Genomic DNA, 115,343 nt, shown 5'->3' with positions numbered 1-115,343 from the left:
AAAAATGCTTCAGGAGAAAAGCCATGAAGTGGCAACAACGCGTTCGTGTCGCAACCGGCCTCGGTTGTTGGCAGATTATGTTGCATTTACTGGTAGTGGCGATGCTGGTAATAGGCTGGATGAGCGGCACATTAGTGCGCGTCGGCCTGGGATTATGCGTGCTTTATGGCGTGACGGTACTGCTGATGCTGGCGTTGCAGCGCCATCATGAGCAACGCTGGCGCGATGTGGCGGATGTGCTGGAAGAGCTGACTACCACCTGGTACTTCGGCACCGCGCTGATTGTCCTCTGGCTGCTATCCCGCGTCTTGCAAAACAATGTCTTGCTGGCGCTGGCGGGGCTGGCTATCCTGGCCGGGCCCGCCGTGGTCTCGCTACTGGCGAAAGATAAAAAGCTACATCACTTTGCGTCTAAACATCGCATACGCCGCTGACCCCGTGGTGGCCGCTATCACCAGTAGCGGCCACAAACTTCCCCAGACAATTCCCAGACTCGCATCCTTAAGATAAATTTGCTTGGTAATATCAGTAAAGTGGCGGATAGGGTTTATCCACGTCAGGTTTTGCAGCCAGACCGGCATGTTTTCCACCGGCGAGACATAACCCGAGAGCAAAATCGCCGGCATCATAAAGACAAAGACGCCGATAAACGCCTGCTGTTGCGTGGCGCAAAGCGATGATATCAGCAAGCCAAAGCCTACCAGCGACAGCCCGTAAATCACCATCGTGAAATAAAACAGCGCTAATGAACCGGCGAAGGGAATTTGGTATGCCCAAATGCCGATAGCTAGCACGATCGTGGCCTGGAAGGTCGCGACAATCAGCGCCGGCACCGCTTTACCAACGAAAATCTGCCAGGTGGTGAGCGGAGAGACCAGCAGCTGATCCAGAGTGCCTTGTTCACGCTCGCGGGCGACGGACAGCGAAGTGACGATCATCACGCCGATAGTGGTGATCATGGCGATCAGCGAGGGCACCACAAACCACTTGTAGTCCAGATTCGGGTTATACCAGTTGCGTACCACCAGTTCGCTATTGTTGGGCTTTGGCTTGCCGTCCATCAATGTCTGCTGATACTCCTTGACGATCTGTTGCAGATAATTGGCGGCAATTTGCGCGCTGTTGGAGTTACGTCCATCAAGAATGAGTTGCATCGGCGCAGGCTGGAAGGTATCCAGATTCCGCGAGAAATCCGCCGGGAAGCGCACCAGCAGCAGCGCTTTTTGCGTATCGATAGTCGGCTGGATCTCCTGCGGACTGTTCAGCAATAGCACATGGGTAAACGCTTTCGCGCGGGCAAAGCGCTGGGTAAGTTCTACCGAATGTTTGCCGTTATCTTCGTTATAGATGGCGATAGTCGCGTTAGTGACTTCAAGCGTCGCGGCGAACGGAAACAGTATGACCTGAATCAGCACCGGCAGAATCAGGATCGCGCGCGTTTGCGGTTCGCGTAAAAGCGATTGCAGTTCTTTGCGAATTAACGTCCATAAACGATGAAACATGTCCGTCCTCTCAGTCCAGTTTGTAGGCCTGATAAGCAAAGCGCATCAGGCATAATGCCGGATGGCGGCGCAAGCGCCTTATCCGGCCTACGACGACAATTATCCATACACATATTTAATCCAGCCGTCGTTTGGTTTTTAGCCACGTCAGGCCAATAAACATCACCGCCGAGGCGATTAAAAACAGTACGTTAACGCCTAACACGACCGGAATATTGCCGGCCAGAAACAGACTTTGCAGGGTGCTAACAAAATAGCGCGCCGGAATAATATAGGTCACCGCGCGGATCACCGCAGGCATACTGTCTATCTGGAAGATAAACCCGGACAGCATAATCGAGGGCAAAAATGCGGCGTTCAGCGCCACCTGCGCGGCGTTAAACTGGTTGCGAGTGATGGTGGAAATCAACAGCCCCATCCCCAGCGTACTCAGTAAAAACAGACTGGTGATGATAAACAGAATCACCAGCGAACCGCGATACGGCACGCCGAGAATAAACACCGATACCAGCATACAGAGCAGCATCGCCAGCATACCGAGAAAGTAATAGGGAATAAGCTTACACAGCAGCAGTTCAACACGCGTCACTTCGGTTGAGAGCAGCGCCTCCATCGTGCCGCGCTCCCATTCGCGGGCAACGACCAGCGAGGTGAGGATTGCGCCAATTACCGTCATGATAATGGTCACCGCCCCGGGAATAATAAAATGCTGACTGATCGCCGCCGGGTTAAACCAGTAGCGCGTCTGGACGTCGATGAGCGGTTCAAAGGTGTCGCCGCGATCTTCCGCCCGCTGCTGTTGCCAGATTTGCCAGATGCCTTCCACATAACCCTGAACGAAGTTGGCGGTGTTTGGCTCGCTGCCGTCGGTAATCACCTGAATCGGCGCGCTGTCACCGTCGCGCGCCATTTGCTGCGCGAAATCCACCGGAATCACCACCAGTCCGCGAATGCGTCCGGCCTGCATTTTTTCAATTAATTCATGGCGATTATCGCTAATGGTCGCGTCGATATAGGGTGAACCGGTCATCGCATGAGTGAAATCCAGCGCCTCCTGGCTTTGCTGTTCAAGCAGAATCCCCACCCGCAGCTTGCTGGAGTCAAGGTTAATGCCGTAACCAAAAATAAACAGCAACAGCAGCGGGATCACCACCGCAATCAGCCAGCTACTGGGATCGCGCACGATCTGGCGCGTCTCTTTGACGCACAACGCACGCACGCGGCGCCAGGAGAGAGACTTACTCATGCGTATGCTCCTTATCCCAGTCATTGATGAGAGTGATAAAGGCCTGCTCCATCGTCGGATCGGCCTGTTGCTCATCGGCGGCCTGCGCTTTGAGATCGTCCGGCGTACCGCTGGCGATAAGCTTCCCACGATAAACCAGTCCGATGCGATCGCAATATTCCGCCTCATCCATAAAGTGGGTCGTCACCATTACCGTGACCCCTTTTTCCACCATGCTATTAATGTGCAGCCAAAATTCACGGCGGGTGAGGGGATCAACCCCGGACGTTGGTTCATCAAGGAATAAAATATCCGGTTCGTGCATCAGCGAGCAGGCCAGCGCCAGTCGCTGTTTAAAGCCCAGCGGCAGCGCATCGGTGGGATGCGACGCGATGCTTTTCAGACCAAACGCTTCACTCATGCGCTGAATTTTTTCATTTTGCGCGCGGCCCCGCAAACCGTAGACGCCGGAGAAAAAACGCAGGTTCTGCTCAACCGTCAGGTTGCCGTAAAGCGAAAATTTTTGCGCCATATAGCCCAGATGCTGACGGGCTTTGCCGGAGCTGACTTTCAGATCCATATCCAGCACCAGCGCCTTGCCGGACGTCGGCACCAGCAGGCCGCACATCATTTTAAAGGTGGTTGATTTACCCGCGCCGTTCGGGCCGAGCAGGCCAAAAATCTCGCCGCGCTGTACGACGAAATTAACATGGTCCGTGGCCGCGAAATCGCCAAATTTTTTCGTCAGTTCCTGCGCTTCAATCACCGTTTCGCCGGCAGTGCCTTCAACCGTATGCAGGATTGAACCCAGCGGAGACTCCGAGGTTCCCGCTCCGCCAAGCAGATCGATAAACGCATCTTCGAAGCGCGGCGCGGTCTCATTGAGGGTGATTTCCGGCATTCCTTCGGCCTGACGAATATCTGCTGCGGTCGCCTCTTTTTTCAGGATCAGGCGTACCGAACGTCCCTGAATCATGCCGTCGCTCACCTGCGGCAGTCTGAGCGCTCTCTGTAGCAACTTACGGTTGTTTTCCTGTGGACTGCTCATCAGAAAGCTACGACCGGCCATCGTTTGCGTCAGCGCTTTAGGTTCGCCCTGATAGAGCAGCTCGCCTTCATTCATCAGCAGCACATCGCGGCACTGTTCGGCTTCGTCGAGGTAGGAGGTGCTCCAGAGGATTAGCATCCCGTCGCCCGCCAGCTCGTGGACCATCTGCCACAACTCGCGCCGTGAAATCGGGTCAACGCCAACGCCCGGTTCATCCAACAGCAGCACTTTCGGTTCGCCGACCAGCGTACAGGCCAGCCCCAGTTTTTGCTTCATCCCGCCGGACAATTTTCCTGCCAGACGGCCAGTGAAAGGGCCGAGGGCGGTAAACTCCAACAAACGGGCAAAGGTCTTTTCCCGTATCTCGCCGGTAACGCTGCGTAAATCGGCATAGAGATTAAGGTTCTCCATGACGGTAAGATCTTCATACAGACCGAATTTCTGCGGCATATAGCCCAGAACCGCGTGCAGCTCGCTGTCGTTTTGTATCGGGTCGAAGCCCAATACGGACGCGCTGCCGCCATCGGCTTTGAGCAGGCCCGCCAGCATACGCATCAGCGTGGTTTTTCCTGCGCTGTCCGGCCCTACCAGCCCGGTGACATAACCGGAATGAATGGTACAGTCGAGCGGCGCGACGGCGGGTTTATCCATTCCCGCAAAGCGCTTCGTCAGACCGTGCAGCGTAATAACGGCCTCACTCATGCCGTACCTCGTCATTAAATTTCACCGTGACTGGCATCCCCTGGCGTAACGCATCGTCCGCATCGGTGACGATAATGCGCAGGCGATAGACAAGATCGGTACGCAGATCCGGCGTTTCGACGGTTTTCGGCGTAAATTCCGCGGTGGGCGAAACGAAACCAATCTTGCCGTGGTAAGGTTTGTCAGGACGACCGTCGGTATACAACAGAATGTCGCGCCCCGGTTGCGTCTGACTGAGGTTGCGTTCATCAACATAGGCGCGCACCCAGACGGGGCGGGTCAGCGAGAGTGTTAATACCGTGCTGCCGGCGTTCAGCATACTACCAGGCTCGACCGCGCGGGTGAGCAAGGTTCCGTTGGCAGGCGCGATAAGCGTGGTGTCCTGCAAATCAAGCTGCGCCTGCGCCAGTTGGGCCTTTGCCTGTTCCAGACTGGCTTTCGCCTGGGCGATATCCTGTTCACGATTACCGGTACGGTACTGGCTCAGTTTATCCTGCGCGGACTTCAGCGTCGCCTGTGCCTGATCGCGCGATGAGCGGGCGTTTTCCAGATCGTTAGCGGAAATGGTGCGGCTTTTCCACAATCCTTGCTGACGGTTATAAAAGTTTTGTGCGTAGTCATAGGCGGCTTGCGCCTGTCTGACGGCGGCGGCGGCCTGGGCTATCTCTTCATCGCGATAGCCTGCCAGCATCAAATCATATTGCGCCTGCGCGACCGACACGCCAGCTTTCGCCTGCATTAGCGCGTTTTCGTATGGCGCGTGATCCAGTTCGCCGAGCACCTGTCCGGCTTTGATGGCATCGCCTTCATCAACATTCAGCGACGCCAGCCTGCCGCCGACACGAAAGCTGATATTGACGGTACGGATATCGACATTACCGTATAGCGTCAGCCCATCGTCCTGCCGACTTTGATACCACCAGGTTCCACCGGCAATCACAGCGACGATCGCTGCGATTGCCAGTCCGATAACGACAGGTTTTTTCATCAGTCCAGACTCCTTTGCGTTAAACCGTGCAGAATAAGATCGATGTGGCAGGTTACCGTCTGGTAAATCAGCTCCGCTTTTTCTTCATCAAACTGCGGCCAGCCGGTACGTAACAGAATAGTTTCTTTGCCGAGACGAAACGCCAGCACTTCGCCCAGTAAGGCATGGGTATGCAAAATCATGCGCGTATCATTGGCGTCGCAGCCGGTATAAGCGGCAACCAATCTTGTCAGATGGGTGTGCAACGGATCGATAACCTGTTCATGAACCAATTGATAGGCCGACGTGGGAGAGAGCTGCTCGCGTGAAATAAATTTGCTCAGATTAACGGTGTCTTCCTGCGTCAGCAGCATAATCATGTTCTTGCAGGCGAGCAGAATGAGCTCGCGTATGGCGTCCCGGTCAGGGGCAGGCTGGCTAAACAGACGTTCCGCTTTTTCAGCATGGGGGCGAAATTTTTCGCCAAGAAAATCGGCAATCCACTGGGCGCAGGCGAGGTATAAATCCTCTTTTGAGCCGAAATAGTAAGTAATAGCGGCAATATTTTGCCCCGCCAGCGCGGCGATATCGCGCGTGGTGGCATGGAGGCCATACTCGCCAAACTGCGCCAGTGCGGCGGCAATGAGCTGACTTTTCGCCTGCTCGCCCTTGGTGGTCGTGGTGGGGATATTCATCACACGCCCTAATTATTAATCAATCGATTGATTAAGATTATGACTCATAATGGCACTTGTCCAGTGTGGTCGATTAATTTGTCTTTGCCACCTTTCGGGATAATTTATGCGCCGCATCACAAAAACTGCTACACTCCGCCCCTTCATGACATTGTGGTTTTTGTCATTCCAAATTTGAGCATCTCCCTGAAAACTACACCGGTAACGGTCGGGGCGGTCCGGAGTAGTTATGTCTTTTGATTCCCTGGGATTAAACCCTGATATCCTGCGCGCCATTGCTGAGCAGGGTTACCGTGAACCTACCCCTATTCAGCAACAGGCGATTCCCGCCGTGCTGGAAGGCCGCGATCTGATGGCCAGCGCCCAGACCGGAACCGGTAAAACGGCGGGTTTTACCCTGCCATTATTGCAGCATCTGATTACCCATCAGCCGCACGCTAAAGGTCGTCGCCCGGTGCGCGCGTTGATCCTCACGCCAACCCGCGAGCTGGCGGCGCAAATTGGCGAAAACGTCAGAGATTACAGTAAATATCTCAACATTCGCTCGCTGGTGGTATTTGGCGGCGTAAGCATCAATCCGCAGATGATGAAACTGCGCGGCGGCGTGGATGTGCTGGTGGCGACGCCGGGACGTCTGCTCGACCTGGAACATCAAAATGCCGTGAAGCTGGATCAGATTGAGATTCTGGTACTGGATGAAGCCGACCGTATGCTGGATATGGGCTTCATTCACGACATTCGTCGCGTGCTGGCGAAACTGCCGGCGAAGCGTCAGAATCTGCTGTTCTCCGCCACGTTTTCCGACGACATCAAAGCGCTCGCCGAAAAGCTGTTGCGCAACCCGCTGGAAATCGAAGTGGCGCGCCGCAACACGGCCTCAGAGCAGGTGACGCAGCACGTGCACTTTGTCGATAAAAAACGCAAACGTGAACTGTTGTCGCAGATGATTGGCCAGGGCAACTGGCAGCAGGTGTTGGTCTTCACCCGCACCAAGCATGGCGCGAACCATCTGGCGGAACAGCTTAATAAAGACGGTATTCGCAGCGCGGCTATCCACGGTAATAAATCGCAGGGCGCACGTACCCGCGCGCTGGCCGATTTTAAATCCGGCGATATTCGCGTGCTGGTGGCGACGGATATTGCGGCGCGTGGTCTGGATATTGAAGAGCTGCCGCACGTGGTCAACTATGAACTGCCGAACGTGCCGGAAGATTATGTACACCGTATTGGCCGTACCGGTCGCGCGGCGGCAACTGGCGAGGCGCTGTCGCTGGTCTGTGTTGACGAGCATAAACTGTTGCGTGATATCGAAAAATTGCTGAAAAAAGAGATCCCACGCATTACGACGCCGGGCTATGAGCCGGACCCGTCGATTAAAGCGGAGCCGATTCAGAACGGTCGTCAGCAGCGCGGCGGCGGCGGTCGTGGACGCGGACAAAATCAGGGGGGAGCGGGGCGCAGTCAGCAGCCGCGACGTCAGGATAGCGGGGCGGCGAAGGCGAAACCAAAACCGCGCACAGGCGAGGGGAAACCCGCTGGCGACAAAGCACGTCCACCGCGTCGCCCGCGCAGAATCACGCCTGCCCAGTAAATTTTATCCGGCAACATGCCGGTGGCGCGACGCTTACCGGGCCTACGGACTATGCAAATACGTAGGCCGGGTAAGGTGCTTGCACCGCCATCCGGAAAAATACACATCGCGTTGCGAGCCGCCTTCCAGAACCGGCAAAAAAGGTACTTCCCGCCCCTGAAATGTGACACAATAGTGGCTGTTTATACAGTACTTCAGGTTTTCTCATGGCATTGACCGCTGCGCTGAAAGCGCAAATCGCCGCCTGGTATAAGGCGCTTCAGGATCAGATTCCCGACTTTATTCCCCGTGCGCCGCAGCGGCAGATGATTGCTGACGTCGCCAGAACGCTGGCCGGGGAAGAAGGGAGACATCTGGCTATTGAAGCGCCGACCGGCGTCGGGAAAACCCTCTCCTATCTTATTCCCGGTATCGCCATTGCCAGGGAAGAGCAAAAAACACTGGTGGTCAGTACTGCTAACGTGGCGTTACAGGATCAGATCTTTAGCAAAGATTTGCCGCTGTTACGAAAAATCATCCCCGATCTGCGCTTTACCGCCGCCTTTGGCCGCGGGCGTTACGTGTGTCCGCGAAACCTGGCGGCGCTTGCCAGTAGCGAGCCTACGCAGCAGGATCTGCTCGCCTTTCTTGATGACGAACTGACGCCTAACAACCAGGAAGAGCAAAAGCGTTGCGCCAGGCTGAAAGGGGATCTTGACGGTTACAAATGGGATGGTCTGCGGGATCATACCGACATTGCTATTGACGACGATCTGTGGCGGCGATTAAGTACCGATAAAGCCAGTTGTCTGAACCGCAACTGTCACTATTACCGCGAATGTCCATTCTTTGTCGCCCGACGTGAAATACAGGAAGCGGAAGTCGTGGTGGCGAATCACGCGCTGGTAATGGCGGCGATGGAAAGTGAAGCCGTACTGCCGGAACCAAAGCATCTGCTGTTGGTACTGGATGAAGGTCATCATCTGCCCGATGTCGCTCGCGATGCGCTGGAGATGAGCGCGGAAATTACCGCCTCCTGGTATCGCTTGCAACTGGACCTGTTCAGCAAACTGGTGGCGACCTGCATGGAGCAATTTCGCCCTAAAACCACGCCGCCGTTAGCGAATCCTGAGCGACTTAACGCCCATTGCGAGGAGGTGTACGAACTGATCGCCTCGCTCAATGCCATTCTTAATCTGTATATGCCCGCAGCGCAGGAGGCGGAGCACCGTTTTGCAATGGGCGAGTTGCCTGATGAGGTCATGGAAATCTGCCAGCGACTGGCGAAGCTGACCGAGACGCTGCGTGGGCTGGCGGAATCCTTTCTCAACGATCTCAGCGAAAAAACCGGGTCGCACGATATTATGCGTTTGCATCGGGTGATTTTACAGATGAACCGGGCGCTGGGAATGTTCGAGGCGCAAAGTAAATTATGGCGGCTGGCTTCGATGGCGCAGTCTTCAGGCGCGCCGGTGTCCAAATGGGCGACGCGTGAAATACGCGAAGGGCAACTCCACGTCTGGTTCCATTGTGTCGGTATCCGCGTCAGCGAGCAGTTGGAAAGATTGTTATGGTGCAGCGTACCGCACATTATTGTCACCTCGGCGACACTGCGCTCGCTCAATAGCTTTTCGCGCCTGCAGGAAATGAGCGGCTTAAAAGAAAAAGCCGGCGACCGCTTTGTGGCGCTGGATTCGCCGTTTAATCATGTGGAGCAGGGGAAACTGGTGATTCCTCAGATGCGCTACGAACCCACCATTGATAACGAAGAGCAGCATATTGCCGAAATGGCGGCCTATTTTCGTGAGCAACTGGAGAGCAAAAAACATCATGGTATGCTGGTACTGTTTGCCAGCGGGCGGGCGATGCAGCGTTTTCTGGAGCATGTCGCTGATGTGCGCTTACTCCTCCTGGTTCAGGGCGACCAGCCGCGTTACCGGCTGGTGGAGCTACACCGTAAACGGGTGGAGAGCGGCGAACGCAGCGTGCTGGTTGGGCTTCAGTCTTTTGCCGAAGGGCTGGATCTTAAAGGCGAGCTGCTGACGCAGGTCCATATCCATAAAATTGCCTTCCCGCCGATCGACAGCCCGGTCGTGATCACCGAAGGCGAATGGCTAAAAAGTCTGAATCGTTATCCGTTTGAGGTACAAAGTTTACCAAGCGCGTCTTTTAATTTAATTCAGCAGGTAGGGCGATTGATCCGTAGCCATGCCTGTCGGGGAGAAGTGGTCATTTATGATAAGCGTTTGTTGACCAAAAACTACGGACAGCGTTTACTGAATGCCTTACCTGTTTTTCCGATAGAGCAGCCTGCCGTGCCAGACGTTATAGTAAAACCAAAAGCAAAACCTGCACGCCGCCGACGGCGTTAATGCTGTGAGCACACTTCAAGGAGCTTTCAATGGATTATCGCAAGATCATCAAAGAGATCGGGCGAGGTAAAAATCACGCCCGCGATCTGGATCTGGATACCGCGCGCGGTTTGTATACCCGAATGCTGAATGGCGACGTCCCCGACCTGGAGATGGGCAGTATATTGATGGCGCTGCGTATTAAAGGCGAAGGCGAAGCCGAAATGCTGGGCTTTTATGAAGCCATGCAGAATCATACCATCAAACTGACACCGCCCGCAGATAGGCCGTTGCCGGTCGTTATTCCCAGCTATAACGGCGCGCGTAAACAGGCGAATTTAACGCCGTTGCTGGCTATCCTGCTGCATAAATTGGGCTTTCCAGTTGTAGTACACGGCGTCAGTGAAGATCCGACCCGCGTACTGACGGAAACTATATTTGAGCTGATGGGGATTGTGCCCACCCTACACGGCGGACAAGCGCAGGCCAAACTGGACGGGCGCCAGCCGGTGTTTATCCCGGTGAGCGCGCTCTGCCCGCCGCTGGAAAAACAACTGGCGATGCGCTGGCGGATGGGCGTGCGCAACAGCGCGCATTCACTGGCCAAGCTGGCGACGCCATTTGCTGAGGATGCCGCGCTGCGTTTATCAAGCGTTTCTCATCCTGAATATGTCCCGCGTGTGGCGACCTTTTTTAGCCGCATTGGCGGGCGGGCTTTGCTGATGCATGGTACCGAAGGCGAAGTCTATGCCAACCCGCAACGCTGTCCGCAAATCAGCCTGATTGATAGCCGTGGCGTGCAGGTACTGCATGAGCGTCAGAGCGACACGCACGACGAGCCGCTTTCACTGCCTGCGACTAAAGATCCTGAAATCACCGCGCGCTGGATTGAGCGCTGCCTTGCCGGCCACGAGCCGGTGCCGCAATCATTAAAAACGCAAATGGCCTGTTGTCTGGTTGCGACGGGAGAGGCGGCGACGTTAGAAGACGGGCTTGCGCGCGTCGAACAGGCTTTTAGCGAATAAAAAAAGCCCGTCCAGTGACGGACGGGCAAATAAGGGTAACAAACAGGGTTAATGAGGGTTGGAGCAGTGGGTCTGTTGGCAAACAGACGAGGGTAATACCCGTCAGAATTCAAACAACAGCGATGTTACAGCCTGAAATCTGGCGGGCAGGTAAATTATTTATAAATCACCGCAGTGCCGCTCATTTTGTCATTACCCACGGCGGAGGTGATGTTATAAGCGCTTGCGCCAGCAGCGGCGGCTTTTTCAGCCAGTTTAGCTTCCAGGCCATCCAGCGTGGTGGCGCCATCGGCAGACACTACGCCGATTTTATGCAGGTTTTGCGTCTGAGACGCGCTAACCGGTTCTGCGGCAAAAACGCCAAAAGAAAGGGTGGAAAGCGCGATGGCTGCAACAGCATATTTAATGGTTTTCATGATTAATCTCTCGCAGGTTATTCTGTTTATGGGATGATGTTCCGTCGATGTGATGAGTATCACGGTTTTTTGCGAAAGATAAAATCGAATAGAATTGACGGCCTTGCTCAAAATTTTTGAATGACAAATAACCTATTGATTATTAATTAATTCAACGGTGGAATTTACCGTTCTTGTCATCTGGCTTTACAGAGTCGAGGTTAACGGCACATTCTGCGACGCAGAACGCTAAAAAGCATGAGCGTAAAGGAATGGATGATACTGGCGGTTTTGGTAAAGAAAAGTCAGCGTAACTGGCTGTCTTTTGAACCTCTGCGATTATATCCTGAAAATGTTGCGTTATGTAAATCTTTCTCCTGCTGGCAGGATATGCATAACCGAACGCCCGGTACGGCTTTACGCCGCGCTTCAGGGATAGGGTCGCCGCAAGATTCGCATTCGTCGCGACTTTCGCCGTGGGGAAGTTCGCCGCGAGCGCGGGCAACGGCATCTTCAATGGTATTGTTGATTTGTTCATTCACTGCGTCGTCATTTGCCCAGCCGGATGCCATCACGCTCTCCTGATTTTAGGGTACCTGAGGTTAAGTGTAGCGCCGTCAGGTGAAAAAATCGCATCGCGCGATCTTTTCAGACCATGAGCAGAGCCAATGTCATTCAGATATCCGATCAAACGAGCGAGGCAGGGAATTCGCGGTGGTATATTTACCCCGTGGCGTTATACGGGTATCTTACGCCGCTGCTAAAAGGAGAATGCCATGTCCGCCCAGAAACCGGGGTTACACCCGCGCAACCGCCATCAACACCGTTATGATCTCGCCGCACTGTGTCAGACCACGCCGGAATTGACGTCCTTTCTTATCCGCACGCCCGCCGGTGAACAGAGCGTTGATTTTGCTAATCCGCAAGCGGTAAAAGCGCTCAATAAGGCATTGCTGGCGCATTTTTATGCCGTCACACACTGGGACATTCCGCCAGGGTTTTTATGTCCGCCGGTGCCTGGTCGTGCGGATTATATCCATCATCTGGCGGATCTGCTTGGCGAAACGACAGGGAGTATTCCGGCACAGGCAACTATTCTGGACGTGGGCGTGGGCGCGAATTGTATTTATCCGCTTATCGGCGTCCATGAATATGGCTGGCGATTTACCGGTAGTGAAGTCAGCGACGCAGCGATGTCCAGCGCGCAGGCTATCATTCAGGCTAATACGGGGTTAAGCCGCGCCATTCGTCTGCGTCGGCAAAAAGATCCGGCGGCCATTTTTACCGGTATTATTCATAAAAATGAATTTTATGACGCAACGCTTTGTAACCCGCCTTTTCACGACTCCGCCGCCGCAGCCCGCGCGGGCAGCGAGCGTAAGCGCCGCAATTTGGGGCAGAATAAAGATGATGCGCTGAACTTTGGCGGTCAACAGCAGGAGCTATGGTGCGAAGGCGGCGAAGTCGCCTTTATTAAAAAAATGATTGCTGAAAGCCAAACCTTCCGCCGTCAGGTGTTGTGGTTTACGACGTTGGTGTCGCGCGGCGAGAATTTACCACCGCTTTACCGGGCGTTGACGGAGGCTGGCGCGGTGAAAGTGGTGAAAAAAGAGATGGCCCAGGGGCAAAAGCAAAGCCGCTTTATCGCCTGGACCTTTATGGATGACGACCAGCGTCGCCGTTTTATCACCCGTAAACGCTAAATCGTCGGTTCGCGCGGCGGCAGTGAATCAGGCGGCGGGCCGCCGGCGGGGGCGGGCAGAACCTGATACGTTTGCACCGGCGCGCGAACATTGGCCAGATCAAAATGCTTTTTCACCTGGCTATCAAGGGCAAAACGCACCGTCCACTGCTTGAGCGGTAGCGTGGTGAACGACACGCGTAAAGTAAACGCCGTGTTCGTTAAACCGACAATACCGGCGAACGTGGGTTCGCCGATAATCAGCCCGCGAATATCCTCCGTCTCCATCAGCGCCGTTACCGCGTCTTTCAGCGCCTGATTCGCTTTATCCGCATCCTCATGGCGATCCACGTCATAGTTGGCGACAACAGAGCCGATACTGCGCACAAAGTTGGCGAAAGTGGTGATCGAGGACCACGGGATAATATGGTATGCCCCGGTATCCTGCCGCACGCCGACGGAACGAATCGACATTCTTTCGACCGTCCCCGTCAGCGGGCCTATGGTGACTAAGTCGCCGGTATTCATCCCGTTTTCAAACTGAATAAAAACGCCGGTAATAATATCTTTCACCAGGGTTTGCGAACCGAAAGAGATAGCCAGACCTAACGCCCCCGCGCCAGCCAGCAACGGCGCGATATTGACGCCGATTTCCGATAACACGATCATGATGGTTATGGTACTGATAATCACTGCCAGCGCATTGCGGAACAGCGTCAGCAGCGTGCGCGTGCGGGCGCTGGGTAGCGGGCGACCATGAATATCGGAGGCCAGGCGATTCTCAATCAGACTGGCGAGAATCGTCCATCCCACGGCGGAGAAGAATAAGATTAACGTGATACGGATGAGGATATCGACCATCTTTTCCCCCGCGCCATAATGTAGCCAGTGCCAGAAATCGAATAGCCCCCAGGCGTTGAGCAACAGCATAACGGCGACGCAGACGGTCAAAAAGCGTGCGACTTTTAGCGCCGAGGAGAGCCAGCCGTTAAGCCGCTTTTGTAATTCCGGGTAATTGCGCTGCGTATGGGGCGACAGGGTGATGGTTTTCGCTATCCAGCGGGTAAACATACCGGAGATAAACGCGGCGATGCCAATAATCGCCAGACTGCGCACGGTCGCGCCCATCATAAACTTCAGGCTATTGCCTGGGTCGAATAACGAGAAGAAAAACAGCACGATAAAGTAAGCGCTGGCCAGCCAGTGCCACACCAGCGCAAAGGCGCGGATAAACAGGCTAAAAAAGGCTAATGATCGTTCCGCCAGACTTAATAAATGTTGCGTAATCTCCGCTTTGTTTTTAAAGATCAGGTACAGCGCCCAGATGGTGATGCAGAGCATGATCGCCACGTTCGCCATCGCCCCGACCTGAACATTCACTTGGTTGGAAATAATCGGAACGGCAACAATCAGCCCGTAGCCAATCAAACTGCTAAGGGAACTCATACGGCGATTCCAGTAACGCGCTGTCGCATCCTGAATCGCGAATGGGCGTAATTCCGGTACATTAGGGCAAAAAATAAGCCGCAGAATCGCTTTAAAGAACTCTATCAGCGCGAAGGCATTCAGGAACAGGCTTTGCTGAAAAGCGATAGTTCGACTTCCGGCATGGAAATTATCACTGAGCATCTGACCGATAAATAAGGTGAGCGCCAGTAGCAGCAGGTCGATAATAAACGCGCCGGCGATCATCGCCGGGAGCTGTAACCAGTTGCTGCGTTCACGGTTTTTCTTGCGCGCCCACAGGCCCATTTTTCGATATAACGGCAGGGCGCAAAGCCGTATCACGCTATAAAAACCAAATACCGCGACGGCCAGAAATAAAAAGTGGGTTAACGCGTTGGTGAAGGTTTGCGAGTTAAACGGCTTGTGCGGCGCATCGGTGATGTTGCGATAAAGCTGGGCGAAACGGGTAGCGAAAGCATCGCCGTACTGACGGGTAACGATGGTGACGTTCTCCAGTACCGTTTTCTCATCTTTGGCCGCAGGCGGCGCAAGCGCTGGCGCTGGCTCGGTCGGCGGCGTGGTTGAGGCTTCGCGGAGTTGCGCTATCAATTCGTTACGTGAAGCCTCGTTCTCCAGTACGTCAGCCAGGGCCGCATAGGCCGCTTTTTTTTGTTCAGGACTGGGCTCTGGCGCTGCTTGCTGGCTGGTTGATGTCCCCGTGGTCACGCCGGGTATGGCGACCGCATGGGCAGGCGCGCCCAGTAGACAAAAAAGGATGAACAGGGTCCACCGCATGACTCCTCCAGTGAGAAAAGAGACGCAAAACACTAAGTATAGATGGCGCAGGGGAGGGAAAATGAAATGGGACTATTCCATGATGCCCTTCCTGCCGCAGGGCAGGAAGGGCGATATCTCAGGAGACGTGCTGTAAAAATTCCTGTAAACGTGGGCTTGGCGGGTTTTCGATCAACGCCTGCGGACTGCCATCTTCGGCAATACGGCCTTTATCGATGAAAATCAGCCGTGAGGCGACTTTTTCGGCAAAGCCGATTTCGTGAGTGACAATGACCATGGTCATGCCTTCTTCCGCCAGATCCTGCATGACTTTCAGCACTTCATGGCGCAGTTCAGGGTCCAGAGCGGAGGTTGGCTCGTCAAAGAGCATCATTTTCGGCTTCACGGCCAGCGCTCGGGCAATGGCGACGCGCTGTTGTTGACCTCCGGAAAGCTCGGAGGGGTAGTGGTGCGCCCGTTCCGCCAGTCCAACTTTCGCTAACAGAGCTTTCGCCTGTTTTTCCGCTTCTTCTTTCTTTACGCCGCGCACGCGCAGAGGACCGAACATCACGTTTTCGAGCGCGGTCAGATGCGGGAACAGATAAAACTGTTGAAACACCATGCCGGCTTCCTGGCGAATCAGCCGTTCGTCTACTTTCGGATCGTTGACTTTCAGACCATCGACAATCAGATCGCCGGAGGTGATCTCTTCCAGTTTATTGATACAGCGTAATAACGTGGATTTACCCGAACCGGAAGGGCCGATAATCACAACCACTTCGCCCTGACGGATGTTTAAATCAATGTTATGCAGCACCTGGGTGGGGCCAAAGTGCTTGGAGACGTTTTTAAATTCAATCACAGGATTTTCATCCTTCTTTCAAGACGACGCAAAATAAAGCTCAGCACCAGCGTAATGATCAAATAGAAGACGGCCACGGCGCTCCAGATTTCCAGGGCGCGAAAGTTACCGGCAATAATTTCCTGGCCCTGACGGGTCAGCTCGGCTACGCCGATAACAATAAACAACGAGGTGTCTTTGATGCTAATGATCCACTGGTTGCCCAGCGGCGGCAGCATACGGCGCAGAGCAAGCGGTAAAATAACATGGCGGATGGTTTCCCGGCGAGAAAGGCCCAGCGCCAGACCCGCTTCGCGAAAACCTTTGTGAATGGATAGTACTGCGCCGCGAGTAATTTCCGCGATATAAGCGCCGGAGTTAATCATAATTGTCACGACCGCTGCGCTGAACGGATCAATACGCAAATCATTAAATGCCATCGGCAGGGCAAAGTAGATAAACATGACCTGGACAACGATAGGCGTGCCGCGAATAATTTCAATGAAAACCAGGGCGATGTGGTTAGCGAACCAGCCGCCAAACGTACGGGCAAAACCTGCCGCCAGTCCAATAACCAGGCCGCCAGCCAGACCGAGGACCGAGATCCACAGGGTCATTTTAGCGCCCTCAAGCAAAAGCGGAATGGCGGGCCAGATGGCGCTCCAGTCAAACTGCATATGTCGTTCCTGTTACCGTGGTGTAAATAGTCAAATGCTCTATCCGGCGCGGAAATGGCGTGAAAGTGTCTTATCCGTCACGGAAAAGAGCTGTAGGCCCGGTGAGCGTCCTCACTACCGGGTCACAAGCCAACATCAGGTCGTTTTATTTAGGTTCTGTACCGAACCATTTTTTGTAGATTTCGTTATAGGTGCCATTCTCACGCAGCGTTTTCAGCGCGCCGTTGACTTTCTCGCGCAGTTCATCGCTGCCTTTCGGGAAGGCAACTCCGTATTGCTGTGCTTCCAGCGATTCGCCTACCGCCTTGAACTGGCCGTTGCCTGCGGTTTTGATAAAGTACAGGATGTTCGGCGTATCGTGCAGAACAGCGTCTGCGCGGTTGGTGCCTAATTCCATGTACGCGTTATTAATGTTCGGGAACTGACGCAGGTCTTTGGTTTTGATATTCGCTTTCGCGTAATCCACCGACCCGGTTCCGCTCTTCACGGCAACGACTTTGCCATCGAGGTCTTTAACGCTTTTAATATCGTTATTGTTGGCTTTAACCATCACGAGCAGACCGCTTTTGTAATAGCCATCGGAAAAGTCGATCGCTTTTTTACGTTCGTCCGTAATCGTAATACCCGCCAGCGCCAGATCGATATTTTTGGTTTGTAATGCCGGAATAATGCCGCTGAAATCCATCGGTTTCAGGGTGTAGTCCAGCTTCAGTTCTTTCGCGATAGCGTCCCACAGATCAACATCAAAACCGACGTATTTGTCGCCCTGTTTAAATTCAAACGGAACGAACGCCGTATCGGTTGCCACAACGAGTTTCTTATCCGCGGCGTGCGAAGACACCGCAAAAGCCAGGGTAAGTGCAGCCAGTGAAACTTTTAATAGAGACTTCATAGCATTTCCTTTTCTATCCACGGGGCGATCCCCTGCGAGAACATGTAGCATAATGAAAAAATCATGCCAATTATGTAACTCATTGTTTTAACAGAAGCGTGAATCATTTCTGTGCACAATAAGTCGGGCAAAACCAGTATGCCGCACCGTTTTGGGGCACTGATTTAGTGCATGAATAACAAAGTAGAGATGCAGGGTCTATTTAGCGTAAAAATTGTTGTTAAAACAATCTTTAATTAACGATTGTGTGATGTAATTATTACAAATAATTCACTTTTATCGAAGGGAAGTACAAGACATGTGCACTATTTAAGTGCAAAACCCCTGTGCCAGGCAGGGGTATAGGGATGACTTATATACCTGTGTACATCAAGTTGCAGGTGCGTTCGCTTCAGTGACCGACGGAAGTCAGGCTCCTGCGGATTCGCTGCGTTTGTACCTTCCTGCAACTCGAAGTATTCAGGGTAGAGATAGATTTATTCGATGTTGGATTCGATAAACCACAGGAATTTATCGAGGTCGCGTGATGCGGCGGTAAAGATATCGGCAGTGTCTTCATCTTTGGCTTCACCGATAGCTTTGCGAACATCATTAGCGACAACAGCGTAGCGATCGGCCAGTTCTTTTAAGTGATCCTGCACGTTATGGATGTCGAGCGGATAGCTTTTCAGTGGAGTTTTGCTGTTGATAACTTGCGTGGTGCCTAACGCTACACCGCCAAGCTGTACGGCGCGCTCGGCCATAGTATCCAGATGATCGGTCAGTGCGGTACGGAAGCCATCCAGCATCTCATGAACGGCAATAAAGTTAGCACCGCGCATGTTCCAGTGGGCCTGTTTCGTGATCAGCGACAGGTCAATGAACTGGATCACCTGACGATTAAGCAACTCAACCGTCGCTTTTTTATCGCTCTCTGATACATCGTTACGGGTATAAAGCAGATTAGACGCTTTTGTTTTTACCAGTTTAGCGGTACTCATAATCTCATATCCTCTTGATGTTTGTGTCCCAGGTAATTAACGAAAATAAGTATAGCACCGGTTTTTAACTTCGCTTTTTTGAATTTACCTATCACTTTAATAGTACAGACAAGATTTAATATTTATTTTGGTTATGAATCAATTGGTTAGATGAGTTTGTTGTTTGGTGGGTAATAATTCTCATTTTAATGTAAAAAATGAGAAAAAATATGACAAAAAATGACGAAGTAATAGCGCGATAATAAAAGGTGAATAACGAGGTGATATTCTGCATGATTATGCACATCATGCAGAATAAGAAACTATTTTACGTCAACTTGTTTAATTTGCGGTTCGCGGCGAATCGTTAGGGTAGAACCCATTGAGGCGGCAATGATGGCGCACAGGGCCAGGATTTGTATGCCCGTAAGCGTTTCGCCCAGAAAAATCATCCCGGAAACGGCGGCCAGCGCGGGTTCCATGCTCATCAGCGTACCGAAGGTGCGGGTTGGCAGACGCGTCAGCGCAATCATTTCCAGTGAATAAGGCAGCGCCGTAGAAAGCACAGCGACCGCTAACCCTAAGGGAAGAATCGACCAGTGTCATAGCGCATCGCCAGCCTGAACTGCGCCAATCGGCACGAAAATGATGGCGGCAATCAGCGAGCCTACCGCCACCGTGGCCGGACCATGTTCCGCGCCTGCTCGCTGGCCGGTAAGAATATAGACAGCCCAACAGGCACCAGCGCCGAGCGCTAACGCGGCCCCGGTAAGATCGACGTGAGACATATCTTGTCCTAATGGCAGCAGGAACCAGAGTCCAAGCACAGCCAGTACGACCCAAATAAAATCTACCGGACGCCGGGATGAAAACAGCGCGACCGCCAGAGGGCCGGTAAATTCCAGCGCGACCGCAATACCCAACGGCACCGTCTGAATCGACAGATAGAATAGATAGTTCATCCCGCCCAGCGACAGACCATAAAACAGTAAAGGCAGCCGCTGCTCTTTGGCAAAATGCAAACGCCAGGGTTTGAAAAAGGCGATAAGGATAAGCGTTCCCAACGCCAGACGAAGCGCCGTTACACCCGGCGCGCCGACAAGAGGAAATAACGATTTTGCCAGTGAAGCGCCACTCTGAATAGAGGACATGGCAATGAGCAAAACCAAAATGGGCAACCAGACTGGTAGTTTACGTGTTGACCCCGGCATCCTTTCTCCTGTCAAAAAATGTCAGTACGAGTAAAGGTGGCAGTGTAATGGAAATTCCCCGGAGCGGTTGAGGATTCGTTGAAAAAAATTTCCAGGATTCCATAAAATGAACTTAAATTGATGGATAAATAGACTGTTAGTTTAGGAATAATCTGGATGAATGTATCGCGCCACACGCGCATTATTGGTGCAATCAGCCGGAAAAATGATGTTAATTGAATAAGATAGCGCGTTATGGAAACGTTCTGTTACATGAAAGGCGCCCTTAGACACCGTGAATCGCAAAGAGTTTCCCATTAATTTTTGATATATTTAAAACTTAGGACTTACTTGAAGCACATTTGAGGTGGTTATGAAAAAAATTGCATGTCTTTCAGCACTGGCCGCTGTTCTGGCTTTTTCCGCAGGTACTGCAGTAGCTGCTACTTCTACCGTTACCGGTGGTTACGCTCAGAGCGACGCGCAGGGCGTAGCGAATAAAATGAGCGGTTTCAACCTGAAGTATCGTTACGAGCAGGACGACAACCCGCTGGGTGTAATCGGTTCCTTCACCTACACCGAAAAAGATCGTACTAACGGTGCGGGCGATTACAACAAAGGTCAGTACTACGGCATCACTGCCGGCCCGGCTTACCGTCTGAACGATTGGGCGAGCATCTACGGTGTAGTCGGTGTGGGTTACGGTAAATTCCAGACGACCGATTACCCAACCTACAAACATGACACCAGCGATTATGGCTTCTCCTATGGCGCTGGTCTGCAATTCAACCCGATGGAAAATGTTGCTCTGGACTTCTCTTACGAGCAGAGCCGTATTCGTAGCGTTGACGTTGGCACCTGGATTGCTGGCGTAGGTTACCGCTTCTAATCACGTCGGTGAAAATGAAAAATCCGCCTTTCGGGGCGGATTTTTTTTGCCTGAAACGTGCATTATTTTAGTGAAAAAATATCGCTGCCCAGATGGTTATAGTCCACTTTTTGTAATTTGAAATTGGTGATATAAACGGGCCCGGCTTTCTGCTCCGAAATAAATCGATAGCGATTTTTGATCTCTTTAGCGCTAATTCCTGTCCATTGCGAGAAAAAACTCAGGAAATCGTTCGCGGAACGGCGAGCTTTAATGATCCGATGCGCTTTACTGTCGCTGGATAGCACCATAAACGGCACCTGGAAGTTTTGCTGGAATTTGTCGTCATGCGCCAGGTACTGTACCGCTTTGCCGCGCTCTTTAAACGCCAGCCCGTGATCGGAGAAATAGACGAGCGAAAAACTGTCGCCGCTATGACGAAGCTGAGTATAGAGCTGACGGAGCAAATTGTCGGTTTGCGTCATGGTGTATAAATAACAAGACGTCTCTTTCGACTGGACAAACGTCGCGTATTTTCCCTGAGTACGGTCGCAGGCCTGGGGATGCGATCCCATTAAATGCAACACAATCAACTGCGGTTGCGTGCGTTCTGTCGCCAATACCTGCGCCGTCATGGTTAACAGCGCGTCGTCGCGAGTATTTTTATCCGCTTCAAAATCGCCGTTTTTCAGGAAATGCGCTTCATCGGCGCGTTTGGCGATACTGGCGATGGCCGTGTCGTATTCGCCGATTTGCCCCTGATTGGAAAACCACCATGTCTGAAAACCGGCGCGGTTAGCCAGCGTGACGAAGTTATCCTGATACTGCGGTTTGTTATCCACCACGCGATTGAGCGTTAAACCAAGCGATTTTTGCGTTGAGCCGCTGGCGGCGATGTAATCCATAAAGAAGTCGCCATTCACATGGCTGGCGAAGGGGGTATTATCCCAGTGGCCGCCGAAAGCGCCCATGGCATCCCGTCGCGCGCTTTCACCAATCACCACGACATAGATGTGATATCTGGGTTTCACCGCAGTAACCGTCCAGCTATCTTTTATGCCGGATAGCTGTGCCATACGGTGCTGCTCTTCAATGACTTCGTTGTTATTGACGATAACGTCTTTGGCGAAGCGAAAAACCGGATAGCCGGTATCAATAACCTTAAAAACGCCGCCCCACGCCAGATTTTGTACCGGCGCGACGAAAAATGCCGCGACGCTAATCAGCAGGCACAGGCTGTCGAGGCTATTCCAGCGCGGCTTGACCTCTTCTTTTCGGCGGCGAAGCGCAATAATACCCAGCGCAAAAATAAAAAGTCCGGTCAGGTAGCTATACCACGGGAAGATGGTCAGGATTTCGCTCGACTCTTCCATATTGGTGGAGTGCAGCGCCAGCAGCGTATTAAAGTTCGGCGCGCCGTAAGCCTGGCCAAAGGGAAAATAGCAAGCAGCTACCAGCGAACAGATGCCGAGCAGCGCTTTTTGTCCGCGGGGCAGGTAGCGCCAGAGCAACAGCAACAGGCAGGTAAACGCCGCGGTATAAAGCAGGCTAAAGGGGTAGCCGAGCGCGAGGTTAATCAGCAGCGACTGTAAAAAGTAGAGGCCCGCCCACGGGCTTACAGCCCGACGACGGGCCAGAAGTGAATCGATAAGGGTTGAATTCATATGCCACTATTGCAAAAACGCCATGTGCTAACCCTGGCGCGAAGGGTCATTACCTGCCTGATTATGCGTAAAAAAGGTATTGGGTTCGCAACGGCGAGTCGCAAAATATTCAGGGCTGCCAGAAGATAGAGCGTGCGGGTAAGAAGGTCAACCGCCGGAAAGAAAATGTTTTGCGAAGAGAATAGCAAAACCACAAAAAAACAGGGGAAATGGGCGCCATTTCCGTTGAGGATGCAAAATAAAGCGGCGTACCGCACCGCCGCCTTATTTCGTGGAAGGGTTATCCTGCTCCGGTTTGCCGTTGATCATATCGCACAACATAGAGAGCAGCATTAACCGGACTTTAAAGGGAGAGTGACTGAACACGCGTATACACCTCTTAAATTCGTTCATATAAACCTCCTGATGTTTCTATCCCATCGATCCGTGAGGGATGTCTGCATTATATACAGATATAGCACAGGCTATGTTTTATAGCTATTGCTAAAACGTTAATTTTTTGTGCCCGGACAACTCTGGTTTACAATGAGCGCTCTGTCAGCTGACGCGTTAACGCGTCACAGAAACGAGGAAGCAAAATGGGTCGTCGCGCAGGTACGCCAACAACAAAAAAAGTGACGCAATTGGTGAACGTAGAAGAACACGTTGAAGGATTTCGTCAGGTCAGAGAGGCGCATCGCCGTGAGTTGATAGACGACTACGTTGAGCTGATTTCCGATTTAATTATTGAGGTAGGGGAAGCGCGTCAGGTGGATATGGCGGCGCGGCTCGGCGTCTCCCAGCCGACTGTGGCCAAAATGCTTAAACGCCTGGCATCGTTAGGATTTATTCAAATGATCCCCTGGCGCGGCGTTTTTCTGACACCGGAAGGGGAGAAGCTGGCGCAGGAAAGCCGCGAGCGGCATCAAATTGTCGAAAATTTTTTACTGGTATTAGGCGTAAGCCCGGAAATCGCGCGTCGTGATGCGGAAGGGATGGAACACCATGTCAGCCAGGAGACATTGGATGCCTTTTTGGCCTTCACGCAACAGCATGGAACATCTGCAGAATGAATCTGGCCTTTTTACGGGCGCTGCGGCGTGACCGTTTTTTTCAGTTGTTGATCATTGTGGGGATGGCGTTAAGCCTGTTTGTTCCTTTTGCGCCTCGCGCCTGGCCTGGCGCGATTGACTGGCACACCATTATTACCCTCAGTGGGTTAATGTTGCTCACTAAAGGCGTTGAGCTGAGCGGCTATTTTGATGTGCTGGGACGCAAGATGACGCGCCGATTTCATACCGAGCGGCAACTGGCGATGTTCCTGGTGCTGGCTGCGGCGGCGCTGCCGACCTTTCTGACAAACGATGTCGCGCTGTTTATCGTTGTGCCGCTGACGATAACGTTGAAAAAACTGTGCGCGATTCCGGTCAACCGATTGATTATTTTTGAAGCGTTGGCTGTGAACGCCGGTTCGCTGCTGACGCCTGTCGGTAATCCGCAAAATATTCTGTTGTGGGGACGCTCCGGCTTAACCTTTGCTGAATTTAGCGGGCAAATGGCGCCGCTTGCCGTCATGATGATGCTAACGTTACTGCTCCTGTGCTGGTTTTGTTTTCCGGGTAGGGCGTTACAGTACCATACCGGTACGCGTTCGCCGCAGTGGCAGCCCCGTCTGGTGTGGAGTTGCCTGGGATTATATGTCGTTTTTCTTACCGCGCTGGAGCTCAGGCAAGAGTTATGGGGACTGGTGTTGGTGGCTGCTGGGTTTATTGTGCTGGCGCGCAGGGTGATAGTCAGCGTGGACTGGACGCTGCTGTTGGTATTTATGGCGATGTTTATTGATGTCCATCTACTAACGCAATTGCCGGCGTTGCAGGGCGTTTTCAACCAGGTTGGCGCACTGTCTCACCTGGGACTTTGGCTAACCGCTATCGGCTTGTCTCAGGTTATCAGTAATGTGCCCAGTACCATTCTCCTGCTGAACTATGTACCGGCCTCGACGCTGCTGGCGTGGGCGGTGAATATCGGCGGGTTTGGTCTGCTGCCGGGGTCGCTGGCAAATCTTATTGCTTTACGGATGGCGAACGATCGCCGAATCTGGTGGCGGTTTCATTTCTATTCGCTGCCGATGCTGGCATGGGCGGCGCTGGTGGGATATGGATTATTGCAACTGATGCCGTAAGAGAAGCCCGATAGTGTCTATCGGGCTTCGCAGGCAGAGTCTGTCAGTTCAGACGAACCGGCATCCCGGAACGATCCTGAACCGCCTGTTGTACGACGGTCTGATCAACGTCAGGCTCGTTGGTAACGGCCAGGATACTCTTATTAAGCGTGATCGGCACAGCTTCCTTACCTTCAAACTGCGCCTCCGTCGTTGACAGCGGGTTATGCACCTCAATGTAACGGCTACCGTCCGGCTCGGTGGTGGCTTTTACCGGTTCATCGATAAACTGCACGCGGGTACCGACCGGCACATTTTCAAACAGGAATTTGATATCGTCGTTGCGCAGACGCACGCAGCCGTGGCTCACGCGAAGCCCGATGCCGAAGTTGGCGTTGGTGCCGTGAATAGCATACAGGCGACCGATGTACAGCGCGTACAGGCCCATCGGGTTATCCGGGCCCGCAGGCACGACGGCAGGCAGCGGCTCGCCGGCGGCGCGATATTCAGTGTGCATTTTTGCCGTAGGCGTCCAGGTCGGACCGGCTTTTTTACGTTCAACTTTGGTCGTCCAGTTGATAGGCGTGTCTTTACCTAACTGACCGATCCCAATCGGCAGGACGATAACGGTGTTTGTGCCTTTCGGGTAGTAATAGAGGCGCATTTCCGCGCTATTAATGATAATGCCTTCGTGTACGGTATCCGGCAGGATCAGCTGCTGCGGAATATTCAGCACGGTACCGCCCTTCGGCAGGAAGGTATCCACGCCCGGGTTGGCTTCCAGCATGTTGGAGAGCCCCATCTGATACTCCGCGGCAAAATACTCCAGCGGCTGGGTATTGCCCTCCGGAACGGTGATGACCTGATTTTGCCCAATTAAACGGCTACCATCGGTAGGCAGCGGGTAAGTGACTGCTGAGGCTGTTTTACAAAAACCAACTACAGCGAAAGCCGCCGCGAAAAGCGTTGTTAATTTCATATTCATGTTATGCGAGATTCTGTGCCAAGCAGGCTAGTAGGTTGAGAATTCTGTCATGTTGGGAGCGCATTATAGGTGCATTCCAGTAAACAGGGAATTCAGATGTGTACGAAATCACGTTTTTTTCCCCTTACGGTTCAGTGTAGCCCTTTGTACAGGGCGCGATCTTATTTCAGACTTGTGGCATAATAAGCGGTTTGTCACATCTTTTTTCAGGATAAGCCTGTGTTAGTTTCCAGCAACGTTACCATGCAGTTCGGCAGTAAGCCGCTGTTCGAAAACATTTCCGTCAAATTTGGCGGCGGCAACCGTTACGGCCTGATCGGCGCCAACGGTAGCGGAAAGTCCACTTTTATGAAAATCCTCGGCGGCGACCTGGAGCCGACGCTGGGCAATGTTTCCCTCGATCCGAATGAGCGCATCGGTAAGCTGCGTCAGGACCAGTTCGCTTTTGAAACATTCACCGTACTTGATACTGTCATTATGGGGCATGGCGAACTGTGGGAAGTCAAGCAGGAGCGCGACCGTATCTACGCTTTGCCGGAAATGAGCGAAGAAGACGGCTATAAAGTCGCCGATCTGGAAGTAAAATACGGCGAGATGGACGGTTATTCCGCTGAGGCGCGCGCGGGCGAACTGCTGTTGGGGGTGGGCATCCCGCTGGAGCAGCATTACGGTCTGATGAGTGAAGTCGCGCCAGGCTGGAATTTGCGTGTGCTGCTGGCGCAGGCGTTATTCTCTAATCCGGACATCCTGTTGCTCGACGAACCGACCAACAACCTGGATATTGATACTATCCGTTGGCTGGAGCAGGTGCTGAACGAGCGCGATAGCACGATGATCATCATTTCGCACGACCGTCACTTCCTGAACATGGTTTGTACGCATATGGCGGATCTGGATTACGGCGACTTGCGCGTCTATCCGGGTAACTATGATGAGTATATGACGGCGGCGACCCAGGCGCGTGAACGTCTGTTGGCCGATAATGCGAAGAAAAAAGCGCAAATTGCCGAGCTGCAATCTTTTGTTAGCCGTTTTAGCGCCAATGCCTCTAAATCGCGTCAGGCAACGTCGCGCGCGCGGCAGATTGATAAAATCAAGCTGGAAGAGGTGAAAGCCTCCAGTCGTCAGAACCCGTTCATCCGTTTTGAGCAGGATAAAAAACTGTTCCGTAACGCTTTGGAAGTGGAAGCGTTGACGAAAGGTTTTGATAACGGTCCGCTGTTTAAAAATGTCAATTTGCTGCTCGAAGTCGGCGAGAAGCTGGCAGTACTCGGCACCAATGGCGTGGGTAAATCTACGCTGCTGAAGACGCTGGTTGGCGATCTGGACGCCGATCATGGCACCGTTAAATGGTCGGAAAACGCGCGTATTGGTTACTACGCGCAGGACCACGAATATGAATTCGAAAATGACCTGACGGTGTTTGAATGGATGAGTCAGTGGAAGCAGGAAGGCGACGACGAGCAGGCAGTGCGCAGTATTCTGGGCCGCCTGCTATTTAGCCAGGATGATATCAAAAAGCCTGCGAAAGTCCTCTCCGGTGGCGAGAAGGGCCGTATGCTGTTCGGCAAACTGATGATGCAAAAGCCGAATATCCTGATCATGGACGAACCGACTAACCACCTGGATATGGAGTCGATCGAATCGCTGAATATGGCGCTGGAGCTGTATCAGGGCACGCTGATCTTTGTTTCGCACGACCGTGAGTTCGTCAGCTCGCTGGCAACCCGCGTCATTGAAATTACGCCGGAGCGCGTGGTGGACTTCAGCGGCAACTACGACGATTATTTGCGTAGTAAAGGGATTGAAAGCTAAACACTGACGCCCGGTGGCGTTGTACTTACCGGGCCTACGTATCCTGGCGCGTAGGTTCGGTAAGACGGGTGCGCCCAGGTAAAGGGCACACCGCAGGTGAGCGGGCAGGGCGGTACGACCGTCAAACATCTATACCTAATGCCCGTTTACCGTGAATATTCAGATCGCGCAGCGTGAAGCGCCCTTCCCAGGTGGTTTCATAGTCCTCGCGCGGGAAATCGCCCGGTGATGCGCCTGTCTCCAGCGCCGCCTTCACCTTACGCGCATAGGCCAGATTTTTCTCACACATTGGCGCGGCAGGAATGTACATCACATTGCCCCAGCCCTGCTGATTTTCGACGGGGGCGACGGAGTGGATGACATCGCAATGCCACCACACGGAATCCCCGGCTTCCAGCGGCGGAATGCTGGTTAACGCCGCCATCAGTAAAGGATGCCACTGTTCAGAAATCGGCAGCACCCGGCCCGGCGCGACGCCGCATAATTCATCTTCCGGGACATCATCCAGCAGCGGGCGCAGCAGAATATACGCCATCGCCTCCGGGATAGGGACGACATGAAGCAACCCCTGACCGGGCAGCATATCGGAGAGCGCGGTCCAGCCCTGGAAGGTGCGAAATACCGAGCATTTGGTGGTGTTATCCACCGTATACTCTTCAACTTCGGTACGGTGCGCCGCATTCCACGGATCGTACTGCTCGACGTTGCCGTTAAACACGCTGGCGAATACCTGCTGATAGGCTGGCAGCAGCCAGCGTTCCAGCGCGCCGGAGTCGGTATGCGCTCCCAGTCCTTTGGATGTGGTGCCCGGCGGGCGGCGACGGATGCGATCCGGGTAAATGATGCTGATATCCGGATTAAACCATCGCTTGCCGTCGTGCTCTACCTGCCATAGACGGTTGAGGAACGACTGCGCCAGCGCCATCTCTTCACTTTGGCGGGCCTGCATTTGCGCCTGCGACCAGTAGACAGGATAGATTTCAGGCCGGGAGGCGCTCAGCGTACCGAAAAAATTATCCCCCGGTCCTTTATACACCTCGTCAAAATGGTTCTTGTCCAGATAATCGAGCATCGACTGGTCCCATGCCAGCGCCTGTTCGCGTGGAAAATGACCTTTAATCACCGCGCACCCGCGGCGCTTAACCTCGGCGCGGGTGGCATCGCTAATGTTGCCCGTCGCCAGTTCGCTAAAAGGGATAATTGGCCATACCGGCTGTCCCTGCGCCTTCAGATCGTTAATTTCCGCCACCCGGGCTGCTATGGTGGCGCTCAAACGGTCGAACACCGCCTGTACGTCGCCGATTTGCGCGCGTAGCGCCTGCTTCATCTGACGAATGGCCGCTTTTGGGTCGGCGGGCAGCGTTTCGTAGGTAAAAGGAGTCGTCATATCAACCTCACCATCTTTCGTTCGAAAGTAAAATTAGTTACATGTGATACTTTAAGTTAAAATAAGGTTAATGCAAGTTTAAAATATTGCAGGGGCGCACAAGGAGGGAAGCGAGAGGAAAACGTAAGGTGGCCAGGACGCCTTAATGTCTTATGCGGCTATTCCTTTCGTTCAGCCACTTTTCATTCGAAATAAATTTGTGGTTCTGCTCACATTGTTATTAAAATGTTTCTGGTCGCAGTTACAGCCAGGAGCTTAAGTATGACCGTTAACGTTGTCGTTACCGATATGGACGGCACTTTTCTCGACGATGCCAAGCAGTACGATCGTGTACGCTTCATGGCGCAATACCAGGAACTGAAAAAACGTAATATCGAATTTGTGGTCGCCAGCGGTAATCAGTACTATCAGTTGATCTCCTTCTTCCCCGAGCTGAAAGACGAAATTTCCTTCGTCGCAGAAAATGGCGCGCTGGTGTATGAACATGGCAAGCAGTTGTTTCACGGAGAGCTAACCCGGCATGAATCGCGTATTGTGATTGGCGAACTGCTGAAGGATAAGCAGCTTAACTTCGTCGCCTGCGGTCTGAAAAGCGCTTATGTCAGCAAAAACGCTCCCGAGACTTTCGTGGCGCTGATGGCCAAACATTATCACCGCCTGCAGCCGGTAAACGATTATCACGACATTGACGATATCCTGTTTAAGTTCTCCCTGAATTTGCCCGATGAACAAATTCCGCTGGTTATCGACAAACTGCACGTATCTCTGGATGGCATCATGAAGCCCGTCACCAGCGGCTTCGGTTTTATCGACCTGATTATCCCGGGACTGCATAAAGCGAATGGCATCAGTCGTCTGTTAAAGCGCTGGAACAGGTCGCCACAGAATGTCGTCGCCATTGGCGACAGCGGTAATGATGCGGAAATGTTGAAAATGGCGCATTACTCTTTTGCCATGGGCAATGCCGCAGACAATATCAAAGCGCTTTCACGTTATCACACTGATGATAATAACCATCAAGGCGCGCTCAACGTCATTCAGGCCGTGCTTGACGGCACCGATCCCTTCTGATTAACAGGCCTGCGTAGGCCTGTTAAGCGTAGCGCCATCAGGCAGTTCGGACATATTGCCGATGGCGCCTGGGCAAATTACAGCATATTTTCGGTACGGGCGATGATATCGTCCTGCGCGTCCGGCGACAGCGCGGTGAAGAAGGCGGAGTAGCCTGCCACACGCACGACCAGATCGCGGTACTGGTCCGGATGTTTTTTCGCATCCAGCAGCGTTTCGCGTGACACGATGTTGTACTGAATATGCCAGCCTTTATGCACCTCAAAGAACGTCCGTAGCAGAACCATCAGTTTCTGTTTGTCGGATTCGTTTTCCAGCGTCGTTGGGTTCAGTTTCTGATTGAGCAGCACGCCGCCGAGAATGGAACCGGTAGGTAATTTGCCTACGGAACCAATCACCGCCGTCGGGCCGAGATGATCCGTACCCGATGCAGGGCTTGCGCCTTCCGCCAGCGGTGTATGCGCTTTGCGACCATCCGGGGTAGCCATAGTTGCGGCGCCAAATGGCACGTTTGCTGAGATAGAGGACGTACCGGCGTAATAGTTGCCGCCCACAGGGCCACGACCATAGCGCGGGTTATGGTATTGCTTCAGCTCATCAATATAGGTCTGATAAGCGCGCGCCAGCAGGGTATCGACACTGTCATCGTCGTTACCGTACTTCGGCGCGCCGTTAATCAGACGCTGGCGCAGCTGCTCATGGGTCAGCCCGTCAAAGTCATTGGCCAGCGCGGCGGCAAGCTGCTGTTGACCGATAACGCCCTGTTCGAAGACCAGTTTTTTCACGGCGGCGAGGCTGTTACCCAGGTTGGCGATACCGACCTGAAGACCGGATACCCAGTCATATTTAGCGCCGCCTTGCTTGATACTCTTCGCGCGTTCAATACAGTCGTCTACCAGCGCTGAGCAGAGAATATCGTGGACATTCTCTTCCAGCATGGTGTCGACCACATACTCAATTTCGATCGATTTGCGCGTGTAGTAGCGAATTTGGGTATCCCAGGCGGCCATCACTTCGTCAAAATTGTTAAAGTTGCCTGCGGAGAGCGCCTTTTCCTGCGGCAGAAATACCTTACCGCTGGTGGCGTCGCGACCGCCTTCCAGCGCCGCCAGCATGACGCGGGCGAAGTTAATAAAGCTCATGCCGGTGCAGCGATAACCCCATTTCCCGCCGACGGCGGTTTCGATACAGCCGATCGCCGCGTAATCGTAAGCGTCCTGCGGTTCGATCCCCAACTTGATAAATTCCGGGATGACGATTTCATCATTGTTAAACGCCGGCATCCCAAAGCCGCAGCGGATGACCTGGACGCAGGCGTCAAGGAAATCGTTACTCATTCCGGCGTGATAACGCACACTGAGGTTGGGCTGGGTAGAACGCAGACGTCCGCAGGACTCCAGAATGGCGTAAGACAGTGGATTCACTGCGTCCATTGGCTGACCGTTGATGAGATTCTGACCGCCAATGGTGACGTTTTGATACAGCGGGCTGCCCGCGGAAGCTTTAGAGTGCGAACCGGAACGGATCTTGTTTACTTCCAGCAGCTTCAGCCAGCAGCTGTGCAGCAGTTCAATGGCGTGCTCACGATCCAGCGTCTGGTTTAGTTCGACATCGCGACGATAATAGGGGTAAAGATACTGGTCCATACGACCAAATGACACCGAGTGACCGTTAGACTCAATTTGTAGAATCAGTTGGATGAAGTAGCACAATTGCAGTGCTTGCCAGAAGGTCTGCGGCGGTTCGTGAGCGATCACCTCGCAGTTTTCCGCGATGGTGAGTAGCTCTTTACGACGGCTTTCACGGGACTTTTCGCCCGCCATCTGGCGCGCCAGCGCGGCAAAGCGCGTGATGTGCTGGCTTACCGCGTCCAGCACTATATCAATCGCCTTCAGGAACTGCTCGCCATGCAGATCTTCCAGCACGGTCAGGTTGATGCGTGAGCGGCGCTCGGCGACTTTATCGCGCAGGCCATCAAGCCCTTTTTCCAGCAGCAGCGGGAAGTTCACCGCCAGGTGCGCATCGCCGGAAGTCATATTGCCTTCGGCTTTGATAATGCCAGTCGCCAGAAGCCCTTTTTGTTCATCGGTAAACATGCCGTAGCAGCGATCCTGGACGGTTTGACCGCGCCACCACGGACAGACGTCGTGCAGAATACGTTTGTTTTCTTCACTTACGGAAAAACCTGCGCCGGGCCGGTCTGCCAGGTCGTCGATCTCTTTTTCAATCCACGAGACGGTATATTCTGGGAAAATCGGCGCGGCCCGGACTTCACTTGCCTGGTTGCCGACGATCAGTTCATCGTGTTTTATCCAGATAGTGCGTTCCGCCAGGTGATGGGCCAGCGCCAGCGCGCGGCGTACCGGAATCGGTTTATCCAGATGTTGCTGATACATTTCGGTATAATGTTGCGCGCGCTCGGTACAGACCGGCGGTTTCACGATATGTACCAGCGCGGTTTTGTGCGCCTTAATGCGGTCACTGAGCGTGTCCAGTTTCAGTTGGGTCATGATAATTATCCTCGTAGGGTCGCGGTTAAACCTTTTTGGCAGGCGTACTTCTGGGCAAAATCAAGTAACGCCGGCGCATCCAGTGGTTTATCCGGGGCATGATAGGGCTGACTGAGTAAGTGGTATTTATTGATGCCCAGCGTGTGGTAGGGCAGAAAATGAATTTCCCCGACGTGCAGTTCGTCGGCGGCAAAGTCGGTAATGGCTTTAATGGTCTCCTCATCGGCATTAAATCCCTGAATCAGCGGGACGCGAATCACCATTTTTTTGCCCGCGGCGGCGAGTTTCCTGAGATTTTCCAGCACCCGCGAGGCGCTGCCATCGGTCCACTGCTTAAACGGCCCGTCGGCGACGTGTTTCAAATCAGCCAGAAACAGATCGATATAAGGCAGTGAGGGCGCAATGTATTTCCATGGGACATGCAGACAGGTCTCAACCGCTGTATGAATACCGGCGTCATGGCTGGCTTTAAACAGCTCTGCCGCCAGCTCCGGCTGCATAAACGGTTCGCCGCCGGAAAGCGTAAGACCGCCGCCGCTGCGATCGTAAAAAGGTTTATCGCGCAGTACCGTCGCCATGATCTCATCCACGCTTTTTATTTCGCCGCACACGGTTAACGCCTGTGTGGGGCAACAATGCGCCAGGACGGAAAAATGGGCGTCGGTCAGTTTCTCGCGATGGATGAGCAGGCCGTTTAGCGCGCGCTCAATGATGTCCGGCGCGGCTTGCGCGCACAGGTCGCATCCTTCGAGACACAGCCGCGCATCGTATAACAGATCCTGAGCGCGGGCGCGGCTTTCCGGGTTCTGGCACCAGCGACAGCCCAACGAACAGCCTTTGAGAAATACTACGGTACGGATACCGGGGCCATCGTGGGTAGAATAGCGCTGAATATTGAAGATCATAAACGGCCTCTCTTGTTTCATATAAAGATTAAATTACTTTCGAATGAAAGTTATCTTGATGTGCGTCAACGAATGGAGAGGTTCTGACAAAGAGGCGTTAAATGAGGTACAACATCACGGTTTGAGGCTGTGGTATGGCGTTTAAGATGATGCCGCGCTGCTTGAGCCGATCGTCAGTCGGAGCTTGGGTAAGCTGGCTTTGCGTCTGATGGCAGTAATTATCTGTTGATACAGCACGGCCATAAACCGTGCTTCGGTATGTTTATCCGTAAAGTGACTACTGCCCGCAGACCTCACAGCCGGGGTTGCGCATCAACTTCATTTCGCGGAACTGACAGGTCATCGCATCGTACATGACGATTTTTCCGCTGGCAGGTTGACCGTAATGCGCCAGCAGCTTAATGGCCTCCATTGCCTGTAGCGAACCGATCACGCCAATCAGCGGCGCCATCACCCCTGCCTCTACGCAGGTCAGAGCGTTTTCGCCAAACAGACGGCTCAGGCAGCGGTAACAGGGTTCGTTTTCCCGATACGTAAAGACGGTAACTTGTCCTTCCATACGAATGGCCGCGCCGGAGATTAGCGGCACTTTCGCGGTATAGCACCCGGCGTTAAGTTGATTACGTACGCTAACGTTATCAGTACAGTCCAGTACCAGCGAATGCCCGGCAATCAGGCTGGTCATAGCGTCGTCGTCCAGCCGCGCGTTAACGGGCGTAATGGTAATATGCGGGTTGATTCGCGCCAGCGCGTCGCGGGCGGACTCAACCTTTGGCTGCCCGACCGTGGCGTCGCTGTGCAGGGTTTGACGCTGGAGATTGGAAACGGAAACGGTATCAAAATCGAGTAGCGTCAGTTGCCCGACGCCAGCGCCGGCCAGATACTGCGTTGCCGCGCAGCCGAGTCCGCCCAGCCCGACCACTAATACCCGCGCATCTTTTAACGCTTCCTGCCCTTCAAAATCGAAGCCGCGCAGAATAATTTGTCGGTTATAGCGCAGCATCTCCTGGTCGCTAAGTTCCGCCATTACAGGCCTCCGAACAGAGCATTAAACGGCTCGACTTCCACCCATTCTCCCGGCTCAACATTGCCGCGTTCACGCTCCAGCACAATAAAGCAGTTGCCCAGACTAAACGAGCTGAAAATATGTGAGCCCTGGTGTCCGGTGGTCGTGACCTCCAGTTCGCCGTTGGCGCTACGTTGCAGGATGCCGCGCTGGAAATCGAGACGCCCTGGCGTTTTCTTCAGGCGAGATGTTGTGCGTACACGCTGGCGCGGCGGTACAGCGCTTGCCGTATTGCCGCCAAGCTTCGCCAGTAAGGGCTGAACCAGTTGATAAAACGTGAGCGCCGCAGAGACTGGATTCCCCGGCAGGCCACAGAACCAGCTATTACTGAGTTTGCCGAAGGCAAACGGTTTGCCTGGCTTGATAGCCAGCTTCCAGAAGGCGATTTCGCCCAGCTCCTCAAGGATGGTTTTGGTATAGTCCGCTTCACCAACCGAGACGCCGCCGGAGCTTATCACTACATCGGCCTGGCTGTCGGCGTCGATAAATGCGGCGCGAAGCTTACCGGGATCGTCAGGAATAATGCCTAAATTGATCACTTCGCAGCCAAGCTGTTGCAGCATCAAATGTATAGTTAGACGGTTAGTGTCATAAATTTGTCCCGCCTCCAGCGGCTGGCCCGGAAGCTGGAGCTCGTCGCCGGTCGAGAACAGCGCTACGCGTACTTTACGTACAACCTGCGCATCGGCAATTCCCAGCGACGCCAGCACCGGCAGTTCGGCAGTAGTCAGGCGCGTACCGGCCGGAAAGACCACCGCATCCTGGCGAATATCCTCGCCGCGGCGGCGGATGTTTTGTCCGCAACGAACATCGGCGGTAAAACGCACGCCGTCATCGGTTTGTTCCGTCTGCTCTTGCATGACTACCGCCTCGCAACCTGCCGGTACCGGGGCGCCGGTCATAATGCGAATGCAGGTTCCCGCAGGCCACTCTCCCTGGTAGGGCTGACCGGCAAATGCTTTGCCGGCGACGGGCAGCGGCTTATCGGCGGACAAATCCGCCACGCGTACCGCATAACCATCCATAGCTGAATTATCAAAGCCGGGGACATCGAGGGGAGAAACGATATCGGTCGCCAGGATGCGGCCAAAGCAGTTCACCAGCGGCAACGTTTCTACAGCGGTGAGCGGGGTTATACGTGAAAGCATCTGGGTCAGCGCCGTTTCAAGCGGCATTAATCCGGCGGAAAATTCCATGAACATACTCCTGCGAGGCAAAATCGAATCCGGCTATTATGTCAGAAAACAGAGGCGGGCAGTATGCTACCTCGGTCTTAGAGACGGCCTTGCGCCTTTACATACCTTACGCATCTTTCTATATTCAAAAATCGAATGAATAACTCACAACAATTCTGATAGTTATAGTAAAAGTTGTGTGCCACCGTTAATGGACCCTAAAAATGAATAAAGCAGTGATTGCGATTCACGGCGGCGCAGGCGCGATTGCTCGCGCGCAAATGAGCCATGAGCAGGAGCTACGCTATATCCAGGCGCTGTCAGAGATTGTCGAAAGCGGGCAAAAGATGCTGGAAGCGGGTGACAGCGCGCTTGATGTAGTGACGGAAGCGGTGCGCCTGCTGGAAACGTGTCCGCTCTTCAATGCGGGTATCGGCGCGGTCTATACCCGAGACGGAACTCATGAACTGGATGCCTGCGTGATGGACGGCAATACCCTGAAAGCCGGAGCCGTCGCGGGCGTGAGTCATGTTCGCCATCCTGTGCTCGCCGCCAGACTGGTGATGGAGCGCAGCCCGCATGTACTCATGGTGGGGGAAGGGGCGGAAAATTTTGCCTTTTCACAGGGGATGGCGCGCGTTTCGCCGGATATCTTTTCCACCCCGGCGCGTTACGAGCAATTGCTGGCGGCGCGTGCGGCGGGTGAAATGGCGCTCGATCACAGCGGCGCGCCGCTGGACGAAACGAAAAAAATGGGTACAGTCGGCGCAGTGGCGCGGGATAAATTCGGCAATCTGGCGGCGGCAACGTCTACCGGCGGGATGACCAATAAATTGCCCGGGCGCGTCGGCGACAGCCCGCTGGTCGGCGCCGGGTGTTATGCCAACAACGCCAGCGTCGCCGTTTCCTGTACCGGAACGGGAGAGGTCTTTATTCGCACGCTCGCGGCTTACGATATCGCCGCATTGATGGAATATGGCGGACTCAGCCTTGCCGACGCCTGCGAGCGCGTGGTGATGGAAAAATTACCGGCGCTGGGCGGCAGCGGTGGATTAATCGCCGTTGATCACGAAGGTAATGTCGCGTTGCCGTTTAACAGCGAAGGGATGTATCGCGCCTGGGGATATGCCGGGGATACGCCGACCACAGGAATTTACCGGGAATAAGGAGCCGCAGGTGCCGCACAGCGATGAACTGGATAGCCGCGATGTTCTGTCCGTCAGTGGCCTGAATATCGCGTTTCACCACGAAGGGCAACAGATAGACGCCGTGCGTAATGTGTCATTACGCCTGAAGCGTGGAGAGACTCTGGCGATTGTCGGCGAGTCGGGCTCGGGAAAATCGGTGACGGCGCTGGCGTTAATGCGGCTGATTGAGCAGTCGGGCGCGAACGTGCGCTGCGGCGAAATGCTGTTGCGTCGGCGTAATCGCCAGGTGATTGAGCTGTCTGAGCAGAGTGACGCGCAGATGCGGCGTGTGCGCGGCGCGGATATCGCCATGATTTTCCAGGAGCCAATGACCTCGCTCAACCCGGTATTTACCGTTGGCGAGCAAATTGCCGAATCTATTCGTTTGCATCAGGGCGCCAGCCACGAAGAGGCGCTGGCGGAAGCGAAACGTATGCTCGATCAGGTACGGATCCCGGAGTCGCAGGCGATTTTATCGCGTTATCCGCATCAGCTTTCCGGCGGGATGCGCCAGCGAGTCATGATCGCGATGGCGCTATCCTGTCGTCCGGCGGTATTGATTGCCGATGAACCCACCACGGCGCTGGATGTCACTATCCAGGCGCAAATTCTGCAACTTATCAAAGTGTTGCAGCAAGAGATGTCGATGGGCGTGATTTTTATCACCCACGACATGGGTGTCGTGGCGGATATCGCCGATCGCGTGCTGGTGATGTATCAGGGCGAGGCCGTGGAAACCGGCAGCGTAGAGCAGATTTTCCATGCGCCGACGCATCCTTATACCCAAACGTTACTGGCCGCCGTCCCTCAGCTTGGCGCGATGCGCGGCCACTCGCTGCCACGCCGTTTCCCGTTGATTTCCGCTGACGAACCGGCCCTTTATGAATCGCAGATTGAGCAAGACACGGTGGTGGAAGGCGAACCTATTCTCCAGGTTCGGGGGCTGGTGACGCGATTCCCGCTGCGTAGCGGTCTCTTTAACCGCGTTACGCGTGAAGTTCATGCCGTTGAGAATATCAGTTTCGATCTCTGGCCCGGCGAAACGTTATCGCTGGTGGGCGAGTCCGGTAGCGGAAAATCGACGACCGGACGCGCGTTGCTGCGGTTGGTTGAATCCCGGCAGGGGGAGATTATCTTTAACGGCCAGCGCATTGACTCGCTGTCTGCGGGTAAACTCCAGCCGTTGCGCCGCGATATTCAGTGTATTTTCCAGGACCCTTACGCCTCGCTCGACCCGCGCCAGACCGTGGGGTATTCCATTATGGAACCTTTACGGATTCATGGCCTGGGGCAGGGAGACGCTGCGGCAAAGCGCGTGGCCTGGTTGCTTGAGCGTGTCGGATTACGTCCTGAACATGCCTGGCGTTATCCGCATGAGTTTTCCGGCGGTCAACGTCAGCGCATCTGCATTGCTCGCGCGTTGGCATTGAATCCTAAAGTGATTATTGCCGATGAGGCGGTCTCCGCGCTGGATGTTTCCGTTCGCGGGCAGATCATTAATTTACTGCTCGATTTACAACGGGAAATGGGGATCGCCTACCTGTTTATTTCGCATGATATGGCGGTCGTGGAGCGAATTAGCCATCGCGTGGCGGTGATGTATCTTGGTCAAATTGTTGAGATGGGGCCGCGGCGCGCCGTTTTTGAAAATCCGCAGCATCCTTATACGCGTAAATTGATGGCGGCGGTGCCGGTTGCCGATCCCTCCAGACACCGGCCGCGGCGCGTTCTGCTATCAGATGATATACCCAGCAATATTCATAAACGTGGCGAAGAGACGCCCGCCGTTTCATTACAGTTGGTCGGGCCGGGACATTATGTTGCGCGACCGCTGCAGGATAATGCGCTCTCGCGCTTATAACATTCAGACTGGCAGGGTTTCAGGAGAACAACATGACGCAATTTATTACGCATAAATGGCTGGCGGCGCTGGGACTGGCCTCATCCATTGCGGCTTTTCCGGCCCTGGCGGCCAAAGATGTGGTGGTGGCGGTAGGGTCTAATTTCACCACGCTCGATCCGTATGACGCCAACGATACGCTCTCGCAGGCGGTGGCGAAGTCATTTTATCAAGGTCTGTTTGGCCTGGATAAAGACATGAAGGTAAAAAACGTCCTGGCGGAAGGCTATACCGTTTCTGATGACGGTCTGACCTACACCATTACCCTACGGCAGGGGGTGAAATTTCAGGACGGCGCGGATTTTGATGCGGCGGCGGTGAAAGCGAATCTCGATCGCGCCAGCAATCCGGATAACCACCTCAAGCGTTATAACCTGTATAAAAATATCGCAAAAACGGAGGTTGTCGACCCGGTAACGGTAAAAATTACCCTGAAACAGCCGTTCTCCGCTTTCATTAATATTCTGGCGCACCCGGCGACGGCGATGATCTCGCCGCAAGCGCTGGAAAAATATGGCAAGGATATTGGTTTTCATCCGGTCGGTACCGGTCCATACCAGCTTGAAACCTGGAATCAGACCGACTTTGTCAAAGTGAAAAAGTTCTCCGGTTACTGGCAGCAGGGCTTACCCAAGCTGGATTCTATTACCTGGCGTCCGGTTACTGACAACAATACCCGCGCGGCGATGCTGCAAACCGGCGAAGCGCAATTTGCTTTTCCTATCCCTTATGAGCAGGCCGCGTTACTGGCGAAAAATAAAAACCTCGAACTGGTCGCCAGCCCGTCCATTATGCAGCGTTATATCAGTATGAATGTGACGCAGAAGCCGTTTGATAATCCTAAGGTGCGTGAGGCGTTGAATTACGCTATCAATCGTCAGGCGCTGGTTAAAGTGGCGTTTGCCGGATACGCCACGCCGGCGACGGGCGTGGTGCCGCCGTCGATAGCCTATGCGCAAAGCTATCAGCCGTGGCCCTATGATCCGGCTAAAGCGCGCGAACTGTTGAAAGAGGCGGGGTATCCAGACGGTTTCAGTACCACGCTGTGGTCATCGCATAACCATAGCACCGCGCAAAAAGTGTTGCAGTTTACCCAACAGCAACTGGCGCAGATTGGCATTAAAGCCCGGATAACCGCGATGGACGCCGGCCAGCGCGCCGCGGAAGTTGAGGGCAAAGGGCAAAAAGAGAGCGGCGTGCGAATGTTCTATACCGGCTGGTCGGCGTCGACGGGCGAAGCTGACTGGGCGTTATCGCCGCTCTTCGCATCACAAAACTGGCCGCCGACGCAGTTTAATACCGCTCTTTACAGCAACAAGCAGGTCGACAGCGATTTGGCGGCGGCCTTAAAAACCAACGATCCGCAGGAGAAAACACGATTGTACAAAGAGGCGCAGGATATTATCTGGAAAGAGTCGCCCTGGATACCGTTGGTGGTGGAGAAATTGGTTTCTGCGCACAGTAAAAATTTGACCGGTTTCTGGATTATGCCGGATACCGGTTTCAGCTTTGACGATGCGGATTTGAAGTAAGTAATGCGATGGGGCTGGATGGCGCGCGCGTTGTCCGCCATCCGGTAAAAGGTTCGTGTGATGCTTAACTATGTTCTCAAGCGCCTGCTGGGATTAATTCCTACGCTGTTGATTGTGGCAGTGTTGGTGTTTTTATTTGTTCATTTGTTGCCCGGCGACCCGGCGCGGCTGATAGCCGGACCGGAAGCCGACGCGCAGGTGATCGCGCTGGTTCGTCAGCAGTTGGGACTTGATCAGCCGCTTCATGTCCAGTTTTGGCGTTACATCACCCATGTTTTACAAGGCGATTTCGGGACGTCAATGGTTTCCCGCCGCCCGGTTTCTGAGGAGATCGCCAGCCGCTTTTTGCCGACGCTGTGGCTGACGATAACCAGTATGATATGGGCGGTGCTGTTTGGCATGGCGATCGGCATCGCCGCCGCCGTGTGGCGTAATCGCTGGCCTGACCGGTTAGGAATGACGCTTGCCGTGACCGGCATTTCTTTTCCGGCTTTTGCGCTGGGAATGTTGTTAATGCAGATTTTTTCCGTGGATCTGGGCTGGCTACCGACCGTGGGGGCGGATAGCTGGCAACATTATATTTTACCCTCCCTGACGCTTGGCGCGGCGGTGGCATCCGTCATGGCGCGTTTTACGCGCTCCTCGTTTGTCGATGTGCTGAGCGAGGATTACATGAGGACCGCGCGGGCGAAAGGCGTCAGTGAAACATGGGTGGTGTTAAAACATGGCCTGCGCAATGCAATGATCCCGGTCGTCACCATGATGGGACTGCAATTTGGCTTTCTGCTTGGCGGATCGATCGTCGTCGAAAAAGTGTTTAACTGGCCGGGGCTTGGGCGGTTACTGGTCGACTCCGTCGACATGCGCGACTACCCCGTGATTCAGGCGGAAGTGCTGCTGTTTTCTCTGGAATTTATTCTTATCAACTTAGTGGTGGATGTCCTCTATGCCGCCATTAATCCGGCTATCAGGTATAAGTAAGGATGCGATTATTTAACTGGCGCCGTCAGGCGATTTTACATGCTATGCCGGTGGTAAAACCCGACCAGATACGCACGCCGTGGCGGGAGTTCTGGCGTCGTTTTCGCCGCCAGCATGTCGCGTTGGTCGCCGGGGGATTCGTACTGGCGTTAATTCTGGTGGCGATTTTTGCCCGTTGGCTGACGCCCTACGATGCGGAAAACTATTTTGACTACGATAGCCTGAACAATGGCCCCTCTTTGCAGCACTGGTTTGGCGTTGACTCGCTGGGAAGAGACATCTTTAGCCGGGTTCTCGTTGGGGCGCAGATCTCACTGGCGGCGGGCGTGTTCGCGGTATTTATCGGCGCGATAATCGGCACGGTGTTGGGATTGCTGGCAGGATATTATGAAGGCTGGTGGGATCGTTTCATTATGCGCATTTGCGATGTGCTGTTCGCCTTCCCCGGCATTTTGCTGGCGATTGCCGTTGTGGCGGTGTTAGGCAGCGGTATTGCTAATGTGATCGTTGCGGTGGCGATTTTCTCTATTCCGGCGTTTGCACGTCTGGTGCGCGGAAATACCCTGGTCTTAAAACAGCAGACGTTTATTGAGTCTGCCCGCAGTATCGGCGCCAGCGACACGACGATTTTGTTTAGCCATATCTTGCCGGGAACGGTCTCGTCAATTGTGGTTTTCTTTACGATGCGTATCGGTACGTCAATTATTTCCGCGGCAAGCCTGTCATTTCTCGGATTAGGCGCGCAGCCGCCAACGCCGGAGTGGGGAGCGATGCTCAATGAAGCGCGGGCGGATATGGTCATCGCGCCGCACGTAGCGCTCTTCCCGGCGGTGGCGATTTTCCTGACTGTGCTGGCGTTTAACCTGTTAGGCGACGGGTTGCGCGATGCGCTGGACCCGAAGATTAAGGGGTAAGCCAGCCCGGTGGCGTTGACGCCTGGCGGGCCTGGAACGGGCTCGCCAGGCGGGATAACACATCCGGCACCCGCGCCGGGTGAGGTGGCGTTAAACCCGGCTGCCCCACAAATCATATTCGTCGGCGTTTTCCACTTTCACGCGCACGATATCGCCCGGCTTGACGTTGGTTTCGCCGTTCAAATAGACCGCGCCGTCAATTTCCGGCGCATCCGCCATGCTACGCCCGATAGCGCCTTCTTCGTCAACCTCATCGACGATCACCAGAATTTCGCGGCCCACTTTTTCCTGCAAGCGCTCAGCGGAGATTTGTTGTTGCAGTTGCATAAAGCGGTTCCAGCGCTCTTCTTTCACCTCTTCCGGCACCTGATCCGGCAGCTCATTCGCGCCTGCGCCTTCCACCGGGCTGTACTTGAAGCAGCCTACACGATCGAGGCGCGCCTCTTTCAGGAAGTCGAGCAGCATCTGGAAGTCTTCTTCCGTTTCGCCGGGGAAGCCGACAATAAAGGTGGAGCGTAAGGTCAGTTCCGGGCAGATTTCGCGCCACTGCTTAATGCGCGCCAGCTGGCGGTCAACGGAACCAGGACGTTTCATCAGTTTAAGAATCCGCGGGCTGGCATGTTGCAGCGGAATGTCCAGATAAGGCAGGATTTTGCCTTCCGCCATTAGCGGAATCACATCATCAACGTGTGGGTAGGGGTAGACGTAGTGCAGACGTGTCCAGACGCCCAGTTTTGATAACTGTTCGCACAGGCTCACCATACTGGTTTTCACCGGTTCGCCATTATGGAATCCGGTGCGGTGCTTCACATCTACGCCGTAGGCGGAGGTATCTTGCGAAATCACCAGAATCTCTTTGACCCCGGCATCAACCAGACGTTTCGCTTCGCTTAATACGTCGCCAATCGGACGGCTGACCAGATCCCCGCGCATCGACGGGATGATGCAGAACGTGCAGCGGTGATTACAGCCTTCAGAAATTTTCAGATACGCATAATGGCGCGGCGTCAGTTTTACACCCTGTTCCGGTACGAGGCTTAAAAATGGATTGTGCTTCGGCTTCGGTACGTAATGATGTACGTGCTGCAGAACTTGCTCATAGCTATGCGGCCCGGTGATTTCCAGTACTTTCGGATGCACTTCGCGGATCTGATCTTCTTTTGCGCCCAGGCAGCCGGTGACGATTACCTTACCGTTTTCGTTCAGCGCTTCGCCAATGGCTTCCAGTGACTCTTGTACCGCGCTGTCAATAAAGCCACAGGTATTAACGATAACCATATCCGCATCGTCATAGCGTGGCACAACGTCATAGCCTTCGGTACGCAGCTCAGTCAGGATGCGTTCCGAATCAACGAGGTTTTTCGGACAGCCCAGGGAAACGAAGCCGATCTTTGGCTGGTGGGTTACATTACTCATAGCTTAAAAAGTGTTCATTTATTGGAATGGTCAGGGCAGGGATTCTACAGATATCCGAACAAAAATTGTATCGCAATCTCATCGGGAGCGGCGGCATCAACCGTTGTGGTTGTCAGCAAAAGGTGAAAAAGGGCAATTCTAAGAAAATTCTTGATCTCTGACACCCCTTTGTCTAAAAAACGACCATACTATTAAGTTGAACCCTGGTAGAAAAGAGGAGGAAAAAAGGTATGGTCGTTGACAGACTGAGAACCGATCTTCTCAACAAGCTGATAAACGCGCGTATCGATCTTGCCGCTTATCTGCAATTGCGAAAAGCGAAGGGGTATATGTCAGTCAGCGAAAGTGACACTCTGCGTGACAATTTTTTTGAACTGAATCGCGAGCTCCACGATCACGCTTTACGGCAGGGACTGCATCTCGATCAGGAAGAGTGGAACGCGCTGCGCCGTGCCGAAGGCGCGCTTGCAGCCGCCGCCGTTTGTTTAATGAGCGGACACCATGATTGTCCGACCTTTATTGCCGTCAACGCAGATAAACTTGAAAACTGTCTGACAACTTTGACGCTGAGTATTCAGAGTCTGAAAGCACATTCACCGCTTACACAGGTCTGAATAAGGGGGAGGCGACTCCCCCTTTTTACCGGACCGCGCCGCTTAATGTTTTGTAAAAATAAACCGACCTCTTGCGATGCTGACTACGCTTTAACGCAGAGCCCTGAAGGAGGCGGTATGCGTCGAATACTTCTCGCGATAGTTTCATTCTCTCTTTTCTCTTCATGGGCGAACGCCAATCTTGCGCCGGTGAACGTTGAGGTGCTGCAAACCCGACTCGATCACCCGTGGTCGCTGGCTTTTTTGCCGGATAACCGTGGGATGCTCATTACCCTGAAAGGGGGACAACTGCGCCACTGGCAGACGGGGAAGGGACTTTCCGATCCGCTGGCTGGCGTACCGAAAGTGTGGGCAAACGGGCAGGGAGGTTTGCTGGACGTCGTGCTAGCGCCTGACTTTGCCCAGTCGCGCCGCGTCTGGCTGAGCTATGCTGAAGCTGACCGCGAAGGAAACGCCGGTACGGCAGTCGGTTTTGGACGGCTGAGCGACGATCTTCAGCGTCTGGAGCATTTTCGTACCGTGTTTCGCCAGATGCCTAAGCTGTCTACCGGCAACCATTTCGGCGGACGTATGGTATTCGATGCGCAAGGGTTTCTTTTTATTGCCCTGGGTGAAAATAACCAGCGCGCTACCGCGCAGGATTTGGATAAATTACAGGGTAAGCTGGTGCGCCTGACCGGGCAGGGCGAAATTCCGCCGAATAATCCGTTTGTGCATCAGGCGGGCGCGCGTCCGGAAATCTGGTCTTACGGTATTCGTAATCCGCAGGGGCTGGCCATCAATCCCTGGAGCGGCGCGCTATGGCTGCATGAACACGGTCCGCGCGGCGGCGATGAAATTAACATCCCGGAAAAAGGCAAAAATTATGGCTGGCCGCTGGCCACATGGGGCGTCAACTATAGTGGTCTGAAAGTGCCGGAAGCCAAAGGTGAAATTGTCGAGGGAACGGAGCAACCGGTTTACTACTGGAAGGATTCTCCGGCGATCAGCGGGATGGCTTTTTATGCCAGCGACGTTTTTGCGCCGTGGCGGCACAAACTGTTTATCGGCGCGCTAAAAGATAAAGAGGTCATTGTGATGCGCGTCGATGGCAATACGGTGACGGAAGAAGGCCGTATTCTGGGTGACAGAAAGCAGCGTATTCGGGATGTGCGTGTCGGACCTGACGGCTACTTATATGTGTTAACCGATGAGTCCGACGGGCAGTTACTCAAGGTAAGTCCTTCACTTGAGGCCGCGGCTACGCGTTAGGTCACCGGGATCATCACCACTTTGCGAAAAGCAGGGCGCTCGGTAAGCTGTTGATACCAGCGCTCCAGATTCGGGCGCGGCGTCCATTTCAGACCCACGTTCAACAGGTTATAGACGAAAGGCGCAATAGCGATATCGCCGGTGCCAAAGTTATCCCCGGAGAACCACGGCTGGTGGGCCAGCGCATCATCAAGCAGCGCAAACAGGCTGTCACACTTTTCGATACCGGCTTCAATTGCCGCCTGGTCGCGTTTTTCCGGCGGGGTTCTGACCAGTCCCATCAGGATCACGCGGTGCGCCGGGCTTAACGTTTGATTCGCCCAGTCCATCCATTTTTCGCCCTCCGCACGCCGCGCCGGATTATCAACCCATAGCCGGTTCTGGCCGTATTGCGCCGCCAGATAGCGGACAATGGCATTGGATTCCCACAATAGCAGGTCGGTTTCATCATCTTTAAGCAGCGGCACCAGCCCATTAGGATTCATCGCCAGATAGTCGGCATCCTGGTTAACGCCGAATTTTCCGCCTGCCAGAATTTGATCGTATGGCAGTTCCAGCTCTTCAAGCGTCCACAACACTTTTTTAACATTAGTCGAGTTGTTCCGGCCCCACAGCGTAATCATATTAACCCCTTCTGTTTTATCAGGATGATGACAGTAATCGGCCTACCGTGAGATAAACCTAACATTTACACAATGGTCTGTAAAAAAATCGTTATGAAGGAAGCGTAACGGGATGTTATTGCATAAACTTTAAAAACTTTACCAAGTTACGGTTTCTTTAACGTCGTGAGTGCGTTATTACTCACCGCACTTATTACACGGTGGTGTGACGTGTGTTTTTGGAATGGATACTCGGGTGGTACTATGACGCAATACGCTTCTTCCCTTCGTAGCCTCGCGGCAGGTTCGGTTCTCTTATTCCTTTTCGCTTCGCCTGTAAAGGCAGAAGAACAAACGATCGCGCCGCCGGGTGTTGATGCGCGAGCCTGGATCTTAATGGATTACGCCAGCGGTAAAGTACTGGCGGAAGGCAACGCCGATGAGAAACTCGACCCTGCCAGTTTGACAAAAATTATGACCAGCTACGTGGTGGGCCAGGCGCTGAAGGCAGGGAAAATCAAGCTGACCGATATGGTGACGGTGGGCAAGGATGCCTGGGCGACGGGGAACCCGGCGCTACGTGGGTCGTCGGTGATGTTTCTGAAGCCAGGCGATCAGGTGTCGGTTGCGGATCTTAATAAAGGCATCATCATTCAGTCAGGTAATGATGCCTGTATCGCGCTTGCCGACTACGTCGCCGGAAGCCAGGAGTCCTTTATCGGCCTGATGAACGCCTATGCGAAACGACTGGGGTTAACCAATACAACCTTCCAGACGGTACACGGTCTTGATGCGCCAGGGCAGTTCAGTACCGCTCGCGATATGGCGTTGCTCGGCAAGGCCTTGATTCACGATGTGCCTGACGAATACGCCATTCATAAAGAGAAAGAATTTACTTTTAATAATATTCGTCAACCGAACCGCAACCGCCTGTTGTGGAGCACCAATCTGCATGTCGACGGCATGAAAACGGGGACAACGGCTGGCGCTGGATATAACCTTGTCGCCTCCGCCACCCAGGGCGATATGCGCCTGATCTCTGTCGTGCTGGGGGCGAAAACGGACCGTATTCGTTTTAATGAGTCAGAAAAACTGTTGACCTGGGGTTTCCGTTTCTTTGAAACGGTCACGCCGATTAAACCTGACGCGACATTCGTGACGCAACGGGTCTGGTTTGGCGATAAGCGTGAGGTCAATTTGGGGGCGGGCGATGCGGGGTCTGTGACGATTCCGCGTGGGCAGCTTAAAAACCTGAAGGCCAGCTTTACGTTGAACGAACCACAGCTCACGGCGCCGTTGAAGAAAGGGCAGGTTGTCGGCACCATCGATTTCCAGCTTAACGGAAAATCCATTGAGCAACGCCCGTTAATAGTGATGGAAAACGTCGAGGAGGGGGGATTTTTCAGCCGGATGTGGGATTTTGTGCTGATGAAACTCCATCAGTGGTTTGGCAGTTGGTTCTCGTAAAATAACTCCGTTGCCGGGTGCGCGTCGCATCCGGCTACGGGCGGTTAATACATCAGAGTAATTTGTTGCGCTTTAGCGTAGGCCACAAAGGCCTCATCGGGACGGCGGTCGCTGATAATCGTATCAAAGCGTGATAATTCCCCCATCCGCGCCGGACGTACCTTGCCGAATTTACTGTGATCCACCACCAGTACATGGCTCTGTGCCATTGTCATGGCCCAATGTTTTACCGGCAGCTCTTCCAGATTAAAGCAGGTAGCGCCTTTACTGGTATGAACGCCGGCGGCGGAATAAAACGCGATATCCGGACAAATATTGTTTAACGTTTCATGGAAATCAAGCGGTTTGAAAATGGCGTTGCTGGCGTGAAACTCCCCGCCGCTGAGGATGGCGCGGCAATGGGGTTTGTCCTGCAGCGCCAGAAAGGTATTAAGTGAATAGCACACCGCTGTAAAGGGAAGGTCATTATCAATGGCTTCAATGATCCACGGCGTGGTGGTGCCACAGTCAATAAATACCGTCTGATGCGCTTGTACCAGGCCCGCAGCCAACTGAGCGGCTCGGCGTTTTTCTTCCACCAGACGAGATTTTTGATCGCTTAACAGATAATGGCTGGCGCTGCGGGGCTCCAGTACGATATAGCCGCCCAGCAATACGACAGGCGCGCTTTTATGGTTCAGGTCGCGACGAATGGTCATTTCAGAGACGCCCAACAGGGTCGCGGCTTCTTTAAGATGAAGTTTATCGCTGCGTTTTAAGGCCTGCAGCAATTGACCAATACGCTCGTCGCGTCGCGTTTCCATAGTTCCCCTGGAGAGTTAAATAAGCGCTCCGCACCATACAGAGCGCTTAATATTACTCTTTTTTTCGCTATTTAGTCACGTACCCAGCCTTTTCGAATGGGCAATGCGAAACAGAAACGGTAACAACGTTGCAGCGCCTGGTAGAGCGGCGCGCCGTACCATTGCCAGATCAGCTGTGCGCTCAGGCAGCCAAGCATCGCTACCAGCAGCGCGCCAATCATATCTAACGGCCAGTGTACGCCGAGATAGACGCGCGACCAGGCGATGGTCATGGCTATCGCCATCATCACGATGCCTGACCAGAGGCGGTGCCAGAACAAAAACGCCAGCGCAAAGGTAAAAATCACCGTACTGTGATCGCTGGGGAACGAGTCATCGGCGGCATGATGCAGGAAGTTATAGCCGATATGATCGACAAACGGACGGTCGTGCGGGAAAAGGTGTCCCATTGTCCAGGAGACCGCCAGACTGATAATCAGCGCGATGCCGATTTTAACGATCAGCTGACGCTGGGCGCAGACCCGATCGCGGGGACCCCACAGCCAGAGTACCACGGCTAAGAGCGGGACGATGTTGATGACATCTTTGGCGATAAAGATAGCGAGCGAAATCGTCCACTGCGCGGAATCAGGCGTGGCGTTAATAAAATAAAACAGCGAGTTGTTAAGGTTTTCCAGCATAACATCCAGGCTCGGAGCAATGAAATCAAAAGGGATAGCCAGCTCATCCCCGTGCAAACTGAGCATAAATGCAGCGTAACAGAGAGGAAAAGCAGTATTGTCTTATTTGGCGGCAACATGAAGAGATTTAAGACAATGGCATAAAATAATGTCGATGATAACGGCGCAAACTTAAATTAACCTTAAAGTACGCAAGCGCTAAGCGGCTTTCTGTAAAAATGTGCGCTATTTCCCTTGCAGCCTCATAATTCGCTATCTCAGTTCCCCGACTTTCATTACACTCTGCGCGGTTTTTATTGGCGAAGAGATGGTATGCAGAATCGTTTACAATCAGGCGGCAGGCTGGGACGTCAGGCGCTGCTTTTTCCTCTCTGTCTGGTGCTGTACGAGTTTTCTACTTATATTGGCAACGACATGATCCAGCCGGGTATGCTGGCGGTGGTTGAGCAGTATCAGGCGGGCCTGGACTGGGTTCCGACGTCCATGACCGCTTATCTGGCGGGCGGTATGTTCTTACAGTGGCTGCTTGGCCCGTTGTCTGACCGGATTGGCCGTCGTCCCGTGATGCTGGCGGGCGTCGTGTGGTTTATTGTCACCTGCCTGGCGACGTTACTGGCGAAAAACATCGAACAATTTACATTCCTGCGTTTTTTGCAAGGGATTAGCCTGTGTTTTATCGGCGCTGTAGGGTATGCCGCGATTCAGGAATCCTTTGAGGAAGCGGTGTGTATAAAAATTACCGCGCTGATGGCGAACGTGGCGTTAATCGCGCCGCTACTGGGACCACTGGTTGGGGCTGCATGGGTGCATGTTCTGCCGTGGGAGGGGATGTTTATTTTATTTGCCGCACTGGCCGCTATCGCCTTTTTCGGGCTACAGTGCGCAATGCCGGAGACCGCCACGCGGCGGGGCGAAACGCTGTCATTTAAGGCGCTGGGCCGGGATTATCGGCTGGTGATAAAAAACCGGCGGTTCGTCGCAGGGGCGTTAGCGCTGGGATTTGTCAGCCTGCCACTGTTGGCCTGGATTGCGCAGTCGCCGATTATCATCATTAGCGGCGAACAGCTCAGCAGCTATGAATATGGTCTGCTGCAGGTGCCCGTTTTTGGCGCGCTCATTGCCGGTAATCTGGTGTTGGCGCGTTTAACCTCCCGACGTACGGTTCGCTCGCTGATCGTGATGGGCGGCTGGCCTATCGTCGCGGGGCTGATCATCGCCGCGGCGGCGACGGTGGTTTCATCCCATGCTTATTTATGGATGACGGCGGGATTAAGCGTATACGCTTTTGGCATTGGGCTGGCGAATGCCGGACTGGTGCGTCTGACGCTCTTTTCCAGCGATATGAGTAAAGGAACGGTCTCGGCGGCGATGGGAATGCTACAAATGCTGATTTTTACCGTTGGCATTGAAGTAAGTAAACACGCCTGGTTAAGTGGCGGCAATGGGCTATTTAGCCTGTTTAATCTGGCAAACGGTATTCTTTGGCTACTGCTGATGCTGGTCTTCTTAAAAGATAAGCGGACGGGGAATTTGCAAACAGTCTGAGAGAGCGGCTACGCCTGATAAGCTTTCTGTTATCAGGCGTAGAGAGGCATCCGCTAGACGTTGAACGGCGGCTCGTTGTTTAATACGCTGTCGATGATATCCAGCACGCCTTCCTGATTGTTCGATCCGGCGCGGTATTTCGCCGCCGCCGCGACCGCTTCGCTGGCGTGCGACATGGCAAAACTAAACCCGGCCTGACGCAGCATCTCAATATCGTTGCCGCCGTCGCCGAATACCACCACTTCACTATCATGAATGCCCCAGCGCTGCTGTAACAGACGCAGGCCGTTGGCTTTATGCACGCCGGGAATTATTAAATCAATACTGCCATAGCCAGTATGAACGGGGACCATGATATCGCCAATGGCGTCGTGCAGCGCCGCCTGTACTTCCGGTATCCGTTCATCGGTAATATTAAGGCCGAATTTGAAAAAGATATCGTTGATATTATTAAAATTATCCACAAACTCCAGACGATGATAATACATTGCCGCAACGGCTTTTAACGCATCGTCGTAGCGTTTCAGCGTGTAGGCGCTGTTTTTTCCACAGGCGATGATCTCCACATCGGCGCGTGTGAGCAGGTGTTCGACAACCGCCTGGAAGTCGGCTTTTGTCAGCTCGCCGTTAAAAATATCCTCGCCTTCGCTGACCACCCAGCCGCCGTTTTCCGCGACAAAAGCGATTTCGTGCGCAATTTCCGGAAAGAACGAGATTAACTGGTAATACTGGTTGCCGCTGGCCACGACAAAGCGAATGCCTTGCCGCTTCATTTGTTGGTACTGCGCCATAAACCGGTCACGGTTATAGGTTTTTTGATCGCTCAGAAACGTGCCGTCCATGTCGACGGCGATTAATTTAATACTCATGCGTTATGCTCCATCACCGGTTGCGGAGTCGATACAGGTTTGGCGACGGCCTTCGCCACCAGCGCCGCCAGAATAACCAGCGCCAGCACAACCATCATGGCGCTGCGTAATCCATAATGCTCTCCCAGATAGCCCAACAGCGGCGGCCCGACCAAAAACGCCAGATAGCCGGTCGTGGCGACAACGCTCACGCGCGTCGGCGCGTCGGGACCGGTATCGCTGGCGGCGGAAATGGTCAGCGGGAAGCCGAGCGAAGCGCCTAAGCCCCAAAGAATGACCGAGACGCCGGCAACCCAGTCGCTATCGACAAAAATAATCAGGCCAATGCCCAACGCTCCCATCAACGCGCTGGCGCGAACAACCGTCACCCGGCTATAGCGGTCAATAAACCAGCCGCCGGTAAAGCGGCCAACGGTCATACCAAGCGTGAAACCGGCGTAGATCAGAGAGCCGGAGGTTGGGCTAAAACCGTGTCCGTCTACCATCAGTAGCGGTAGCCAGTCATTCGCAGATCCTTCGGCGAATGCCATTGCCAGCACCACCACGCCAATAAGCAAAAGCTGGATGTCCCGATAAAAAGGTAATCCTTTTTCCTGAAGGTGAGCATCTTCCGATGCGTTTTTACCCGTACCGTCAGGGATCGCCCGAATGGCGATGAAAATGGGCGCGATCGCCACGGCAGCCGCGAGGATGATATGGATGTTAGCCGGGACGCTTAATGCGGTTAACGCCATGCCGACACCAGCGCCCGCCAGCGTGCCGAAACTGTAAAAACCATGCATCATCGGCAGAACGGTTTTATTCAGCTCGCGTTCGACTGCCGCGCCTTCGACATTAATCGCCACTTCGGCGGCGCCAAAACTGGCGCCGAAAACGGCTAATCCAAGGGCAAAAATCAGCGGCGAGGCGCACCACAGCGCGACGCTAAGAATAACCATCCCGCCTACTGCGCAGGTCATCGTCGTGCGAATAACCTTCCGGGTGCCAAATCGTTTCACCAGCCAGGCGGAACAAAGAATACCGCTCATTGAACCGATAGAAAGCCCGAATAAGACCGCCCCCATTTCCGCGGTAGAGACGGAAAGAATATCCCGAATAGCAGGCGTTCGGGTTGCCCAGGAGGCCATCAGCAGTCCGGGTAAAAAGAAGAACATAAACAGCGCCCAGGTACGGCGTTTTAAGGCGTTACGTGAGGAGAGGACGGTCATAGCGTCAGGCCAGAAAATAGAAGCGAGAGGTAAACATTAGCAAGCTTGTGTACATTTGTACATATCATCGTCATACTTCATTGTGCAGACAGTTTTTACTGTCTGTTTTTTCAGCGTAAACGGCAGGCTACTATCGCCTGCATCCTGAATGAGATGTGGAACTCATCATGAAAGAAAATGCCGTAAGACGCGCCAATGATCCTAAGCGACGGGAAAAAATAATCCAGGCCACACTGGAAGCGGTAAAGACCTATGGCGTTCATGCCGTGACGCACCGGAAAATCGCCGCTATCGCTCAGGTGCCGCTTGGCTCGATGACCTACTATTTTGCCGGTATGGATGCGTTATTGAGTGAAGCTTTTACACTTTTCACCGAGAACATGTCGCGTCAATACCAGGACTTCTTTGCGCAGGTGACGGATGCGGAGGGGGCGTGCCAGGCGATAACGGAAATGATTTACGGCTCGCAGGTTACGACGCCGGATAATATGGCGTTAATGTATCAGTTATATGCCTATGCCAGCGATAAGCCAGCGTTAAAAATAGTCATGCAAAACTGGATGCAGCGTAGCCAGAATACGCTGGCGCAGTGGTTTGACGCACAGACCGCCCGCGCGCTGGATGCGTTTATCGAGGGGATGACGCTGCATTTTGTAACGGATCGAACGCCGCTGGCGCGTGAAGCGATTTTACAGATGGTAAAGCGAATCGCCGGAGCGTCAATGTCGTGTCACTCTGCGTCAGGCAACAAAAAACCCACCAACCTTGAACCGAAATGGCGGGGTTGATGGGCTCCACAAAATGGGGACATCAAAGAAAAGCAGTGGCAATAGGTATGACTGATGCTTTAACGAAAAGTTCGACCTATTGGCAAAATTTTTTCACTTAAAGGCAAACTTCAGTTTTATCCTAACCCCGGCCAGATGATGACAATAAGCGTCCCCGCCAGCGTTAGTAGAACGTTGGCGATGGCGTAAGTCCCCGCATAACCCAGCGCTGGAATATTACTGCGCGCCGTATCGCTAATGATTTCCATCGCCGGGGCGCAGGTACGCGCGCCCATCATGGCGCCGAACAGCAGCGCCCGGTTCATGCGCAGCACATAAGCGCCAAACAAGAAGCAGATCACCACCGGTACCAGGCTGACGACAAGCCCGGCGATCAGCATTTGTCCGCCGACCGCGCCCAGACCGTTGCTGATACCGCTGCCGGCGCTTAAACCAACGCCTGCCATAAACACCATCAAGCCGAATTCTTTCACCATATTAAGCGCGCCCTGCGGAATATAACCAAAGGTAGGATGGTTAGCGCGCAGGAAACCGAGCATGATCCCGGCGAACAGCAATCCGGCCGCGTTGCCGATGCCGAAACTAAAATTGCTGAACTGGAAGGTAATCATCCCGATCATTAACCCGATGATAAAAAAAGCGCAGAAGGCGAGCAGGTCCGTCACCTGACTATGAATCGAAATAAAACCAATGCGATCGGCAATGGTTTTTACGCGTCTGGCGTCGCCGCTCACCTGTAACACGTCGCCTTTATTCAGCACAACGTTATCGTCGATAGGCATTTCGATCTGGCTGCGGATGACGCGGTTAAGGAAGCAGCCATGATCGGTCAGCTTGAGCTGAGCGAGGCGGCGACCGACCGCATTGTGGTTTTTCACCACAATTTCTTCCGTCACGATGCGCATATCAAGCAGATCGCGATCAAACACTTCCTTACCATTACGGAAGCTGGGATCGAGCCTGGCGTGCGCGTCCGGATAGCCGACCAGCGCAATCTCATCGCCCATTTGCAGCACCGCATCGCCATCCGGGTTCGCCAGAATACCGTTACGGCGAATACGTTCGATATAGCAGCCTGTCTGGCGGTAAATACCCAGCTCGCGCAGGTTTTTACCGTCAGTCCAGGCCACCAGCTCCGGACCAACCCGATAGGCGCGGATAACCGGCAAATAAACTTTGCGATTAGCATCGGTATCCAGACCGCGCTCGCGAGCAATTTGCTGGGCGCTGGTTTGCAAATCCTGATGCTGTAGTTTAGGCAAGTAGCGCGCGCCCACGATCAGACTGACCAAGCCAATCAGATAGGTCAGGGCATAGCCCAGGCTCAGATTATCAAGAGCGGAGGAGAGTTGGGTGCTGGCGATGCCGGAATGTCGCAGGGTATCGCCTGCGCCAACCAGCACGGGCGTGGATGTCATTGAGCCGGCCAGCATACCGGCCGTCAGGCCGATATCCCAGCCGAATAGCTTACCAAGGCCTAAGGCGATTAGCAGAGCGCTACCGACCATGACCAGGGCAAGCATCAGATAGTTTTTACCGTCGCGAAAAAAAATCGAAAAAAAGTTGGGGCCAGCCTCGACGCCGACACAAAAAATAAACAGCATAAATCCCAGATTTAGCGCGTCGGTGTTAATACTGAAGTGTTGCTGCCCTAATAATAGAGAGACCACTAAAACGCCAATGGAATTACCAAGTTGGACTGAACCCAGACGTAACTTGCCAAGACACAGGCCAAGAGCCAGGACCACAAATAATAACAGGATGTAATTCCCATTTAACAAATCTGCGACGTTTATATTCACGGAGACTAACTTCTTGTTTACGAGTAAGCTGTTGAAAGAAATGGTAATTTACGCTACTGTTTTTATCATGAATTAAGGGTGCAATCGTATTGCATACAGCATCCAAATAAAAACAACACAACAATATATCCTGCTAGTTTAATCTTATTGCGTACTAACGGCTATAAGAATCGTGCAGGTGTGTTTTTGGCATGGAATGCCACATGACTTTATCTGACTGGATGCCTCACGGCGGAAAGCGTGTTCGATAGAGAGTGTCAGGAGGAACGATTGAAACATAAACACGGGTGGGCAAGCGTTGTCTGCTGCTTTGTACTCTTTATTGTGGTGTGTCTTTCATTAACTATGCATGTACAAGGCGCTTTTCGCGCGGCAGGGCATCCTGAGATTGGACTGTTATTTTTTACGTTGCCTGGTGCGGTGGCCAGTTTTTGTTCTCACCGACGCGAGGTGATCCGACCGCTGATCGGGGCGATGCTGGCGGCGCCGTTTTGCCTGGTGTTAATGCGCGTGGTATTTATGCCTACCCGATCGTTTTGGCAAGAACTGGCGTGGTTATTTAGCGCCGTATTCTGGTGTGCGTTAGGCGCGCTCTGTTATTTGTTTATTAGCAGCCTGTTTAGCCACCGGCGAAAAAAACGCCGATAGCGCCCTCCGGTAGAGGGCGTTGCCAGAGCAATCAGGCGAAAAGATTCAGATTTTCTTTTGCCCATGCTTCAAAATCCGTACAGCCGCCGATATGTTTTTGATCGACAAAAATCTGCGGTACGGTTTCTACAGGTTTACCTACGGTTTTTTCCAAATCCGCTTTAGTAATGCCTTCAGCATGGATATCAATATAGCGGTAGTTAAAATCGTCGCGTTCTTTGCTCAGTTTTTCCGCCAACTCTTTTGCACGCACGCAATAAGGGCACCCTGGGCGGCCAAAAATAACAGTAAACATATCTCTCCTCGAACATAAAGCCAGACGGCGAACAGGTGTTATCATGCCGCGATTTACGGCAGATGAAAAGCAGGTTACGCCTGTTCCTTTGATAACCCAGGGCTATATCTGTTAAGCACGCCGGACCAGAACGTTCTACACTGTGCGTCAGTTAACCGGGAGGCTTGATATGCGCACGATTGGCGTGTTACCCATACCCAAAAGCATACTGATACTGGAATGCCTCGGTATGATTTTGCTGGCGCTTGCTCTGCTATCGCTTAATCATTACCTTACGCTGCCCGCGCCGTTCAATACGTCGCTGGCTGGCGTATTGATGGTTTTCCTGGGCGTCGTGTTGATCCTCCCCGCCGCGGTGGCGATGATGTGGCGTATTGCGCAGTTACTGGCGCCGCAGTTGATGAAACGTCCACCCGACATTTCTTCCCGTTCAGATAGAGAAAAGCATAATGAGTCCGACCATTGAACTTCTTTGTGGCCATCGTTCTATTCGCCATTTCACCGATGAACCCGTGACTGACGCGCAGCGAGAGGCCATTATTGCCGCCGCGCGCAGCACGTCCAGTTCCAGTTTTTTACAGTGCAGCTCTATTATCCGTATTACCGATCGGGCGCTGCGCGAGGCGTTAGTGCCCCTGACGGGCGGGCAAAAGCATGTGGCGCAGGCCGCTGAGTTCTGGGTATTTTGCGCCGATTTTAATCGTCATTTGCAGATCTGCCCTGACGCGCAGTTGGGGCTTGCCGAACAACTGCTGCTCGGTGTCGTCGATACGGCGATGATGGGGCAAAATGCGCTGACGGCGGCGGAATCACTGGGGTTAGGCGGCGTATATATCGGCGGCATCCGTAACAATATTGAATATGTTACAGAACTATTAAAATTGCCGAAGCATGTATTGCCGCTCTTTGGCCTGTGTTTGGGATGGCCTGCGGATAATCCGGATTTGAAACCGCGCCTGCCTGCCGAGCTTGTGGTTCATGAGAACCAGTATCAACCGCTTGATGAAAAGCTGCTGGCGCGCTATGACGAGCAGTTGGCTGAGTATTATCTGACCCGCGGCAGTAATACGCGACGCGATACCTGGAGCGATCATATCCGCCGCACCCTGATTAAAGAAAATCGCCCATTTATCCTTGAATATTTGCATAAACAGGGCTGGGCGACGCGCTAAAACCTGCGGGCCAGTGTATGATACGCGGGCTTTTCAGGGTTTTCAGCGAGGTGCAGGGTGAAAATTGCCATATTGTCCAGGGATGGAACGCTCTATTCTTGCAAACGTCTGCGCGAAGCGGCGATGCGGCGCGGCCATCTGGTCGAGATACTCGATCCTCTTTCCTGCTATATGAATATTAATCCGGCAGCGTCGTCGATCCATTACAAGGGGCGTCGTCTGCCCCATTTTGACGCCGTTATTCCCCGTATTGGTTCGGCCATTACCTTTTATGGTACCGCTGCGCTACGTCAGTTTGAGCTATTGGGTAGCTATCCGCTGAATGAATCCGTCGCCATTACCCGTGCGCGCGATAAGCTGCGATCGCTACAACTTCTGGCGCGCCAGGGGATCGATCTTCCCATTACCGGGATCGCCCATTCGCCGGATGATACCAGCGATCTTATTAAGATGGTTGGCGGGGCGCCGCTGGTCGTGAAGCTGGTAGAAGGCACGCAAGGGATCGGCGTGGTATTGGCGGAGACGCGTCAGGCTGCTGAAAGTGTTATTGATGCGTTTCGGGGGCTGAATGCCCATATCCTGGTTCAGGAATACATTGCCGAAGCTAAAGGATGCGATATCCGTTGTCTGGTCGTCGGCAATGAGGTTGTGGCGGCGATTGAGCGGTGCGCGAAAGCCGGTGATTTTCGCTCCAATCTTCATCGTGGCGGGGTGGCCAGCATCGCGACGATCACGCCCCGTGAACGGGATATCGCCATCAAAGCCGCACAGACGCTGGGGCTGGATGTGGCGGGCGTCGATATTTTACGCGCCGCGCGCGGGCCGCTGGTGATGGAGGTGAATGCCTCGCCGGGTCTGGAAGGTATCGAAAAGACTACGGGCGTGGATATCGCGGGGCGAATGATTCAGTGGATAGAACGTCACGCTACGCCTGAATTTTGCCTTAAAATCGGCGGCTAATCGCAATCGTGGATTCCGCCGTAGTACGAAGCACGCTTTTTGCGTAAGCTGTGCCGGTAATTTTTTCATCGTCATCGTAAGAGGTAGCACATTATTATGATATCACTGGTCGTTCCCACTCTGGATACGTTGCGTCAATGGCTCGACGACCTGTGCATGAATTTCTTCGAATGTGATACCTGCCAGGCGCTGTATTTGCCGCATATGCAGAATTTTGACGGCGTCTACGATGCTAAAATCGATTTGGTGGACAACACCGTTCTTTTTTCCGCGATGGCGGAGGTCAGGCCTTCCGCGTTGCTGCCGCTGGCGGCCGATCTCTCTGCTATCAACGCCAGTTCGTTGACGGTAAAAGCCTTTCTCGATATGCAGGATGATAATCTGCCAAAACTGGTTGTGTGCCAGTCTTTATCCGTTATGCAAGGCGTCACCTACGAACAGTTCGAATGGTTTGTTCGCCAAAGTGAAGAGCAGATTTCTATGGTGATCCTTGAGGCCGGGGCGCATCAGCTTCTGTTTAACGCGGAAGAAGACGCGCAAAAAACCAGCGTGGTTGACCATTTTCTTCACTGATCCCTCCCGATAATCAGGCAGTCGCTGCCAGCGCGGCTGCTGTTTACGTTTTTTTATGCTGCTGTTAACCTTTATTTAAAGAATTATTTACCTCCTTTCTGACCATTTCGCTTTATCACATAGACAAAACCTGCATAAAAAATTGATAAAAGGCGTTTTTTAATCTGGGCTATAGCCTCAAACCTTAGCTAAAGTTATTCTTGCGAAGCTTCTATAGCGAGCTTGATGGCAGAGAGGGCGACCTCTCTTCTTCATTTGTATCAAATGAAAAGGTATGCACATTTCAGGCATGTTTTAAACCACGCCTAATGGGTTCATTTGTTAACGGATTTCAGAAGGAAAGCGATGATGACCGCCTTAAAGAAAAAATGGCTATCGGGTCTGGTTGCGGGTGCTCTGATGGTCGTCTCTGTCGGCACGCTCGCTGCCGAACAAAAAACGCTGCACATTTATAACTGGTCAGATTATATCGCGCCGGACACGGTGGCGAACTTTGAAAAAGAGACCGGGATTAACGTTATCTATGATGTCTTTGACTCTAACGAAGTGCTGGAAGGCAAGTTAATGGCAGGCAGCACCGGGTTCGATCTGGTGGTGCCATCGGCCAGTTTTCTTGAGCGCCAGCTCACCGCGGGCGTTTTTCAGCCGCTGGATAAAAGCAAACTTCCCGGCTGGAAAAACCTCGATCCTGAACTGCTGAAACTGGTAGCGAAGCACGATCCTGACAACAAATACGCCATGCCCTATATGTGGGCCACGACGGGCATTGGCTATAACGTTGATAAAGTGAAAGCGGTGCTGGGGGATGATGCGCCAGTGAATAGCTGGGATTTAGTCCTCAAGCCGGAAAATCTGGAGAAGCTAAAAAGCTGCGGTGTCTCTTTCCTTGATGCGCCTGAAGAAATTTTTGCCACCGTGCTGAACTATCTGGGTAAAGATCCGAATAGCAGCAAAGCGGATGACTACACCGGCCCGGCAACCGATCTGTTGTTGAAGCTACGGCCAAACATTCGCTATTTCCACTCCTCGCAATACATTAACGATCTGGCTAATGGCGATACCTGTGTGGCCATCGGCTGGGCGGGCGATGTCTGGCAGGCCGCTAACCGAGCGAAAGAGGCGAAAAATGGCGTCAATATCTCTTTCTCGATCCCCAAAGAGGGGGCAATGGCGTTTTTTGATGTGTTTGCCATGCCGGCTGACGCCAAAAATAAAGACGAGGCCTACCAGTTCCTTAATTATCTGCTGCGCCCTGATGTGATTGCCCATATTTCCGATCACGTTTTCTACGCCAATGCGAATAAAGAGGCGACGGCGCTGGTCAGCCAGCAGGTGCGCGATAACCCGGGAATTTATCCGCCGGCGGATGTGCGGGCCAAGTTGTTTACCCTGAAAGTGCAGGAGCCGAAGATTGATCGCGTCCGCACCCGCGCATGGACGAAGGTGAAAAGCGGTAAGTAATTTATTAACAGTATGGCCTGATAAGCGTGCGCTATCGGGCATTCCACCGTTTGTATCGTTTGATTGTGTTATGCCGGAGAGCGCCTTGTGAATGATGTCCCCAACCGCCCGCAGGTGAAAGCCCGTAAAGCGCTGACGCCGCTTCTGGAAATTCGCAACCTGACGAAGTCATTCGACGGGCAACATGCTGTCGATGATATCAGTCTGACTATCTATAAAGGCGAGATTTTTGCCCTGCTGGGCGCGTCAGGTTGTGGAAAATCGACTCTGCTACGGATGCTGGCAGGTTTTGAACCGCCGAGCAGCGGGCAAATTATGCTCGACGGCGTCGATCTGGCGCATGTTCCGCCGTATCAGCGTCCGATTAATATGATGTTTCAGTCCTATGCGTTGTTTCCGCATATGACGGTAGAGCAGAACATCGCTTTTGGTCTGAAGCAGGACAAACTGCCGAAGGCGGAGATTACTAGCCGCGTCAATGAGATGCTGGGTCTGGTGCACATGCAGGAGTTTGCGAAACGTAAGCCGCATCAGCTTTCCGGCGGTCAGCGTCAGCGCGTGGCCCTGGCGCGCAGCCTGGCGAAACGTCCTAAGCTGCTCTTGTTGGATGAACCGATGGGCGCGCTGGATAAAAAATTACGCGACCGGATGCAGCTTGAAGTAGTTGATATCCTTGAGCGCGTCGGCGTGACCTGCGTCATGGTGACGCACGATCAGGAAGAAGCCATGACGATGGCGGGGCGCATTGCCATCATGAACCGTGGAAAATTTGTGCAAATTGGCGAACCGGAGGAGATTTACGAGCATCCGACGACCCGCTATAGCGCCGAATTTATCGGATCGGTAAATGTTTTTGAGGGCTTACTGAAAGCGCGTGAAGAGGACGGTCTGGTCATTGACGCGCCCGGTTTGGTACATCCGTTAAAAGTCGATGCGGATGCCTCTGTCGTTGATAATGTGCCGGTATATGTGGCGCTACGTCCGGAAAAAATCATGCTGTGTGAGTCGCTGCCCGCCGATGGCTATAATTTCGCCGTCGGCGAAGTGGCGCATATTGCGTATCTCGGCGATCTGTCTATTTATCATGTGCGGCTAAAAAGCGGGCAGATGATCAGCGCTCAACTGCAGAATGCGCACCGTTACCGGAAAGGGTTACCGACCTGGGGCGATGAAGTGCGTTTGTGCTGGGAAGCGGATAGCTGCGTGGTCCTGACGGTATAAGGGGGAAACATGAGCACACTTGAACCTCCGGCACGCATCAGTAAACCTGGCGGCGCGGCGCTATGGTTGGCGCGAATGCAAATGAAACATGGGCGTAAGCTGGTTATTGCTTTGCCTTATATCTGGCTCATTCTGCTGTTTTTATTGCCGTTTCTTATCGTCTTTAAGATAAGCCTGGCGGAAATGGCGCGGGCGATCCCGCCGTATACCGATCTGCTGGAATGGGCTGACGGTCAGTTGTCGATTACGCTCAATCTCGGTAATTTTTTGCAACTGACCGACGATCCGCTTTATTTCGAAGCCTATCTGCAATCGTTACAAATTGCCGGTATTTCCACAATCTGCTGCCTGCTGCTGGGCTACCCGCTGGCGTGGGCGGTGGCGCACAGCAAGCCCTCCACGCGCAATATCCTGCTGCTGTTGGTGATCCTGCCCCCGTGGACGTCTTTTTTAATACGCGTCTATGCCTGGATGGGCATTTTGAAAAACAACGGTGTGCTGAACAATGTGTTGCTGTGGCTAGGGGTTATCGATCAGCCGCTGACGATCCTGCACACTAACCTGGCCGTCTATATCGGCATTGTTTATGCGTATCTGCCGTTTATGGTTCTGCCCATTTATACCGCATTAACGCGTATTGATTATTCGCTGGTGGAAGCGTCGCTGGATCTCGGCGCCCGACCGCTGAAAACATTTTTTAGCATCATTGTCCCGCTCACCAAAGGCGGAATCATCGCCGGCTCGATGCTGGTTTTTATCCCGGCGGTGGGCGAGTTTGTGATCCCGGAACTGCTTGGCGGGCCGGACAGTATCATGATTGGTCGCGTCCTGTGGCAGGAGTTTTTCAATAACCGCGACTGGCCGGTGGCTTCTGCGGTCGCCATTATTATGTTGCTGCTGCTGATAGTACCGATCATGTGGTTCCATAAACATCAGCAAAAAAGTGTGGGGGAGCATGGATGAATAACTTACCGGTCGTTCGCTCGCCCTGGCGCATTCTGATTCTGGTGCTGGGGTTTACTTTTCTCTATGCGCCAATGTTAATGTTGGTGATTTACTCGTTTAACAGTTCGAAGCTGGTGACGGTGTGGGCGGGATGGTCGACGCGCTGGTATGGCGAGCTCTTTCGGGATACCGCCATGATGAGCGCAGTAGGACTAAGCCTGACAATTGCCGCCTGCGCGGCGACGATGGCGGTGGTGCTCGGTACTATCGCCGCGGTGGTGATGGTGCGATTTGGACGATTTCGCGGCGCAAACGGCTTTGCGTTTATGATCACCGCGCCGCTGGTGATGCCGGATGTGATTACCGGGCTGTCGCTGCTGCTGCTGTTTGTCGCGCTCGGTCATGCTATCGGCTGGCCCTCCGATCGCGGGATGCTGACCATCTGGTTGGCGCACGTCACGTTCTGTACCGCCTACGTGGCAGTGGTGATCGCTTCGCGATTACGCGAGCTGGATCGTTCGATTGAAGAGGCGGCGATGGATCTTGGCGCGGCGCCGTTAAAGGTCTTTTTTGTCATTACATTACCGATGATCATGCCAGCGGTGATCTCGGGCTGGCTGTTGGCCTTTACGCTTTCCCTTGACGATCTGGTGATTGCCAGCTTCGTTTCCGGTCCCGGCGCCACCACGCTACCGATGCTGGTTTTCTCCAGCGTGCGCATGGGCGTGAACCCGGAAATCAACGCGCTGGCGACGTTAATCCTCGGCGTGGTAGGAATCGTCGGATTTATTGCCTGGTACCTGATGGCGCGAGCGGAAAAACAGCGGATTCGCGATATCCAGCGTGCAAGACGCGGCTGAAGCCACTAAAATCTTCCACTATGGCAATGCGTTGCCGCGCGGGTCGCGGCATCATTTTCAGGGAAGACATTCATTGGGATTTATAAAGCAATCAACCTCATCACATGCCCGTTTAAATGTGCCTACGCTGGTGCAGGTTGCGGCTATGGCGATTATTTTGATTCGCGGTCTCGATGTGCTGATGATTATGAATACCCTCGGCATACGCGGGATGGGCGAGTTTATTCATCGCAGTGTGCAGACGTGGAGCTTAACCCTGGTCTTTCTGGCCAGCTTAGTGCTGGTCTTTGTTGAAATTTATTGTGCGTTTTCGCTGGTGAAAGGCCGTAGCTGGGCGCGCTGGGTGTACCTGGCGACACAAATTATTGTGAGCGGATATCTGTGGGCGGCGTCGTTAGGCTACGGGTATCCGGAGTTGTTTAGCATCGCGGGAGAATCGAAGCGTGATATCCTGCATTCCCTGGTCATGCAAAAACTCCCCGATCTTTTAATTCTGTTTCTGCTGTTTATTCCCGCTCCCAGCCGTCGGTTCTTCCGGCTGCAATAATGTGTATAATCGTCGCCCCGGATAATATGAAGGTTTTTTGGTATGCAGTGCGCACTCTATGACGCGGGTCGCTGCCGTTCCTGTCAATGGATTACGCAGTCGGTTAACGAACAACTTTCCGCAAAAACAGCCGATTTACATCGTTTGCTCGCCGGGCTGCCTGTTGAACAGTGGTGCGCGCCGACTGGAGGCCCGGAACAGCATTTCCGCAACAAAGCGAAAATGGTCGTGAGCGGTAGTGTAGAAAAACCGCTCTTCGGGATGCTGCATCGCGACGGTACGCCGGTCGATCTTTGCGGCTGCCCGCTGTATCCCGCCTCCTTTGCCCCCGTATTCAGCGCGCTAAAACCTTTTATTGCCCGTGCCGGACTCACGCCTTATAACGTGGCGCGAAAACGCGGCGAACTGAAATACCTGTTGCTGACGGAAAGTCAGTTCGATGGCGGCATGATGCTACGCTTCGTGTTGCGTTCAGAAACCAAACTTACGCAACTGCGCGCGGCGTTACCGTGGCTGCGCGCGCAACTGCCGCAGCTCAGAGTGATCACCGCGAATATCCAGCCGGTACATATGGCGATTATGGAAGGGGAGACGGAAATCTACCTGACGGATCAGCAGGCGCTGGCGGAACGTTTTAACGATGTGCCGCTGTGGATTCGTCCGCAAAGTTTCTTTCAGACCAACCCTACGGTCGCCAGCCGATTATATGCGACGGCGCGCGACTGGGTAGGGCAATTGCCGGTACGCCATATGTGGGATCTTTTTTGCGGAGTGGGCGGATTCGGCCTGCACTGCGCGACGCCGCAGATGCAATTAACCGGTATTGAGATCGCGCCGGAGGCGATTGCCTGCGCGAAGCAATCCGCTGCCGAGCTGGGATTAACCCGCCTTCATTTCCAGGCGCTGGATTCCACCCAATTCGCCACCGCACAAGGCGAAACGCCCGATCTGGTGTTGGTGAATCCTCCCCGCCGCGGCATTGGCAAGCCGTTGTGCGATTACCTTGCACAAATGGCGCCGCGTTTTATCATTTATTCGAGCTGTAACGCGCAGACGATGGCGCAGGATATTCGCCATCTGCCGAACTACCGTATTCAACGTGTTCAGCTTTTCGATATGTTCCCCCATACCGCGCATTATGAAGTGTTAACATTGCTGTGCAGGCAGTAGCGGCAAAAGCCAGGCATACAATATATCTATACTAACTGTTTAATTATCCATAAATAATAATAACCATGATCGATCGATGAAAAACTCCGATCGATCATGGTTATATATTACCCTATTTTTGCAAATCAAATCACAAATAATCACTTTAAATCTTTTAATGACTAATTTTGATTATTACAGTGCGTGTAAGGCAAAATTAGACAAGGTGGTTTATCGGGTAACTTTCAATAGCATCAGCGAAGCAATACGTAACGTCAGTAAAGGGGTCAATTATGACAACGAATAGACACGCTTATGGAGGGCGTTCAGACGATGTTTGCCAAATTTATAGATGTTATTCAAACGTTTTTAACTGAACCGGCAATATTAATTGGGATATTAGTCGGTGTTGGCTATGCGCTGGATAAAAAGACGCCTATAAAAATTATCACCGGTATGATCAGCGCGATGGTCGGTTTAATGATGGTGTTATTTGGCGGCTTTCAATTTTCAGCCACTTTTAAACCGGTTGCAGAAGCAGTCAGCAAGGCTTATGGAGTACATGGATACTTAATGGATTCATACGCCATGAAAGCTGCGACGCAAATAGCGCTGGGCGATAATTTCGGCTATGTAGGATACGTTTTTGTACTGGCGTTTTTTACTAACCTGATATTAGTTTTATTTGGCCGTTATACCGGCGCGAAAGGTATATTTCTTACCGGTAATACCGGGGTCTCTCATTCACAGGCGGTACTGTGGTTAATCGTCTTCTGGCTAGGGTTCGGTTGGGTACAATCCATTGTGATTGCCGGGGTATTGACCGGGGTTTTTTGGGCGTTTTCAACCACGCTTATTGTTAAACCCATCGCCAAAGTGACCAATAACGCCGGTTTTACCATCGCGCATAACCAGATGCTGGGGCTGTGGTTTTTCTCGAAATTCGCGCATAAATTCGGCGATCCGCAAAAGCATGACGCCGAAAACCTGAAACTTCCCGGTTGGTTAGCCATTTTTAACCACAACGTGACGGCAATCGCCATTGTGATGACGCTCTTCGTTGGCGGTTTTCTATTGGCGACAGGGATCGATAACGTACAGTTAATGGCGAAAGGCAAACCCTGGTATATCTATATTATCAATCTGGGCCTGCAATTCTCTATGTATATGGTCATCTTGCTGCAGGGCGTGCGGATGATGGTAGGTGAAATTAACGGTTCGTTTAAAGGATGGCAGGATCGCTTTATTCCTAACGCCATACCGGCTGTGGATGTTGCTGCTTTATTACCTTTTTCGCCGAACGCGGCCACGCTGGGATTCGTCTTTTGTACCTTCGGCACGATTTTTTCCATGGGCATTCTGCTGCTCATCCATAGCCCTATTATGGTATTACCTGGTTTTGTTCCGCTCTTCTTTTCCGGCGGTCCCATCGGCGTATTAGCCAACCGAATGGGGGGATATCGTTCCGTTATTATTTGTACTTTCCTGTTAGGGATTATTCAGACTTTCGGTACGGTATGGGCCATTCCTTTAACCGGGCTGGCAAAAGAAGGCGTGGGCTGGACGGGAATATTTGACTGGGCGACTCTGTGGCCTGCAATTTGTGAATTACTGAAATTTATTGCTTCAACGTTCCATCTTGGTCCTTATTCCATTTAATTGATTCGGTTTATATAAAGGATTTTATTATGAAAGATTCTGTAAATATTTTATTCGTATGCGGTTATGGTGTAGGCAGTAGCGTAATGTTACAGACTGTTGTTAAAAAAGCGTTAGCAAAATATGACTTCTCTTTTGATATGGAGCATACGGCAGCGGGAGAAGTCGGTGGATTTACCGACTGGGCAGATATTTATGCGATTTCGAAAAAATTGCTTGATGTTGTTAGCCTCGATCCTAAACACGGACAATATCTCATTCCCATTGAAAATATCATGGATGGCGAATCAATAGGCAAACAGATTTACGATGTGGTAGAGAAAAATTTTCCGCACCTGCTCAACAAATGAGGGTGAGTCATGAAAGCGATTATTCTGCTGTTTGACAGTCTGAATAAAAACTATTTGCCGCCCTATGGTGATTTGCTAACGAAAGCGCCTAACTTTCAACGCCTGGCGGCACATGCCGCCACCTTTGACAATAGTTATGTCGGCAGTATGCCCTGTATGCCAGCCCGTCGGGAACTGCACACCGGGCGCTATAATTTCCTGCATCGTGAGTGGGGCCCGCTGGAACCCTTTGATGATTCCATGCCGGAATTATTGAAAAAAGCGGGGATCTACACCCATCTTATCAGCGATCATCTGCATTACTGGGAAGACGGCGGCGGTAACTACCATAACCGCTATAGCTCCTGGGACGTAGTACGCGGTCAGGAGGGCGATCACTGGAAGGCGAGCGTTGGCGAGCCGCCCATTCCGGAAGTACTGCGCGTTCCACAAAAACAAACCGGAGGCGGCGTTTCCGGGCTATGGCGTCATGACTGGGCGAACCGCGAATACATCCAGCAGGAAGCCGATTTTCCCCAGACGAAAGTTTTTGACGCAGGGTGCGATTTTATCCATAAAAATCATGCCGAAGATAACTGGTTATTGCAGGTTGAGACGTTCGATCCGCATGAGCCGTTTTATACCACCGAGGAATATTTATCGCTCTATGACGATGAGTGGCAAGGCCCGCATTATGACTGGCCGCGCGGCAAAGTCAGTGAAAGTGAGGAGGCGATAGCGCATATTCGCTGTCGTTATCGGGCCCTGGTTTCCATGTGCGACCGCAATCTGGGACGTATCCTTGATCTGATGGATGAACACGATCTCTGGCGCGATACGATGCTGATTGTCGGTACCGATCACGGCTTCTTGCTGGGGGAGCACGGTTGGTGGGCTAAAAATCAAATGCCCTATTATAACGAGGTGGCGAATAACCCGCTGTTTATCTGGGACCCGCGCAGCGTGGTATGCGGAGCGCGACGGCAGTCGCTGGTGCAGATGATTGACTGGGCACCAACGCTACTGAATTATTTTCAGCAACCTATTCCCGCAGATATGCAGGGCCAACCGCTGGCGAAAGTCATTGCCAGTGATGAACCCGTCAGGGAAGGCGCGCTGTTTGGCGTGTTTAGCGGACATGTTAATGTTACCGACGGACGCTATGTTTATATGCGGGCCGCGCAGCCGGGGCGTGAGCATGACATTGCGAACTACACGTTAATGCCGATCAAGATGAATGCGCGTTATGACGTGGATGAACTGGGAAAATTATCTCTGGCACCTCCGTTTAACTTTACTAAAGGGCTTCAGGTATTACGTATTCCGGCCAGGGAAAAATATAAAGGTGTGAATAGCTTTGGTCATCTCTTGTTTGATCTCAGAGACGATCCGCAGCAGCAACATCCTATTCATGATGAGGCCATCGAAGCAAGGATGATCAACTTACTTATCCGTTTGATGAAAGAAAATGATGCTCCGGCGGAGCAGTATCGCCGTCTGGGTCTGGATGTTATCTAAAACGTAACAATGTTGTAAGCCGGGTACGCGTCAGCGTCACCCGGCAAGTATTAGTCCGAATCGCCTGTTGATGCAGGCGTTTGAGACTGATGACAAACTGTAGAATGCTCAATGGCGCTGCGCTTATCAGGCCAGGATAGTTTCCGATGGCGGCCCGTGGGCTGAATAAGGTATTTATACTGCCATTTCGCAACACGGTGGGCTAATCACATATATTTTACTGCGGGAACCACTGATCGCTGATTTTCTGATAAGTGCCGTCCGCTTTAATGGCGGCCAGCGCATTATTCAGTTTTTCCAGCAACGCCTTATTGTCCGGGCGCACCGCGATGCCAAGTCCGGTACCGAAGTATTGCGGATCGGTCACTTTCTCTGTTGCCGGACCCAGTTGCGGATTCGTTTTCAGCCACTCATTGACCACTGCGGTATCGCCAAAGACGCCGTCAATACGGCCATTTTTCAGGTCGATAATCGCATTCTGGTAGCTGTCGTAGGCCACGGTTTTGACCTCCGGATGTTTATCCTGGAGATATTTTTGATGCGTGGTGCCATTTTCCATACCGATACGCTTACCTTTTAGATCGGTAAAGGTTTTATAGGTGTCTTTTTTGGCAATCACCAGCGCGGAGTTCGCATAATAGGGATTGCTAAAGGCGACCTGCTTACTGCGCTCCGGGGTAATGTCCATTCCAGAAATGACGGCATCATATTTTCTGAATTTCAGCGCCGGGATAAGACTATCGAAAGCATGATTGGTAAAAGTACATTCTGCCTGCATTTGCTTGCATAATGCGGTTGCCAGATCGATATCGAAGCCCACAATTTTATTACTCGCATCCAGGGATTCAAACGGGGGATAGGTGGCGGAAACCCCGAAATTGATTTTTTCAGCGGCGATGCTGCCAGTGGCGAAAGAGGCGAGTAATGCAGCCAGAACTAACTTTTTCATGATGTCACTCCCGTAATCTTATGATTATGCGCCGTGTCTGCGGCATAGATTTACAATGCCATTAATTGAATTTGTATGCAATAAAAATGATTAAATATTTTGAAATGGATAAAAAAAGACGGACAAGTTAACCACTTGTCCGTCGGGTTTATTCAATATTATGCATCGTAGGTTTGATAAGCGCAGCGCCATCTTACCATTGTCGAACGGCGGCGAGAATGCCTTATCCTGCCTGGTTAATTGCGCCGCTCAAACGCCAGGGCTTTACGCTCAATCAACCGCATCATCAGCGTCAATAGACCGTTGACGACCAGGTAAATTACGCCTGCCGCGCCAAATACCACCACATCGTAGGTACGACCATAGAGCAACTGACTGTACCCCATGACTTCCATCAAGGTGATGGTATAGGCCAGCGAGGTACTTTTGAAGACCAGTACCACCTCATTAGAATAGGAGGAGAGGGCGCGTTTAAACGCATAGGGCAACAAAATCGCCAGCGTATCTTTCTTACTCATCCCCAGCGCGCCGCAGGACTGCCACTGACCTTCCGGAATCGCGCGAATCGCGCCATAAAATAGCTGCGTGGTATAAGCGGCGCTGTTTAGCGACAACGCGATCAGTGCGCACAGCCACGGTTCAGACAGTAGATGCCAGAGTAGCGGATACTCTTGCAGTGTCGGGAATTGACCGGGTCCGTAGTAGATCAGGAAAATTTGCACCAACAACGGCGTACCGGTAAACAACGTGATATAGCCGCGCACCAGCCACACCACGAACGGCGTTTTTAGCGTCAGGATGATGGTAAAAACTAACGCCAGCACCAAAGCGACGGCAATAGAAGCCACGGTCAGCGTCAGGCTGGTGTGTAGCTCTTTTAGCAGTTCAGGTAAGTACTCAAGCATTAGTCCGGCCTCCGCTCAAAACGTGTCGCGCGCAGGTCTATGCGTTTGAGAATGTACTGACTGATCAGCGTAATGACCAGGTAAATAGCCGCCGCAATAATGTACCAGTTAAACGGTTCCTGGGTGCGTGTGGCAATACTTTTGGTCTGCAACATCAGATCGTTAACGCTGATAAGGCTGACCAGAGCCGTATCTTTTAGCAACACCAGCCACTGATTACCCAGCCCTGGCAGGGCGTGACGCCACATCTGCGGCATCACCAGACGGAAAAAAATCGCCGTCTTTGATAATCCCAGTGCCTGACCCGACTCCCACTGACCAGACGGAACGGCTTTCAGCGCGCCGCGTAGCGTCTGCGACGCATAGGCCGCATACAGCAGGGACAACGCAATCACGCCGCACAGGAACGGACTGACGTCAAAGTTCTCAATCTCCATTTGCACCGGGATCTGCGTAAAGCCGAGATGGAGGGTAAACCCGTCAGACAGCGTAAGCAGGAGTTGCGAGGAGCCGAAATAGATAAACAGCACCACCAGAATTTCCGGCAGGCCGCGCAAAATAGTGACCAGCGCGGAGCCTATCCAGGCAATCGGACGCCATTTTACGGACTCCCAGACGGCAAAGAACATGGCTAACGCGAGGCCAATGATCAGCGCGCAGACGGCAAGGCCGACGGTCATCCCAGCGGCGCTTGCTAAAGGAAAAAATTCGTTCATCAAAGATTACTTCTGGAACCATTTGTTATAGATGGTCTCGTAAGTCCCATCTTTCTTCACTTTTTCCAGCGCAGTATTGAATTTCTGCTGCAGCTCAGTGTTGCCCTGACGTACCGCGATACCCAGGCCGGTGCCGAAATAATCTTTATCGGTGACTTTATCGCCGACCGGCACCAGCTTAGGATTGGCTTTCAGCCATTCGGTCACGACCGCCGTGTCGCCGAAAACAGCGTCGATACGACCATTTTGTAGATCCAGCTTCGCGTTCTGATAGCTGTCATACGGTACGGTGGTGATTTCCGGATGCTTATCCATGATGAATTTCTGGTGCGTCGTGCCGTTCTGTACGCCGACTTTCTTGCCTTTTAGTTGATCAACGCTGGTGTATTTGCCCTGCTGACCCACAAACAGCGCGGAGTTGTCGTAATATGGCGTGGTAAACAGCACCTGCTTTTCACGTTCCGGCGTGATATCCATTCCCGCCATTACAGCGTCGAAGCGGCGGAATTTCAGGCTGGGGATCAGGCTGTCGAACGCCTGATTGGTAAAGGTACAGGAGGCGTCGATCTCTTTACATAGCGCGTTGGCCAGGTCGACGTCAAAGCCGACAATCTTGTTATTAGCATCCATCGATTCGAACGGCGGATAGGACGCTTCGGTCGCAAAACGAATGGTCTGGGCTGCTGTAGCGGAAAGGCTAAAGCCTGCAATTAGCGCGGCAATCAGAACTTTTTTCATTGTCATTGTCCCGAATCTTAGTGAGAGAGATAGTTTTTGAACGCTTCGGTCTGAGGGTGGGCAAAGCAACCCGCATCACCGTGCTCGACGATGTGACCATTTTCCATATAAATCACACGACTGGCGGTCTTACGCGCCACTTCGACTTCATGCGTAACGATCACCTGAGTAATGTTCGTTTCCGCCAGCTCATGAATAATACTGACGATTTGAGCGGTAATTTCCGGGTCCAGCGCGGCGGTCGGTTCATCAAACAGCAGCACCAGCGGTTCCATCATCAGCGCGCGGGCAATCGCGACGCGCTGCTGCTGACCGCCGGAAAGGTGCAACGGATAACGATCGCTATAGGGCTTCAGACGTAGACGCTCCAGCAGCTTTTCTGCGCGCGCCAGCGCCTGATCTTTTGTCAGACCCAGTACGCGGCAGGGCGCTTCAATCAGATTCTGCACAACGGTGAGATGCGGCCAAAGATTATATTGCTGAAAGACCATTCCGACATTTTGACGTAGCTCACGAATCGCCTTATCGGACGGCGTTTTCGTAAAGTCAAAATGGTTCCCGGCGATAGTCAGAGTGCCGGAGCGCGGCATCTCAAGCAGATTGAGTACACGCAGCAGCGAACTTTTACCCGCCCCGCTTGGGCCAAGCAACACCAGCGTTTCGCCTTCGGGGCAATCCAGCGTGATATCGAACAGCGCCTGATGCGCGCCGTAAAAGCAATTAATGCCGTTTAATTGAATACTCATTGACACTCGTATACAGGCAGTCTGATAGCTATTGAAGCCGCAGATAGTACCTTTCGCAGAATAGTTATGCAATATTTATGCGTTAAAAGTTAAATATATCCCACATTCTTCCCTAAACATAGCACAAAATAGCAGGAGGAATAGTAGGTAAGAAGAATTGTCGGCATCCCGGGCAGAATGCCAGACAATTTACGGGGTTATGAGTGCAAAAGCGGGGAATACTGTCTGTTAACGGTTTTCTATCGACTGGCGCAGCGTACCGGCAGGGGCATGGACATCTCCGCCCAGATAGCGAACGTCGTCAATCACCCAGCATGAGCCTTCGTGAATCATAAGCACTTCATCCTGCCAGCTTTGATCGCCCTGTTTTAACGCTACCCGCAGAGGAATGTTGCGCGCATCTCGGTTCGAGATGGTTGATGCGCTGGCGACGTTGGCGCTATCCGGCAGCGTAGCGCGGCTGGAGAACAGATCGCCGCTCATCAACTGACGGTGTTCCGTATCGCGGCTGGCGTCGGTCAGCAATTTCGCCAGGTTATCACTCAAGTAGGGGCGAAGCGCGGCGATATCATTGCTGTGGTGTTGAATACAGTAGTCGTAAAATTGTTGAGCCACGCTGTCCGGGCCGCCTTCCACACACGCGCCGATACGCGGGCCATTATCTTTGTAGGCGGGAGTGACTGTCGTACAGGCGCTAAGCAGAAGCGCGCACGGGATGAGCAAAGAGAGTTTAGAATAGCGCATGATGATTTCCTTATAGGCGATCGAGCAAAAACCGATCTACGATAATCAATTATATCCTTTCAATGATAGCGTATCAGCTTGATAATGCGTTTGAGATCGTGTGCTTAGCTAACCCGGGAGATTCACTATGCAGTTTTCAACAACCCCAACGCTGGAAGGGCAAAGCATCGTGGAGTATTGCGGTGTGGTAACGGGCGAAGCCATTTTAGGCGCCAATATTTTCCGCGATTTTTTCGCCGGCATTCGGGATATCGTCGGCGGACGTTCCGGCGCGTATGAGAAAGAGCTGCGTAAAGCGCGTGAAATCGCTTTTCAGGAACTTGGCGAGCAGGCTAAAGCGTTGGGCGCCGATGCGGTGGTAGGCATCGATATTGATTACGAAACTGTCGGCAAGGATGGCAGTATGCTGATGGTCAGCGTCAGCGGAACGGCGGTGAAAACGCGCCGATGAGAGCGCTACTGTGGCTGGTTGGTCTTGCGTTGCTGTTAACAGGCTGCGCGAGCGAAAAAGGAATTATTGATAAAGAGGGATATCAGCTTGATACCCGACATCGGGCGCAGGCGGCCTATCCGCGCATTAAAGTCCTGGTGATTCACTATACGGCGGAAAACTTTGACGTTTCGCTGGCGACGTTAACGGGCCGCAACGTCAGTTCGCATTACCTGATTCCCGCAACCCCGCCATTATATGGCGGTAAACCGCGCATCTGGCAACTGGTGCCAGAACAGGATCAGGCCTGGCATGCGGGCGTCAGTTTCTGGCGAGGCGCCACGCGTCTCAATGATACGTCTATTGGCATTGAGCTGGAAAATCGCGGCTGGCAAATGTCCGGCGGGGTGAAATCTTTCGCGCCGTTTGAATCCGCGCAAATTCAGGCATTGATTCCTTTAGCGAAGGACATTATCGCGCGCTATAACATCAAACCGCAGAATGTGGTGGCCCATGCGGATATCGCGCCGCAGCGTAAAGACGATCCCGGCCCGCGCTTCCCGTGGCGCGAGCTTGCGGCGCAGGGGATTGGCGCCTGGCCTGACGCCCAGCGTGTGGCGTTTTATCTGGCTGGACGCGCGCCGTATACGCCAGTCGATACCGCAACGGTGCTTGCGTTACTCTCGCGCTATGGCTATGAAGTCAAAGCCGATATGACGGCGCGCGAGCAGCAGCGGGTGATTATGGCGTTCCAGATGCACTTCCGTCCGGCGCAATGGAACGGTATCGCAGATGCCGAAACGCAGGCGATTGCTGAAGCATTACTGGAGAAGTACGGCCAGGATTAACGCGGTAAATTTCCGTGATCGCGCAGCCAGGCGGCGGTGCGCTCAATGCCTTCGTCCAGCGTGACGATGGGCTGGTAGCCCAGCTCGTCCTGCGCGCGAGTCGTATCGAGCGTAAAATCAAAATTCAGTTTTGACACGCCGTAATGCGTTAGCGGGGGCTCTTTGGCGGATTTTTTGCCGAAGCGCTCCATACTGCGGGCGATCATATCCAGCATCGGGTAAGGCACAGAGCGAATGCGGCAGTCGATAGTCAGTTCATCAATTAACTTTTGTACGATGCTGCGTAAGGTGCGGTTTTCGCCGTTAGTGATGTTATAAGCGCGGCCAGAAGGCAGATGATCGCAGCCCGGCTGGCTGGCCAGCCACATGGCGTGGATCGCATTTTCATAGTAGGTCATATCGACCAGCGCGCTGCCCCCGTGCGGTAATAAGACGCTACCGTAATGGTGCATCATATGCGCCAGACGTGGGATAAATACTTTATCGTGCGGGCCAAACAGGCTTTGTGGACGCAATACCGTAAAATGTGTTTGCGGATTGGCCTGCGCCAACAGATTAATCACCTCTTCGCCGGCGGCTTTACTGCGGGCGAACTCATTGGCAAACCGATGCGGGCGGAAATCTTCTTTGATATCACGGTGATGGTGGTAATCAAAATAGAGCGAGGGAGAGGAGATATGAATAAAATTGCGCACGCCCCAGGCGACCGCCCATTCTCCCAGACGGCGGGTGGCGCGAACATTCGCCAGATCGAAAGCCTGTTGGGTTCCCCAGGGCGAGGTAAAGCTGGAGCAGTGCCACAACGTGTCGATCCCGGCAAGCATCACTTTAGCCTGCGAGGAGACCAGTTCGGTTAAATCCGCATGGACGAATTCCGCGCCCATTTTTTCAAGCAGCTTGCCCATCGCTTCATTGCGACCCGTCGCTCTGACGCTGATGCCTTTATTGCGCAAAAATTCAACCGCGTTTCGACCTAAGCCGCTGGTGGCGCCGGTAACCAGTACCTTCATATCAATCCACTGTGTTTAATAAACCGTCGTGCGCATTCTTCCGTGAATTACGTCGGTATGCAATGGGAAACACGAAAGAATACAGCAACTTTTTCTCATTTTTCTGTGATTTGTTCTGCAAGTCGGGCAATACGCCTTGCCATTCCCCGGAAAATAAACAGGTGCGCCGGGATCATCAGTAGCCAGTAAATCAGGCCCGGCATTCCGTGTGGATGCCACCAGGCGCGCACGTCAATTTCGCGGTAGCGACCTTTATCGTGCAGCGTGAAGCTAAGCCGCCCCAGACCCGGCGCTTTCATGCCAAACAAGAGCGTGAGCTGTTTTTCTGGCTCGACAATGATCACTTTCCAGCTATCTACCGTATCGCCAGGCTTGAGCAAAGTATGCGACGGGCGGCCTTTCGCCAGTTTATGCCCCACCAGACGGTCCATCGCGGCGCGCGTCTGCCACAAAATATTGCCGAAAAAATAGCCCTCTTTGCCACCCAGCCGATTTACGACCTGCCAGAGCGCTGATAGGCTGGCCGGGGTCTGCGCGGTAAAGCCCGCCTGCTTTGGAAAATAGCCGTATTCGGGACGCCAGCGGGCGAAGGCCAGCGCGTCGTAGCCCCAGTCGCTGGAGTTCACCAGTTTTTCTTCTTCTTTCAGCGTGCGGCGAACGGCGTCGTCAAAGGTGATAAGCGTTTGGGGGATCAACTTTTTTAACGCGGCGTCATCGGCCAGCAAATCGTGCCTTAACCCCTGGATTAAGGCTTTTGCGGTAGTCGGCGGCACGGAGGTAATAACGTTTAAAAACCAGACCGAAATCCAGCGGGTCGGAAAAGGCACCGGGATCAGCGGACGCCGTTTACCGCTGACGGCCATAAAACGTTCAAACTGCTGCTGATAGCTTAATACCTGCGGCCCGGCGGCTTCCAGAATACGATGCTCGCGCGCAGGGTGCTCCAGTAAGCCGACCAGGTAGTAGAGTAAATTTTCCAGGGCGATGGGCGTGGTGCGCGAACGCACCCAGCGCGGCGGCGTGAGTATTGGCAGGTTGTAAACCATGTCGCGCATGACTTCGAAGGCGGCGGAGCCTGCGCCGACGATGATCCCGGCGCGTAATTCCGTCACCGGTACGCCTGCGTCGCGCAGCGTGTCAGCCGTAAGCTGGCGGGCGCGCAGGTGATCGGATTGCTCATGCGCCGGCGCCTGCAGTGAACTGAGGAAAATAAGTTGTTTAACCGGCGTCTGGCGCAGCGCGTCGCGCACGTTGAGCGCCGCCTGACGTTCATGGGCGATAAAATCGCCGCCTTCGCCCATGCCGTGTACCAGATAGTAAACGGTATCAACGTCGCGAAGCAGCGTGGGTAAATTTTCCGGCCAGTGCAGATCGACCTTATGACAACTGACGTTGGCGAGGCGCTGTTTTTCCAGACGTTCCACGCGTCGCGCCGCCGCCCGCACCTGATGCCCTTGCTGACTTAGCGCAAAGACCAGGTGCTGGCCGATATAGCCGCTGGCGCCGAGAACCAGAATGCGTTGCGCCACGTTGCTCTCCTTAGCGGGCTAAAAAGGCGCGCCAGTGGGCGACGACGTCGGCAAGCTGTTCGCGAGAGACATCCAGATGCGTCACCAGACGCACAATCGGCGCGGCGTTAATCAGGATATTCCGTTCCCGCAAATAGTCGCCAAGCGCGGCGGCCTGTGCTTCGCCAACGCGAACAAACAGCATATTCGTTTCGTGGCGCATGACCTCCGCGCCCGCTTCCCGAAGCTGCTGCGCCAGCCAGGCGGCGTTATCATGATCCTCTTGCAGACGCGCCACGTTATGCTTCAGCGCATACAGTCCGGCCGCTGCCAGAATCCCGGCCTGACGCATTCCGCCGCCGACCATTTTACGCCAGCGCGTCGCGCGTTTAATGTAATCGCGGTTGCCGACCAGCAGCGAACCGACCGGCGTCCCGAGACCTTTTGACAGGCAGATGGTAAAAGAGTCGCAATACTGCGTAATCTCTTTTAACTCACAGCCGTAGGCAACCACCGCGTTAAAAATTCGGGCGCCGTCAACGTGCAGCGCCAGCCCACGTTCGCGGGTAAACGTCCAGGCGTCTTTCAGATACGCGCGCGGCAGCACTTTCCCGTTATGCGTATTTTCCAGACTGAGCAAGCGCGTGCGTGCGAAGTGGATGTCATCCGCTTTAATCTTCGCCGCCACGTTCTCCAGCGGCAGCGTACCGTCCGCGGCGGCATCAATAGGCTGCGGCTGAATGCTGCCGAGCACCGCAGCGCCGCCAGCTTCATAGAGATAATTATGCGCGCCCTGACCGACGATATACTCTTCGCCGCGTTCACAATGGCTAAGCAGCGCGACCAGATTGGCCTGGGTGCCGGTGGGTAAAAAAAGCGCCGCTTCTTTACCGGAAAAGTCGGCGGCGTAGCGCTGAAGGGCGTTAACGGTAGGGTCATCGCCGTATACGTCGTCCCCGACCGGAGCGGTCATCATCGCCTCAAGCATGGCGCGGCTCGGTCGGGTAACGGTATCACTGCGTAAATCAATCATGGCACATCCCTGGATTTTAAAAGGTGATGTGCACTGTTTTACCTTAGCCAGTTCGTTTTCGCCAGTTCGATCACTTCATCGCCGCGGCCGCTAATAATGGCGCGCAGCATGTACAGGCTAAAGCCTTTCGCTTGTTCCAGTTTGATCTGCGGCGGGATCGCCAGCTCTTCTTTTGCCACGACCACGTCAACCAGTACCGGGCCGTCAATGGAAAACGCGCGCTGTAGCGCTCCGTCCACGTCTGCGGCTTTTTCCACGCGAATACCGGTAATGCCGCAGGCTTCGGCGATACGCGCGAAATTGGTGTCGTGCAGTTCGGTACCGTCGGTAAGGTAGCCGCCGGCTTTCATTTCCATCGCCACAAAGCCCAGCACGCTGTTATTAAAGACGACGATTTTTATCGGCAGCTTCATCTGTACCACTGAGAGAAAATCGCCCATCAGCATACTGAAGCCGCCATCACCGCACATCGCGATAACCTGACGACCCGGCGCGGTGGCCTGAGCGCCGAGCGCCTGCGGCATGGCGTTGGCCATTGACCCGTGGTTAAACGAGCCCAGCAGGCGGCGCTTGCCGTTCATTTTTAGATAGCGGGCCGCCCAGACGGTCGGCGTGCCGACATCGCAGGTAAAAATAGCGTCGTCAGCGGCGAAATGACTAATTTGTTGCGCCAGATATTGTGGGTGGATGGCTTTATCGCTGAGTTTGGCTAAGTCATCAAGCCCTTTACGGGCGTCCCGATAGTGTTCCAGAGCTTTATCGAGGAATTTACGATTGCTTTTTTCTTCCACCAGCGGCAGCAGGGCGCGAAGCGTGGCTTTAATATCGCCCACCAGCGCCATGTCGACTTTGCTGTGCGCGCCAATACTGCCCGGGTTGATGTCAATCTGAATGATTTTGGCATCGCTCGGATAAAAGGCGCGATAGGGGAACTGGGTGCCGAGCAGGATCAGCGTATCGGCGTTCATCATGGTGTGGAAGCCAGAAGAGAAGCCAATCAGGCCGGTCATTCCCACATCATAAGGGTTATCGTACTCAACGTGCTCTTTGCCGCGCAGGGCATGAACGATTGGCGCTTTTAGTTTTGCCGCCAACGCGACCAACTCCTCATGCGCGCCCGCGCAGCCGCTACCGCACATCAATGCGATATTGCTGGAGTAGCGCAGCAGTTGCGCCAGTTTTTTCAGCTCTTCCTCCGCCGGCGTAACGACGGGGTGCGGGGCATGGTACCAATGGGTGACGGCGTTTTCAGGCGCGGGTTTCAGCGCCACGTCACCCGGAAGTACGACCACGGAGACGCCGCGATTTAGCACCGCTTTGCGCATGGCGATGGCGAGTACCTGCGGGATCTGCTCCGGGCTGGAAACCAACTCGCAATAGTGGCTGCATTCACGGAACAACTCCTGCGGGTGGGTCTCCTGGAAATAACCGCTGCCGATTTCACTGGACGGAATATGGGTGGCGATCGCCAGAACAGGGACGTGGTTACGGTGGCAATCAAACAGGCCATTGATCAGGTGCAGGTTGCCCGGTCCGCATGAACCTGCGCACACAGCAAGCTCGCCGGTAAGCTGCGCTTGTGCGCCGGCGGCGAAAGCGGCGACCTCTTCGTGGCGGGTTGGCATCCATTCAATGGTTCCCATACGATTAAGACTATCGCTCAGGCCGTTCAGGGAGTCGCCAGTGACGCCCCAGATTTGTTTTACGCCAGCCTGTTCCAGCGTTTTGGCGATAAAAGCAGCAACGGTTTGTTTCATGGTTCTCCATCTCCTTAAATGTGATAACGGTTACAAGTTTAGTTGAAGATGACGATGACGTTTTTCTTTGGCGGAGAGAGGGGCGAAAGGATGAAGCGAGTGGTAAATCGCCCGGTGGCGCTGACGCTTACCGGGCCTACGATGGAACGTTTACCGATTATGCGAGAACAAGATCGCCCTGCGGATGGCAGGAGCAGGCCAGTACGTAACCTTCGGCAATCTCCGCCTCGCTCAGCGTCATGGTGCTGCTCACCGTATAGTCGCCGGAAACGACTTTGGTTTTACAGCAGCCGCAAACACCTGCCCGACAGGCAGCGGCAACCGGTACTTTATTACTCTCCAGCGCCTCCAACAGCGTTGTACCGATCGGGGCATAAAATTCCTGCGCTGGCTGTAGTTTGGTGAATTTCAGGCCGCTGGTTGCCGTTTCCGCCACCGGCGTGAAGAACTTCTCTTTAAAGAAGCGCGTTACGCCAAGCGCTTTCACTCCCTGTTCGACGAAATCCATATAGGGCGCCGGGCCGCAGGTCATGATGGTGCGCGATGCCAAATCCGGTACGCGCTGTAATAATTCCGTGGTCAGACGGCCCGCGACAAAACCTTCCGTGGCATGATTTTCCGCCACTAGCGTGACCGGATACTGTCGCCACTCGTCGGCAAAAATCACATCATCCGGCGAACGGACGTTAAAGATGACCTGCACATCGGCCTGTGGGCGGTATTTTGCCAGCCAGCGACGCATCGACATGATTGGCGTTACGCCACAACCGGCGGCGAGCAGCAGAAACTTATCTTCTGTTTTATCGTCACAGGTAAAATCGCCCATTGCATCAGACAGCCAGATGTAATCGCCGCGCTTGATGTCATGGGTCAACCACTGTGAACCCGTGCCATCTTCAATCCGACGAACGGTCAGCGTGATATATTCACTGACGCCCGGCGTAGACGAAAGGGTGTAGGCGCGCAGCGTTTCCGCTGAATTACGCACGCTCACCAGCGCATACTGCCCGGCGCGATAAGGGTAGTAGTCATGGCATAATAGCGCAATTGTCCATACATCCGGCGTCTCCTGACGGATGTGATGCACCTGCATTCGCCAGGGACATTGTGAGGTTGGCATCGTCATCATTGACCTCCTTACGCGCTCAGCAATTGCTTCATGTCTTCTTCAACGGTGGTCACGGAGCGCAGGCCGAACTTCTCGTTGAGGATAGCCAGCAGATCCGGCGTGAAGAAGCCCGGCGCGGTCGGCCCGGTGACAATATTTTTCACGCCTAATGACAGCAGCGTCAGCAGAATCACGATCGCTTTCTGCTCAAACCAGGAGAGCACCAGCGATAGCGGCAGATCGTTGACGCCGCAGCCCAGTTTTTCCGCCAGCGTCACCGCCAGGATAATCGCGGAGTAAGCATCATTACACTGACCGGCATCGACCAGACGCGGCAGCCCTTCGATGTCGCCGAACTCCAGTTTGTTGAAACGGTATTTACCGCACGCCAGGGTCAGGATCAGGCAGTCATCCGGTACGCTGGTGGCGAAATCGGTAAAGTAGTTACGCTCGCCGCGCGCGCCGTCACAGCCGCCGACCAGGAAGATGTGGCGCAGTTTTTCACGGCTGACCAGATCGATGAGCGTATCGGCAGCGCCGAGCAGGGTCTGACGGCCAAAACCGACGGTGATGAGATGCGGAATTTCGCTATACGGGAAGCCCGCCATTTGCTGCGCCTGGGCAATGACCGGCCCGAAGTCATCGCCTTCAAGATGGCTAACGCCCGGCCAGCCGACGATGCTACGGGTCCAGATACGGTCGTCATAGCTGCCTACGGTCGGATCGATAATGCAGTTAGAGGTCATCACGATTGGGCCAGGGAAGCGGGCGAATTCGACCTGCTGATTCTGCCAGCCGCTGCCGTAGTTACCGACCAGATGCTTGAATTTACGCAGTTCCGGATAGCCGTGTGCGGGTAGCATTTCACCGTGAGTGTAGACGTTAACGCCGGTGCCTTCGGTCTGCTCCAGCAGGTTGTAGAGATCTTTCAGATCGTGACCGGAGATCAGAATGCACTTGCCTTCAGTCGCTTTGACGTTGACCTGAGTCGGCGTTGGGTGACCGTATTTGGTGGTCTCACCGGCATCCAGAATGCTCATCACTTTAAAGTTCATCTGGCCGATTTCCATTGCGCACTCCAGCAGCGCGTTCATATCAGCAGGCCAGGTGCCGAGCCAGGCCATGATTTTGTGGTACTGCGCATAAATGTCGTTGTCGTATTGACCGAGAACGTGCGCGTGTTCCATGTACGCCGCCGCGCCTTTCAGACCGTACAGGCACAGCAGACGCAGGCCGAGGATGTTCTCGCCAATGGCGGCTTTATCTTTATTCGGGGTAAATTCCGCTGCCTGACGTTGCAGTTCGCCCAGATCGTCGCTGACCAGTTGCAGATCGGCCATCGGATTGTCGCAATGCGCATTAGCATCCACGCTCAGGCACTGGGCTTTCAACGCTTCACGCATGGCAATCGCTTCACGGGCGTAGCCGACGATACGCGGAGAGTCGAAGTTAACATTGGTCAGCGTGGAGAAAAACGCGCGCGGCGCAAAGTTATCAACGTCGTGATTAATGATGCCATATTCACGGGCCTTCACCGCCCAGGCAGACAAACCTTGCAAAGCCGCAATCAGCAGATCCTGCAGATCGGACGTTTCAGCCGTTTTACCGCACATTCCCTGCGCGTAGGAGCAGCCGTTTCCGGCTGGTGTACGGATGGTTTGTTCACATTGCACACAAAACATGGTCACACCTTTTAAAGTTATATTTAATATACATGTTTAAGGTTATGCCTGTGAACAAAGGGATAAAAGGGTTTTCTGCCATAATGTGCAAGGAGATTGATTTAGCGCAATTTTGGCGGCAGATGCCTACCGCCAAAGAGGTATCAGGCCGAGAAGAACGCCATTAAGAGGGGGACCAGCAGGCTGAGGATAAAGCCATGTACGATAGCCGCTGGAACAATCTCTACGCCGCCGGAGCGCTGTAATACCGGCAACGTAAAGTCCATTGAGGTCGCTCCGCACAGGCCCAACGCTGTTGAACGGCTGCGGCGAACCAGACCGGGAATAAGCATAATGGCTAAGAGCTCGCGGGCCAGATCGTTAAAAAATGCCGCGCTGCCGATAACCGGTCCAAACGACTCCGTCAGCAAAATACCGGAAAGAGAGTACCAGCCGAAACCTGACGCCATCGCCAGGGCGGTTTTTAGCGGTAAGTCCAGGATAAACGCATTAATCACGCCGCCCAGTAATGAGCTTGCCACGACAACGACCGCGACCATCATTCCCCGGCGGTTAAGCACAATTTGCTTTAAGGTCATGCCGCTATTTCGTAGCTGAATCCCCACCAGGAACAATAAAAAGATCAGCGTATATTCACTGGCTTCGGTGGCGTGCTGTAAAACAGAGAGTCCGCTCAGGCCGATGACAAACCCCAATACCACTACGCCGCACAGTTGCAGCGACTCCAGCGCCATGGCAATACGCGAAGGAAGTTTTTCCTGCTGATGATGGTGACGCCACGGGAGGATACGTTCCAGCCACAATAAGGCGGCGATATTACACAATAAAATAATCGTAATACTGACGGCGGAATAATGAAAAATCGCCACCAGATTACTGGCGAGGTTATCCAAAAACGCCAGGCTTATTCCCATAAAAAAGAGAATAAGGTACACGATCCAGCTCAGTAGCCGGTTAATGAGTTGTAATGCGGCTTTATGTCGCAGTGGAATGAGATAGCCCACAATCAGTGGAACCAGAATGATTAAAAGTCCTGAAAACATGAACAGCCGGGCCCTTTTTTATTGTTTGAATAGCGTACATGACACTACCGAATTCCAGACTATCAGTAAAGCGACACCGTCAGCCGTACATTTATCAGACATTTGCCCCAGGCAAAGGGGGGGAATATCACGCCAGGCGGACGCATTTGCCGTTATACTGCGGTGAATTTTATGGAGTGATGACGTTTTTCTGGAGGAAGCATGATTCTCGAACGCGTTGAAATAGTAGGATTTCGCGGTATCAACCGACTGTCGTTGATGCTGGAGCAAAACAACGTGCTGATTGGGGAAAACGCCTGGGGAAAATCCAGCCTGCTGGATGCGCTGACTCTGTTATTGTCGCCGGAACTCGATCTTTACCATTTTGTCCGTGAGGATTTCTGGTTTCCGCCTGGCGACATAAAAGGACGCGAGCATCACCTGTATATTATTCTGACTTTTCGCGAAACGCAGCCAGGGCGGCATCGGGTACGTCGTTATCGAGCGCTGGAAGCATGCTGGTCGCCTTGCGAGGATGATTTTCACCGTATTTTTTATCGGCTAGAGGGCGAATGCGGCGCCGATGGCAGCGTGATGACGCTGCGCAGTTTTCTCAATAGCGATGGGCAGCCATTACTGGTGGAAAATATTAACGATCAGGTGCGCCACCTGGTTCGTCTGATGCCAGTGCTACGTTTGCGCGATGCGCGCTTTATGCGACGTATTCGCAACGGTACGGTGCCCAATGTGCCGGATGTTGAAGTCACGGCCCGACAGCTGGATTTTCTGGCGCGTGAGCTGGCGACCCGGCCGCAAAATTTAACCGACGGGCAGATTCGTCAGGGACTGTCCGCGATGGTGCAACTGCTTGAACACTATTTCTCAGAGCAGGGCGCAGGACAGGCGCGTCACCGACTCATGCGCCGGCGTTCGCAAAATGAGCAGCGTAGCTGGCGCTATCTGGATATTATTAATCGGATGATCGACAAACCGGGCAGCCGGTCGCATCGGGTGATCCTGCTGGGGCTTTTCTCCACGCTGTTACAGGCGAAAGGGACGCTGCGGTTACATAAAGACGCACGACCATTACTGCTGGTGGAAGATCCGGAAACCCGTTTACATCCCATTATGCTTTCAGTCGCCTGGCAATTGCTCAATCTGTTACCGCTACAGCGGATAGCGACAACCAACTCAGGCGAATTGCTCTCGCTAACGCCGGTGGAGCATGTCGTACGGCTGGTGCGCGAATCTTCCCGCGTCGCCGCCTGGCGTCTGGGCCCGGGCGGGTTAAGCGCGGAAGATGGACGGCGCATCGCCTTTCATATCCGCTTTAATCGCGCGTCGTCGCTGTTTGCGCGTTGCTGGCTACTGGTGGAAGGCGAGACGGAAACCTGGGTTATTAATGAGCTGGCGCGTCAGTGTGGACATCATTTTGATGCGGAGGGCATTAAAGTCATTGAGTTTGCTCAGTCTGGCCTGAAACCGCTGGTGAAGTTCGCCCGCCGTATGGGAATCGAGTGGCATGTCCTGGTGGATGGCGACGAAGCGGGGAAAAAATATGCCGCGACGGTCCGCAGTCTGCTTAATAACGATCGGGAAGAAGAACGCGAACATCTCACGGCGCTGCCTGCGCTGGATATGGAACATTTTATGTATCGTCAGGGCTTTGCCGATGTTTTTCACCGGGTTGCGCAGCTTCCGCCTAATGTGCCGATGAATACCCGGAAAATTATCACTAAAGCTATCCACCGCTCGTCAAAGCCGGATTTGGCGATTGAAGTCGCGATGGAAGCCGGGCGGCGGGGAATTGACGCCGTGCCGCCGCTGTTCAGAAAGATGTTCTCGCGCGTGGTTTGGCTGGCGCGGGGCCGGGCGGATTAGCGTTTGAATGTGGCCGGAACCTGTTCGACGACGCTATCGAGTAACGCATAGCGGCGGCGATACTCGGCCCGTTTTTTACTGGCGATCTCCGATTCGCTTTTTCGGGCGATCGCCAGCGGTAGCGCATAGTAATTTCCTTTAATTCTTTCACCGCCTAACGATTCCCAAAACGCGTCATAGTCGGCATGCATTTGCGTCTTTTTATCCATGTATCGCCAGCTACGGTAAACGTGCGCATCGTTACTCACAGCTATAATCTTTTCTGCCTGAAAGACTTGCGCAAACTGACAGAGAGCCTCCATCACGATGCGTTTGGGAAAAAGACCATGGCAGGCTTTGGTCGCCTGCTGGATAATTTCGTGAGGGACGTCATTTGCCGCGCCCTGTAATCCGCCGATAAATAGTGTGCGTTGTTGGTTAAAGCGACACAGAGTAAATGTGATCTCTGCCAGAATACGTAACTGTGCGTCGCGAACAACAATAGTGCTTTCACCTTCTTTATCCAGTGAGACCAGACTGACTAAATCAAGTTGAAACAACTCGCCGGTTTTAGTTTCAAATTTAGCAAGATTCAGGCCATACTGACTTAAATAGCTAACTTGTTGTTCCCGCGATAAAAGTTGGCGCATCTGTTGATAATGAAAACACAGAGCGTCTAAGGCGAAATCGCGTTTAATATTTACAGCCATATAAGGACGATGTAGCCGAATAGGCAAACGCGGCTGACGAGCAAGTAACGTATTTAACTCCGGCCATTGGGTGAGATTGGTCAGTAATTGGCTGGTTGCACGCGGCATGACTAATGAGCGGATTAAAAACTTGCGACGAAAGCTGGCTTTACGCCAGAATTTTCCTGGCTGTAATTGCCCGCGCGTCAGACGAATAAATAATTGTAAAGGAGAGATGTAATCTGAAGTGTACCAGGTATTATCTGTAAGCTGTGTCATGATCGTAATCCGCGACATAAGATTGTCGAGATTGAACCACAGGAAACATTAACCAATCGTCAATACAGCCGGCGCTATCTTTATTGCGTCAGGTTTGTTTAGATACGGTTTACTTTCTGGTTAAAATTTTGCCGTCAGGGTTTCTATGCGTGCTAAGGGAAAGAAATTTAAAAAGCGTTATCTGGTCATTATTTTAATTCTTTTAGTGGGGGGGATGGTTAGCTGGCGAATGATAAATGCCCCGCTGCCAACTTATCAGACATTAATCGTGCGGCCAGGCGATCTTGAACAGAGTGTACTGGCGACTGGAAAACTGGACGCGTTGCGTAAAGTGGATGTCGGCGCGCAGGTGAGCGGCCAGTTGAAAACGCTGCTGGTCTCCATTGGCGATAACGTTAAAAAAGATCAGCTACTCGGCGTGATTGACCCAGATCAGGCGGAGAACCAGATAAAAGAGGTCGAGGCCACCCTGATGGAGCTGAACGCGGAGCGTCAGCAGGCAGCCGCTGAGTTAAAGCTGGCGCGGGTTACGCTGGCGCGCCAGCAGCAGTTAGCTAAGACTCAGGCGGTATCGCAACAGGATCTGGATACTGCGGCGACGGAGTTGGCGGTTAAACAGGCGCGTATTGGCACCATAGATGCCCAGATCAAACGTAATCGGGCCTCGTTGGACACCGCGAAAACCAACCTGGAATATACCCGTATTGTCGCCCCCATGGCGGGGGAAGTGACGCAAATCACTACCCTGCAAGGACAAACGGTGATTGCAGCTCAGCAGGCGCCCAATATTCTGACGCTGGCGGATATGAGCACCATGCTGGTAAAAGCGCAGGTCTCGGAAGCGGACGTGATCCATCTTCGGGCGGGGCAGAAAGCATGGTTCACCATTGCAGGCGATCCGCAAACGCGCTATGAAGGCGTTTTAAAAGATATTCTGCCGACGCCGGAAAAGATCAACGACGCTATTTTTTATTACGCCCGGTTTGAAGTGCCGAATCCCAAAAGAATCTTGCGTCTTGATATGACCGCACAGGTTTATATTCAACTCATGGATGTCAAAAATGTGCTGATTATTCCTCTCGCCGCGCTTGGCGAGCCGGTGGGCGGTAATCGTTATAAAGTGGCGCTGTTGCGTAACGGCGAAAAACGTGAGCGCGAAGTGGTCATTGGCGAGCGTAACGATACAGACGTGGAAGTGGTTAAAGGTCTGGAAGCGGGCGATGAGGTGATCATCGGCGAGAGCAGGCCAGGAGCGACGCCATGACGGCATTGCTTGAACTGTGCAATGTGAGCCGCAGCTACCCCTCAGGAGAAGAGCAGGTGGCGGTGTTGAAAGATATCTCCCTGCAAATCCACGCCGGGGAGATGGTGGCGATCGTCGGCGTTTCCGGTTCTGGAAAATCAACGCTGATGAATATCCTCGGGTGCCTGGATAAACCGACCAGCGGCACTTATCGGGTGGCGGGGCGGGACGTCTCGACGCTGGACCCGGACGCGCTGGCGCAGCTGCGGCGTGAGCATTTTGGCTTTATCTTTCAGCGCTACCATCTGTTGTCGCATTTAACGGCAGCGCAAAATGTTGAAATCCCCGCCGTCTACGCCGGCATTGAACGCAAAAAACGCCAGGCGCGCGCCAGAGAGTTGCTTTTGCGGCTGGGATTAAGCGATCGCGTCGATTATCCACCTTCACAGCTTTCTGGCGGACAGCAGCAGCGTGTCAGTATTGCCCGCGCGCTGATGAACGGCGGACAGGTGATTCTGGCGGATGAGCCGACCGGCGCGCTGGATAGCCATTCCGGCGAAGAAGTAATGGCGATTTTGCGCCAACTGCGCGATCGCGGACATACGGTGATCATTGTGACGCACGATCCGCTGATTGCCGCCCAGGCGGAGCGGATTATTGAAATTCACGATGGCAAGATTGTCCATAATCCGCCCGCGCAGGAAAAGAAACGCGAACAGGGCGTTGACGCTGCCGTAGTTAATACGGCTCCCGGCTGGCGGCAATTTGCCAGCAGCTTTCGCGAAGCGCTGTCGATGGCGTGGTTAGCGATGGCCGCTAACAAAATGCGTACTTTACTGACCATGCTGGGAATTATTATCGGTATTGCGTCGGTGGTGTCGATTGTGGTGGTCGGCGACGCCGCAAAACAGATGGTACTGGCGGATATCCGCGCTATGGGCACTAACACGATTGATATTCATCCAGGCAAAGATTTTGGCGACGACAACCCGCAGTATCGACAGGCGCTGAAATATGACGATCTGGTGGCTATTCAGAAACAGCCGTGGGTTAACTCTGCGACGCCCAGCGTTTCAAAGAGCTTACGTCTTCGCTATGGCAATATTGATATTGCCGTAAATGCTAATGGCGTCAGTGGCGATTATTTTAACGTTTACGGCATGTCCTTTAGGGAGGGGAACACCTTCAATGCTGTACAGCAACAGGATCGCGCGCAGGTGGTGGTGTTGGATGCCAACACGCGACGCCAGCTATTTCCAAATAAAGCGAATGTCGTAGGAGAAGTGGTGCTGGTGGGTAATATGCCGGTTATTGTTATTGGCGTGGCGGAAGAGAAACCGTCCATGTACGGCAATAGCAATCTGTTGCAAGTTTGGTTGCCCTATAGCACGATGTCAGATCGCATAATGGGTCAGTCATGGCTTAACTCGATCACCGTTCGTGTGAAAGATGGCGTTGATAGCGATCAGGCTGAACAGCAGCTTACCCGCCTGCTCACCTTACGCCACGGTAAAAAAGACTTCTTCACCTGGAATATGGACAGCGTCCTGAAAACGGCTGAAAAAACCACCTATACTCTTCAGTTATTTCTGACGCTGGTGGCCGTCATTTCGCTGGTTGTCGGCGGCATCGGCGTTATGAATATTATGCTGGTTTCCGTCACCGAGCGAACGCGTGAAATCGGCATCCGTATGGCGGTAGGCGCGCGCGCCAGCGATGTGCTACAGCAGTTTCTTATTGAAGCGATGCTGGTTTGCCTGGTTGGTGGAGCGCTGGGGATTAGCTTGTCGATGTTCATCGCATTTATGCTACAGCTTTTCCTGCCCGGCTGGGAGATCGGTTTTTCACTGACAGCGCTGGCGAGCGCGTTTTTATGTTCGACGTTTACCGGGATATTGTTTGGCTGGCTACCGGCGAGAAACGCGGCGCGACTGGACCCGGTGGATGCGCTGGCAAGAGAGTAATCTTGCTGACGTCATTTGTCGGCCTGATAAGATGCAACAGTGTCGCCACCAGGCACTGGCGTTAAATAAAAATGCCAGCCGATCGGGCTGGCATTTTGCCTTCTGGATGTACACAATGAGACAGAGGAGCTATGCAACGGCCTCTGCTTCGATGGGTACGATGACGCTGGCGTGATTGCCTTTTGGCCCCTGGTGGACATCAAACCGGACAGACTGTCCGGCTTTAAGCGTTCTGTAACCATCCATTTGAATGGTGGAATAATGGGCGAAAATATCCTCGCCGCCGCCTTCAGGGCAGATGAAACCAAACCCTTTGGCATTGTTGAACCACTTTACAGTACCCGTTTCCATGCTTCGACATCCTTCGTAAATCTTATATAAGTAAGATGGAATGAACCGGTGACGGAGTGGGGGCTGTTCAAAACCTCACCAACTCTCGACATTACAATTTAGAGAAATCAGGCGAGGCGTCAAGCATCAGGCAGGGGGGATCGGGTAAAAATGAATCAAAAATTTGAAGCAGTTAACGCTATTGCCGGGAATGTGACAGATGTCGCGGATGGTACTGATAGATGTTAGTTATCTATCAATTGAGGTAGATTGATTGTGTGCATAGACTCTGGTCAGCGGCAGATTTTCCTGCCGACAACCGTAACCGATAATGACGACTGACAATGGGTAAGACGAACGATTGGCTGGATTTTGACCAGTTGGTGGAAGATAGCGTGCGCGACGCGCTAAAACCGCCATCTATGTATAAAGTGATATTAGTCAATGATGACTACACTCCGATGGAGTTTGTTATTGACGTGTTACAAAAATTCTTTTCTTATGATGTAGAACGTGCAACGCAATTGATGCTTGCAGTTCACTATCAAGGCAAAGCTATCTGCGGCGTGTTTACCGCCGAGGTGGCGGAAACCAAAGTGGCGATGGTGAACAAGTATGCAAGGGAGAACGAGCATCCGTTGCTGTGTACGCTGGAAAAAGCCTGAATGCAGGTATAAAAATTGGGGGAGGTGCCTATGCTCAATCAAGAACTGGAACTCAGTTTAAACATGGCTTTCGCCAGAGCGCGCGAGCACCGTCATGAGTTTATGACCGTCGAGCATCTGTTGCTGGCGCTGCTCAGCAACCCATCGGCTCGCGAAGCGCTGGAAGCATGCTCCGTGGATCTGGTGGCGCTCCGTCAGGAACTCGAAGCCTTCATTGAACAAACCACACCCGTACTGCCTGCCAGTGAAGAAGAGCGTGATACGCAGCCGACGTTAAGTTTCCAGCGTGTCCTGCAACGTGCCGTCTTCCATGTTCAGTCTTCCGGGCGTAGTGAAGTGACTGGCGCTAATGTGCTGGTGGCTATCTTTAGCGAACAGGAATCACAAGCGGCTTATCTGCTGCGCAAGCATGAAGTGAGCCGTCTGGATATCGTGAACTTTATTTCTCACGGGACGCGAAAAGACGAACCGAGCCAATCTTCCGATCTCGGCAATCAGCCAACTGGCGACGAACAAGCTGGCGGGGAGGAACGTATGGAAAACTTCACGACGAATCTTAACCAACTTGCTCGCGTGGGTGGCATCGATCCGCTGATTGGTCGTGAAAAAGAACTGGAACGCGCGATCCAGGTCTTGTGTCGTCGCCGTAAAAATAACCCGCTGCTGGTGGGGGAATCCGGCGTCGGTAAAACGGCGATTGCCGAAGGGCTGGCCTGGCGTATCGTGCAGGGCGATGTGCCGGAAGTGATGGCCGATTGCACCATTTACTCTCTGGATATCGGTTCGCTGCTGGCGGGCACCAAATACCGCGGCGATTTTGAAAAACGGTTTAAGGCGTTGCTGAAACAGCTTGAGCAGGATACCAACAGCATCCTGTTTATCGATGAAATCCATACCATTATCGGCGCTGGCGCGGCGTCGGGTGGACAGGTGGATGCGGCAAATCTGATTAAACCGCTGCTTTCCAGCGGCAAGATCCGGGTGATCGGCTCAACGACCTATCAGGAATTCAGCAATATTTTTGAGAAAGACCGCGCATTAGCGCGCCGTTTCCAGAAAATTGATATTACCGAGCCTTCGGTGGAAGAGACGGTGCAAATTATCAACGGCTTGAAACCTAAGTACGAAGCGCACCACGACGTGCGTTATACCGCGAAAGCGGTGCGTGCGGCGGTCGAGCTGGCGGTAAAATATATCAATGACCGCCATCTGCCGGATAAAGCCATTGACGTGATTGACGAAGCGGGCGCTCGGGCGCGTCTGATGCCGGTGAGCAAACGTAAGAAAACGGTCAACGTGGCGGATATTGAGTCCGTAGTGGCGCGAATTGCGCGAATTCCTGAAAAGAGCGTCTCGCAGAGCGATCGTGATACGCTGAAGAACCTGGGCGATCGTCTGAAAATGCTGGTCTTCGGCCAGGATAACGCGATTGAGGCGCTGACCGAAGCTATTAAGATGAGTCGTGCGGGCCTGGGCCATGAGCATAAACCTGTCGGCTCATTCTTGTTCGCCGGCCCAACTGGCGTAGGGAAAACTGAAGTTACGGTACAGCTTTCAAAAGCGCTGGGTATTGAGCTGTTGCGTTTTGATATGTCCGAATATATGGAGCGTCATACGGTGAGCCGTCTGATCGGCGCGCCTCCGGGATACGTCGGTTTCGACCAGGGCGGGCTGCTGACGGATGCGGTGATTAAGCATCCTCATGCGGTGCTGTTGCTGGATGAGATCGAAAAAGCGCACCCGGATGTCTTTAACCTGCTGCTGCAGGTGATGGATAACGGTACGCTGACCGATAACAACGGCCGCAAGGCGGATTTCCGCAACGTGGTGCTGGTGATGACCACCAACGCCGGCGTGCGAGAAACCGAACGTAAATCTATTGGTCTTATTCATCAGGACAACAGTACCGATGCGATGGGCGAGATCAAGAAAGTGTTTACGCCGGAGTTCCGTAACCGTCTCGACAACATTATTTGGTTCGATCATCTGTCTGGCGAGGTGATTCATCAGGTTGTCGATAAGTTTATCGTCGAGTTGCAGGCTCAGTTGGATCAGAAAGGCGTCTCCCTGGAAGTCAGTCAGGAAGCGCGCGACTGGCTGGCGGAAAAGGGCTATGACCGGGCGATGGGCGCACGACCAATGGCACGTGTGATTCAGGATAACCTGAAAAAACCGCTGGCCAATGAGTTGCTGTTTGGATCGCTGGTTGATGGCGGACAGGTCACCGTCGCGCTGGATAAAGAGAAAAATGCGTTGACGTATGGCTTCCAGAGTGCGCAAAAGCACAAGCCGGAAGCCGCGCATTAATCTTCGTTTCACTGCCGTACAAACCGGGCCTTAGCGCCCGGTTTTTTATGCCGGCTAATAGTTAGCCTGATGGCGTTGTGCTCGCGGTAGGCGGATAAGGCGCTTGTAAGTTGCGCCATCATCCGGTAATCGACGGGTCAAATGCGAAAAAAAAAGCCCGCCGACAGAAGACGTTCCATGAATGTGCGGAAGCCGTGCTGGAAATTTTAGGCCCATTGAGTATGCGCTTGTCTCATGGATGCTCTTGTTCTGCCGGGTAAGCGGTCTGCTACAGCCATACCTTCCACAGGATAATACTGTACCAGAAGCTGATATTCCCGCTCATGCCAGTGGCGAGAGTAGGTTTTCACGAATTCCAGTTCTTCGAGCGTCCAGATTGTGCGGTGATATCTGCCTTTTGATTTTATCATCAACTTACTTTCCAGATAGAGTTACGCATTACAAATTTTAAAAAATCTATTCTGATTTGCTTTATTTTCGTAAGAGAATATTCATTTTTTAAACCCCACAGTATCCCGTCATATTAAGTGTTTTTTCATCGCTTTTTGTTTTGACGACAATAGTGGCTTTAATGTCGCTTCCTTCATCATCATTTTGCTCTGCCACTGGAATCTGTTTTATGAAGATAGAAAAATCCTTATTTTTATATACTGAGTCATTTTCACCTGATGATATCTGTTTCAATATTGTTATATTCCCATTCAGTTTCATGATGGCAGAGTAAGTACATTCTTCACCATCCGCAGGACAAATCGCCCCTTCAATATAGTTATAGGAATCCTCCTTCTTATTATCGGCCAGGCGCAGAGTGCAAGTGGAGTGCCTCAAATCATCAGTAATCTCTCCATCAGTAATCTCCCCAATGTCGAAGCTATTAGTGTTTAGGCCATCTAATGGTATGTTGCCAGGTTCGGTTGCAGCACAACCAACAATGCCAGATAACATCAGAACTAAAATAAAACCTATATATTTAAGCACTTTATCAATTCCTTGAAGATCAAACTTTTGGAAGATTATTTTTCCATACATTCAGATATGGTGCAGGATCTGTTACATCGGAACGCCTTCTTAATTCACCTACACGTGTTGTAAGACTGGCCGAGGATGCTCCATTGGTATAAATTTCCAGATGCAACATAGATGAACCACTGTTCAGCCTCCCCACCTTAGCAATAATCTGACCTTTTTTCACAGACGACCCACCTATGTGTGATCCATTAGCAATTTCGCCATAACGAAGGATTAATTCACCATGTCTGATTTCTACAGCAGAAGTACCAGAGTAAAAGGGATAAGGGTTATGCACCAGCACTCCATCAGCAACAGCATAAATAGGGATCCCTGGGGGAAACGCATCCATCGCCATCAGTGCCGCATCTTCGGTCGGGGCCTGATAGACCGTCTTCAGGCCGCTGGTGGCGGCTTTGTAGTCTTTCCAGGACACGTATTTCAGGCTGTTACGCACCATATGGATAATGCATAGCTGGATATGGATTTGCGGGAAGACGCTGTTTATCGTATCCGGGAAACCCTTCAGACCGTCCACACAGGCAATCAGGATGTCCTGAAGGCCCCGCTTTTTCAGCTCCGTCAGCACGCTTAGCCAGAACTTTGTGCCTTCATTTTCGGCCAGCCACATACCCAGTAACTCTTTCTGGCCTTCGGTGTTGATACCCAGTGCCAGGAAGACGGCTTTGTTGATTACGCTGCCATTCTGATGAACTTTGACTACATACAATCCATATAAACAATGGGATACAGCGCATCCAGTTGCCGGTTTTGCCACTCAGTGACCTGCTCTTTTACGGCGTCGGTGACTTTAGATATCAGCGAGGGTGACACATCGACGTCGTACATCTCTTTGAAGATGGCGACGATTTCGCGGGTAGTCATGCCTTTGGCGCAGAGGGATAAAATCTGGCTGTCCATCTGCGTAATGCGCGTCTGGTGCTTCTTAAGCAGCTGTGGTTCGGAGGTGTTTTCACGGTCACGCGGCGTGTTCAGTTCAATCTCACCGTCATCGCATAACACCGTTTTTGACGAGTAGCCATTGCGGGTGTTTGAGCCTGTTTTGGGCGCATTTTTCTCATGCCCGGGGTGGTCAGTCAGCTCCGCATTGAGCGCCGTTTCGACGGTTAATTTCGTCAGCATGCGGGAAAACTGATTGAGGTCGGCTTCGGTTTTAAGGTCTTTAGCCGGTTCAGCGGCCAGTGCTTTGAGTTTCTTTTCGTCCATAATGTGCCTGTCTCCGTTACTGGAGTGAACATATCAAAAACAGGCAATTACACAATTTTAATTACAGTCTCTATGGCACTGGCGAACCGGCGATTAACACGTTTCGGTTTGGCCTCTGTACGGTGAAAAAGCTGCTTCACTTCAGGATTATCCCGATGCTGGAGCTGATGCTGTCCTTACCAATGCCAAAAAAACTAATCCTCTTCTCTGAAAAGAGTAGTCTTACACTTAGCACAAAGAATTCTTCTGTGATTATCCCATACCTGTATCAAACCAACATCGCTGAATTTCTCGTGACCACAACTGTAGCAGGATATTTTGCTCATATTGTGTTTTTTAATATATTCATCTTTGGTGGGAAGTTGCTTCCAATAGCCTATCAGTCCGGGCATAACCTCTCCTTGAGTGGTTTATGTAATTTGCAAACCATGATAATAATCATATAAGAAATAGTTAATTTTGAAATTATCCCTTATCACATTTTCGAAAGCGAATGCTATTAGCATCACACTTTCTACGTTGTTATCAACGATAATGCTTTCGTACATGTAGCTTAGCTGTTGGCAGTGCTATACCCCGTCCAGTCATCCATCAGCGCCACTCGTTTAGGCCATAACGTCCCACGCTGATACGCTGCTTCAGCCTTATCTGCCAACTGGTGTGCCAACGCATGTTCAATAACCTCACGTTGATAGTCCGTTGTTTCACCAGCCCACTCACGGAAAGTAGAACGGAAGCCATGTTGCGTTAAGTCGGTATATCCCATTCGTTTCAATACAGCCAATAACGACATATCAGAAAGTGTTTCAGCGCCAGGGGCAGGGAATACATGATTGTTATCTTTTAATCGTGGTAAATCTTTTAACAAATCAACAGCAGCATCAGACAGAGGAACTCGGTGCTTTTTTACTACCGAGAGATACTTATGCAAACTTTTCTAAAGCGTTTCAGGTAGGGAAGTAGGGCTGTTTTTACACAATCTACAGCAACTTCCCTATAGCAACGAAAGATCCAAAAACAAACCTTTCATCAGGAAAATCACAGCAAAAACAAGGAGTTTAGATGCAAAAAAAGCCCGTACTTTCGTACGAGCTCTTTCTTGAATATGGCGGTGAGGGGGGGATTGACTCGCTGCGCTCGCCCCTTCGGGGCAGCCCGTTCGCTGTGCGCCCGGTCTGTCCAACTGGCTGCGCCGCTACTCAGCCCATCCCTGGGCCTCGCCCCTTCGGGGCCAGAGCAAGCTCTGTTCAAAAACGCTCCCGGCGTTTTTGTGTCGAACCCCGGTCGGGTGTTCTCATCCCCCCTTGGTTTGGGGGATGCATATAAGCAAAAAGCCCGTACTTCTGTACAGGCTCTCAACTTGAATATGGCGGTGAGGGGGGGATTCGAACCCCCGATACGTTGCCGTATACACACTTTCCAGGCGTGCTCCTTCAGCCACTCGGACACCTCACCATATTGTATTGCTGCCTGACCGCTTGGGGGGGCAACGGGGCGCTACTATAGGGAGTTGCGCTAAAACGGTCAAGCAGAATTTACATATTCACTGTCGTTTGCTCATGCAATAGACATAATCCCCGCCCAAACTGGCGCGGGGAGGCAAATTAGCGCTGTGAATCCAACATTTCGTTGTTTTTCACCACATCCTGCGCTTTGCTGTAGCTTTCGATCAGCAGTTGATAGGCCGGGAATACCTGAGTATAAACGTCGGCCCACGCGGCGGCGTCTTCACGGTTCCAGGTGCCTTGCAGCTCAGAGGCAACTGCGGCAGTATCCATCGGTACGACGCCAGCCTGTACGATACGCGCCAGGGTGATCTCCTGCGCCATCTTACTGTAGGTACCGGATGCGTCGATCACGGCAAATACCTTATAACCTTCTGCTACCGCGCTAATGGCCGGGAATGCCATGCACACGCTGGTAATCGTCCCGGCAATGATCAGCGTCTTACGACCCGTCGCTTTTACCGCCTTAACGAAATCTTCGTTATCCCAGGCGTTAATTTCACTTTTGCGCGCAATGTACTGTGCATGTGGCGCATTAGCGTGGATCTCCGGGATCAGCGGGCCGTTCGGACCTTGCGGTACGGATGCCGTGGTAATGACCGGCATTTTCGCTAACGTCGCCATCTTCGCCAACGCCGCGGCGCGAGCGCGTAATTCCGGCATTGGCATATCGCCTACGGTCTGGAAAAGACCGCTTTGATGATCGATTAAAAGCATCACGGAATCGTTAACATCAATTACCGGGCGCAAACCATTAAAATTAGCAGGACTTGACATCGTGTTCTCCTTCATGTTTTCAGATTTGGCCAAAACGGCCGGAGTTGAAATCGCGGACTGCTTCTGCGATCTCTTGTTTCGTGTTCATAACAAATGGGCCGTAACCCACAATCGGTTCATTCAGCGGCTCGCCTGATAACAGCAATACGCTGGCGTCGCTGCTGGCCTCAAGGTGCAGCGTTTTCCCTTGCTGGCTCAATACCACCAGTTGCGCTTCGTTGACCGGCGTCGTGCCGTTCACCGTGATATTGCCTTTCAGTACCACCAGCGCGGCGCTCCATCCTTCCGGCTGTGCCAATGTAAACTGGCGATTGCGTTGCAGGCGCATATCCCAGACATTGAGCGGCGAGAAAGTGTGCGCCGGGCCTTTTGTCTCTTCATAACGCCCTGCGATGACCCGCACGACTCCGACGTCATCCGGCAACGTAACGGTCGGGATAACATCGTGGGTAATGCTTTGATAACCCGGGGTGGTCATTTTGTCCTTCATGGGAAGGTTAACCCACAACTGCACCATTTCCAGTTCGCCGCCCCGACGGGTAAACGCGTCGGAGTGGAACTCTTCATGCAAAATGCCTGCGCCTGCGGTCATCCACTGAACGTCGCCCGGGCCGATAACGCCGCCGCGACCGGTAGAGTCCCGATGCTCGACTTCGCCACTATAAACAATCGTCACGGTCTCGAAACCGCGGTGTGGATGCTCCCCAACGCCGCGTTTTTCATTACCCGGCGTAAAGGTGTGCGGCCCGGCATAATCCAGCAGCAGGAATGGACTCAACTGCTGCGCATGTGACTGATAAGAAAAGAGTGAACGAACCGGAAATCCATCGCCAACCCAGTGCGGGCGAGGTGCGGTATAGACGCCTGTAATCTGTTTCATGGTGTTCTCCTCAGTGGCGTTGTCTTGATGTGAATAAGCTTATATTCATGACAAAATGTTCGGTAGTGGGTAAAATGGCTCATACCGTTCCATTAATAGGACAATGTAATGATAAAAACGGATCTCAATGATTTTGCGTGGTTTGTGCATGTGGTCGAAGAGGGTGGGTTTGCCGCGGCGGGGCGTGCGCTTGATGAACCAAAATCAAAACTGAGCCGGCGTATTGCGCAACTGGAGGAACGGCTGGGCGTGCGATTGATTCAGCGAACCACCCGGCAGTTTAACGTTACCGAAGTGGGGCAAACATTCTATGAGCACTGTAAAGCGATGCTGGTGGAAGCTCAGGCGGCGCAGGATGCCATTGCCGCATTGCAGGTAGAGCCTCGCGGTATCGTGAAGCTAACCTGCCCGGTGACGCTGCTGCATGTACACATCGGCCCAATGCTGGCGAAATTTATGGCGCGTTATCCTGATGTTTCGCTACAGCTTGAAGCAACCAATCGTCGGGTGGACGTCGTAGGGGAGGGGGTGGATGTGGCGATTCGCGTCAGGCCGCGCCCGTTTGAGGATAGCGACCTGGTGATGCGCGTCCTGGCTGACAGAGGGCATCGCCTGTTTGCCAGCCCGGATCTTATCGCACGGATGGGAATCCCTTCCGCGCCGGCGGAGTTGAGCCATTGGCCAGGGCTAAGTCTTGCATCCGGCAAGCATATCCACCGCTGGGAACTTTACGGCCCGCAGGGCGCGCGTGTGGAAGTCCATTTTACCCCGCGTATGATTACTACAGACATGTTGGCGCTACGCGAGGCGGCGATGGCGGGCGTGGGGCTTGTGCAGTTACCTGTCTTAATGGTGAAAGAACAACTGGCCGCCGGTGAACTGGTCGCGGTGCTGGAAGAGTGGGAGCCCCGGCGGGAGGTTATTCATGCTGTGTTCCCATCCCGGCGAGGATTATTACCTTCCGTACGCGCGTTGGTCGATTTTTTGACGGAAGAGTATGCGCGGATGGTGGAAGAGTAACCTGCTCGTCATTCATCGACTTAATGGACGCAAAAAAGGCCGGTTAAACCGACCTTTTATCCAGCCGCCCTTCAGGGCGTGAGGAGACAATTAGCGACTACGGAAGACAATGCGGCCTTTGCTCAGGTCGTACGGGGTCAGCTCAACGGTCACTTTGTCGCCCGTCAGGATGCGGATGTAGTTCTTACGCATTTTACCGGAGATGTGTGCAGTAACCATGTGACCGTTTTCTAACTCTACGCGGAACATGGTATTAGGTAACGTTTCGAGAACGGTACCTTGCATTTCAATATTGTCTTCTTTGGCCATCTAATCCTCTGGGGTATCACTACCATAATTTGAACCGGCAAGATAATGCCGAAGTTCTTTTGATAAGTAAAGATTTGTGCGTTTAAAACACAGCAAACCAAGTTTAGCACATGATTCCGCGACACACGACAACGCCGCGTTATACACCTTTTCCCTGATACTACCGCCTGATGTATCGACATAAGCGCAACATATAAGGGAACGGTGAAATAAACGATGGGCGTTACCTGACAACGGGCTGCGGGATAATGAGCTAAACCAATTCTGCGGCAGCAATTATAACACCCCAATAAAAAATGTGCCGAAAACATTCACTTTCGGGGCAAAAATAATGTCCGCGGCACCCAAAAACGGGAGGCCAGCGGCTGTTGGCGTAAACCCGCGAGGTGATCGAGGTAGTCACGACGTGGAATTTCAATTGCGCCGAGCGAGGCGGTATGACTATTAAGTACCTGACAATCAATAAGTTTACCGCCGTGACGGATAAATTCAGCGCAAAAAACCAGCAGTGCGGTTTTAGAGGCATTCTCCTGGCGGCTAAACATCGATTCGCCGCAAAACAGCGCCCCCTGCGAGACGCCATACATCCCGCCGACCAGTTCCTGATCGCGCCACACTTCAATGGAGTGCGCGTGGCCCAATTCATGTAATCGGCGATAGGCTTCCTCAATACCACGCGTTATCCAGGTGCCTTCGTCACGGTGATTGGCGCATCCATCAATGACCCGATCGAAAGCGTAATTGAGCGTCACGCGGTACGGGGATGCGTTGTGAAAGCGCTTCATGCTGCGGCTGAGGTGAAACTTTTCAGGCCACAGCACGGCGCGCGGATCGGGCGACCACCACAGAATCGGGTCGCCCGGCGAAAACCACGGGAAAATCCCGTGCTGGTAGGCCATTAACAACCGGGCAGGGCTGAGATCGCCGCCCAGCGCCAGTAAACCGTTAGGCTCGCGTAAAGCGCCTTCCGGCGAAGGGAAGGCGATAGAATGTCGGGAAAGCTGAACCAGACGCATGACGGCGAAACTCCAGTACGCAAGTCGGATCGTTCAATAATAGCTTACAGACGTTGTTTAAACTGATAATAGCGCCCTTGTCCGGCTAACAATTCTGCATGAGTGCCTCGCTCAATGATGCGCCCGTCGTCCATTACGATGATTTGATCAAAACGGGCCAGGCCGCGCAAACGGTGAGTCACCATCAGGACGGTTTTTTCGCGCATCACATCGGCAAGTAATTCCAGCATTTCGCTCTCGGTGGTCGCATCCAGCCCCTCAGTGGGCTCATCCAACAGCATTAACGGGGCATCGTGCAACAGCGCGCGGGCGATGGCCAGACGACGAAGTTCGCCGCCGGATAGCAGACGACCGCCTTCGCCGAGCCAGCTATTAAGCCCACTATCTTCGAGCAGATTTTCGAGACCGACGCGACGCAGCATGTCGGAAAGGGCTTCGTCGCTGGCATTGGGCGCCGCCAGTAATAAATTATCACGCAGCGTGGCGCTGAACAGGTGGACACGCTGCGGTACCACGCTGATAGTCCGGCGTAAGGCGGATTCGCTCAACGAGGATAGCGGAAGATCGTTGAGCAGAATTTCGCCTTGTTGCGGGTCCCAGGCGCGGGTGAGTAGCTGCAACAGCGTTGATTTTCCGCAGCCGGTACGCCCCAGAATAGCGACATGCTCGCCAGGATTAGCCTGTAATGAGAGGGCATTGAGCGCATTAATCGGCTGGTCGGGATAACGAAACGAAACGTCCCGCAGGGTGAGTGTGACCTTTTCCGGCGCGAGAGTTTCTGCCTGCGGAAAGGTCACCTCCGGTTTTTGCTCCGTTAATTCAGTGATACGAAGCGCAGAGGCGATAACCTGCCCCAGATGCTGGAATGCACCGGTAACGGGCGCAAGCGCCTCGAAAGCCGCCAGCGCGCAGAAGACAAACAGCGCGATGAGCGCGCCGGGCTGCGTATTGCCGCCAACGCCGCCGGAGGCCATCCACAACATTAACATCACCGCCAGCGCGCCAATCAGCAGCATTAACGCCTGCGATAAGGCGGTGAGTTCAGACTGTCGGCGTTGGGCCTCATGCCATTGTAATTCGGTGGCTTCCATTTGCGCCCGATAGCGTTTGCTGGCGCCAAAAATGGTGAGTTCCGCCTGGCCCTGTAACCATGACGTGAGCTGCTGGCGATACTGACCGCGTAGATGCGTCAGATTTTGGCCGGTATTTTTGCCGGCGCGATAAAACACCGGCGGCATAATAAACAGCGTCAACAGCATAATGCCGCCCAGCGTGATCGCCAGCGTCACGTCGAGAACGCTAAGCCCCAGGGTGACAATCATAATCACTACAAAAGCACCGACCAGCGGGGAGATGACGCGCAAATAGAGATGATCCAGCGTGTCGACGTCGGCAACGATGCGGTTCAGCAGTTCACCTTGCTGATATCGCGCCAGACCCGCGGGGGAGAGCGGTAGAAGTTTGCTGAAGGTGTAAATACGCAGATGTTGCAGCACGCGGAACGTGGCGTCATGACTTACCAGACGTTCAAAATAACGACCAGCGGTACGGGTAATGGCCGCGCCGCGCACGCCGGCTGCCGGGAGCATATAGTTAAAACTGTAAATTCCCGCGAAGCCTGCGATAGCGGACGCGGACAGGAACCAGCCGGAAAGCGTCAGCAGCCCGATACTGGCAAGCAGGGTCAGGATTGCCAGCGCAATTCCCAGCGTTAGCATCCATTTGTGGCGTTTATAAAGCGTCAGATAAGGGAGTAGCGCGCGCATTTAAATATCCTCCTGACGGTGAGCCAATAACGTCGCAAAAGCGCCGTTGGCGGCGCTGAGTTCGGCATAACTGCCTTGTTCGACAATCGCGCCATCTTGCATAACCCAGATAGCGTCCCAGTCGGCGAGATCTTCCAACTGATGCGTCACCATTAATGTGGTCTGGCGTTTTGACGCCGCTTTTAACGCCTGCATGACGCGTTGCTCGCTGTGAGCGTCCAGGCTTGCCGCCGGTTCATCCAGCAGTAGCAGTTGACAGGGATTAAGTAGCGCACGGGCGACCGCTACACGCTGTGCCTGGCCGACGGAAAGTCTGCTGGCATGATTGCCGAGCGGGGTGTCTACTCCCTGCGACAGCAGCGGTAAAAACTCGCTTACCCATGCGGCGTCAAGCGCGGCATAAAGTTCCTGCTCGCTGGCGTCCGGGCGCGCCAGTAATACATTTTCGCGTAGCGTCGCCGCAGGTAATTGCGGGTTTTGCCCAACCCAGGAGAGATGCTGGCGCCAGGATTCCGGCGAGAGATCGCGAAGCTCGACACCGTTAATACGCAAAGATCCCTGATAGGAGAGAAAACCGGATAATACATTCAACAGAGAGCTTTTACCGGAACCGCTGCGTCCTACCAGGACGGCGCGTTCTCCTGCCGCTAATGAGAAATTCAGTGGCCCGGCAAGCGTTTTGCCTTCTGGCGAAGTGATAATAAGATTGACTGCGTCAATGGTTACAGGTTCGTTTTCCGCCAGCTCAACTTCGCCGCGCGCCGGGTGGGCGAGGGGTGTTTCCAGAAACGTCTTCAGACTATCCGCCGCGCCAACCGCCTGCGCCTTAGCATGATAAAACGTGCCGAGGTCGCGTAACGGCTGGAAAAACTCCGGCGCGAGGATCAAGGCGAGGAACCCGGCGGCGAGTGTCACGCCGGTACCGTAATGACCAAAGTTCAGCTCGCCCAGGTAAGAGAAGCCAAAATAAACGGCGACTAGCGCAATAGAAAGCGAGGTGAAAAACTCCAGCACGCCGGAAGATAAAAAGGCGAGGCGCAGTACTTCCATCGTGCGCTGACGAAAATCCTGCGATGCTGCGCGAATGCTCTCGGTTTCCGCTTCTCTACGACCGAAAATTCGCAGCGTTTCCATCCCGCGCAGACGGTCAAGAAAATGGCCGCTTAGCCGGGCAAGCGCCAGGAAATTGCGGCGGTTGGCGTCAGCCGCGCCCATCCCCACCATCGCCATAAATAGGGGAATGAGCGGGGCGGTGCCCAGCAGAATCAGCGCCGCCGCCCAATTTGACGGGAAAATCGCCGCCACGATTAAGAGCGGTACGCAAACGGCAAGCGCCATTTGCGGCAGATAGCGCGCATAATAGTCATGCATATCGTCAATCTGTTCCAACACCAGCGTCGCCCAGCTACCGGCGGGCTTGCCCTGAATCCAGGCTGGGCCGGCTTGCTGCAGACGATCCAACACCTGACGGCGGATCTCAAAGCGAATATGTTGTCCGGCATGAAAACCGACGCGCTCGCGCAACCACACCACCCAGGCGCGGAGGACAAAGACCAGTATCAGCAGGATAAAAGGGAGCAACAGCGCTTCCCGTGGAATGTTCTCCATGATCATATGTTGCAGGATACGCGCCATGATCCAGGCCTGAGCGACAATTAATACGCCACTCATGAACCCCAACAGGCGGGAAATATTCAACCACCGTTGGGAGATTACGCTTTGCTGTTTTAACCAGCGGGTCAGCTCTTTTTGACGGGTTTTATTCATTGCACGCTTAGCAGGTGAGTTATTGGAATTTCAGGCAGGGCAATGTTACAACGACGCAAAAATAAAGGCGACTTATAGTCGCCTTTTTTACTTTTGTTACTGATTTGTAAAAACTATTTACTCGCGTCGGCCAGACCATCGAGATAGCGTTCAGCATCCAGCGCCGCCATACAACCCGTGCCTGCAGAGGTGATCGCCTGACGGTAAATATGATCCATGACGTCACCCGCCGCGAATACGCCAGGGATGCTGGTTTGTGTGGCGTTGCCATGGGTGCCGGACTGAACTTTGATATAACCATTTTCCAGCTCAAGCTGGCCTTCGAAGAGCGCCGTGTTTGGGCTATGACCGATGGCTACGAAAAGTCCGGCGATGTCCAGCGTCTCGATATTATCGCTCTGCTGCGTGTCGCGAAGGCGCAGACCGGTGACGCCCATCTGATCGCCGGTCACTTCTTCCAGCGTCCGGTTGGTGTGCAGAATGATATTGCCATTTTCAACTTTATCCATCAGGCGCTTAATGAGGATTTTTTCAGCGCGGAAACCGTCACGGCGATGGATAAGGTGCACTTCCGAAGCGATGTTGGACAGATAAAGCGCTTCTTCAACCGCGGTGTTGCCGCCGCCGATCACCGCCACTTTCTGATTGCGGTAGAAGAAACCGTCGCAGGTTGCGCAGGCGGAAACGCCGCGCCCTTTAAAGGCTTCTTCCGATGGCAGCCCCAGATAGCGCGCGGAAGCGCCGGTCGCAATGATCAACGCATCACAAGTGTACTCTGCGCTGTCACCTGTCAGACGGAACGGACGATTTTGCAGATCCACGTTGTTGATGTGATCAAAGATTATCTCAGTTTCAAATTTTGCCGCATGCTCATGCATGCGTTCCATCAGCAGCGGGCCGGTCAAATCGTTTGGATCGCCGGGCCAGTTTTCCACTTCCGTCGTGGTAGTCAGTTGACCGCCTTTTTCCATACCGGTAATAAGTACGGGCTGTAAATTTGCGCGCGCGGCATACACCGCTGCGGTATATCCCGCCGGTCCTGAGCCCAGAATAAGCAGCTTACTGTGTTTGGTCGTGCCCATGAGATCCCCATAGTTGTTGGCAGACAATGAGCAGAATTGTAGGGAATTTACAGACGTAAAAAAAGAGCATAACGATTTTGTTAACAATATGTGTAATAGCATGAACCGATGAACGACCGCGACAGCGACGTTATCATCACAAATTTTACTTAAAATCGGTAACTTATAAGGTGGCGAAATGACAGTTTACCGCCCTCTCTAATGAATAACTGGCATGTTGTACTAAAAATCGATGTTTTGCTTTGACAATCACCTGCTGTTTTGCGAAAACATTCGAGGAAGAAAAAAACTGTGTTATGTATGTGCTGCATAATCATGCATGTAAATACCATGTTTACCGGGCTAGTGAAATCTACGCATGGCGTGGACAGACGCCATTCGTGATGTCGATAGCTGCCGCGAGGCAACGGTCTTCTCACCATAGACCAGGCATTGCGCGCCGTTAATCCCTCTGGGTTTCGGTCTATTGTGATGGGCAGCGACTCTGAACAGTGATGTGAGTAGAGTCAGGCAGGAGTAGGGAAGGAATACAGAGAGACAATAATAATGGTAGATAGCAAGAAGCGCCCTGGCAAAGATCTCGACCGTATCGATCGTAACATTCTTAATGAACTGCAAAAGGATGGGCGTATTTCCAACGTCGAGCTTTCTAAACGAGTAGGACTTTCGCCGACACCTTGCCTTGAGCGTGTGCGTCGGCTGGAGCGACAGGGGTTTATCCAGGGCTATACGGCGCTGTTGAACCCGCATTATCTGGATGCGTCACTTCTGGTATTCGTTGAGATTACCTTAAATCGCGGCGCGCCGGATGTGTTTGAACAGTTTAATGCCGCCGTGCAAAAGCTTGAAGAGATTCAGGAGTGTCATTTGGTTTCCGGCGATTTCGACTACCTGTTGAAAACCCGTGTACCGGATATGTCAGCGTATCGAAAACTATTGGGAGAGACGTTGCTGCGCTTGCCAGGTGTGAACGACACCCGAACTTACGTAGTGATGGAAGAGGTAAAACAGAGTAATCGTCTGGTTATTAAGACACGCTAACACGGAACAGGTGCAAAATCGCCGTAGTTTGATTACACTCCTGTTAATCCATACAGCAACAGTGCCGGGGCAACCCGGTGCTGTTGTCCGTTTTAGCATCGGGCGGGAAAAGCCTGGAACCTGGAGAGCCTTTTTTGAGCCAGGAATATACTGAAGACAAAGACGTCACATTGACGAAGTTAAGCAGCGGGCGCCGACTTCTGGAAGCGTTGTTGATACTTATTGCTCTTTTTGCCGTCTGGTTGATGGCGGCCTTGTTGAGCTTTAACCCTTCAGACCCCAGTTGGTCGCAAACCGCCTGGCATGAACCCATCCATAATTTAGGCGGCGCGCCGGGCGCGTGGCTGGCCGATACACTGTTCTTTATTTTTGGCGTAATGGCCTACACCATCCCTGTCATTATTGTCGGCGGGTGTTGGTTTGCGTGGCGTCATCAGTCTACGGATGATTACATCGACTATTTTGCTGTGTCGCTACGCCTTATCGGCGTGCTGGCGCTGATTCTCACTTCCTGCGGTCTGGCGGCCATTAATGCCGACGATATCTGGTATTTCGCCTCCGGCGGCGTAATTGGCAGCCTGTTAAGCACCACGCTGCAGCCGTTGTTGCATAGTAGCGGCGGAACGATAATGCTTCTCTGTATTTGGGCTGCCGGGCTGACGCTCTTTACCGGCTGGTCCTGGGTCAGTATCGCCGAAAAATTAGGCGGCTGGCTGCTTAATATACTGACCTTCGCCAGCAACCGTACCCGGCGTGATGATACGTGGGTTGACGACGAAGAGTATGATGACGAATACGATGAAGAAACCGACGGCGTGCAGCGTGAATCTCGCCGGGCGCGTATTTTGCGCGGCGCGTTGGCGCGTCGTAAGCGACTGGCTGAAAAATTCAGCAATCCACGGGGCCGTCAGACCGATGCCGCGCTCTTTTCCGGCAAACGGATGGATGATGACGAGGACATTCAGTATAGCGCGCGCGGCGTCGCTGCCGATCCCGACGACGTTCTGTTTTCGGGCAACCGTGCGACGCAGCCGGAATATGATGAATATGATCCGCTGTTAAACGGCCATTCTGTCACCGAACCGGTCGCCGCCGCTGCGGCCGCAACTGCCGTCACCCAGACGTGGGCAGCGTCCGCCGATCCCATAATGCAAACGCCGCCCATGCCGGGGGCTGAGCCGGTTGTCGCGCAACCGACCGTGGAGTGGCAGCCCGTACCGGGGCCGCAAACCGGCGAACCGGTTATCGCGCCTGCGCCGGAGGGGTATCAGCCGCATCCGCAATATGCTCAACCGCAAGAGGCGCAAAGTGCGCCGTGGCAGCAACCTGTGCCTGTCGCTTCCGCGCCGCAATACGCCGCGACGCCAGCGACCGCAGCAGAATATGACTCTCTTGCGCCGCAGGAAACACAGCCGCAATGGCAGGCGCCGGATGCCGAACAACACTGGCAGCCGGAGCCGACCCATCAGCCGGAGCCGATAGCGGCTGAACCTTCCCACATGCCGCCGCCGGTTATCGAACAGCCGGTTACCACCGAGCCTGAACCTGGCATAGAAGAGACCAGACCCGCCCGTCCTCCGCTTTACTATTTTGAAGAGGTGGAAGAGAAACGCGCCCGTGAACGCGAACAACTGGCGGCATGGTATCAACCGATTCCGGAGCCGGTAAAAGAGAACGTGCCGGTCAAACCTACGGTATCTGTCGCGCCGTCCATACCGCCAGTGGAAGCGGTAGCCGCCGCCGCGTCGCTTGACGCAGGTATTAAGAGTGGCGCCCTGGCAGCAGGCGCCGCGGCCGCTGCGCCTGCCTTTAGTTTGGCTACCGGCGGCGCGCCGCGTCCGCAGGTGAAAGAGGGAATTGGTCCACAACTGCCGCGTCCGAACCGCGTTCGCGTGCCGACCCGACGGGAACTGGCGTCGTACGGTATTAAGCTGCCGTCACAGAGGATTGCAGAAGAAAAAGCCCGCGAGGCGGAGCGCAATCAGTACGAGACGGGCGTGCAGCTAACCGATGAAGAAATAGATGCAATGCATCAGGACGAGTTAGCCCGTCAGTTTGCGCAGTCGCAGCAGCATCGTTATGGTGAGACGTATCAGCACGATACTCAACAGGCAGAAGATGACGATACCGCTGCGGAAGCTGAATTAGCCCGCCAGTTTGCCGCTTCGCAACAGCAGCGCTATTCCGGCGAGCAACCCGCTGGCGCGCAGCCGTTCTCACTGGACGATCTGGATTTCTCGCCAATGAAAGTATTGGTTGATGAAGGTCCGCACGAACCGCTGTTCACGCCGGGTGTCATGCCCGAGTCAACGCCTGTTCAGCAACCGGTAGCGCCGCAGCCTCAGCCACAGTACCAGCAGTCGCAACAGCCGGTAGCGCCGCAGTCACAGTATCAGCAGCCGCAACAGCCGGTAGCGCCGCAGCCTCAGCCACAGTACCAGCAGTCGCAACAGCCGGTAGCGCCGCAGTCACAGTATCAGCAGCCGCAACAGCCGGTAGCGCCGCAGCCGCAGTATCAGCAGCCGCAACAGCCGGTAGCACCGCAGCCGCAGTATCAGCAGCCGCAGCAACCGACAGCGCCACAGCCGCAGTATCAACAGCCGGTAGCGCCGCAGCCGCAGTATCAGCAGCCGCAACAGCCGGTAGCGCCGCAACCGCAGTATCAGCAGCCGCAACAGCCGACAGCGCCGCAAGACAGCCTGATCCACCCGCTGTTGATGCGTAACGGCGACAGTCGTCCATTACAGCGTCCGACGACGCCGCTGCCTTCGTTAGATCTTCTGACGCCGCCGCCGAGCGAAGTTGAACCGGTAGATACCTTTGCGCTGGAACAAATGGCGCGTCTGGTTGAAGCGCGTCTGGCGGATTTCCGCATTAAAGCTGATGTGGTGAACTATTCGCCAGGCCCGGTCATTACTCGCTTTGAACTGAATCTGGCCCCGGGCGTTAAAGCGGCGCGTATCTCCAACCTTTCCCGGGATCTGGCGCGCTCCTTGTCAACGGTAGCCGTACGTGTTGTGGAAGTCATTCCAGGCAAACCTTACGTAGGGTTGGAATTGCCGAACAAGAAACGGCAAACCGTTTATCTGCGCGAAGTGTTGGATAACGCCAAATTTCGCGAGAATCCGTCGCCGCTTACCGTGGTGTTAGGTAAGGATATCGCGGGCGATCCGGTAGTGGCGGATCTGGCGAAAATGCCTCACCTGCTGGTGGCCGGTACGACCGGTTCCGGTAAGTCGGTCGGGGTTAACGCCATGATCCTCAGTATGCTGTATAAAGCGCAGCCGGAAGACGTTCGCTTTATCATGATCGACCCGAAAATGTTAGAACTCTCGGTCTATGAAGGTATACCGCATCTGCTGACGGAAGTTGTTACCGACATGAAAGACGCGGCTAACGCGTTACGCTGGAGCGTCAATGAGATGGAGCGTCGCTATAAGCTGATGTCCGCGCTCGGCGTGCGTAATCTGGCTGGGTATAACGAGAAAATCGCCGAAGCGGCCCGCATGGGACGCCCGATTCCGGACCCGTACTGGAAGCCGGGCGACAGTATGGATGTTCAGCATCCGGTTCTGGAAAAACTCCCGTATATCGTGGTACTGGTTGATGAATTTGCCGACCTGATGATGACCGTCGGTAAAAAAGTTGAAGAGCTGATCGCGCGTCTGGCGCAGAAAGCGCGCGCCGCGGGGATTCACCTGGTACTGGCGACGCAGCGTCCGTCGGTCGATGTGATTACTGGTTTAATTAAAGCCAACATTCCAACCCGTATCGCTTTTACCGTATCCAGCAAGATCGACTCCCGCACCATTCTTGATCAGGGTGGCGCTGAGTCGCTATTGGGAATGGGGGACATGCTCTATTCCGGACCAAACTCCACCATGCCGGTACGTGTCCATGGGGCGTTTGTGCGTGACCAGGAAGTCCATGCGGTGGTGCAGGACTGGAAAGCGCGCGGTCGTCCGCAATATGTGGATGGCATTACCTCCGACAGCGAAAGCGAAGGTGGCGGTGGCGGTTTTGACGGCGGCGAAGAATTAGATGCGCTATTCGATCAGGCCGTTAATTTCGTCACCCAGAAGCGTAAAGCGTCCATTTCCGGCGTTCAGCGTCAGTTCCGCATCGGCTATAACCGTGCGGCGCGTATTATCGAACAGATGGAAGCGCAGGGTATTGTCAGCGCTCAGGGGCATAACGGTAATCGTGAAGTGCTGGCTCCGCCGCCTTTTGAGTAAACCTGTAAGCCGGATGGCGCTGTGCAGGCTGCCATCCGGCAACAAAATTCAGTATTTTCTTCTTTCCTCATGCTGATTTTTGGCCTGGAATAGAAAGCAAAAGGAGCTCCTGGTCGGGAGTGTCGAAACCTGAGGAATAATGATGAAAAAAATGGCAATCGCCTGTGCATTACTTTCAAGCGTTGTAGCCAGCAGCGTATGGGCTGACGCCGTCAGCTCTCTGAAAAGCCGTCTGGATAAAGTGAGCAGCTTTCATGCCACCTTTACTCAAAAAGTCACCGATGGCAGCGGTGCCGCGGTGCAGGAGGGACAGGGTGATTTATGGGTTAAGCGGCCAAATCTTTTCAACTGGCATATGACGCAACCTGACGAGAGTATTCTGGTTTCTGACGGCAAAACGTTATGGTTCTATAACCCGTTTGTAGAACAGGCTACCGCCACGTGGTTGAAAGATGCCACCGGAAATACACCGTTTATGCTGATTGCCCGCAACCAGGCCAGCGACTGGCAGCAGTATAATATTAAGCAGGATGGCGATAATTTTGTGCTGACGCCGAAAGCCAGCAACGGCAATCTGAAACAGTTCACCATCAATGTGGGACGCGACGGGACTATCCACCAGTTTAGCGCCGTAGAACAAGACGATCAGCGTAGCGCCTATCAGCTAAAATCCCAGCAAAACGGCGCTGTTGATCCGTCAAAATTTACGTTTACTCCGCCGCAAGGGGTAACGATAGACGACCAACGTAAGTAGAGGCGATGAGTGAGCAATCTGTCGCTCGATTTTTCTGATAATACGTTTCAACCGCTGGCCGCGCGAATGCGGCCGGAAAATTTAGCGCAGTATATCGGCCAGCAGCATTTGCTGGCCGCAGGTAAGCCGTTGCCTCGCGCTATTGAGGCCGGGCATCTGCACTCCATGATTTTATGGGGGCCGCCAGGGACGGGGAAAACCACGCTCGCTGAAGTGATCGCCCGCTACGCCAGCGCCGATGTCGAGCGTATTTCCGCCGTCACTTCTGGGGTAAAAGAGATTCGTGAAGCTATCGAGCGCGCCCGCCAGAATCGTAATGCCGGTCGCCGTACCATCCTGTTTGTCGATGAAGTGCATCGCTTTAACAAAAGCCAACAGGACGCCTTTTTACCGCATATCGAAGATGGCACTATCACCTTTATCGGCGCGACCACGGAAAATCCCTCTTTTGAGCTGAACTCGGCGCTATTGTCGCGAGCGCGGGTCTATCTGCTGAAATCGTTGACCACTGACGATATTGAGCAAGTACTGGACCAGGCGATGCAGGACAAAACGCGTGGTTACGGCGATCAGGATATCGTGTTACCGGATGAGACACGGCGAGCGATTGCTGAGTTGGTCAATGGCGACGCGCGGCGCGCCTTAAATACGCTGGAAATGATGGCTGATATGGCGGAGGCGGATGACAGCGGCAAACGCGTTTTATTGCCCGCCTTGTTGACCGAGATCGCCGGCGAGCGCAGCGCGCGTTTTGATAACAAAGGCGATCGCTTCTACGATCTTATTTCCGCCTTACATAAATCAGTGCGCGGCAGCGCGCCGGATGCCGCCCTCTATTGGTATGCCCGTATCATTACCGCGGGAGGCGATCCGCTGTACGTGGCGCGTCGCTGCCTGGCGATTGCCTCGGAAGATGTGGGTAATGCCGATCCGCGCGCGATGCAGGTCGCCATTGCCGCGTGGGATTGTTTCACCCGCGTCGGCCCGGCTGAAGGCGAAAGGGCGATCGCGCAGGCTATCGTTTATCTCGCCTGCGCGCCGAAGAGCAACGCCGTCTATACCGCCTTTAAGGCTGCGCTGGCCGATGCGCGCGAACGTCCTGATTATGACGTTCCTGTCCATCTGCGTAATGCGCCAACCAAACTGATGAAAGAGATGGGCTATGGCCAGGAGTACCGCTATGCCCACGATGAGCCCAATGCCTATGCTGCGGGTGAAGTGTACTTCCCGCCGGAAATCGCGCAAACGCGCTATTATCATCCGACAAATCGTGGTCTGGAAGGCAAGATTGGCGAAAAGCTCGCCTGGCTGGCTGAACAGGATCAAAATAGCCCCACAAAACGCTACCGCTAGTGTAAACGTTGCGGTAAGGTTATCTCTAAATATGATGCTCCAGGTATCATGGCGTTGATGATGAATCTCGTTATGCCTGATAGCACGCTGCTTATGAGGTCCGCGGGTATAGCGCAATGGATGCGTTGTTGCTGTCGTCGGTCAGGTAAGGCGAAAACGTCGCTATTACGTAAACGCGGTTTACGTTCATCAATACAATCAGAGGCGATCATCAATTGATCGCGTTTCCTTTTATTATTCGATAAGCACAGGATAAGCATGCTCGATCCCAATCTGCTGCGTAATGAGCCAGACGCAGTCGCTGAAAAACTGGCACGCCGGGGCTTTAAGCTGGATGTAGATAAGCTGCGCGCTCTTGAAGAGCGTCGTAAAGTTTTGCAGGTCAACACGGAAAACCTGCAGGCGGAGCGTAATTCTCGATCGAAATCCATCGGCCAGGCGAAAGCGCGCGGGGAAGATATCGAGCCTTTACGCCTGGAAGTGAATAAACTGGGCGAAGAGCTGGATGCGGCGAAAGCCGAGCTGGATACCTTGCTGGCGGAGATCCGCGATATCGCGCTGACCATCCCAAACCTGCCTGCGGATGAAGTGCCGGTAGGTAAAGATGAAAACGACAACGTTGAAGTCAGCCGCTGGGGTACCCCGCGTGAGTTTGATTTTGAAATCCGCGATCACGTCACCTTAGGGGAAATGCACTCCGGCCTCGACTTTGCCGCCGCGGTTAAGCTGACCGGCTCCCGTTTTGTGGTGATGAAAGGACAGATTGCGCGTATGCATCGCGCATTGTCGCAGTTCATGTTGGATCTGCATACGGAACAGCACGGCTATAGCGAAAACTACGTGCCGTATCTGGTTAACCACGACACGCTGTATGGCACCGGTCAACTGCCGAAATTCGCAGGCGACTTGTTCCATACCCGTCCGCTGGAAGAAGAAGCAGACAGCAGCAACTATGCTTTGATCCCGACGGCGGAGGTTCCGCTGACCAATCTGGTACGCGATGAAATCATCGACGAAGATCAGCTGCCGATTAAAATGACGGCGCATACGCCTTGTTTCCGTTCTGAAGCAGGTTCTTATGGTCGTGATACCCGTGGCCTGATTCGTATGCATCAGTTTGACAAAGTGGAAATGGTGCAGATCGTTCGCCCGGAAGATTCTATGGCTGCGTTGGAAGAGATGACCGGTCACGCGGAAAAAGTGCTCCAGCTACTGGGACTGCCGTACCGTAAAATTATTCTGTGCACTGGCGATATGGGCTTCGGCGCCTGCAAAACCTATGACCTCGAAGTCTGGGTTCCGGCGCAGAATACCTACCGCGAGATCTCTTCCTGCTCTAACGTCTGGGACTTCCAGGCGCGTCGTATGCAGGCACGCTGTCGCAGCAAGTCCGACAAAAAGACCCGTCTGGTCCATACCCTGAATGGTTCTGGTCTGGCGGTAGGTCGTACCCTGGTGGCCGTGATGGAAAACTATCAGCAGGCTGATGGCCGCATTGAAGTGCCGGAAGTATTACGTCCGTACATGAACGGACTGGAATATATCGGCTAATCCTCGCTTTCTCCTCTTCTAAAAAGCGCCTTCGGGCGCTTTTTTTATGCCAGTTTGATACCGGACAATAATTCCTACCCTATTAGGGGTAATACTGATTTCGAATGAAGGTCAGTTTTTAACACTATTTTTCTACTTTTTCGATATATATCAGACTTTATAGCGATGTTATCGCTATATAAAATTCTATACATCGTTTTATTATTTTTTATTGTGAGCAGCAGAGTGAGCCCTTATGAAAACTAAGATCCCTGATGCCGTGCTGGCAGCCGAGGTGAGCCGTCGTGGTTTAGTCAAAACCACCGCGTTAGGCGGCCTGGCGATGGCCAGTAGCGCATTTACCCTGCCATTTACCCGCATCGCTAACGCCGCAGAGGCAATAAGCCCGGCGAAAACCGGCGAGAAAGTCGTCTGGAGCGCCTGTACGGTAAACTGTGGCAGCCGTTGTCCGCTACGTATGCATGTTGTGGATGGCGAAATCAAATATGTAGAAACGGATAATACCGGAAACGATGATTACGATGGCCTGCATCAGGTTCGCGCCTGCCTGCGCGGGCGTTCCAGTCGCTGGCGCGTTTATAGCCCGGATCGCATTAAGTATCCGATGAAAAGAGTGGGAAAACGCGGCGAAGGTAAATTTGAGCGTATTAGCTGGGACGAAGCCTACGATATCATTGCCACCAATATGCAGCGTCTTATCAAAGAGTATGGCAACGAGTCCATTTATCTGAACTATGGCACGGGAACGCTGGGCGGCACTTTGACACGTTCATGGCCGCCGGGAAAAACGCTGGTCGCTCGTCTGATGAACTGCTGCGGCGGTTATCTTAACCACTACGGTGATTACTCTTCCGCGCAAATCGCAGCGGGTCTGAACTACACCTATGGCGGCTGGGCGGATGGCAATAGTCCATCCGACATTGAAAACAGTAAGCTGGTGGTGTTGTTTGGTAATAACCCTGGCGAAACCCGCATGAGCGGCGGCGGCATTACCTGGTTTCTGGAGCAAGCGCGTGAACGCTCAAATGCGCGCATGATCGTGATAGATCCGCGCTATACCGATACCGCTGCCGGACGTGAAGACGAGTGGATACCGA

The 115,343-nt window shown here is 53.3% G+C and carries 103 protein-coding genes, 1 tRNA gene and 3 pseudogenes; 49 read left to right on the top strand and 58 right to left on the bottom strand.

Features of this window, described 5'->3' with window-relative positions:
* Positions 1–23 precede the first annotated feature (23 nt).
* Positions 24–434, top strand: coding sequence for a YbhQ family protein (locus J4685_RS09855; protein ID WP_000871970.1), 411 nt, complete (start codon positions 24–26; stop codon positions 432–434).
* Here J4685_RS09855 and J4685_RS09850 read toward each other — a convergent pair.
* The 5 genes from J4685_RS09850 to cecR all read right to left on the bottom strand — a co-directional run bounded on the left by J4685_RS09850 (position 396) and on the right by cecR (position 6,139).
* Positions 396–1,502 (bottom strand): ABC transporter permease, encoded by a 1,107-nt coding sequence (locus J4685_RS09850; RefSeq protein ID WP_000469050.1) that lies wholly within the window; start codon positions 1,500–1,502, stop codon positions 396–398. The two genes, J4685_RS09855 and J4685_RS09850, sit on opposite strands and share 39 nt — an antisense overlap.
* Before the next feature lie 115 nt (positions 1,503–1,617).
* Positions 1,618–2,748 carry an ABC transporter permease gene (locus J4685_RS09845; RefSeq protein WP_000045765.1) on the bottom strand — a complete coding sequence of 377 codons (1,131 nt, stop codon included), beginning with the start codon at positions 2,746–2,748 and terminating at the stop codon, positions 1,618–1,620.
* The gene (locus tag J4685_RS09840; protein ID WP_001287620.1) at positions 2,741–4,477 is read right to left on the bottom strand and encodes an ATP-binding cassette domain-containing protein; all 1,737 of its coding nucleotides are present in this window, start codon (positions 4,475–4,477) and stop codon (positions 2,741–2,743) included. Before J4685_RS09840 ends, J4685_RS09845 begins: the two co-directional genes overlap by 8 nt.
* A complete protein-coding gene (gene hlyD / locus J4685_RS09835; protein ID WP_000743432.1) occupies positions 4,470–5,465 on the bottom strand; it encodes a secretion protein HlyD in 996 nt (331 codons plus the stop codon). The genes J4685_RS09840 and hlyD overlap by 8 nt, the downstream gene beginning before the upstream one ends.
* Entirely contained in the window at positions 5,465–6,139 is a 675-nt protein-coding gene (gene cecR / locus J4685_RS09830; protein ID WP_001025254.1) for a transcriptional regulator CecR, read from the bottom strand. Before cecR ends, hlyD begins: the two co-directional genes overlap by 1 nt.
* Before the next feature lie 229 nt (positions 6,140–6,368).
* On the opposite strand from cecR, the gene rhlE reads away from it, so the two are divergent.
* The 3 genes from rhlE (at position 6,369) to ybiB (ending at position 11,085) form a co-directional block, all read left to right on the top strand.
* Positions 6,369–7,730 carry an ATP-dependent RNA helicase RhlE gene (gene rhlE, locus J4685_RS09825; RefSeq protein WP_000007065.1) on the top strand — a complete coding sequence of 454 codons (1,362 nt, stop codon included), beginning with the start codon at positions 6,369–6,371 and terminating at the stop codon, positions 7,728–7,730.
* A gap of 206 nt (positions 7,731–7,936) precedes the next feature.
* Positions 7,937–10,081: an ATP-dependent DNA helicase DinG gene (gene dinG / locus J4685_RS09820; RefSeq protein WP_001218627.1), complete on the top strand. Its 2,145-nt coding sequence runs from the start codon at positions 7,937–7,939 to the stop codon at positions 10,079–10,081.
* Positions 10,082–10,110: 29 nt separating this feature from the next.
* A complete protein-coding gene (gene ybiB / locus J4685_RS09815) occupies positions 10,111–11,085 on the top strand; it encodes a DNA-binding protein YbiB (RefSeq protein ID WP_000386496.1) in 975 nt (324 codons plus the stop codon).
* A 155-nt stretch (positions 11,086–11,240) separates the two neighbouring features.
* Here ybiB and ybiJ read toward each other — a convergent pair whose 3' ends face one another.
* Both ybiJ and J4685_RS09805 read right to left on the bottom strand, forming a co-directional pair.
* Positions 11,241–11,501, bottom strand: a complete 261-nt coding sequence (gene ybiJ, locus J4685_RS09810; RefSeq protein WP_000849092.1) for a DUF1471 family protein YbiJ — start codon at positions 11,499–11,501, stop codon at positions 11,241–11,243.
* Positions 11,502–11,785: 284 nt separating this feature from the next.
* Positions 11,786–12,052, bottom strand: coding sequence for a DksA/TraR family C4-type zinc finger protein (locus J4685_RS09805; protein WP_000146332.1), 267 nt, complete (start codon positions 12,050–12,052; stop codon positions 11,786–11,788).
* 204 nt (positions 12,053–12,256) lie between these two features.
* Here J4685_RS09805 and rlmF point away from each other — a divergent pair, with 204 nt between their 5' ends.
* The gene (gene rlmF, locus J4685_RS09800) at positions 12,257–13,183 is read left to right on the top strand and encodes a 23S rRNA (adenine(1618)-N(6))-methyltransferase RlmF (protein ID WP_001275964.1); all 927 of its coding nucleotides are present in this window, start codon (positions 12,257–12,259) and stop codon (positions 13,181–13,183) included.
* Here rlmF and ybiO read toward each other — a convergent pair.
* From ybiO to rhtA, 6 genes and pseudogenes are all read right to left on the bottom strand, one after another.
* Positions 13,180–15,402 carry a mechanosensitive channel protein gene (gene ybiO / locus J4685_RS09795; protein ID WP_001267694.1) on the bottom strand — a complete coding sequence of 741 codons (2,223 nt, stop codon included), beginning with the start codon at positions 15,400–15,402 and terminating at the stop codon, positions 13,180–13,182. The two genes, rlmF and ybiO, sit on opposite strands and share 4 nt — an antisense overlap.
* Positions 15,403–15,520: 118 nt before the next feature.
* The gene (gene glnQ / locus J4685_RS09790) at positions 15,521–16,243 is read right to left on the bottom strand and encodes a glutamine ABC transporter ATP-binding protein GlnQ (protein ID WP_000569093.1); all 723 of its coding nucleotides are present in this window, start codon (positions 16,241–16,243) and stop codon (positions 15,521–15,523) included.
* The gene (gene glnP, locus J4685_RS09785; RefSeq protein ID WP_001159076.1) at positions 16,240–16,899 is read right to left on the bottom strand and encodes a glutamine ABC transporter permease GlnP; all 660 of its coding nucleotides are present in this window, start codon (positions 16,897–16,899) and stop codon (positions 16,240–16,242) included. Before glnP ends, glnQ begins: the two co-directional genes overlap by 4 nt.
* 145 nt (positions 16,900–17,044) lie before the next feature.
* The gene (gene glnH / locus J4685_RS09780; RefSeq protein WP_000838672.1) at positions 17,045–17,791 is read right to left on the bottom strand and encodes a glutamine ABC transporter substrate-binding protein GlnH; all 747 of its coding nucleotides are present in this window, start codon (positions 17,789–17,791) and stop codon (positions 17,045–17,047) included.
* A gap of 476 nt (positions 17,792–18,267) precedes the next feature.
* The gene (dps, locus tag J4685_RS09775) at positions 18,268–18,771 is read right to left on the bottom strand and encodes a DNA starvation/stationary phase protection protein Dps (protein ID WP_000100805.1); all 504 of its coding nucleotides are present in this window, start codon (positions 18,769–18,771) and stop codon (positions 18,268–18,270) included.
* 302 nt (positions 18,772–19,073) lie between these two features.
* Positions 19,074–19,961, bottom strand: a pseudogene (gene rhtA / locus J4685_RS09770) (threonine/homoserine exporter RhtA).
* A gap of 352 nt (positions 19,962–20,313) precedes the next feature.
* On the opposite strand from rhtA, the gene ompX reads away from it, so the two are divergent.
* Positions 20,314–20,829: an outer membrane protein OmpX gene (gene ompX / locus J4685_RS09765; RefSeq protein WP_000716763.1), complete on the top strand. Its 516-nt coding sequence runs from the start codon at positions 20,314–20,316 to the stop codon at positions 20,827–20,829.
* Positions 20,830–20,891: 62 nt separating this feature from the next.
* Here ompX and J4685_RS09760 read toward each other — a convergent pair whose 3' ends face one another.
* Together J4685_RS09760 and mntS are read right to left on the bottom strand one after the other, a co-directional pair.
* Entirely contained in the window at positions 20,892–22,472 is a 1,581-nt protein-coding gene (locus tag J4685_RS09760) for a phosphoethanolamine transferase (RefSeq protein ID WP_001089316.1), read from the bottom strand.
* Between the two features lie 264 nt (positions 22,473–22,736).
* Entirely contained in the window at positions 22,737–22,865 is a 129-nt protein-coding gene (mntS, locus tag J4685_RS09755; RefSeq protein ID WP_001001755.1) for a manganase accumulation protein MntS, read from the bottom strand.
* 185 nt (positions 22,866–23,050) lie between these two features.
* On the opposite strand from mntS, the gene mntR reads away from it, so the two are divergent.
* Both mntR and J4685_RS09745 read left to right on the top strand, forming a co-directional pair.
* The gene (mntR, locus tag J4685_RS09750; protein WP_000533542.1) at positions 23,051–23,524 is read left to right on the top strand and encodes a manganese-binding transcriptional regulator MntR; all 474 of its coding nucleotides are present in this window, start codon (positions 23,051–23,053) and stop codon (positions 23,522–23,524) included.
* On the top strand, positions 23,521–24,633 hold the full coding sequence (locus J4685_RS09745) for an anion transporter (protein ID WP_001046514.1): 1,113 nt from the start codon (positions 23,521–23,523) through the stop codon (positions 24,631–24,633). Before mntR ends, J4685_RS09745 begins: the two co-directional genes overlap by 4 nt.
* A gap of 43 nt (positions 24,634–24,676) precedes the next feature.
* Here J4685_RS09745 and ldtB read toward each other — a convergent pair whose 3' ends face one another.
* Positions 24,677–25,597: a L,D-transpeptidase gene (gene ldtB, locus J4685_RS09740; protein WP_001056406.1), complete on the bottom strand. Its 921-nt coding sequence runs from the start codon at positions 25,595–25,597 to the stop codon at positions 24,677–24,679.
* Between the two features lie 219 nt (positions 25,598–25,816).
* On the opposite strand from ldtB, the gene J4685_RS09735 reads away from it, so the two are divergent.
* Positions 25,817–27,412 carry an ABC-F family ATPase gene (locus J4685_RS09735; protein ID WP_000961482.1) on the top strand — a complete coding sequence of 532 codons (1,596 nt, stop codon included), beginning with the start codon at positions 25,817–25,819 and terminating at the stop codon, positions 27,410–27,412.
* A 121-nt stretch (positions 27,413–27,533) separates the two neighbouring features.
* On the opposite strand, the gene J4685_RS09730 is transcribed toward J4685_RS09735, so the two are convergent.
* Positions 27,534–28,799: a DUF1479 domain-containing protein gene (locus J4685_RS09730; RefSeq protein WP_000210971.1), complete on the bottom strand. Its 1,266-nt coding sequence runs from the start codon at positions 28,797–28,799 to the stop codon at positions 27,534–27,536.
* Between the two features lie 261 nt (positions 28,800–29,060).
* Here J4685_RS09730 and J4685_RS09725 point away from each other — a divergent pair, with 261 nt between their 5' ends.
* Complete coding sequence (locus J4685_RS09725) at positions 29,061–29,870, top strand: Cof-type HAD-IIB family hydrolase (RefSeq protein ID WP_000217910.1); 810 nt, start codon at positions 29,061–29,063, stop codon at positions 29,868–29,870.
* A gap of 77 nt (positions 29,871–29,947) precedes the next feature.
* Here J4685_RS09725 and J4685_RS09720 read toward each other — a convergent pair whose 3' ends face one another.
* The 4 genes from J4685_RS09720 to moeA all read right to left on the bottom strand — a co-directional run bounded on the left by J4685_RS09720 (position 29,948) and on the right by moeA (position 35,547).
* A complete protein-coding gene (locus J4685_RS09720; protein ID WP_000192669.1) occupies positions 29,948–32,380 on the bottom strand; it encodes a glycyl radical protein in 2,433 nt (810 codons plus the stop codon).
* A gap of 5 nt (positions 32,381–32,385) precedes the next feature.
* A complete protein-coding gene (locus J4685_RS09715; RefSeq protein ID WP_000576945.1) occupies positions 32,386–33,285 on the bottom strand; it encodes a glycyl-radical enzyme activating protein in 900 nt (299 codons plus the stop codon).
* Between the two features lie 277 nt (positions 33,286–33,562).
* On the bottom strand, positions 33,563–34,312 hold the full coding sequence (moeB, locus tag J4685_RS09710) for a molybdopterin-synthase adenylyltransferase MoeB (protein WP_000829280.1): 750 nt from the start codon (positions 34,310–34,312) through the stop codon (positions 33,563–33,565).
* Entirely contained in the window at positions 34,312–35,547 is a 1,236-nt protein-coding gene (gene moeA / locus J4685_RS09705) for a molybdopterin molybdotransferase MoeA (RefSeq protein ID WP_000395792.1), read from the bottom strand. The genes moeB and moeA overlap by 1 nt, the downstream gene beginning before the upstream one ends.
* 203 nt (positions 35,548–35,750) lie before the next feature.
* Here moeA and iaaA point away from each other — a divergent pair, with 203 nt between their 5' ends.
* Genes iaaA through gsiD form a run of 5 tightly spaced genes read left to right on the top strand, consistent with a single transcriptional unit; the run spans position 35,751 to position 42,040 of the window.
* Positions 35,751–36,692: a beta-aspartyl-peptidase gene (gene iaaA / locus J4685_RS09700; RefSeq protein WP_001030507.1), complete on the top strand. Its 942-nt coding sequence runs from the start codon at positions 35,751–35,753 to the stop codon at positions 36,690–36,692.
* 10 nt (positions 36,693–36,702) lie between these two features.
* Positions 36,703–38,574, top strand: coding sequence for a glutathione ABC transporter ATP-binding protein GsiA (gene gsiA, locus J4685_RS09695; RefSeq protein ID WP_001120574.1), 1,872 nt, complete (start codon positions 36,703–36,705; stop codon positions 38,572–38,574).
* 32 nt (positions 38,575–38,606) lie between these two features.
* Positions 38,607–40,145 carry a glutathione ABC transporter substrate-binding protein GsiB gene (gene gsiB / locus J4685_RS09690; protein ID WP_000191431.1) on the top strand — a complete coding sequence of 513 codons (1,539 nt, stop codon included), beginning with the start codon at positions 38,607–38,609 and terminating at the stop codon, positions 40,143–40,145.
* 60 nt (positions 40,146–40,205) lie between these two features.
* A complete protein-coding gene (gsiC, locus tag J4685_RS09685; protein WP_000936067.1) occupies positions 40,206–41,126 on the top strand; it encodes a glutathione ABC transporter permease GsiC in 921 nt (306 codons plus the stop codon).
* A gap of 2 nt (positions 41,127–41,128) precedes the next feature.
* Positions 41,129–42,040: a glutathione ABC transporter permease GsiD gene (gene gsiD / locus J4685_RS09680; protein ID WP_001236024.1), complete on the top strand. Its 912-nt coding sequence runs from the start codon at positions 41,129–41,131 to the stop codon at positions 42,038–42,040.
* 90 nt (positions 42,041–42,130) lie between these two features.
* Here gsiD and rimO read toward each other — a convergent pair whose 3' ends face one another.
* Entirely contained in the window at positions 42,131–43,456 is a 1,326-nt protein-coding gene (rimO, locus tag J4685_RS09675) for a 30S ribosomal protein S12 methylthiotransferase RimO (RefSeq protein WP_000073317.1), read from the bottom strand.
* A gap of 230 nt (positions 43,457–43,686) precedes the next feature.
* Between rimO and bssR the strand changes: the two genes are divergently transcribed.
* Together bssR and J4685_RS09665 are read left to right on the top strand one after the other, a co-directional pair.
* The gene (gene bssR, locus J4685_RS09670) at positions 43,687–44,070 is read left to right on the top strand and encodes a biofilm formation regulator BssR (RefSeq protein ID WP_000259651.1); all 384 of its coding nucleotides are present in this window, start codon (positions 43,687–43,689) and stop codon (positions 44,068–44,070) included.
* 117 nt (positions 44,071–44,187) lie between these two features.
* The gene (locus tag J4685_RS09665; protein WP_001252733.1) at positions 44,188–45,321 is read left to right on the top strand and encodes a PQQ-dependent sugar dehydrogenase; all 1,134 of its coding nucleotides are present in this window, start codon (positions 44,188–44,190) and stop codon (positions 45,319–45,321) included.
* Here the strand turns inward: J4685_RS09665 and J4685_RS09660 are convergent.
* Complete coding sequence (locus J4685_RS09660) at positions 45,318–45,944, bottom strand: glutathione S-transferase family protein (protein WP_000631907.1); 627 nt, start codon at positions 45,942–45,944, stop codon at positions 45,318–45,320. The two genes, J4685_RS09665 and J4685_RS09660, sit on opposite strands and share 4 nt — an antisense overlap.
* Before the next feature lie 243 nt (positions 45,945–46,187).
* Between J4685_RS09660 and dacC the strand changes: the two genes are divergently transcribed.
* Complete coding sequence (gene dacC, locus J4685_RS09655; RefSeq protein ID WP_000195711.1) at positions 46,188–47,390, top strand: serine-type D-Ala-D-Ala carboxypeptidase; 1,203 nt, start codon at positions 46,188–46,190, stop codon at positions 47,388–47,390.
* 44 nt (positions 47,391–47,434) lie between these two features.
* Here dacC and deoR read toward each other — a convergent pair whose 3' ends face one another.
* Together deoR and ybjG are read right to left on the bottom strand one after the other, a co-directional pair.
* The gene (gene deoR / locus J4685_RS09650) at positions 47,435–48,193 is read right to left on the bottom strand and encodes a DNA-binding transcriptional repressor DeoR (protein WP_000450106.1); all 759 of its coding nucleotides are present in this window, start codon (positions 48,191–48,193) and stop codon (positions 47,435–47,437) included.
* Between the two features lie 71 nt (positions 48,194–48,264).
* A complete protein-coding gene (gene ybjG / locus J4685_RS09645; RefSeq protein ID WP_011233093.1) occupies positions 48,265–48,873 on the bottom strand; it encodes an undecaprenyl-diphosphate phosphatase in 609 nt (202 codons plus the stop codon).
* 312 nt (positions 48,874–49,185) lie between these two features.
* Here ybjG and J4685_RS09640 point away from each other — a divergent pair, with 312 nt between their 5' ends.
* Positions 49,186–50,418: an MFS transporter gene (locus tag J4685_RS09640; protein ID WP_001181277.1), complete on the top strand. Its 1,233-nt coding sequence runs from the start codon at positions 49,186–49,188 to the stop codon at positions 50,416–50,418.
* A gap of 53 nt (positions 50,419–50,471) precedes the next feature.
* Here J4685_RS09640 and J4685_RS09635 read toward each other — a convergent pair whose 3' ends face one another.
* Together J4685_RS09635 and J4685_RS09630 are read right to left on the bottom strand one after the other, a co-directional pair.
* Positions 50,472–51,287, bottom strand: a complete 816-nt coding sequence (locus J4685_RS09635; protein ID WP_000023546.1) for a Cof-type HAD-IIB family hydrolase — start codon at positions 51,285–51,287, stop codon at positions 50,472–50,474.
* A complete protein-coding gene (locus J4685_RS09630; protein WP_000217418.1) occupies positions 51,284–52,495 on the bottom strand; it encodes an MFS transporter in 1,212 nt (403 codons plus the stop codon). Before J4685_RS09630 ends, J4685_RS09635 begins: the two co-directional genes overlap by 4 nt.
* A 167-nt stretch (positions 52,496–52,662) precedes the next feature.
* Between J4685_RS09630 and J4685_RS09625 the strand changes: the two genes are divergently transcribed.
* On the top strand, positions 52,663–53,283 hold the full coding sequence (locus J4685_RS09625; RefSeq protein WP_000661870.1) for a TetR/AcrR family transcriptional regulator: 621 nt from the start codon (positions 52,663–52,665) through the stop codon (positions 53,281–53,283).
* A gap of 116 nt (positions 53,284–53,399) precedes the next feature.
* On the opposite strand, the gene J4685_RS09620 is transcribed toward J4685_RS09625, so the two are convergent.
* Positions 53,400–55,085: an aspartate:alanine antiporter gene (locus J4685_RS09620; RefSeq protein WP_001024853.1), complete on the bottom strand. Its 1,686-nt coding sequence runs from the start codon at positions 55,083–55,085 to the stop codon at positions 53,400–53,402.
* Between the two features lie 270 nt (positions 55,086–55,355).
* On the opposite strand from J4685_RS09620, the gene J4685_RS09615 reads away from it, so the two are divergent.
* Positions 55,356–55,733 (top strand): inner membrane protein YbjM, encoded by a 378-nt coding sequence (locus J4685_RS09615; protein WP_000680850.1) that lies wholly within the window; start codon positions 55,356–55,358, stop codon positions 55,731–55,733.
* Between the two features lie 31 nt (positions 55,734–55,764).
* Here J4685_RS09615 and J4685_RS09610 read toward each other — a convergent pair whose 3' ends face one another.
* Positions 55,765–56,028 (bottom strand): GrxA family glutaredoxin, encoded by a 264-nt coding sequence (locus tag J4685_RS09610; RefSeq protein WP_000495513.1) that lies wholly within the window; start codon positions 56,026–56,028, stop codon positions 55,765–55,767.
* A gap of 169 nt (positions 56,029–56,197) precedes the next feature.
* Here J4685_RS09610 and J4685_RS09605 point away from each other — a divergent pair, with 169 nt between their 5' ends.
* From J4685_RS09605 to J4685_RS09545, 13 genes are all read left to right on the top strand, one after another.
* On the top strand, positions 56,198–56,494 hold the full coding sequence (locus J4685_RS09605) for a YbjC family protein (RefSeq protein ID WP_001259127.1): 297 nt from the start codon (positions 56,198–56,200) through the stop codon (positions 56,492–56,494).
* A complete protein-coding gene (gene nfsA / locus J4685_RS09600; protein ID WP_000075305.1) occupies positions 56,478–57,200 on the top strand; it encodes a nitroreductase NfsA in 723 nt (240 codons plus the stop codon). The genes J4685_RS09605 and nfsA overlap by 17 nt, the downstream gene beginning before the upstream one ends.
* Before the next feature lie 57 nt (positions 57,201–57,257).
* Positions 57,258–58,160: a 30S ribosomal protein S6--L-glutamate ligase gene (gene rimK / locus J4685_RS09595; RefSeq protein WP_000684361.1), complete on the top strand. Its 903-nt coding sequence runs from the start codon at positions 57,258–57,260 to the stop codon at positions 58,158–58,160.
* Positions 58,161–58,256: 96 nt separating this feature from the next.
* The gene (locus J4685_RS09590; RefSeq protein WP_000624807.1) at positions 58,257–58,733 is read left to right on the top strand and encodes a YbjN domain-containing protein; all 477 of its coding nucleotides are present in this window, start codon (positions 58,257–58,259) and stop codon (positions 58,731–58,733) included.
* Positions 58,734–59,081: 348 nt separating this feature from the next.
* Positions 59,082–60,194, top strand: a complete 1,113-nt coding sequence (potF, locus tag J4685_RS09585; protein WP_000125769.1) for a spermidine/putrescine ABC transporter substrate-binding protein PotF — start codon at positions 59,082–59,084, stop codon at positions 60,192–60,194.
* Between the two features lie 87 nt (positions 60,195–60,281).
* The gene (gene potG, locus J4685_RS09580; RefSeq protein ID WP_001000704.1) at positions 60,282–61,415 is read left to right on the top strand and encodes a putrescine ABC transporter ATP-binding subunit PotG; all 1,134 of its coding nucleotides are present in this window, start codon (positions 60,282–60,284) and stop codon (positions 61,413–61,415) included.
* Between the two features lie 9 nt (positions 61,416–61,424).
* On the top strand, positions 61,425–62,378 hold the full coding sequence (gene potH / locus J4685_RS09575; RefSeq protein WP_000105451.1) for a putrescine ABC transporter permease PotH: 954 nt from the start codon (positions 61,425–61,427) through the stop codon (positions 62,376–62,378).
* Positions 62,375–63,220 carry a putrescine ABC transporter permease PotI gene (gene potI, locus J4685_RS09570; protein ID WP_001061629.1) on the top strand — a complete coding sequence of 282 codons (846 nt, stop codon included), beginning with the start codon at positions 62,375–62,377 and terminating at the stop codon, positions 63,218–63,220. The genes potH and potI overlap by 4 nt, the downstream gene beginning before the upstream one ends.
* A gap of 73 nt (positions 63,221–63,293) precedes the next feature.
* Complete coding sequence (locus J4685_RS09565) at positions 63,294–63,767, top strand: YbjO family protein (RefSeq protein WP_000505788.1); 474 nt, start codon at positions 63,294–63,296, stop codon at positions 63,765–63,767.
* A 42-nt stretch (positions 63,768–63,809) separates the two neighbouring features.
* On the top strand, positions 63,810–64,937 hold the full coding sequence (gene rlmC, locus J4685_RS09560; protein WP_001149793.1) for a 23S rRNA (uracil(747)-C(5))-methyltransferase RlmC: 1,128 nt from the start codon (positions 63,810–63,812) through the stop codon (positions 64,935–64,937).
* Between the two features lie 294 nt (positions 64,938–65,231).
* Positions 65,232–66,575, top strand: coding sequence for a PTS sugar transporter subunit IIC (locus J4685_RS09555; protein ID WP_000399319.1), 1,344 nt, complete (start codon positions 65,232–65,234; stop codon positions 66,573–66,575).
* Between the two features lie 29 nt (positions 66,576–66,604).
* Positions 66,605–66,925, top strand: coding sequence for a PTS sugar transporter subunit IIB (locus J4685_RS09550; protein ID WP_000655399.1), 321 nt, complete (start codon positions 66,605–66,607; stop codon positions 66,923–66,925).
* 9 nt (positions 66,926–66,934) lie between these two features.
* Entirely contained in the window at positions 66,935–68,422 is a 1,488-nt protein-coding gene (locus tag J4685_RS09545) for a sulfatase (RefSeq protein ID WP_000644024.1), read from the top strand.
* A gap of 217 nt (positions 68,423–68,639) precedes the next feature.
* Here J4685_RS09545 and artJ read toward each other — a convergent pair whose 3' ends face one another.
* The 6 genes from artJ to J4685_RS09515 all read right to left on the bottom strand — a co-directional run bounded on the left by artJ (position 68,640) and on the right by J4685_RS09515 (position 73,220).
* Positions 68,640–69,371, bottom strand: a complete 732-nt coding sequence (artJ, locus tag J4685_RS09540; RefSeq protein ID WP_000737538.1) for an arginine ABC transporter substrate-binding protein ArtJ — start codon at positions 69,369–69,371, stop codon at positions 68,640–68,642.
* A gap of 236 nt (positions 69,372–69,607) precedes the next feature.
* A complete protein-coding gene (gene artM / locus J4685_RS09535) occupies positions 69,608–70,276 on the bottom strand; it encodes an arginine ABC transporter permease ArtM (protein WP_000895390.1) in 669 nt (222 codons plus the stop codon).
* The gene (gene artQ / locus J4685_RS09530; RefSeq protein ID WP_001001677.1) at positions 70,276–70,992 is read right to left on the bottom strand and encodes an arginine ABC transporter permease ArtQ; all 717 of its coding nucleotides are present in this window, start codon (positions 70,990–70,992) and stop codon (positions 70,276–70,278) included. The genes artM and artQ overlap by 1 nt, the downstream gene beginning before the upstream one ends.
* 6 nt (positions 70,993–70,998) lie before the next feature.
* The gene (gene artI / locus J4685_RS09525) at positions 70,999–71,730 is read right to left on the bottom strand and encodes an arginine ABC transporter substrate-binding protein ArtI (protein ID WP_000756587.1); all 732 of its coding nucleotides are present in this window, start codon (positions 71,728–71,730) and stop codon (positions 70,999–71,001) included.
* A 17-nt stretch (positions 71,731–71,747) separates the two neighbouring features.
* Complete coding sequence (gene artP, locus J4685_RS09520; protein WP_000027184.1) at positions 71,748–72,476, bottom strand: arginine ABC transporter ATP-binding protein ArtP; 729 nt, start codon at positions 72,474–72,476, stop codon at positions 71,748–71,750.
* Between the two features lie 228 nt (positions 72,477–72,704).
* Positions 72,705–73,220 carry a lipoprotein gene (locus J4685_RS09515; RefSeq protein ID WP_001270720.1) on the bottom strand — a complete coding sequence of 172 codons (516 nt, stop codon included), beginning with the start codon at positions 73,218–73,220 and terminating at the stop codon, positions 72,705–72,707.
* Positions 73,221–73,347: 127 nt separating this feature from the next.
* On the opposite strand from J4685_RS09515, the gene J4685_RS09510 reads away from it, so the two are divergent.
* Positions 73,348–73,671 carry a heavy metal-binding domain-containing protein gene (locus J4685_RS09510; RefSeq protein ID WP_001160725.1) on the top strand — a complete coding sequence of 108 codons (324 nt, stop codon included), beginning with the start codon at positions 73,348–73,350 and terminating at the stop codon, positions 73,669–73,671.
* A complete protein-coding gene (locus tag J4685_RS09505) occupies positions 73,668–74,498 on the top strand; it encodes an N-acetylmuramoyl-L-alanine amidase (RefSeq protein ID WP_001202292.1) in 831 nt (276 codons plus the stop codon). Before J4685_RS09510 ends, J4685_RS09505 begins: the two co-directional genes overlap by 4 nt.
* Here J4685_RS09505 and J4685_RS09500 read toward each other — a convergent pair.
* The 7 genes from J4685_RS09500 to J4685_RS09470 all read right to left on the bottom strand — a co-directional run bounded on the left by J4685_RS09500 (position 74,495) and on the right by J4685_RS09470 (position 83,639).
* A complete protein-coding gene (locus J4685_RS09500) occupies positions 74,495–75,508 on the bottom strand; it encodes an NAD-dependent epimerase/dehydratase family protein (RefSeq protein ID WP_000866901.1) in 1,014 nt (337 codons plus the stop codon). The genes J4685_RS09505 and J4685_RS09500 overlap by 4 nt on opposite strands.
* Positions 75,509–75,603: 95 nt before the next feature.
* A complete protein-coding gene (locus J4685_RS09495) occupies positions 75,604–77,037 on the bottom strand; it encodes an SDR family oxidoreductase (RefSeq protein WP_000079020.1) in 1,434 nt (477 codons plus the stop codon).
* 10 nt (positions 77,038–77,047) lie between these two features.
* Complete coding sequence (gene ltaE, locus J4685_RS09490) at positions 77,048–78,049, bottom strand: low-specificity L-threonine aldolase (protein ID WP_000566419.1); 1,002 nt, start codon at positions 78,047–78,049, stop codon at positions 77,048–77,050.
* A gap of 38 nt (positions 78,050–78,087) precedes the next feature.
* Positions 78,088–79,806: a ubiquinone-dependent pyruvate dehydrogenase gene (gene poxB / locus J4685_RS09485; RefSeq protein WP_000815316.1), complete on the bottom strand. Its 1,719-nt coding sequence runs from the start codon at positions 79,804–79,806 to the stop codon at positions 78,088–78,090.
* 157 nt (positions 79,807–79,963) lie between these two features.
* The gene (gene hcr, locus J4685_RS09480) at positions 79,964–80,932 is read right to left on the bottom strand and encodes an NADH oxidoreductase (protein ID WP_000178698.1); all 969 of its coding nucleotides are present in this window, start codon (positions 80,930–80,932) and stop codon (positions 79,964–79,966) included.
* Between the two features lie 11 nt (positions 80,933–80,943).
* A complete protein-coding gene (hcp, locus tag J4685_RS09475) occupies positions 80,944–82,596 on the bottom strand; it encodes a hydroxylamine reductase (RefSeq protein WP_000458794.1) in 1,653 nt (550 codons plus the stop codon).
* Between the two features lie 143 nt (positions 82,597–82,739).
* The gene (locus J4685_RS09470) at positions 82,740–83,639 is read right to left on the bottom strand and encodes a lysine exporter LysO family protein (RefSeq protein WP_000491118.1); all 900 of its coding nucleotides are present in this window, start codon (positions 83,637–83,639) and stop codon (positions 82,740–82,742) included.
* 201 nt (positions 83,640–83,840) lie between these two features.
* On the opposite strand from J4685_RS09470, the gene J4685_RS09465 reads away from it, so the two are divergent.
* Entirely contained in the window at positions 83,841–85,499 is a 1,659-nt protein-coding gene (locus tag J4685_RS09465; protein ID WP_000599776.1) for an ATP-dependent endonuclease, read from the top strand.
* Here the strand turns inward: J4685_RS09465 and J4685_RS09460 are convergent.
* Positions 85,496–86,446, bottom strand: a complete 951-nt coding sequence (locus J4685_RS09460; protein ID WP_001617140.1) for a VirK/YbjX family protein — start codon at positions 86,444–86,446, stop codon at positions 85,496–85,498. The two genes, J4685_RS09465 and J4685_RS09460, sit on opposite strands and share 4 nt — an antisense overlap.
* 145 nt (positions 86,447–86,591) lie before the next feature.
* Between J4685_RS09460 and macA the strand changes: the two genes are divergently transcribed.
* Both macA and macB read left to right on the top strand, forming a co-directional pair.
* Positions 86,592–87,710, top strand: a complete 1,119-nt coding sequence (macA, locus tag J4685_RS09455) for a macrolide transporter subunit MacA (RefSeq protein ID WP_001201759.1) — start codon at positions 86,592–86,594, stop codon at positions 87,708–87,710.
* The gene (gene macB, locus J4685_RS09450) at positions 87,707–89,653 is read left to right on the top strand and encodes a macrolide ABC transporter ATP-binding protein/permease MacB (protein ID WP_000125879.1); all 1,947 of its coding nucleotides are present in this window, start codon (positions 87,707–87,709) and stop codon (positions 89,651–89,653) included. The genes macA and macB overlap by 4 nt, the downstream gene beginning before the upstream one ends.
* A 129-nt stretch (positions 89,654–89,782) precedes the next feature.
* Here macB and cspD read toward each other — a convergent pair whose 3' ends face one another.
* Complete coding sequence (gene cspD / locus J4685_RS09445) at positions 89,783–90,004, bottom strand: cold shock-like protein CspD (protein ID WP_000447499.1); 222 nt, start codon at positions 90,002–90,004, stop codon at positions 89,783–89,785.
* A 150-nt stretch (positions 90,005–90,154) separates the two neighbouring features.
* On the opposite strand from cspD, the gene J4685_RS22535 reads away from it, so the two are divergent.
* The 3 genes from J4685_RS22535 (at position 90,155) to clpA (ending at position 92,955) form a co-directional block, all read left to right on the top strand.
* A complete protein-coding gene (locus J4685_RS22535) occupies positions 90,155–90,232 on the top strand; it encodes a hypothetical protein (RefSeq protein ID WP_212742690.1) in 78 nt (25 codons plus the stop codon).
* Positions 90,233–90,327: 95 nt separating this feature from the next.
* On the top strand, positions 90,328–90,648 hold the full coding sequence (gene clpS / locus J4685_RS09440) for an ATP-dependent Clp protease adapter ClpS (protein WP_000520789.1): 321 nt from the start codon (positions 90,328–90,330) through the stop codon (positions 90,646–90,648).
* Positions 90,649–90,678: 30 nt separating this feature from the next.
* Positions 90,679–92,955: an ATP-dependent Clp protease ATP-binding subunit ClpA gene (clpA, locus tag J4685_RS09435; protein ID WP_000934064.1), complete on the top strand. Its 2,277-nt coding sequence runs from the start codon at positions 90,679–90,681 to the stop codon at positions 92,953–92,955.
* A 498-nt stretch (positions 92,956–93,453) separates the two neighbouring features.
* On the opposite strand, the gene J4685_RS09430 is transcribed toward clpA, so the two are convergent.
* From J4685_RS09430 to J4685_RS09395, 8 genes and pseudogenes are all read right to left on the bottom strand, one after another.
* Positions 93,454–93,933 (bottom strand): hypothetical protein, encoded by a 480-nt coding sequence (locus J4685_RS09430; RefSeq protein WP_023211570.1) that lies wholly within the window; start codon positions 93,931–93,933, stop codon positions 93,454–93,456.
* A gap of 19 nt (positions 93,934–93,952) precedes the next feature.
* Positions 93,953–94,315, bottom strand: coding sequence for a M23 family metallopeptidase (locus tag J4685_RS09425; RefSeq protein ID WP_231845267.1), 363 nt, complete (start codon positions 94,313–94,315; stop codon positions 93,953–93,955).
* Positions 94,304–95,190: pseudogene (locus J4685_RS22530) on the bottom strand (IS256 family transposase); the annotation flags it as partial. The gene J4685_RS09425 and the pseudogene J4685_RS22530, both read right to left, overlap by 12 nt.
* Positions 95,191–95,384: 194 nt before the next feature.
* Positions 95,385–95,582, bottom strand: a complete 198-nt coding sequence (locus tag J4685_RS09415; protein ID WP_001117984.1) for a hypothetical protein — start codon at positions 95,580–95,582, stop codon at positions 95,385–95,387.
* Between the two features lie 161 nt (positions 95,583–95,743).
* Positions 95,744–96,097 (bottom strand): annotated as a pseudogene (locus J4685_RS22525) (tyrosine-type recombinase/integrase); the annotation flags it as partial.
* A 460-nt stretch (positions 96,098–96,557) separates the two neighbouring features.
* A tRNA-Ser gene (locus J4685_RS09405) sits at positions 96,558–96,645 on the bottom strand.
* Between the two features lie 149 nt (positions 96,646–96,794).
* Positions 96,795–97,472, bottom strand: coding sequence for a hydrolase (locus J4685_RS09400; protein WP_000097898.1), 678 nt, complete (start codon positions 97,470–97,472; stop codon positions 96,795–96,797).
* A 19-nt stretch (positions 97,473–97,491) separates the two neighbouring features.
* A complete protein-coding gene (locus J4685_RS09395) occupies positions 97,492–98,352 on the bottom strand; it encodes a pirin family protein (protein ID WP_000809972.1) in 861 nt (286 codons plus the stop codon).
* Between the two features lie 108 nt (positions 98,353–98,460).
* Between J4685_RS09395 and J4685_RS09390 the strand changes: the two genes are divergently transcribed.
* Complete coding sequence (locus J4685_RS09390; protein ID WP_000597931.1) at positions 98,461–99,372, top strand: LysR family transcriptional regulator; 912 nt, start codon at positions 98,461–98,463, stop codon at positions 99,370–99,372.
* A 90-nt stretch (positions 99,373–99,462) separates the two neighbouring features.
* On the opposite strand, the gene infA is transcribed toward J4685_RS09390, so the two are convergent.
* The 6 genes from infA to trxB all read right to left on the bottom strand — a co-directional run bounded on the left by infA (position 99,463) and on the right by trxB (position 105,312).
* On the bottom strand, positions 99,463–99,681 hold the full coding sequence (infA, locus tag J4685_RS09385; protein WP_001040186.1) for a translation initiation factor IF-1: 219 nt from the start codon (positions 99,679–99,681) through the stop codon (positions 99,463–99,465).
* Positions 99,609–99,992 (bottom strand): hypothetical protein, encoded by a 384-nt coding sequence (locus J4685_RS09380; RefSeq protein WP_001637311.1) that lies wholly within the window; start codon positions 99,990–99,992, stop codon positions 99,609–99,611. Before J4685_RS09380 ends, infA begins: the two co-directional genes overlap by 73 nt.
* Positions 99,993–100,697, bottom strand: coding sequence for a leucyl/phenylalanyl-tRNA--protein transferase (gene aat / locus J4685_RS09375; protein WP_001241641.1), 705 nt, complete (start codon positions 100,695–100,697; stop codon positions 99,993–99,995). It lies immediately after the preceding gene.
* Positions 100,698–100,741: 44 nt separating this feature from the next.
* Positions 100,742–102,463: a heme ABC transporter ATP-binding protein/permease CydC gene (cydC, locus tag J4685_RS09370; protein ID WP_001202246.1), complete on the bottom strand. Its 1,722-nt coding sequence runs from the start codon at positions 102,461–102,463 to the stop codon at positions 100,742–100,744.
* Positions 102,464–104,230 carry a heme ABC transporter permease/ATP-binding protein CydD gene (gene cydD / locus J4685_RS09365; RefSeq protein WP_001044548.1) on the bottom strand — a complete coding sequence of 589 codons (1,767 nt, stop codon included), beginning with the start codon at positions 104,228–104,230 and terminating at the stop codon, positions 102,464–102,466. It abuts the gene before it with no gap.
* A 113-nt stretch (positions 104,231–104,343) separates the two neighbouring features.
* Complete coding sequence (trxB, locus tag J4685_RS09360) at positions 104,344–105,312, bottom strand: thioredoxin-disulfide reductase (protein ID WP_000537407.1); 969 nt, start codon at positions 105,310–105,312, stop codon at positions 104,344–104,346.
* A 546-nt stretch (positions 105,313–105,858) separates the two neighbouring features.
* Here trxB and lrp point away from each other — a divergent pair.
* From lrp to J4685_RS09330, 6 genes are all read left to right on the top strand, one after another.
* Complete coding sequence (lrp, locus tag J4685_RS09355) at positions 105,859–106,353, top strand: leucine-responsive transcriptional regulator Lrp (protein ID WP_000228469.1); 495 nt, start codon at positions 105,859–105,861, stop codon at positions 106,351–106,353.
* Positions 106,354–106,487: 134 nt separating this feature from the next.
* Complete coding sequence (gene ftsK, locus J4685_RS09350) at positions 106,488–110,588, top strand: DNA translocase FtsK (RefSeq protein WP_011233088.1); 4,101 nt, start codon at positions 106,488–106,490, stop codon at positions 110,586–110,588.
* A 142-nt stretch (positions 110,589–110,730) separates the two neighbouring features.
* Positions 110,731–111,342, top strand: coding sequence for an outer membrane lipoprotein chaperone LolA (gene lolA, locus J4685_RS09345; RefSeq protein WP_016505422.1), 612 nt, complete (start codon positions 110,731–110,733; stop codon positions 111,340–111,342).
* Positions 111,343–111,351: 9 nt separating this feature from the next.
* Positions 111,352–112,695, top strand: a complete 1,344-nt coding sequence (rarA, locus tag J4685_RS09340) for a replication-associated recombination protein RarA (protein WP_000067785.1) — start codon at positions 111,352–111,354, stop codon at positions 112,693–112,695.
* A 258-nt stretch (positions 112,696–112,953) separates the two neighbouring features.
* Positions 112,954–114,246 carry a serine--tRNA ligase gene (gene serS, locus J4685_RS09335; protein ID WP_000886697.1) on the top strand — a complete coding sequence of 431 codons (1,293 nt, stop codon included), beginning with the start codon at positions 112,954–112,956 and terminating at the stop codon, positions 114,244–114,246.
* A 235-nt stretch (positions 114,247–114,481) separates the two neighbouring features.
* Positions 114,482–115,343, top strand: an 862-nt coding sequence (locus J4685_RS09330; RefSeq protein ID WP_208202737.1) for a molybdopterin-dependent oxidoreductase, incomplete at its 3' end; no start/stop codon positions are given.

The organism is Salmonella sp. 32100201201700099SM, from assembly GCF_017572645.1.
Lineage (GTDB): Bacteria > Pseudomonadota > Gammaproteobacteria > Enterobacterales > Enterobacteriaceae > Salmonella > Salmonella enterica.
The sequence above is the reverse complement of the archived record's forward strand: the minus strand, read 5'-3'. Positions and strand labels throughout refer to the sequence as shown.

Coding starts and splice junctions, on each gene's coding strand:
- J4685_RS09855 (WP_000871970.1), top strand. CDS start 24: ATGAAGTGGCAACAACGCGTTCGTGTCGCAACCGGCCTCGGTTGTTGG.
- J4685_RS09850 (WP_000469050.1), bottom strand. CDS start 1,502: ATGTTTCATCGTTTATGGACGTTAATTCGCAAAGAACTGCAATCGCTT.
- J4685_RS09845 (WP_000045765.1), bottom strand. CDS start 2,748: ATGAGTAAGTCTCTCTCCTGGCGCCGCGTGCGTGCGTTGTGCGTCAAA.
- J4685_RS09840 (WP_001287620.1), bottom strand. CDS start 4,477: ATGAGTGAGGCCGTTATTACGCTGCACGGTCTGACGAAGCGCTTTGCG.
- hlyD (WP_000743432.1), bottom strand. CDS start 5,465: ATGAAAAAACCTGTCGTTATCGGACTGGCAATCGCAGCGATCGTCGCT.
- cecR (WP_001025254.1), bottom strand. CDS start 6,139: ATGAATATCCCCACCACGACCACCAAGGGCGAGCAGGCGAAAAGTCAG.
- rhlE (WP_000007065.1), top strand. CDS start 6,369: ATGTCTTTTGATTCCCTGGGATTAAACCCTGATATCCTGCGCGCCATT.
- dinG (WP_001218627.1), top strand. CDS start 7,937: ATGGCATTGACCGCTGCGCTGAAAGCGCAAATCGCCGCCTGGTATAAG.
- ybiB (WP_000386496.1), top strand. CDS start 10,111: ATGGATTATCGCAAGATCATCAAAGAGATCGGGCGAGGTAAAAATCAC.
- ybiJ (WP_000849092.1), bottom strand. CDS start 11,501: ATGAAAACCATTAAATATGCTGTTGCAGCCATCGCGCTTTCCACCCTT.
- J4685_RS09805 (WP_000146332.1), bottom strand. CDS start 12,052: ATGGCATCCGGCTGGGCAAATGACGACGCAGTGAATGAACAAATCAAC.
- rlmF (WP_001275964.1), top strand. CDS start 12,257: ATGTCCGCCCAGAAACCGGGGTTACACCCGCGCAACCGCCATCAACAC.
- ybiO (WP_001267694.1), bottom strand. CDS start 15,402: ATGCGGTGGACCCTGTTCATCCTTTTTTGTCTACTGGGCGCGCCTGCC.
- glnP (WP_001159076.1), bottom strand. CDS start 16,899: ATGCAGTTTGACTGGAGCGCCATCTGGCCCGCCATTCCGCTTTTGCTT.
- glnH (WP_000838672.1), bottom strand. CDS start 17,791: ATGAAGTCTCTATTAAAAGTTTCACTGGCTGCACTTACCCTGGCTTTT.
- dps (WP_000100805.1), bottom strand. CDS start 18,771: ATGAGTACCGCTAAACTGGTAAAAACAAAAGCGTCTAATCTGCTTTAT.
- ompX (WP_000716763.1), top strand. CDS start 20,314: ATGAAAAAAATTGCATGTCTTTCAGCACTGGCCGCTGTTCTGGCTTTT.
- J4685_RS09760 (WP_001089316.1), bottom strand. CDS start 22,472: ATGAATTCAACCCTTATCGATTCACTTCTGGCCCGTCGTCGGGCTGTA.
- mntS (WP_001001755.1), bottom strand. CDS start 22,865: ATGAACGAATTTAAGAGGTGTATACGCGTGTTCAGTCACTCTCCCTTT.
- mntR (WP_000533542.1), top strand. CDS start 23,051: ATGGGTCGTCGCGCAGGTACGCCAACAACAAAAAAAGTGACGCAATTG.
- J4685_RS09745 (WP_001046514.1), top strand. CDS start 23,521: ATGAATCTGGCCTTTTTACGGGCGCTGCGGCGTGACCGTTTTTTTCAG.
- ldtB (WP_001056406.1), bottom strand. CDS start 25,597: ATGAATATGAAATTAACAACGCTTTTCGCGGCGGCTTTCGCTGTAGTT.
- J4685_RS09730 (WP_000210971.1), bottom strand. CDS start 28,799: ATGACGACTCCTTTTACCTACGAAACGCTGCCCGCCGACCCAAAAGCG.
- J4685_RS09725 (WP_000217910.1), top strand. CDS start 29,061: ATGACCGTTAACGTTGTCGTTACCGATATGGACGGCACTTTTCTCGAC.
- J4685_RS09720 (WP_000192669.1), bottom strand. CDS start 32,380: ATGACCCAACTGAAACTGGACACGCTCAGTGACCGCATTAAGGCGCAC.
- J4685_RS09715 (WP_000576945.1), bottom strand. CDS start 33,285: ATGATCTTCAATATTCAGCGCTATTCTACCCACGATGGCCCCGGTATC.
- moeB (WP_000829280.1), bottom strand. CDS start 34,312: ATGGCGGAACTTAGCGACCAGGAGATGCTGCGCTATAACCGACAAATT.
- moeA (WP_000395792.1), bottom strand. CDS start 35,547: ATGGAATTTTCCGCCGGATTAATGCCGCTTGAAACGGCGCTGACCCAG.
- iaaA (WP_001030507.1), top strand. CDS start 35,751: ATGAATAAAGCAGTGATTGCGATTCACGGCGGCGCAGGCGCGATTGCT.
- gsiB (WP_000191431.1), top strand. CDS start 38,607: ATGACGCAATTTATTACGCATAAATGGCTGGCGGCGCTGGGACTGGCC.
- gsiC (WP_000936067.1), top strand. CDS start 40,206: ATGCTTAACTATGTTCTCAAGCGCCTGCTGGGATTAATTCCTACGCTG.
- gsiD (WP_001236024.1), top strand. CDS start 41,129: ATGCGATTATTTAACTGGCGCCGTCAGGCGATTTTACATGCTATGCCG.
- rimO (WP_000073317.1), bottom strand. CDS start 43,456: ATGAGTAATGTAACCCACCAGCCAAAGATCGGCTTCGTTTCCCTGGGC.
- bssR (WP_000259651.1), top strand. CDS start 43,687: ATGGTCGTTGACAGACTGAGAACCGATCTTCTCAACAAGCTGATAAAC.
- J4685_RS09665 (WP_001252733.1), top strand. CDS start 44,188: ATGCGTCGAATACTTCTCGCGATAGTTTCATTCTCTCTTTTCTCTTCA.
- J4685_RS09660 (WP_000631907.1), bottom strand. CDS start 45,944: ATGATTACGCTGTGGGGCCGGAACAACTCGACTAATGTTAAAAAAGTG.
- dacC (WP_000195711.1), top strand. CDS start 46,188: ATGACGCAATACGCTTCTTCCCTTCGTAGCCTCGCGGCAGGTTCGGTT.
- deoR (WP_000450106.1), bottom strand. CDS start 48,193: ATGGAAACGCGACGCGACGAGCGTATTGGTCAATTGCTGCAGGCCTTA.
- ybjG (WP_011233093.1), bottom strand. CDS start 48,873: ATGCTGGAAAACCTTAACAACTCGCTGTTTTATTTTATTAACGCCACG.
- J4685_RS09640 (WP_001181277.1), top strand. CDS start 49,186: ATGCAGAATCGTTTACAATCAGGCGGCAGGCTGGGACGTCAGGCGCTG.
- J4685_RS09635 (WP_000023546.1), bottom strand. CDS start 51,287: ATGAGTATTAAATTAATCGCCGTCGACATGGACGGCACGTTTCTGAGC.
- J4685_RS09630 (WP_000217418.1), bottom strand. CDS start 52,495: ATGACCGTCCTCTCCTCACGTAACGCCTTAAAACGCCGTACCTGGGCG.
- J4685_RS09625 (WP_000661870.1), top strand. CDS start 52,663: ATGAAAGAAAATGCCGTAAGACGCGCCAATGATCCTAAGCGACGGGAA.
- J4685_RS09610 (WP_000495513.1), bottom strand. CDS start 56,028: ATGTTTACTGTTATTTTTGGCCGCCCAGGGTGCCCTTATTGCGTGCGT.
- J4685_RS09605 (WP_001259127.1), top strand. CDS start 56,198: ATGCGCACGATTGGCGTGTTACCCATACCCAAAAGCATACTGATACTG.
- nfsA (WP_000075305.1), top strand. CDS start 56,478: ATGAGTCCGACCATTGAACTTCTTTGTGGCCATCGTTCTATTCGCCAT.
- J4685_RS09590 (WP_000624807.1), top strand. CDS start 58,257: ATGATATCACTGGTCGTTCCCACTCTGGATACGTTGCGTCAATGGCTC.
- potF (WP_000125769.1), top strand. CDS start 59,082: ATGACCGCCTTAAAGAAAAAATGGCTATCGGGTCTGGTTGCGGGTGCT.
- potH (WP_000105451.1), top strand. CDS start 61,425: ATGAGCACACTTGAACCTCCGGCACGCATCAGTAAACCTGGCGGCGCG.
- potI (WP_001061629.1), top strand. CDS start 62,375: ATGAATAACTTACCGGTCGTTCGCTCGCCCTGGCGCATTCTGATTCTG.
- rlmC (WP_001149793.1), top strand. CDS start 63,810: ATGCAGTGCGCACTCTATGACGCGGGTCGCTGCCGTTCCTGTCAATGG.
- J4685_RS09555 (WP_000399319.1), top strand. CDS start 65,232: ATGGAGGGCGTTCAGACGATGTTTGCCAAATTTATAGATGTTATTCAA.
- J4685_RS09550 (WP_000655399.1), top strand. CDS start 66,605: ATGAAAGATTCTGTAAATATTTTATTCGTATGCGGTTATGGTGTAGGC.
- J4685_RS09545 (WP_000644024.1), top strand. CDS start 66,935: ATGAAAGCGATTATTCTGCTGTTTGACAGTCTGAATAAAAACTATTTG.
- artJ (WP_000737538.1), bottom strand. CDS start 69,371: ATGAAAAAGTTAGTTCTGGCTGCATTACTCGCCTCTTTCGCCACTGGC.
- artM (WP_000895390.1), bottom strand. CDS start 70,276: ATGCTTGAGTACTTACCTGAACTGCTAAAAGAGCTACACACCAGCCTG.
- artQ (WP_001001677.1), bottom strand. CDS start 70,992: ATGAACGAATTTTTTCCTTTAGCAAGCGCCGCTGGGATGACCGTCGGC.
- artI (WP_000756587.1), bottom strand. CDS start 71,730: ATGAAAAAAGTTCTGATTGCCGCGCTAATTGCAGGCTTTAGCCTTTCC.
- artP (WP_000027184.1), bottom strand. CDS start 72,476: ATGAGTATTCAATTAAACGGCATTAATTGCTTTTACGGCGCGCATCAG.
- J4685_RS09515 (WP_001270720.1), bottom strand. CDS start 73,220: ATGCGCTATTCTAAACTCTCTTTGCTCATCCCGTGCGCGCTTCTGCTT.
- J4685_RS09510 (WP_001160725.1), top strand. CDS start 73,348: ATGCAGTTTTCAACAACCCCAACGCTGGAAGGGCAAAGCATCGTGGAG.
- J4685_RS09505 (WP_001202292.1), top strand. CDS start 73,668: ATGAGAGCGCTACTGTGGCTGGTTGGTCTTGCGTTGCTGTTAACAGGC.
- J4685_RS09500 (WP_000866901.1), bottom strand. CDS start 75,508: ATGAAGGTACTGGTTACCGGCGCCACCAGCGGCTTAGGTCGAAACGCG.
- ltaE (WP_000566419.1), bottom strand. CDS start 78,049: ATGATTGATTTACGCAGTGATACCGTTACCCGACCGAGCCGCGCCATG.
- poxB (WP_000815316.1), bottom strand. CDS start 79,806: ATGAAACAAACCGTTGCTGCTTTTATCGCCAAAACGCTGGAACAGGCT.
- hcr (WP_000178698.1), bottom strand. CDS start 80,932: ATGACGATGCCAACCTCACAATGTCCCTGGCGAATGCAGGTGCATCAC.
- hcp (WP_000458794.1), bottom strand. CDS start 82,596: ATGTTTTGTGTGCAATGTGAACAAACCATCCGTACACCAGCCGGAAAC.
- J4685_RS09470 (WP_000491118.1), bottom strand. CDS start 83,639: ATGTTTTCAGGACTTTTAATCATTCTGGTTCCACTGATTGTGGGCTAT.
- J4685_RS09465 (WP_000599776.1), top strand. CDS start 83,841: ATGATTCTCGAACGCGTTGAAATAGTAGGATTTCGCGGTATCAACCGA.
- J4685_RS09460 (WP_001617140.1), bottom strand. CDS start 86,446: ATGACACAGCTTACAGATAATACCTGGTACACTTCAGATTACATCTCT.
- macA (WP_001201759.1), top strand. CDS start 86,592: ATGCGTGCTAAGGGAAAGAAATTTAAAAAGCGTTATCTGGTCATTATT.
- macB (WP_000125879.1), top strand. CDS start 87,707: ATGACGGCATTGCTTGAACTGTGCAATGTGAGCCGCAGCTACCCCTCA.
- cspD (WP_000447499.1), bottom strand. CDS start 90,004: ATGGAAACGGGTACTGTAAAGTGGTTCAACAATGCCAAAGGGTTTGGT.
- J4685_RS22535 (WP_212742690.1), top strand. CDS start 90,155: ATGAATCAAAAATTTGAAGCAGTTAACGCTATTGCCGGGAATGTGACA.
- clpS (WP_000520789.1), top strand. CDS start 90,328: ATGGGTAAGACGAACGATTGGCTGGATTTTGACCAGTTGGTGGAAGAT.
- clpA (WP_000934064.1), top strand. CDS start 90,679: ATGCTCAATCAAGAACTGGAACTCAGTTTAAACATGGCTTTCGCCAGA.
- J4685_RS09425 (WP_231845267.1), bottom strand. CDS start 94,315: ATGGATGCGTTTCCCCCAGGGATCCCTATTTATGCTGTTGCTGATGGA.
- J4685_RS09415 (WP_001117984.1), bottom strand. CDS start 95,582: ATGCCCGGACTGATAGGCTATTGGAAGCAACTTCCCACCAAAGATGAA.
- J4685_RS09400 (WP_000097898.1), bottom strand. CDS start 97,472: ATGTCAAGTCCTGCTAATTTTAATGGTTTGCGCCCGGTAATTGATGTT.
- J4685_RS09395 (WP_000809972.1), bottom strand. CDS start 98,352: ATGAAACAGATTACAGGCGTCTATACCGCACCTCGCCCGCACTGGGTT.
- J4685_RS09390 (WP_000597931.1), top strand. CDS start 98,461: ATGATAAAAACGGATCTCAATGATTTTGCGTGGTTTGTGCATGTGGTC.
- infA (WP_001040186.1), bottom strand. CDS start 99,681: ATGGCCAAAGAAGACAATATTGAAATGCAAGGTACCGTTCTCGAAACG.
- J4685_RS09380 (WP_001637311.1), bottom strand. CDS start 99,992: ATGTTTTCGGCACATTTTTTATTGGGGTGTTATAATTGCTGCCGCAGA.
- aat (WP_001241641.1), bottom strand. CDS start 100,697: ATGCGTCTGGTTCAGCTTTCCCGACATTCTATCGCCTTCCCTTCGCCG.
- cydC (WP_001202246.1), bottom strand. CDS start 102,463: ATGCGCGCGCTACTCCCTTATCTGACGCTTTATAAACGCCACAAATGG.
- cydD (WP_001044548.1), bottom strand. CDS start 104,230: ATGAATAAAACCCGTCAAAAAGAGCTGACCCGCTGGTTAAAACAGCAA.
- trxB (WP_000537407.1), bottom strand. CDS start 105,312: ATGGGCACGACCAAACACAGTAAGCTGCTTATTCTGGGCTCAGGACCG.
- lrp (WP_000228469.1), top strand. CDS start 105,859: ATGGTAGATAGCAAGAAGCGCCCTGGCAAAGATCTCGACCGTATCGAT.
- lolA (WP_016505422.1), top strand. CDS start 110,731: ATGAAAAAAATGGCAATCGCCTGTGCATTACTTTCAAGCGTTGTAGCC.
- serS (WP_000886697.1), top strand. CDS start 112,954: ATGCTCGATCCCAATCTGCTGCGTAATGAGCCAGACGCAGTCGCTGAA.